Below are 115343 nucleotides of genomic sequence, written 5' to 3'. Positions count from 1 at the left end.
ACCCTTTCGTTTCCTGAAGCTCCGGCTCCGCCGCTTCCACCGCGGACGGCAGGTTGGCCGGCGTGCTCTTGTCGGCGCGGCGGAACGACAGCGCGCCGAGCGTAAAGCCGGCGAACGACGGTTCCAGCGCGGCGGCCAGTTCGCCGGCGCGCTCCGGCTCGTTCAGCGCCGAACGGTACACGCTCAGCAGCTGCGCCAGACGTTCCGGCGTATAGGTGGAACCTTCGACGCGGAAGTGCGTGATTCCTGCGCCGGCCAGTTCGCCGACGACCGGCAGCAGGCAGATTTCTTTGGAGGTCGTCAGATGGCAGCGTCCGTATACGTCTTTGTAGACCGGGCTTTCGCCTTTGTCGGTCATCAGCACGAGCACGTCGCTCGGGACGTATTGGTTGTTTTCTTCGCCGATCGATTCGTACACTTCGGTGTTCTCGTACAGATCGTGCTCCATGTACATGACTACCGGCGTGCCGTGCACGGTCAGTTCCAGCTCGCCTTTCGTTTCGCGCAGCAGCGCGGACAGGTCCGGCAGATTCGCTTCGATCGAAGCCGTCAGCCGCTCGACGCCGAGCTCGCGGTACATATTTTCCGCCATGTGGTTGTACAGGTTCAGCGACAGGTCGCCGATCAGCGGCAGCCCGAATTTCTTGAAACGCCGCACCGCGCCGATATTCGTCACCAGCAGCCCGTCCAGACCGGGAACGCCCGCGGACAGGAACGCATCGTACTGCTCGAAATGAATCTCGTCCATCATGCGCGGCGTGGCGAGGACCAGGCGGGCGCCGCCTTTGATCTCGGCCAGTTCGTCGATATCGCGGCGTCCGAACGCGCGGTCCGGCAGCAGCACGTCGCCCGACAGGAACAGCTCGTCCACGCCTGTTTGCAGCGCCGCTCTGGCCTGCGCCATATTGTTGACTCGCACCGTGAGCTTCGGCGAAGCCGTTTTGCGCGCGGTAAGCGAAGAGGTCTGCGCCTCGCCGGCGGAAGCTTTCGCTTCGGCCGTTTCCCGCAGCATGCTGCGCACCGCGTTGACCGCAGCTTCGCTCGTTTCCCGCTCCGCCGTCGGCGTGCTGAACACTTTGCCCGTGCTGTAGAATTTGCCGGTGCCTTCGTAGCGGAAGTTGATGTTCGACAGTCCCGGTTTGCCGAAAGCGTAAGCGGTGGAGAAATCGCGTTTGCGATTCTTGTGAAGTTCTTCACTATTCCGGGTGCGGTTAAACGCCAGCGGGTCTTCCAGATAGCGGTCGATCGCGTCGCCGTAGCTGTCCACCAGCGAAGCCATGAATTCTTTGTCGCGCATCCGGCCTTCGATCTTGAACGAAGTGACGTGCGCGTCGATCAGTTCCGGCAGGTATTCGTACATGTTCATGTCTTTGGCGGCCAGCGGATAAGGCGTGCTGTAGACGTAACCGTCTTTTTTCATGCGGTAATCCCAGCGGCACGGCTTCAGGCATTTGCCCCGGTTGCTGCTCATGCCGAACAGCTGCGAGCTGATGTAGCAGTTGGCGCCGTGCACCGAGCACATATCGCCGTGGACGAAATATTCGATCTCGATCCCCGTCTGCTCCTCGATGACGCGCGCCGTTTTGAGATCCATTTCGCGCGAGGTCACGACCCGGGTCACGCCGAATTCCTGGAGCGCCCGCACCATTTCCACGTTATGTACGTTCAGCATAACGGAAGCGTGCACCGGCAGCGCAAGACCCTGTTCTCTCAGCAGCGACGGCACGGCCAGATCCTGCACGATAATGGCGTCGACGCCGGAGCGGTCCAGGAACGCCAGATACTCGCCCGCTTCCGCCACGTCCGTTTCGCTCAGCATATTGTTGACGGTGACGTAAGCTTTTTTGCCGAGACCGTGCGCGACGTTCACCGCTTCGATAATATCCTCGCGGGTGAAATTGTAGCCTTTGCGCATCATGCGCATATTGAGTCCCGGTCCTCCGAAATAAACCGCGTCGCAGTTGGAGCGAATCACCGTTTCAAAAATATCGAACGTCCCCGCCGGAGCGAGCAGCTCCACTTCTCTTCCCTGAAAATACCGTGCCATCTGTACTTCCCCCTTCGCTGTGGTTGAACAAACTCCCGCCCTACATCCTGCTTCCAATCGCTTCGTTCTTGATTTCACATTCTTAGATACCGGGCAGCCCGCGCGGGGCCCCCGCAAATTCCATATCAGAAAAAAATGCTGTAAACCGTGCCCGGACGCCGCTTTACAGCATCAGGCGCATCGTCAGCGTACCCGCCAGCAGCAGCACGAACAGCAGCGTGAAAAAGGTGTCCGCCCCGCTCCAGGAAAGCCGGCGGTACGACGTTCTCGGCGCTCCGATCCGGTAGCCGCGCGCTTCGAGCGACGTGGTCAGCTCTTCCGCCCGGCGGAACGCGCCGACCGTGACCGGAACGAGCAGCGACATCAGCAGCCGCGCTTTTTCTTTGATCTTCATCTCTTCGTAGTCCGCGCCGCGCGCGGCCTGCGCTTTGAGGATGGTCTGCGATTCTTCCAACAGAGCCGGGATAAAGCGCAGCGCCAGGCGCATCATGAGCGAAAAGCGCTCCGCCCCCGTGCTTCCTTTGCGCGACAGCGGCTTGATCATGCCTTCGATGCCGCGGCTGAGCATGGACGGCGTCGTCGTAAACGTCAGCATCGCCGTGAATACGATCAGCAGCGCCATCCGGCTGACCGCCAGCAGCGCGCCGGACAATCCGGCGGCCGTCAGCGTAACCGGCCCCAGCGTCCATGCCGCGCTATCCGCGGCCGCCCCGGCCCCAGCGCCCGCGAAAAGCTGGAACAAGAACACGAACAGCATCAGCCAGCGCAGCGGACGCAGCGCCCGCAGGTAAGTCCGCAGCGGAATCTTCGTCGCGGTCAGCACGATGACCGAGAATACCGCCAGCACGGCCAGCTCCGCCCAGCCGCCCGACAGGATCAGCGCCGCCGCGAACAGCAGCATCGCCGTAATCTTGGCCCGGGGGTCCAGCTCGTGCACGCGCGAGCCCGTCGGGATCATGCGGCCGAGAATCAGTTTGTCGCGCATAAGTTCTCCTCCCGTTCGGGGCCGCCGCCCGAACCGCCCGCGCCGCGGACCGCGCGCTCGATCGCGCCGGCCATTTCCTCCGCCGTGCGCGGCATCGGCAGCGAGGAGAGCTGCGGCAGGCGGGACGTCCATTCCCGCCAGCAGCGCAGCTGCTCGGGCACGGCGACGCCCCAGCCGCCGAGCTCGCCGGCGCGGCCGGCCAGTTCGTCCGGGCCGCCCTGGAACACGGCGCGCCCTTCGTGCATGACGATCCATTCGTCCGCCGCATGGAGCAGCTCCTCGACGCGGTGCGTCACCATCAGGATCGTGCGCCCTTCCTCGCGGCACAGCCGCTCAAGCAGCGAGATCAGCTCGCGGCGCGCGGCGGAATCGAGCGTCGCCGTCGGCTCGTCGAGCATCACAATCTCCGGTCCCGCCGCCAGCACCGAAGCGATAGCCGCTTTGCGCATCTGGCCGCCGCTGAGCGTCAGCGGATGGCGCTTCAGCAGAGCTTCGTCCAGCCGCATGGCGCGCAGCGCTTCGGCCGCCCGGTTCTGCGCTTCCTCGCGCGGCATGCCGAAGTTCAGCGGCCCGAACATCAGGTCTTTTTCGACCGTATCCTCGAACAAATGCTGCTCGGGAAACTGGAAACTGAGCCCGACCCGGCGGCGCAGGCTGTTCAGCCTGGGCTTTTTCATGCCCGGCGTCAGCACGTGGTCCAGAACCGAGACCGAGCCGCCCGTCGGCAGCAGCAGTCCGTTGACCAGCTGCAGCAGTGTCGATTTGCCGGAACCGGTTCCCCCGGCGATACCGACGAGCGTTCCCCGGCGGACGCGGATATTCACATCGTGCAGCGCCGCCGCGGCGAACGGGCTGCCTGCCTGATACGTATAGTCGACATTTTTCAGTTCGATGACCGTTTCCCGCTCAGACATGCCGCCCGCCTCCTTCGTCCGCTTTTTCCGCGTGCGTATTTTTCTCGCCCGCATCGCCCGTTTGCTCCGCCGAGACGGAACCGGAACCGCTTGCCGGCCGACCCGCCTCGGCCTCTATCAGCCCGCGCCGGCCGAGTTCCCGCTCCAGCCGCAGCCGAAACGGCATCTCGATCCCGCAGTCCCGCAGCAGCTCCTCGTCCGCAAAAAAATCGCCCGGAGACCGGTCCGCGCGGACCGTGCCGTCTTTCAGCGCGACAATCCGGTCCGCCGCCAGCATCTCGTCCGCGTCGTGCGTGACCGAAAAGATCGTATAGCCGCCCCGCGCCTGCATATCCGCCATAATATTCAGCATTTCGCGGCGCGAATTCTCGTCCTGCATCGACGTCGCTTCGTCGAACACGACGATCTCCGGCTCCATCGCCAGGCAGGACGCGATCGCGCAGCGCTGCTTCTGGCCGCCGGACAGCTCGCTCGGATGGCGCCGGAGCAGCGGCTCCACGTTCAGCTTGCGGGCGTACACGCGGATGCGGCGCTCCATCTCGGCCCGTTCCAGGCACAATCCTTCCAGCCCGAACGCGATATCTTCCTCCACCGTTTCCCCGATAAACTGGTTGTCCGGATTCTGGAATACCATCCCGATCCGGGAGCGCACCAGCGGCGCATTGCTCTCGGCCAGTTCCTCGCCGAACACTTCGACCGTGCCGCCCTGCGGCCGCAGCAGCGCGTTCAGCAGCCGGACCAGCGTGGACTTGCCGCAGCCGCTGGCGCCGACGATCGCGATCCACTCGCCGTTTTCGACGCGCAGATCGACGCCTTGCAGTACGACTTCATCTTTTTCATAAGCAAACCGTATTCCCTTAAGTTCGGCCGCAGCCGCGCTCTCCCGTACCATCTGGCGTCCCCCTTGTCTTTCCTTCCGGACCGCTTGCGAGATGTGCGGCAGCCGAACTTTTCGCAATACCCTGTCAACGCTGAAGGTACCGGTTTTCTTTTTCGCTATGCGTTTGCGCAGTTCTGCCGATTCAGACTTCTTTGGCGAACGGCGCGAACATCTTCATGTTGGACAGCGAGTTGATCAGGTAGCGGACCGCGATGCCCACCACGACGCCGGTCGCCACGCCCATAATCATCAGCATCGGCAGATAATAGAAGATACTCGACGAGTCGATCACGATCGCCGCCGCCGCGAGCTGCCCGATATTGTGCGCAATCCCGCCGGCGACGCTGATCCCGATCAGGCTGAGCTTTCTGCGGCTGATCTTCATCAGGCCGAACATGACGACGAAACTGAGCATCGCTCCGAACAAACTGAACAGCAGCATCGAGAACGTGCCCAGTATCATCGCCGTGAGCAGCGTTTTGAGCACGACCAGCAGAAACGTGTCTTTGCCGTCGAGGAAATACAAACACGTCAGGATCATGATATTCGCCAGACCCAGCTTCGCGCCCGGCACCATCAAAGTTCCCAGCGGAATCATCGCCTCCACCACGCTCAGCACGACCGCCGCGGCCGAGAATATCGCCAGGATCACCGTTTTCTTGAGCAGCAGGGATTCTTCAGCCAACGACGTCATCGATCTCATTCTCCTCTCCCGAATCGACTCCGATAAACACCGACACCCGGTGCGGCAGGCACACGATCTGCTGGCCCGGCCGGGTCACGAATCCGAAGCCCAGGCACAGTTTGTCCGGGCAGTCCGCGTCGATCATTTCCACTCCGTTATTATGAATCTTGATCTGGTTGAAGCCTTTGTCGGTCGTGATCGTAAACAGCTGTTCTTCCTCGGTCAGCGGCAGCTCTTTGTACGGCTTGCCGTCCACTTCGATGTATACGATCCGGTTTTCGTTGTGATTTTTTTCACTTGAGTTGTCTGAAAACCACCTCGGCACAATAAACGCCAGCGCCACGATTACTACGATCCCGATCAGGATGAGGTCCCCTTTTTTCATCATCTTGCCCTTCATTGCACGATTCGACTCCTTACGCGTACTTTGCAAGTGATCTCGCATGCCGCCGGAAAGAAGCTCCGATTCCGCGTCTGCAAAATACCCATTTTTTTGAATACCTAAATCTTAGATGCCTTCATTATACGCCTGCGCGCGATTTCCTTCAATGCTTGGGGTCAAATCCGGTCCCGCCTTTTTCGTTTGTTTTCACAACTTGGTCAATATTGTATAAAATTTTAGATATTTTAAAGAGATACGGGCGGATGCAGCCGGATGCCAAAAAACTCCACGCCCGCTAGGGCGTGTCAGATTGTCGAGCAACGATTTGATGCAAACCTGATAGGGGTGTTCGATTGGAAGAAAAGTTCGGGGAAGAAGTTGAAGAAATAAAGCGAGCGGCAGGACGGATCTAAAATAGCTGTGTATAGCCCCTTATTCCGGCTTAATCTTACGTTTTCGAGGAAATAATGGCGCTGATACATCTATTTCGAGTTTTTTCGCTTCGATTCGGCCTTTGGCCCCCGAATAGTTGCACCTGCGTCGCTATTTGAAGAAACGGAGGCGTTTCGTCCCAAATAAGTGTACGTATGCCGCTATTTTCTGTTTGGAACCCTACCCCGGCTTTCTCGACACCCTGCCACGCCCGCTAGGGCGTGTCTTCAAACCTCGAAGGAAGCAGATTGGGTTGAATTTTCGTTCTCATCAAGGAATTTTTCCGAAGGTGTGCCGGGGCACGTCAAGGGAACGTGACGCAGACGTTGAATGAAGCGTACACGCTTTAGGTACCGGTTCATTAGCGGGCGAAAAGGCAGCTAAAGATGCACTTCAGTAGGTTTGAAGACATGCTCTAACGGAACGAGGCGCCTTTATTCGCTTTTTGGGCGCATTTGGATTTCTACCGGAACCAGAAGCGCTTAGTTGTCCCAATTCGGCAGCCAAAACGTTTCGTTTCGCGTACTAATGCTGCCGGGTTCCGTCAGGATTTGAAAACCGCTTCAAATCGGCTGCTGGCGTTTCTGCGTTCCGTTAGAATCGGAAGCTGCGGTAGCGACACCGAGCCGAAAAGCCCGAGAGTTCCCTTATCAGAACAGGATCTGCAAAATCTCCATGATTCTTTTTTCCAGAGCGTTTTCGTCTTTGGGCTCCGATTCGATGTGAGCAGGCGCAATCAGCTGATATTTCTTCATACGGTAATAATCCATCAAAGCCTGCTTCAGCGTCAAATCGTAGGTGATCGAGAATTTGGGATCGAGGATCCGGCGGATCACCGCATCGTCCTGCACCATAAACAAAGCGGCGTTCAAACGATTGAATACCCCGTCGTCCATCCCTTTTTGCAAAAAAACTTCCATGCTTTTATTTCTGCTATACTCGGCCTGCATCAGAGCATCGTACAGGTCCGGCGAAGTCTCCTTCAAATCGGCAAGCAGCACATCGGAAGCGTAGATCACGCATTTTAAAGACTGCTCGAATATTTTCCGGAACCGTTCGGAATAAGAAACGGTGTCGTCCCGGACAAAAACATCGCCGCTTTCCAAATAATCGATGTAATCGTTGATAACCAGCACCGCAATTTCGTCTTTCGAAGAAAAGTGTTTATATAAAGTTGCTTTGCTGATATCCATATATTTCGCTACCGCATCGATAGTAAGATCGCTAAATTTCATTTTTCTCATAACGGGTTTGATTTTCTCGATATATTGTTCGGACCCCGGCGTTCTTTTCATAAAAAAACCTCGCTTTCTCCAATCTTTTCATTATAGCACGAAAGAAGTTTATCTCTGTTTAAAAAAACACCTCAAAAACTTTATATAATAAAAATACTATTATAGTTCATTTGGTTTACTTGGTTTAAATAGTATGCTAATATGGGCTTGTTCATCAATCGACCAAAGGGGGGAAAACCTAATGAATACAATCTTGATTACAGGCGCGTCTTCGGGTATCGGCAAAGCGACAGCCAGTTATTTTGCGGCAAAAGGATGGAACGTGATCGCCACGATGCGCGCCCCGGAAGAAGAAACCGAATTGATCAACCGGGAAAATATCTTGGTGGTCCGCTTGGATGTGGAAAATGAAAAAACGATTGCGTCCGCGGTCGACGAAGGCATCGGACGGTTCGGCCGAATCGACGTTCTGTTGAATAACGCCGGCTACGGGGCTTTCGGTATCTTCGAAGCGGCTTCCGAACAGCAGGTTCAAAGACAATTCGGAGTTAACGTGTTCGGAGTCATGAATGTTACTAAAGCGCTTCTTCCCCATTTTAGAAAACAAGGCGCAGGAACGATCATCAACGTGTCGTCCATGCTCGGAAAAATCGGATTTCCGTTTTTCTCGTTATATGCAGCCGCAAAATGGGCTGTCGAAGGATTTTCGGAATCTCTTCACTATGAATTGTCCGCCCATAATATCCGTGTCAAAATAATCGAACCGGGCTATGTGGCGACGGATTTCTCGGGACGCTCGATCGAAGTGCTGGCCGACGACCGTTTGGGATCGGCTTACCAGGAGCAGTTCCAGGCCGTATTGAATAAACAAATGGAGAATCTTCAAGGCGACCTTTCGACCCCTACGGAGCTCGCCGAGATTATTTATGAGGCAGCGACCGACAATACCGCCGCACTGCGCTATATTGCCGGAGAAGATGCGCGATTCGCGCTGACGCAGCGTCAAAACCATTCCGACGAAACATTCATGGCTTCCATCGCGGAACAATTTCAACTGAGTTGAACCGACTCGGGGATTTAGAACATTCACAAATGCTATGCAATGAGCGCGTGCCGATATTCGATCGGCGCGTGTTTTTTACTTTGTGTTCGAGGTCGCCGGTCGTTATCCAAGCGAATAAACCCGAGCGAAGAAAGCCGCGGGTTGGGCTGCGGTTATGAGGAAATTCCATTCGGCGCCGGATTTGTTCGCGGGGACGGCGGCCTGTCTCGTACGCCACGTGGAGCGTTTCTGTTACAATAAATGCAGATTGTACATGAAATGCAGATCGTATATTGGTCGTGTTGGAAGCGGTCGTTTACGTTGAAAAGAAACCTTTGTTGCAGAGAAGGAGTATTGGGGATTGTACGACAAGGTTCAATTCTGGCAGAGGAACAGGTTGACAGCCTATAGGAGGTTCACGGTATGAGACACAGCCGTACGAAAATAGAGCATCGGGCGCAGAAAATTGCCGCAAAGCATTCTTGCGATAGAGATCGCCGGGGCTCGGCTCCGGCGGATCGGCCGGAGGCGGAGTCCGAAGCCGCTCAATCGGCGGCTTCGGATCCTGGCGCGCGAGCAGCGGCAGCCAGGGCGCGAGCTTCGGAACGAAGCTCGCGGCCGGCAGCAGGGCGGACGCGCGCGCAGCGCGCAGCGGCGGCGCTGCTGCCGCTGTCTCTTGCCGTGCTGCTGGCGGCCTGCTCGCCGGCAGCAGGAACCGTTTCGGAAAGCGCGGGCGGAACTTCCGCGCTTTCCGAACAACGCCGTCCATCCGCGTCGGACGGCAGCGCGGCTGCCGAGCAGCCGCGGCCGACCGCGCCGGCGGACAGCGGCGCGGCGAACGAAGAGCCCGGCCGCGACGTACCGGCCGCGGCCCGGGAGCAGCAGCGCCCCGGCGAGAATTCTTCGCCGGACAGCCAAACCGGGAGCCGCGACAAGTCCGCGGCTCAAGAAAGCAGCCGCCCCGATTCGGGCGGCGAAGTGCAACAGCCGGAGCCCAGCAGCTCCGGCTCCGAACAGCAGCGCCCCGGCGAGGTTTCTTCGCCGGACAGCCAGACCGGGAGCCGCGACAAGTCCGCGGCTCAAGAAAGCAGCCGCCCCGATTCGGGCGGCGAAGCCCAAAAGCCGGAGCCCAGCAGCTCCGGCTCCGAACAGCAGCGCCCCGGCGAACCGGACGCGTCCAAAAGTTCCGCCTCCGAGCAGCGGCGGCCGGCGGGGAATCCGGCCGCTCCGGTGTGGGACGGGCCGGACGGCGCGGCCGAGACCAGCCGGGACGGCAAACTGCCGGGCAGCGGGTATTATCTGGTCGGCAAACATGCGCGGCCGGGACTTTATCGCTCGGTCGGGCAGATCGATTATTGGGAACGGACATCCGGGCTGTCCGGCGCGCTGCACGACCGGATCGCAAGCGGCAGACCGACCGGGCAGGCGATCGTCGAGATCAAAGCTTCGGACGCGGGCTTCGTCACGCGCGGCACGGGAAGCTGGTTTCCTGCGGCCGGCAGCAAAACGACGCTCAAATCGGAGTTCGGCCCCGGCACGTATATCGTCGGCGCCGATATCGCCCCCGGCAGCTACCGCGCGGCCAAAGGATCTTCCGGTTGGGCCGCTTTGTCGGGCTTCGGCGGCGAAGCTTCGGATGTGATTCGCAGCGCGTCCGTTTCCGCCTCCGCTCCCGTAACCGTCGAAGTCAAATCGACCGACAAAGGCTTTATGTTTACGGGCGGCACCTGGACGAAAGTGAAGTAAACAAACCGCCATCCCCAGCCCGTCGCGGTGACCGATCGTTCCTGCCCGCGAGTCCGGCCTCGGTTAGCGCTCCCGATTCCACACTGTCCGGGAAACGGAAATCCCGGCAGCCGTCCTAGAGCGCGTCTTCAAATCTGCTTCCATCGAGGTTTGAAGACACGCCCTGAATTCGGAAGCAGCCTCTCATCGCTATACAAATAACCGTCAAACAAACAACGCCCGCACAAAAAGGCTTGGGCTTTCCGGCAAAACCGGAACCGAAGCCTTTTCAACTTCATTATTCAAATCTGCTCCGCCGCGCGTCTCCGCCTGGATACACAAAAACAGAACCGGATTTCCAAGCTTCCTACAGCTTTCCTTATCGCGCTGCCGTCTGTATGCTTCGCGACGATTTTTCGCAGCCCGCGCCCTGCCGCTTCACGGCAGTTTAGTTTACCTTCGAAGGCTGTACTTAAAAACTGCAAATCGAGCACTCAACCGCGCTGCGCGTCCGCGATCCCGTCTTCGCGTTCTTCCTCGTCGCCGCGACCGAAGCCTTCTTCGCGGGAATCGCCGCCGCCCGCCAATTCCAGGTAAGCGCACAGGCGAAAAAACAAACCGGTCAGTTCTTCCGTTTTCTCTTCCGCGTCCAGCAGACTGCGCGCGCCGGTCCGGGACAGCCGCCGGAGAAGACGCTCCAGAAGTTCCATGCCGAGCCGCTCCGCTTCGCCGGCCCATCGCTCCAGACGCGCCGCGTCTTCATGCGTAAATTGGGATGCTCCGCGCAGCAGCAGTTCTTCGGTCCAGTCTTCGATCCGGCCGGTCAGCCTGCCGATTTCGTTCATAAGACTTCCTCCTTTCAAAGCAAGCTTTATCCGCCTTCCGTGCAGTGCGAAAGATTGTCCCGCAAACCGCAAAGCGGAAGGACCGTCTTTTACCGCAAACTGTAGTACATTGACGCAGATACAAGTAAGGTTACGCCCCACTGAGATTTCGTACCTGACCCGTGTACGAAGTCTCGGGGCGGAATCGCGCCTAAAGCGCGTTCCTTGCCGTCAAGCGTAAACCTCTGATTGGATTGGGTCGGCGCAGCAGATGGTTAAGTCCATAATGATGTGTAAAAACACTTTCCCAAAAGGAGAGACAGACACAGCCGGGCATTCTTCTTACGCCCCACCGTGCAAGTCCTTTTGAAGCCCCGTAGAAAATGTGCACTTTTAGTCAGCATTTCGGGCTGAAAAAGAACAGGGACGGAAAAATGCTGACTTTTAGTCTACATTTTACAAACAAATCGTTGTTTTTCGCGATTTTCACGCCCCAATGTGTACTTTTAGTCAGCATTTTCGTTCGATCCTCGAATTTCTCGCTCAATTGCTGACCTGGCGTCAACACTTGAGGCGCATCTTCGGATCTCGCCGCTGGATCGACAAGCCGTCTCGTTTTTACACCCAAATATGGACTTGACCTAAGAACAAACAAAATGTTGCGATAACGCATCATATTCGACGAAAAAGGGCGATATATCCGATTTTGTTGCGTATGTGCATCAATTTCGCTTTTTTTCGGCTCTATTGCCCGAAAAAGGCTGAAAATGATGCACAATCGCAACATTCCCGCACGATGAGGCCGCTGACGGAAAAAATGATGCACATAGGCATCATTCGGTTTATACGGCGCTTGTTGGCGCATCGGCTTCCGAAAATCCCGTACGTTATTCAAAGCGGGGGAAGCGCCGCTCTGCCTGCCGCCCAGGCTCTGCCTACCGTCCCCTCTTCGACTGCCAACTGCCAAACTGCCAAACTGTCAAACTGTCAAATATTCGGACTGCCGGACTGCCGCGCAATCAAACCGGCCGCTCCCTCACAAATCCAGCTTCAAGTTGAGCTGCCCTGCGCCCTGCAGGAAGCTGATGGGGTACACGCCGTCTTCGTCGACGGCGGCGAAGATATAGAACTCGCCCGCATCCGGCCGGCCGCGGCCTTCTTCCAGCCGCCGGATCGCCGTCTGCCAGTCGGCGTGATACGGCAGAAGCAGTTCCAAACGTTCGCCGTTGGTATCGGCGGCGGTCAGCTTCAGCGCCTGCGCCGCGTCGTCGTAGGCGCATCCCTCGATCGAAGACGCGCGAATCAGCCGCAGCCGCCGCGGGCGGGCGCCGAACAGCTTCCGTTCGGCCGGTCCGGCCGGCAGCGAAGCAAAGTCCGGCGCAAGCAGCTCCCCGAAGTCCGCCGCTTCGACCGGCGGGCGCTCCGGCAGCGCAAGCGAAGCCGGGGCCGACGAAGACAGCCGCCCGTCGGCGCTGACCTTCACCGAGCGCAGCGACAGCAGCGAAACGCTCGCTCGCTGCATGGTCAGGTCCGCCCGCCACGGCGAACCCTGGCGGTAATGGCGCGCGAACGAGAAGTCCGCGCCTTCGTAATACGCCGGCCGGGCCTGCGTATACGTATAGACGCCGCCGTCTTCGGCGCAGTAGAAATAGTAGGTGATGCCGCGGTACGCAGACCGCGTTTCCCACGGCTCCGCGCCCAGCGCGTAGAGATCGAGCCGCGGGACCGTATAGTATTTGCTGCGGAAGCGTCCGGCGAGCTGCGCGCGGCGGGCAGGGCCCGGATCGCGTTCCAGCGATTCAAGCATCAGGTACAGGCGGGTCAGCCGGCCCGTCAGCGCCTGCGCGGAGAAGCGTACATGCCGCGCGAAGAACAGCTCCAGCTCGCCGCGAATCCCGCGCGCTTCGCGTTCGAGGTTCGGCAGTCCCGCGCTGCGGGCGGAGACCGCCAGCAGCTCGAACCGGTCCGCGATACTGCGCGGCAGTCTCGCAAGCCCGGTGTGCAGCAGCGCGGAGACCGCGCCGCGGAATTCGTCCAGCGTATCCGAAGATGCGCGGACCGGCGTCAGCTTGCCGGCCAGCGCGTCTTCGTCGCGCAGTCCGCGCTGCGCCCGATAGCGCAGCAGCGCTTCCAGCTTGTACATCTCGCCTTCCGCGCCCGGCACGGCGCACAGCGCTTTGCCCACATCCGGCGCGGCGGTAAACGCGACTTCGATGCCGGAGCGGACCATCCGCACGACAAGCAGCGAGCCCGTGCTAACCTCAAGTTCTTCGCGGTAGCGCAGCCGGAACGCCGCTTCTTCCGCGCGCGCGTCGGCAAACGGCGCGATCAGCTCGCCGAGGCTGCGTTCCAGCAGCCAGCCGAAGTCCAGCTGGGGCGCTTCGGACGCCGAAGAAGAAAAAGAAGCGGCGGGCAGATCCGATCGCGTTCGCTTGCCGTCCGCGGCCGGCCGGTTCCCGGTTTCCACACCGGGCTCATCCGGTCTGCCGTTCGCGCCGGCATCTTCCCCCCGCGCGGCGGCTTTATCCAAGCCGCGATCCTTATCCGAACCCGCTTTCCGCGGCTTCGCTTCGGCTTCCGCCCCTGCCGCGGCGCCTTGTTCAGGCAGAGCGGACGCAGCCGCATCGCCCGCCTCCCGCAAAGCGGCCGCGGGAGAAGCGGAGTCTTCCAAGTCTACGGCTTCGCCTGCTCGCTCTTCCCCTGCCGTCTCTGCCTGCCCTGCCGCTTCTACAGCTTCGCCCGTTCCCGCGCCGCCGTAACCCAGAATCGCAATCAGCACATGCTTGCAGATCTTGTCCGCCGGACAGGAGCAGTCGAAGCGCTCGATCGAGTCGGTCAGCACGCATTCGGTGCCGTCGCTCAGCAGGCAGCGCACTTCGCCGCCGCCGAAGGCGTACCGGACCGACACACCTTTTTCCAAATCTTTCAGCGCCCGGTTGTACAAGCCCTTATTGGCATAGCGGATCAGATAATCTTCGGTGCACAGCGCCGTAAAGCGGCGAAATCTGTCCTCCATTTCCGCTTCGCTCATGTTCATCCCCCGCAATCTCGTTTCTCGTCCGGCTGAACTGCACATGGTTCAGGCGCGATTTCATCGAAGAATTCGTACGCCGGTCAGGTACGAGTTATCAGCCGGACGAAACCGTACCTGTGATCGGCACAAGCCGCTAATTTTCCAGCAGCCCGTCCAGGTAGCGGACAATCGACGCTTCGTCGCGCAGATCGGCGTAATCGTCCGCCAACCAGTCGACCAGCGCGAGCGGAGCCAGGCGGCCCAGCATCGTCAGAATCCGCAGTCCCCAGTCGCGCTGATCTTCTTCGCCGATCTCCAGCGTCAGCCAAGCCCGTGTAACAAGGCCACCCTGATGCTGGCAGAACAGTACGGTTTCTTCGTTCGGGCCGAACGCCTGGATATCCGGACATTCCACCCGATAGCCCGAACCGTAGCCGGTGGTCACAATATCGAACGGTTCCGCGAATTTCGATACCGCAGCTTCGATATCCGTCAGCCGCAGCTCCAATCGGCTCAGTCCTTCGGGATCGTCCTGCCGCACATACAGATCCGTATACCCGCTTTCCGAGCGATGATCGTCCGCAAACTTCGCGATTTTGTCCAGCTCGGCGGCCGCCGAGGGCAGCCGGTCGGCCGGAATCAGCTCCAGCATGCCGTAATCGTCTTCGTGAAAAAACAGTCTGCGCCGCGAGGACGCTTCTTCTTGTCCCGCCGCTTCGATCGGGGCTTCGGACGAGGCTCCGGTCCGGGCTCCGAACAAACGCCGGAGCAGACCGGGAGCGGCTTCGGGGTTATCCCGGCATCGGGCGTTTTTCACGCCGTCATCCGTTTCTTTACCCGGTTCGGCTTCGCAGCCGTTGGATAGCTCGTTTTGTCCGCCGCCGCGCACACCGTCTTCTCCCGCACGCTTTCCGCTTTCGCTCATCCCGTTCTTCCTCCCAACTCGGCTTTTTCCGTTTCCGCCTGCCCGATTCAACATGCCTGCGCCGCTCAGCTTTCCTGTCCGCTCGCCCGCAGAATATCGTATACCGTTTCGCTGAATACGCGGTCCGGCACTTTCTTGAGCGGATAACCGCTCAGCGGCGTGTAATAGTAGTCGTCGCCTTTGTTGCCGAAGAACTCAAGCTCCTCCAGCGTCACGTCTTCCATGCCTTCGTAATACGAGATGCTGGTGCCGCTGAAGGTCAAACGCGCGATCAGCTCGCCGTATTCCTTGAACAGCTCGTTGTAGAAGCCGCCGTCCTGCGCGCGTCCTTTGACCCAGCCGTATTTCTCCAGCGCTTTCGGGAAACCGGTCGGCGAGTAGTCGCCTTCGGGCAGACGGCTGTAGGTCCGGCGCTCCAGATCGTCTTCTTCCGGCTCGTACACCGGGCGATCCAGCTGGATAAACGGCTGCGCGATCTCGTAATCGTCCAACTGCGTTTTCCAGGCGCCCAGCGTATCTTTGTCCAGTTCGAGCGGATGCACCAGACCGACGACGGCATTTTCCGCCAGCTCGTACTCGTCTTCGTCCACCGTGTTGAACGTGCCGTCTTCCATATACCGGAACGTTTCCGACACCGCCGTTTCTTCGCCGCTTCCGGTATACACGCCCCAGATCAGGCCGACCGCGAACTGCCGCATAATCACGTTGCCGACGAACAGTTCTTTCCATTCGGGAGCGCTCCACAGCCGGCGCTTGGACAGCGATTCTTCCAGGCGCTGCGACTGGATGCCGACCATGTTTTTCAGGTCTTTTTTCAGCTGGGTAAACCGGGCTTTGGACTTGGCGGCCAGCTCCGCGTCGTCTTTCTGGCCGGGCGCAGGCAGGCTTTTGACCGCTTTGCCGGTCTCGCCGCTTACCGCGGACAGCTGGAGATCGGCGTTTACTTTGACGGTAAACGAACGCTCGCCGTAGCTCAGTTCCAACTCGCCTTTCCCGTCGAAGCCGAGCGTCGTGACCAGCCGGTCCGCGAGCTGTTCCTTCGTCAATCCCAGATTGTCCGCCGCGAGCTGGAGCGCTTCTTCGGCCGCCCCTTTGACCTGGCGGTTCTTGATCGTGCGGCCCAGCCGGTCGATCGTCATGAGCGCCGCCGTATCGCCCGTGTACGCCAGCGCGCGCACCGCTTCGGCCGCGATCGCGCCCCGGCTGCTGTCCGTCCAGTCCTTGATCTGTTTGCCGAGCAGATCGACCATGCTCCGTCCGCCGAAGCGGGCGGCCAGCGGCAGCACCCATTTCTCTTTCGGCGGCGCGCCTTCGTCGATCCACAGCCGCAGCGCTTCCGCGGTAAACGCCGTCAGCGACTCCGCGTCGGCATACTCGGCCACCTCGTCCAAACGCGGATTCGGCTCGGAAACGAAATCGACGGATTCGGTCAGGATATAGGTCCGGATGCCTTCGGCCAATCGATGCCCGTCTTTGCCGCGCAGTTCCGGCAGACGATCCAGCGGCAGCCAGGACAGACGCGCCAGCTTTTTGGCGTCCGCGTGCTCGGCCAGCGCGGCGTGCGCGAATTCGGCCGGTTGTCCCAGCGTATCAAGCAGCGCCTGCAAACGGGCTTTGAGCGCCGCGGATTTTTCTTTTTGTAGCAGCTGCTTGTACGCTTCGCCTTCGCCTTCAAGCCCGCGCAGCAGATCGATCACCGTTTCGCGGACAGCGGCTTTTTTCTCCGCCAGATACAGCTTCACGTACAGGTCCTTGTCGGGACGCCGCAGCAGTTCGGCCCGCGACAGTTCTTTGATCCGTTTGGACGAATCGCCCAGCCCCAGGCCCAGTGCCCGGACCAGCAGATCCTCGTCCGCGGCGCCGTCCGCCCGACGGGATTTTTTCGCCGAATCGTCGCTTTTCTCCGACTCTTCGTCGCCGGAAAATGCAGCTTCTAGGATAATCTGACGCACCTCGCCCGGCGCCTCCGCGTAGAGATCGAGGCTCGCCGCCAAGCGCTGCCGGACGATGCCGCGCAGTTCTTCGTCGGGCACCCGGCCGTAAGAATATTGGTTCAGCCCGTTCAGCATCAGCAGGCGGCGCAGCATCGACTCGCCGTCCGCATCGGAATCGACTTCGGCCAGCTCCAGCAGATTCTCGCCGCTGAACGCCGGGGATTTGTACAAATAAGTCAGTACGTTCGCCGTCCCGATCTCCGTATGGCCGACCACTTTGACGAACTTTGCATACAGCTCCGAGTCTTCCGGCAGCAGCGTAACGGCGATCAGCAGATTGCGGCGGCGGATATCGTTCCCCTGCACATCGTCCCAGTCGCGGGCCGCTTTGTTCTTGATATACGCTTCCAGCGACAGGTCGCCGGTCAGCACTTTCGCCAGGCTCTGGCCGAGGGTGTTCCCATGCAGCTTGTCCGCCAGCGCATCCAGCACCAATTTCTCGATGCCGCCTTCGCTTTCCGGGGCCATACCTTCGTCCGCCAGCACCCGATACACGTAGGCTTTGAGCATCGGACGCCGCAGCAGGGCAAACAGCCGCTTGGAGCGTTCCGGGTCCTTCAGCAGCTCGGCGCGCAGCGTGTTCCAGGCCGGCATATAGCTGTCGATCTCCTGCGCAAGCGTGGTAATCGCCGCAAACGGCTCGTCGATCGGCACAATGCCTTGCAGCAGCAGATCCGGGTCTTTGCCCGTATTCTCCATGCTCAGCAGCTCCGCGCGCACTTCCAGCGGCAGAATTTCGTGGACCGTACGCACAGCTTCGAGCACGACCGCATCGAGTTCGGACGAGGATTCAAGCAGCCCTTCTTTGCCCCCGTTTTGCAGCAGCACGTAATAAAACGCCATGCGCAGCTGGGTCAGAACGGCGTTCTGCTGCTCGCGCTTCAACTGCTCTTTGGGATTCAGCCCGGAATTTGCGAACAAACGCTTCTTGACGGCATCCCGCCGCTCCCGAACATAAGCTTCGTCCAGATCGAGCTGGGTCAGCGTGTCTTTGAGCGGAAGCTGCCGGATCGCCAGCGGTTCGATCGCCTGCATGAATTCCCGGCGCAGCGCTTCCGGGTCTTCCTTGAACAGCGCGCGCAGCGAGTCGGGCAGTTTGTTCAGCATGTCGCCGGCGAATCCCGGGTCGATCTGCGTGTACAGCTTCAATAGAAGCAGTGTATCCGCGCTCGTCTCCGGCGACGCCATGTATTTGGCCGCTCTGCGGCTGACGCCGATCTGCATGCGAAACAGCTTCTGGACCGGACCTTCGCCCGCATACCGGTGCAGCAGCCTCAGCCGTTCGAGCGACTTGGCCCGGCGTTCGTCCATATCGCGGATCCGGCGCGCGCCCAGATTGACTCCGCTCAGCCAGCCGCCTACGCAGATCCGGTACAGCGTCTGTCCCTGGTAAGCGTTCCCGCTGCCCATGGTCCGCAGCAGCACGGCCGCCGCCCGGGCAAAAACGTCCTCGTTCCCGCCTCGTTCGAGTTTGTCCAGCGCTTCGATCGTCCGGTAAAGGAAGCGGTTCGAATCGGTCAGCATATCCGGGAAGTCGTCGGACGCTCCCGTGACGTAAGCGATAATCGAATCTTTGCGGTCCACCGCCAGCGAATAATCGTCCGAGCAGGCTTTGGCGAACTTTTCGATCAGGGGATCGACTTTCGATTGTTGCAGGGCCATATGTATTCCTCCTTGGTTGGGTTCGATAGGGTTCAGTTGACGATGCGCCCGATCCACTCCGCCAGCGCGTCCGGCGTCAGCGCCGCCACTTCCGCGCCCATGTCCGCGAACGTTCGCGCCGCGCGCTCGTCGTACACCGGATGGCCTTCGAAATTGAGCGCCGTCAGCGCCAGCAGCCGCGAGCCGCCGTCGAGAATATCTTTGGCCGCCCGATACATATGCTGCGCGGGGTAGCCTTCTTCCAGATCGCTCACCAGGATAAAAAGCGTCCGGCCGGGATTCTCGATCAGCGTTTCGCCGTAGCGCAGCGCTTTGGCGATATGCGTCCCTCCGCCGAGCTGCACGCTCATCAGCACGTCCACCGGATCTTCGAGCCGTCCGCTGAAGTCGACCACTTCCGTATCGAACACGAACAGGCTCGTTTTGAGCGCGTTCAGCCGATAGAAGATACTCGCCATCACGGCGCTGTAGATCACGGAATCGAGCATGCTGCCGCTTTCGTCCACCGCGATCACGACATGCCATTTGTTGTACGGCTGCACGCGTCCGTCGAAATACAGCCGGTCCACCACGAAGCGGCGGTTGTCGCGGTCGTAGTTTTTGAGGTTGCGTGAAATGGTTTTCTTCATATTCAGGCTGCGCAGCGAGCGGACGCGCCCGTCGGCATAGCGATTGCGCTTGCCCGAAATCTGTTCGCGGACTTCGGATTCGAGTTTGCGGCGCAAATCCTCCACGACCCGGCGCACGATTTCTTTGGCGCTCGCCACCACTTCGCCTTTCATCCGGCTTTTGAACTGGAGGATGTTTTTGAGCAGGTTGATGTTGGGTTCCAGCGACTCCAGCACTTTCTTGTCCGCCAGCAGCTCGCTCAGCCCGTAACGGTCCAGCGCCTGTTTCTCCAGAATCTCGACCGTTTCGCGCGGAAAAAGTTTGCGCACCCGGCCCAGCCAGCCCGGCACCGTCAGGCTGGAGCCGCCGCGCCCTCCTCCGCGTCCTCCGCTCCGGCCCTGGTAGCCTTGTTCTTCGCCGTACTCGCGGTCGTACAAATAGCCGAGCGCTTCGTCCAGTTCGCGGTAGGCGAACGTTTCCTGCGCATAATCGCCCGTCTCCGCCAGCGCTTCGTCGGCGGATGCGCCGAGCAGCAGCCGCCAGCGGTTGAGCGTCTCGCGGCTCATCCCGGCATTCGGCCCGCCGCCGGAAGCGCCGAGCGATTCGCCGCCTGCTCCGGTGCCCGTTGAGGCTTCGGCTGCGCGGTTCGCTTCACCGTTCATTCCGGTTCCAGTTTCCATACGGCAAACTCCTTTCGGATGTGTTCGTCGAGCCGCCGGGCGTAGAGCAGATCGCGCTCGTCGACCGCCGCTTCTTCCAGCCGGCAGGCCGGCACGCCGTAGAGATTCGCGACGCGTTCGGCGATGCGCGACGCCTCCGGCGGCGTGAAGAACGTAAACGCCAGCCGCAGTTCGGGCAGCAGCCGCAAAAAGTCTTCGTGCGCAAGCCGTTCCAGCAGGCCGCTCAGGTCGCCGAGCAGGGTATCGCCCTCCAGCAGCGCGTCGCGCGCCAGCGAGAACACGCCCTGCAAATACTCCGCCGTCTTGAGCACCTGTTCCGGCGAGCCCAGCATATAGGCCCGGGCGCGCCGGGAAATCTCGGCCGGTTCGCGCTCGCCCAGGCGAACCAGGATCGCGGCCGCCGCGCCTTCGAGCCGGGGCGACAGGTCTTTCGCCGCCAGCAGCTCGCCCAGGCGGTCGCGAAAAGCTTCGTCGCGCGGCGTCCCCTTCGCTTCGCCCGCCGCGCCGGGCCGGCCCGATTCGCCGGGTTCGCTTGAACGGCCGGACCGCGGGTCCGACAGCATATGCAGCAGCTTGAGCCCTTCGACGGCGCGGGGCTGCTCGTCCGGGTTCAGCCCGTTCAGGCCGCCGATGCGCGAGACGGCCGCTTCGAAAGCCTCGCCGGACAAACGGCTCAGCCGCCGCTCGTCCGTCACCCCGAGCAGCCGCCGCTGGCCGAGGATGCGGTCCAGCGCGTCCAGCGTATCGCACAGCGACAGGAAGCTTCCGTCCTGCCGCAGCGCGGTTTCCACCCGGTCGAACAGCCGCCCGGCCAGTTCTTCCAGGCCCAGCACCAGCGCCCGCAGCAGCCAGTGCGCGAGCTGTCCGCTGTGGTGGACGGGAACCTTGTCCATCTCTTCTTCGATGCGCGCCTGCGCCGCTTCGGCGACGGTGCCGCCGTAGATCGAGTTCTCGATCAGCCGCGCTTCGACGCGCGACGAGTACGAATACGTCCACGTTTCCCGGACGAGGTTCATGTCCCGGCGGGATATCCAATCCGGGCCGGATTCTTTCTTCGCGAAGTCCGTGCCGAGAAATTCGGCGCAGTGCAGCAGCCGGCTGGCTTCGCGGTGCGCGGGCCTGGCGTACAGTTCCAGCGTCCGGCGGTGGCGGCCGGTCGCTTTGAGATTGAGGCGGCAGGCCGCGGCGCGCGCTTTGAAGTCTTCGACGATCGGGACGGCGAACTCGCTGGGGGCGATCTCGCCGACGGCGTCGCCGGTCATGAGGGCCAGCAGCTTCTCCAGCGGCCGGTCCGCCGCGAGCGTGCGCTCGCCTTTGACAAACGACGCCGTTACCGCGTCGAGCAGTTCGTACGCGCCGCCGGCGCTTTTGCCCCGCAGCGCGGCCAGTCCTTGAAGCATCCCGTACGCTTCGATCGCGTCCGAGGTGGACACGGTTTCGGCCTCGCCCCGCAGTTCATGGCCGAGCCGCGCCAGCAGGTCGAGCGCCGTGCTTGCGTACGGATCGGAGTCCGGCTTCTTCGCCGACAGCCGCTTCCAGATCCGGTCGTAATAGCCGACATGCGGCATGCCGCTGGCGTACCCGTTCAGCCGGTCGGCTTCCTGGAACGTGTACACCATGGGGTAGATCCGGCCGACGACACCGGATTCGGCGGAGGCGCTTGCGCTTCGGGTCTTCGGCGAAGCCCCGACAGCCGCGCCTTCGCTCTTCGCCACGCGGCCGCGGGCTCCGCCGCCCGCTTCGGCCTGGCCGGACCCGGCCGCAGGCGACGCGCCGTCCGCCCCGATCAGCCCGTAGGTATGGAATCCTCCGGTCACCACCAGCACGCGGCCGTATTCCGCCCGCGCTTCTTCGATGCGCGCCCGCATGCGCGCTTCGCGGTCCAGGTCGCCTTCGCGCCGCAGCCTCTCCGGCGTGTAGGTCATTCGCGACAGCGTGCAGTACGCGAATACGCCCCGCGCGAATTCGCGCGCGGAGCGGCTCAGGCCGCCGATCTCGAATGCCCGCTCCCACAGCTCGTCGAAGCTGCGGACCCGGCTCGCCCGGCACAGCCGCTCGATAAAAGCCGAGCCGGCCAGCAGCGACTCGTCCTGGTAGGAGGCTTTGCCGTCCTCCTCCCGGTCCTCAGCCCGGCCCCGATAATCCAGGTCGATAAAGCGCGCGGGTATTCCCCGCGCCGCCGCTTCCCGGATCGCCGCGTATTCCGGCGAATAGTCCAGCAGCGGAAAATAGCACGAGCCCCGCCCGCCGCCGTCCTCGTACCCGTAATACAAGCTGACCGGCGCCCGCGTTGCCGGATCGGCCAGCACCGAGATCAGCGGACTGCCGCTTTCCGGCCCTTCGATCAGCACGATGTCCGGCTTATAGTCCGCAAAAGTCCGCAGCAGATGGTGCGAACAGGCCGGGCTGTGGTGCCGGATCGGGAAATACACGACCGGACCGTCAAGATCGAATACCTGCTTCGCAAAAATCCCGTCCAGCCGGCGCACTTCTTCCTCCGCGGCCGCGCCGGGCGGAAGCGCGATGCGCTCCTCCGCCCCGCCGTTCAGCCGATCCATTTTTTCTCCTTGTAGTACGCGTCCCAGCGTTCGTCCGTTTTGGCCCGCTCTTTGACGACTTTCGAGAAATACGTTTTGAGCGCGCCCAGGTCCTTCTCGCTTTCTTTTGCGATCGTGCCGAGCATATTCTGCACCAGCCGCTCCAGCGAAACTCCGCCGCCTTCGTAATAATACGAAGTCATGGCGCTCTGCACGTATACGGAAACGGCTTCCGCCGTGCTCATCACCGCCTGCGGCACATCGATCTTGTAGCCTTCGCGCGTGATGCCGGTCCGCAGTTCCATGAACGTTGTCGCCAGCAGTTCCACCACGTCGCGGTCCACTTCGGCGTCGACGCCGCTATGTATAAGCAAATTGCCCGCCTGCGCCTCGATAATCCGCGCTTCCATCTTCACGTTGTCGATAGGGCGAATGGTCTCGAAGTTGAACCGCCGCTTGAGCGCGCTGCTCATTTCGTTGACGCCTTTGTCGCGGATATTGGCGGTGGCAATCACATTGAAGCCGGGAGACGCGAACAGCACGCCGTTTGCAAGCTCGGGGATATTCATCACTTTGTCGCTCAGGATGCTGATCAAGCTGTCCTGCGCCTCCGACGGGCAGCGGGTGATCTCCTCGAAGCGGGTCAGGATGCCGTTCTTCATCCCCTGATACAGCGGCGAAGGCACAAGCGCGGCTTCCGACGGCCCTTTGTCCAGCAGCATCGCGTAGTTCCACGAATACTTGATCGCATCTTCCGTCGTGCCGGCCGTGCCCTGGATCGTATTGAGGCTGGTGCCGGAAATCGCCGCCGACAGCAGCTCGCTCAGCATCGTTTTGGCCGTGCCGGGTTCGCCGACGAGCATCAGCCCCCGGTTGCCGGCCAGCGTGACGACCGCGCGCTCGATCAGCACGTCGTTGCCGTAGAACTTGCGCGTAATCTCCACCGGCTCTCCGTCGAGCACGGCGGGCCGCTCCCGGCCGATAATAAAGTCGCGCACGGAAGCCGGCGACAGCAGCCAGTTCGGCGGACGCTTCCCCTGTTCTTCGGCTCTCAGCGCCAGCAGTTCCCGCTCGTGCAGAGCTTCGGCCGGCGGTTTGATCATATCCATGCTCATCTTGTTCCTCCTATCCCGCGAATCGGATCGTATGTTCCCATATTAGCACAATCGTTTTGCTTCCCGCGACTTTGACGCCGCAAAAAGAATTGAGATTTTACAAAAAAGACGAATCTTCTGCGCAACGGCGGCGTATAACAGAGTAAGGAGCGGCGCATCGTTCGTTTCTTCAAACGAATAACGAACCTTGCAAGCCCTCCGAACCTATCTTTTCATTTTCGAAAACAAGGAGGCTGTAAACATGTCACACGCTTTTGAACTGGTGGTTGTGGGTTTTCTCATCTTCTGCGCGCTATACGCTTACGTGAATTCCAAACCTCGAAACAAGCGGGGCGGCGGCTCGGATTCCGATTCTTCGTACGACGGAAGCAGCGGTTTCACCTTCGGTTCGCATCACGGATCGCACGATGGCGGTTCTTCCTACGACGGCGGCGGCTGCGACTCGGGCGGCGGCGATGGCGGCGGAGGCGGAGACGGCGGCTGCGATTGAACAACGGTACCCGGCAAGTTTTCTACATAATCTAAATAACCCGCTTCACCCGTCTTCCAAAACGCCGCAGAGAGCGTGAAGGAAGCGTTTTTTATTTTGCGCGTTTTTTCTCTGCGCACGCCAAAGAACGCCAAAAACCGCCAACCGGAAAAGAATCCGGTCCGCGGCTTTTTTTGAGTTCTGCTGCTATTTTCAACCGATCGTTCAGACCACCACGCAGTTGCGACCGCCTTTCTTCGCCCGGTACAGCGCCTGGTCGGCCAGCTCGAACAAATCTTCGCTGCGGCTGGACTGAAGCGGCGAGATGGCTGCGCCGATCGACACGGTGACGGGGATGCGCAGCTTGTTCCGGCTTGTCGCGACCGCTTCTCTCAGCCGCTCGGCCATCTCGTACGTCTCCAGCACGCTGCGTCCGGGCAGCAGCACGACGAACTCCTCGCCTCCGTACCGCCCGCACAGATCCCGCGCTTCGACCGTCGTCTCCAGCGTATGCGCCACCGCTTTCAGCACTTCGTCGCCCGCTGTATGCCCGTAGCGGTCGTTGACCGTTTTGAAGCGGTCGATGTCGACGATCAGCAGCGAAAACGGCCGGTTGTCGCCTTCCATTTTCTCCAGCGCTTCGTCCAGCGCCCGCCGGTTCATCAGGCCGGTCAGCGGATCTTTCATCGCGGAATCGATCAGGTCGCGGTTCTGCCGCTTCATCTCGCCCACGGCCAGCAGCACCGCCCGGTTGAGCAGGTCCGCTTCGCGGTTCCAGTGCCTGCGCACTGCTGGAATCGACGCGTCCTGCGGCCTCTTGGCCGCCCGGACGACCTGATCCGCCAGCAGAACGAACGGCGCGGCCAGTCGTCTCGCCAGAAACAGCGTACCGAGCGCAAGCCCCACAAACGGCAGAATGGAAGCGGCCAGCGTGCGGCGAATCTGCTCCTGCTGCTGCTCCATCAGCACGCTGATCGGCGTCTGCGAGACGACGCCCCAGCGGTTGGCCGACACGTACGTATACCCCGCCAGAAACGAAACGCCCTGCATATTCGTAATCTCGCCGCTGCCGCTTTCGTGCCGGCGCAGCCGCTGGACGACCAGATTGTCGCTGATATTGCGCCCGATCAGGGTCTTGTCCGGATGGTAAATCAGCATGCCTTCGGAATCGACGATGTAGTAGTAGGAGCCGTTGCGGTCCACGCCGTTCGAGCCGAAGATTCCGCTGATCAGGTTCGGCTCCTGCAGGCTAATCGTCCCTCCGATCATGCCCAGATAGACGCCGCCCTGGCCGTACACCGGCTCGGTCATCAGCACGGTCATCTCGCCGCCCTGCGCGATATAAGGCGACGACAAAGCCGCCGCTTTGCGCCCGGACGCTTTTTCCAGCGCGTCGGCGTCGATCAGCTTCGTATCCGAATCGGTCGTGCCGGGGAACAGCTCGACCACTTTCCCGTCCGCGTCCGCCGCAAACACCGAGCTGAAATACCCGCTGCTCCGGTAGATCAATTTCAACTTTTCCCGCAGCGCTTCGGCATCGTGCTTGGGCGTCTGCGACGCGATCTCGCCGGTGAAAGCGGACAGACTTTTGCGAATTGAAACGAACAAAGTATTCATCGTCCGGCTGACGCGCTCGGATTCGCTGCGGTTCGTCTCCAGCGTACGTTCGAACATCAGCTCGTTCGACGCGCGGTACGAGGACAACAGCGTAATCCCGAGCGTAAGCAGGAAGCTCAGCACGACAAGCATGGAGAACAGCCCGCGCAGGCTCACTCTGATTTTATTTTTCATATACGGATCTTTATTGCGAGGGATGCTTTTGTTTTTACCCGGTGTCTTCTGCTTCCGCATCGTTTCCATCACCTTTAGACCGATTGGAGCCTATTAAATCGCTTGATAGCTCCTTGTTTATTATTACGGTACTTTTTGTCGATTTTTTAGGGATTTTATCGAATAACGCAGTTTAAATGGTTCGAAACATCCTTCAGACTTCAATATGGATCGATTCGACGCGGCAGCTTGGAGAATTTGGCATACTTATTTTAAATAACATTCACAAAACACGCCGAAATCCGTTTCCTTTTCTTCTATTTGTGGTATGTATTTTTAGTTATTCTTGTTCTACAGGGGGAGAGTCTTATTTTGATCGATATTCAGCGGGCGATCAGCCTGGATGCCAGTGTCACTTTGCATGCCGTAAGCGGCGAGTTCTACGAGGGTGTGTGCACCTGCCACCCGGACGATCATTTTCTATTCGATATCCACACAGCTGAACAAGTCGTTACTCTGCCGAGATGGGCCGTGAAGCGGATCTGGGCGGAAGAATATAGTTTGTAGGCGAAGCGTTTGGTTCGGGCGGAAGCAGCCCGGGAAGGCGCTTTTTTGGCGTGTGTTTGAGGAAATTCGGTACGCGGGAGATATAATCGGGAAATATAAAGAGCGTGAGTTCCGGGAAAACGGGAGCTCGCGCTTGTTTGCGTTTCCTATATGCCGGCGTAAGGAAATGGGGGTCTCGATTTACCTGGTAAGACGCTGAACAAATTTTCTTTGGCCAAACGATCGAAATTGCCGGCGACGAGTTGACACCCGCCCAGATCACCGAAAAGATAAGCCGGATCATCGGCCGTCCGATCGCTTACGCCGAAATCCCGGCAGACGCGTTCCGCGAATATAACGAGATCCTGGCCGGCGTGTTCCAGTGGTACAGCGACGGCGGCCATAAAGCCGATCTGCCTTCGGTCCGCAGGCTTCTCCCGGGCGTGACGGATTTCGATACCTGGGCGGCGCAGCAGGGCAGGGAGAAATTCGAGGCGTTGTTTTCGGGGGATTGAGCAAGGGATTAAGATTGGCAAAAAAGCGCGAGTTCCGGTTGTCCGGAACTCGCGCTTTTGATTGTTGCGGGATGTTGATGAAGGAGATTGGAATCCCGACACTTCGTTGGAATAATCTTGTAAATAATCTAGCAAGCATTTTCTTTTACTGTTAAACTGGAGACAAAAACAGAGGGTGATGATTTTGAAAAAGTTTGCTTTGGGAATAGTGGTAGCCGTATTGGCCAGTACGTTGTTACTCCCGGGTTCGGCCGGAGCGGTAAAAGCGGATTCTTATTATGAAGATTTCACTGACGAAGGCGAAAGCTACCCACTTATTATCGATCAAGGACGAGCCTATGTGATTCGAGCTTACGATTTTAACAGAATGCTGTCCTTGGGCGAATTGATCAGCGGAACTTCTTCAGCTCACAGTCTAGCCCTTAGAGAATTTGAAATATATGGGACGAAACAGCAATTGGATATGGCAAAAAAGAAGCTTAATGATCTTACAGCTACAGCTAATACAATGAAATCCGAACTCTCTTACATGACAGACAGTAGCGTACCTGAAATATTCTCGAATTATACGAAGGCGATTAATCGATACAAAGCAGCAAATTCTTATTTATATAAATTTTATAAAACTCCGACAAAGTATAATTTCAATATGTATCTTAAGTATGAAAAAGAAGGTTTTGATCTAGCGTATACTGGCAAAGAAAAATCTTTTTCCGAGTACCAGTACTATATGGGAATGGCTCTGGATATCCTTTCCCTTAATCAATAAAAACAAGCTCCGCTGGTCGCAGCGGGGCTTTTGGTATGTGCTTTTATTCAATAGGAGTAAGAAGTTCGCACGATACTGGGTTAGAAGTTTGCCCGAAAAATGAAAAGGCGCAGGCTTCCGGAAACCGGAAACCCGCGCCACGCTTGATGCTGATGAAGGGAATTGAACCCCCGACCTACGCATTACGAGTGCGTTGCTCTACCCCTGAGCTACATCAGCATATCTTGCTGTCTTGAACAGCAACGAAACTTATTATACACTGTTCACGGGAATGCGCAATATTTTCCATGAAAAAAGTTTGAAGAAATTTGGGCAGAGCGAGGTTTGAATTCGGTATTCGTCCTGCTCCGCGCCCGGAGTTCGAAACGAAACGTCGATGCGGCGGGCAAGCGGACGCTTCGCCTTTTACCCCGGATGCAAAAATCCATTTTATTCGGCGCGATTTCCGGCCAAACGGGCGATAAGCTGCATATTTCCATTTTAATGAAAACCGTCGGAGCGATCCGGGCGATTTCCTGCGAATAAAGTGGATTTCTGCATTTTATCAAGCCTGGCGAAGTCCTATTCCGGAAATAAGATGGATTTTTGCATTCCGTTTATCGCGAGCTGCTTTATGCTTTCGCTGCAGGTTCCATCCGTTGTGCTTCGTGACATCTCGCCGCGCTCCGCGGCATCTCGCTGCACCGGGCCGCGCCGCATCCGGCCGCCTCGCCGATCCGCCGTTCCGCCCGCTTCCCGCCTCAATCCCCGCTCTCCGTCAGCCGTGTGCGCACCGACTCCAGCTTTTGTCTGGACGAAGCGGCTTTGTCGCGGCGGTCGTCGATCTTGATCGAGGTCGAAACGCGCTGCGCGCCGGATTCGAAAGTATGCTCGTGCAGGGCCTTGACGGCCTCCAGGATGCGGTCGAGCGGTCCTTCGATAATCGTGCTCATCGAGGTCAGCTCGTAGTCGATGCCCTCCAGCGTTTGCAGCTTGCGCTGCATCTCCGCTACGTAAGGACTCAGACTGGTCGAGCTTGTCCCGATCGGGATAATGGTGACTTCGGCAATCGCCATTTGGATCTCCTCCTTTCTTCTATTGTATACCCGATTTGCGCGAGGTTCGATCTTGGCAGGGCGATTGAAGCATACGGCGCAACGAAATCCCGCTGTCCTGCGTTTATGGAATATAGATTAAGACTAGAGGTGTGATCCATGAAAAAAAACATTCTGTTTGCCGCTGCGGCGCTCTGCCTGCTAACTGTCGGCTGCGAAGCCAAAACGGAAATCGCTGTTTCGACAAATACCGAAGCCGCCGTCCTACACCGCTCTTCTGCACCAACCGCTCGGCGCGCCGCCTCCCAAGATACCGAAACACAACCAGCGCAGGCCTCGGTTCCCCTCGGGATGCAGTTCGACGAGAACGGATCGCCTTATCTGAGTAAACAAGGGCTCGAAGTCTTCACCAATCCGCCCGCGGAAGAAGCGGCCAAAGCCGCCTGGGATTACTTTTCGCTAAGCGGTCAGCACAAATACGATGATGCTCTCCGGCTGCTCCAGGGCTACGACACCGACGATCCGGCTTCTCTTTATGCGAAATATACAGACGCGGGAAGCGTTTATCTCAAAGAAATAACCGGCGCCAACCTGATCCGCTGGGCGGATATTACGCAGATCGCGCCCAAAGAAACCGAAGACGAAGGCGCATACGCATATAAAGTCATCTATCTCGAAATGGACTTCACCACCCGGGGCGCACTGACCGCGGAGCAAACGGATATCCATGACGGGATCAATATCTACTCCGTCCATGTCAGACAGGAACAAGCCGGCGGCGATTGGAAGATCGGTCTGTTCGCCGGAGCACCTCCTCTGGAATCCTGAACTTCGAGTTTAGAACTCCACTGCTTGAACTTTAATCTTCAACCTCTCCTGCAGCCTGCTCCTTCTTAAAATGGACAGGCTGTTTTTTGTTCGCTCTCCCCGCGCAAACGCTTTACTCCCCGCCGCTGCGGGCTCCTTGCTTATCCCTCCTGAACCGCCCCCGAATCCCCTACTCAAATATGTGAAATTTTTGCGAGTTCGAATTTGTCCATTTTGTGTCAAGTCCTCTTTCGTCGCTTCACAGGCACAAGATATAGGTGTAGATTTAATAACCGGGAACCAAATATGGTGTGAACGGCTCGAAACACCGCATCATGTGAAAAGTTAAACTTTTAAATAAATGCCGCAAAACGCGCCGGAATCCAGTCGCCGCGCGCCTTCGCGGTCCGTACGAATCGCCGTCAGGCGGCCTTCATCCATGTACCTAATCTGCATAGCCATCTACATATCCAATCCCGAAAGGACGGAATCCATTATGAGCATGACCCTTCCACTCTCCATCAACCGCAAAGAGGACGACGCGCTGGAGGAAATCACCCGCATGGGCCGCGATATCGCGGACAGCCTCGACACCGAAACGCTGCGCGAGAACGCCAACCTGAACGGGGACAGCTTTTCCGGCAAAATGAGCAAATTCGGCAGCGAGTACGCCAAATGGTATGCGCGTCTCCACGTACTGCCGACGAAAGTGGAAGCGGCCATCCGCAGCAACACCGTCTACGTGCACGATCTGGACCACTACGCGGTCGGCACGACCAACTGCATTTTTATCCCGTTCGACAAGCTGCTCGCCGAAGGATTCAGCACGGGCAACGGCGATCTGCGCACCCCGCGGACGATTATGACGGCGATGGCGCTGACGGCGATCATTTTCCAATGCCAGCAGAACGCGCAGTACGGCGGCGTATCGGCCAACAAGATCGACCACGACCTGGCGCCTTACGTCGGCCGTTCGTTCATTAAACATTTCCGCAAAGGATTGTCGTATTTCGAAAGCTTCGCCGAAGACCGGATGGGCCTGGCCGAAGGCGCCGCTGCTTCCCACGAAGGACCGGCGGACGACGAGATCTTTATGGACAACACCATGCTGAGCGACCGCTACCCGCATGCTTACCGCTATGCCTACCAGGAAACGCGCCAGGAAACGTTCCAGGCGGCGGAAAGCCTCGTCCACAACCTGAACACCATGTCGAGCCGCGGCGGCGGACAGATTCCGTTTACGAGCATCAACTACGGCACCTGCACGTCGAGCGAAGGCCGCCTGGTGATGGAGAGCCTGATGGACGCGACGATGCGGGGACTCGGCCAGGGGCAGACGCCTATTTTCCCGATCCAGATCTTCAAATGCAAAAAAGGCGTCAACCAGAACATCGGCGATCCCAACTACGACCTGTTCCTCAAAGCGATCGAATGCTCGACCAAGCGCCTGTACCCGAACTTCGCCAACCTGGACGCGCCGATCAATATGGAGGTTTACGTGCCGGGCGACCCGGATACGGAATTCGCGACCATGGGCTGCCGCACGCGGGTCGTCGCCGACCGTTTCGGACGCAACCACCTGTCGGGCAAAGGCAATCTTTCTTTTAACACGATCAACCTGGTCAAGCTGGGTCTGGAAAACGGAACGGTGCTCGGTCAGCGCAAATGGGCGGATGAAGAAGGCTTCTACGCCATGCTGGACGAAGCGCTGGACACGGCCATGACCGGTCTGCTGCACCGCTACCGCATCCAGGCGAAGCAGCCGGCGAAAGCGTCGGACTTCATGATGCGCGAAGGCGTCTGGGAAGGCGGCGAACATCTGGCTCCGGACGACAAAGTCGAAGACCTGATCAAGCACGGCAGCCTGTCGATCGGGTTTATCGGCATCGCGGAGAGTATGAAAGCCATGTACGGCAAGCATCACGCGGAAGACGAAGACGTGTACGCCAAAGCGCTGGCCGTGGTGCGTTACATGCGTACTTACTGCGACAAGATGAGCGACAAGCACGACCTGAATATCACGCTGTTCGCGACGCCGGCGGAAGGGCTGTCGGGCAAGTTCACCAAAAACGACGCCAAAGAATACGGCAGCGTGCCCGGCGTGGTCGACCGCGAGTATTATACGAATTCGTTTCACGTACCGGTGTATTACCAACTGCCCGCGGCGCGCAAGATTTCGCTCGAAGCGCCGTTCCACGAATTGTGCAACGCCGGCGCCATCTCGTACGTCGAACTGGACGGCAATGTGCGCAGCAACCCGGAAGCGTTCCGCAAGATTGTAAACTACGCGCTGGAGCGGAATGTGAGCTATTTCAGCGTCAACCACCCGATCGACCGCTGCACGTCGTGCGGCTACGAAGGCATTATCGGCGAATCGTGCCCGTCCTGCGGGAAAAAGGAAACCGAAGTGCATATCTCCCGCCTGCGCCGCGTGACCGGCTACCTGACGGGCGATTACCAGACGCGCTTCAACGGAGCCAAGCAGGCCGAAGTGCGCGACCGGGTGAAGCACGGCTCTTCTTCGCAGCAAAAATAAGCAGGCTAGGGCGGCAAAAGGAGGCGCGTCAATCATGAACATCTGCGGTTATTATCCCGAATCGATCAACGAAGGCGAAGGGCTTCGCGCGTCGATCTTCCTCAGCGGCTGCAGGCATCGCTGCCCGGGATGTTTCAGCCCGCAAACGTGGAATTTCAATTACGGCGAAGTATTCGACGAAACCCGCCAGCGGGAGATTATTCGCGAAATGGCGGACAATCCGCTGCTGGACGGGCTGACGCTGGCCGGGGGCGATCCGTTCTTCTCGGCGGACGAAGCGGCGGCGTTTATCGATCTGGCGCGCGAGAGCATCCCCGGGCTCGACGTCTGGATGTACACCGGCTATACGTACGAGCAGCTGACGAGCGATCCCGATTCGGACGAATACCAACTGCTGCGGCGCGGCCAGGTGCTGGTCGACGGCCGGTTCGAGCAGGGGCTGCGCGACGTGTCCCTCCTGTATCGCGGCAGCTCCAATCAGCGGCTGATCCGCATTCCGGAAAGCCTGGCAAGCGGCGGGGTCGTGCTGTGGGAGCGGCAGGCCGTTCCGGTGTAGCGGAGACGCTCTGCTGCCGCTGTCCGTTGTTTCGGCAGACGGCGTCCGGTTATGTAACTTTTCGATGTGTAAGTTTGGACTATGTCAATTTATATCTATATTCATCCAGTTTAACCTTTAATTGTTGACAAGTGATACGGCATCGGGTAAGATAAGCTTAACTTTACGAAAGACCCCAACTTCATACTTGATCTTTCCTTAACCGGGTAAGAGGGAGTAGCTTTTACAGCAAAGTCGTCAGTACGGGATCGTATCCCCGGCTTTGTTGGCAACCATCGTTGTTAGCGAGACTTTTACCGCTTTGGGTTATGTTTGTTCCTTTACGGGCATACATATCCGAAGCGGTAAAAGTCTCTTTTGTTTTATTGGGGTCTTTCGTAGGCGAAAGGGATCGCAATCCCACATAAAAAGGAGAGAAGCTTATGGAAATGTCGTTGCTGCTGGAATACGGATGGGTACTGCTCGTACTTATCGCCCTGGAGGGCCTGCTGGCCGCGGATAACGCGCTGGTGCTGGCGATCATGGTCAAGCCCCTCCCGGAAGAACAGCGCAAGAAAGCTCTGTTCTACGGTCTTGTCGGAGCATTCGTGCTGCGGTTCGGTTCCCTGTTCATTATCTCGTTCCTCGTCGACGTCTGGTGGATTCAGGCGATCGGAGCGGCGTACCTGCTGTTCATCTCGTTGAATCATATCATTAAAGCGATTCGCAATCGCAAGTCGGAAACGGAAGAAGCCGAAGAGTCTGCGGAAGGCAAAGGCGTCGGCAAGAAAAAAGTCAGCTTCTGGGGCGTCGTATTCAAAGTCGAGCTGGCGGACCTGGCGTTCGCGGTCGACTCCATCCTGGCGGCGGTCGCTCTGGCGGTCGCGCTCCCTCCGACCAATCTGGGCTCGATCGGCGGTCTGGACGCGGGACAATTCGCAGTCATTTTCGCCGGCGGTTTTATCGGTCTCGTCATTATGCGTTTCGCGGCGAACCTGTTCGTCGGCCTGCTGCATTCCCGTCCGGGTCTTGAAACGGCCGCTTTCGTCATCGTCGGCTGGGTAGGCGTTAAGCTCGGCATGCACACGCTGGGTCACGAAGCGATCGGCCTCGTGCCGCACGACTTTGTCGAAGGCACCGTTTGGAAAGCGACCTTCTATATCGTACTCGTCTCCATTGCGCTGATCGGCTGGTTCACTTCGAAGAAGGTTGAAGTGAAAGCGCAGGAAGAACCGATCCGCGAAGTGCAGGAACAGGCGGAGAAACTGCCGAAGCTCGATAAGTAAGACCCTATCCCTGGTTTTTCTAAGTACCGTTGGTCCTCTGGGACCATCGGTACTTTTTTGCGTTCGGGACAGCTCGCCCCCATCGGAAGATCTTCCTATTAATCTTTTAAAAGTAGATTTTGCGAAATCTTTTTAACAAAAGCTATAAACTTTCGTTTCGGAGCGCCGATAAATAAGTCAACGAAGCAAAACAACAACAAAAATCGACAAAGCAGCCGCAGAATCGACAAAATCGTCAACAATCACAAAAACGACAAAATACCCAGAGAGAGGTGCAGTCATATGATCACACTGAACACGCAAAGAATTACGGAAGTCCTTCGCAAACAAATCGCCAACTTCTTCGAAGCCGAGCCGGTTCTGCTCGAACTGACCCAGGATATCTACAACGGCCACGACGCCGCCGACGAACGCATGCTGCATTTCTCCAATCCGCACTACTGGGTCAAAGTGATGGACTGCGCGTTCGAAAGCTACGTCAGACCGGTTATCCTTTGCGAAGTGATCTACTTCCTGAAGAAAGAATACATGGACGCCGAAGTCGAAGTAAACGTCGACATCGATCTGTCCCCGGATGCGCAGGAACGCATCTCGATTACCGCCAGCATCAGCTTCAACGACCAGGTCGAACTGGAGCGCAGCGAACTGAACAACCTGATCGATCTCGCGCTGCAGCTCAAGGACAAAGCATGGTTCGAAGAACTTTCGTGCCGCTATAACGCAATCAGCGCTTAACTAGTACTTTATCGAGCTTTGCAACCGGTTTTCCGCGGCTTTCCGGCCGCTTCGGCTCCCCCGGCCGACGCCTGCCGGAACCCGCTTCCCAATACCTTTTTCCCCTCCTAATCTCGACCCGGATTCCCCCGAATCCGGGTCCTTTTTTGTGTTTTCCTTTGTGGAAGTCCGGTTGCAATCGACAAAAACCCGCTTTTTCGCAGGTTGGTCACAGACTAAAAACGACATCATTCGACTAGTTTCTTCTATTATATAGATACGCATGCCGGAACGATCCGATCCGCCGTTCGGGGTTGACCTCGCCCGGCCCGCGCGCTATACTGAAAACCATAATTTCAATACACCCAGTATGCCGATGACGAGAATCCAACTCCGAGGCGTTTTCGTCAAGGGCCGGCGCCGCTTCGCTTCGAAGCCTGCGCCCGCCGCCTAAGTCAACCGGGGTTCGCCCGTTATCGCGATAATCCAGAGCGGATCGTTTCCTTATCGGAAGCGGTCAAATTGGGTGGCACCGCGAGCGTATGATTGAACGCCCCTCGTCCCAAACGAGAGGGCGTTTTTTGTGTTTTTCTATCAATCATTCGAGGAGCGTGCATGCACATGATGGACATTCGGGACATTCGGGAACGGGAAGCGGAGTTTCAAACGGCGGCGGACGGCAAAGGGATCGCGATCTCGATCCGCGAACTGCTGGAAACGGACGACCGCAGGCGGAGCCTGGCGGCGGAAGCCGAAGCGCTGCGCGAGCGGCGCAACCGGCTCAGCCGGGAGATCGGCGGCATGGCCGGCGGCGACCGCAGCGATATGCAGCGGCTGAAGCAGGAAGTCCGGACGGAGAAAGCCAAGCTGGAACATATCGAAAACGAACTGCAAACGGTGCTGCATCGTTACCGTTATTTGATGGACCGGGTGCCGAATTTGGTGTCGCCGGATACTCCCGCCGGCGCTTCGGACGCCGACAATGTGACACTGAGCATGGTCGGTATTCCGACACAATTCGACTTTACGCCGCGCGACCATGTCGAATTGGGCGAGCTGCATCGTTTGTTCGATCTGGAGCGCGGCGTCAAGGTGGCCGGAACGCGAAGCTATTTTCTCAAAGGCGACGGACTGCGTTTGCACCGCGCCGTGCAGCAGCTTGCGCTCGACCTGCTCGAAGACCGGGGCTTCACCGCGATGGACGTGCCGCTGATGGTTCGAACCAAAGCAATGCGCGATACGGGCTTTTTCCCGACCGGCCAGGATCAGGCATACCGGATCGAAGGCGAAGACGCCTGGCTGGTCGGGACGTCGGAAGTTCCGCTGATCGCCTACTATTCGGACGAGATCCTCGATCCGGCCGAACCGATCCGCGCCGCCGGCGTCTCGACCTGCTTCCGCAGCGAGGTGGGTTCGGCCGGCCGCGACGTGCGCGGACTGTACCGGGTGCATCAATTCGCCAAAGTCGAGCAGATCGTCATCTGTCGAGGCGAGGCGGAAGAATCGGAAGCTTTATTGCAGGAAATTACCCGGAACGCCGAAAATCTGCTGGACCTGCTGGAGCTTCCTTATCGCAAAGTCGCCGTTTGTATCGGGGACATGTCGCAGAAGAATTACAAACAGTACGATCTCGAAACCTGGATGCCGGGCCGGGACGCGTACGGCGAAACGCATTCGTCGTCGAACGTCGGCGACTTCCAGGCGCGCCGAGCCGGACTGCGCTACCGCGGCGAAGACGGCAAGCTCCGTTACTGCCATACGCTGAACAATACCGCCGCCGCCACTCCGCGCCTGCTTATTCCGCTGATCGAGAATCACCAGCGCGCGGACGGTTCGATCTACCTCCCTCCCGCGCTGCGTCCTTATATGGGCGGACGGGAAATGCTCGAAGTTCCCGCCGGCCGGGCAGGGCTTTTTCACGCCGATATTTAAAAAAAGCCCCTTTAGAAGCTTGAAAATCGGGTTTTGCCCGGTTGCTTGTTCACACAATTTTCTTGTATGGCCGTTTGCTCTCTTAAGAGGCGCAGGCGGCCTTTTTCTACTTTTTCACAATTGAACATTCCGGATGGATTTGAAAGCGAAAAAACTATATTTTTTTACAATTCTGAGATTTGGGGCTTAAAAAACACGAATGGGCTGACGAAAATACTTATATCAACGCAGCAGAAAAAACCAGGGCGGCAAGCTCAAATAAATAAAACGGAGTGATCAGGATGCGGTGGTTCAGAAATCGGAAAATCTTTACAAAGCTTATGGTAGTCGTGGTCGTGATGACTCTGGCAACGGCAGGCGTCGGATTATACGGCCTCGTCAACATCAACATGATGAAAGAAAATCTCAATCAGCTTTACAGCGACAACATGATTCCGATTCGCCAGCTCGCCGCTACGGAAACAGGGCTGCTCAAACTTCGCGTTACTTCCCGCGATATCGCGATTGCCGACACACAGGCCGCGAAGAAAGAAATCGCCGATACGATCGCGCCGCTCAGCGAGCAGGTCACGGCAAGCATGAACGATTACCGCAAAAGCCCGCTGAACGCGGAGGAAAATAAACTGTTGGCCGATTTCGACAAATACTGGGCCGACTATCAGGATCTCTACAGCAAAGCCGTAGAAATCGCGGAAACGTCGACCAATGCCGCTTTCCAGAAATACGTGACCGAAGAAGTCGGCCCGACCAGCAAACTGCTGTACGAATCGATCGAAAAGCTCGGCGTAATCAACGATCAGCAGGCTGCCGCAACCGATGCGGACGCGCAGGCCGATGTCGGCCAGGCTTTCAACTGGACTCTTGCCATTCTCGCGCTCTCCATCGTTCTCGGCATCGTCTTCGTTCTTCTCGTCACTTCCATGATCAGCAAACCGGTTAAAAAGATCGGCAATGTGCTCAAAAATATCGCCAACGGCGATCTGCGTGAAAAGTCCGATTACAAAGCGAAAGACGAAGTCGGCGAACTGTCCCTGTCCGTCAACAAAATGGTCGACACGCTGTCCGAACTGATCGGCGGCATCCAGGATTCCGCCCAAAATGTAGCCGCTTCCTCGCAGCAAATCTCGGCCAGCACCCAGCAAATCGCAGGCGGAACGTCGATGCAGCTTCAATCCGCCCGCTCGATCAACGAACTGTTCAAAGATATGGCGATCGCGATCGAAGACGTGGCAAAAGGCGCCGAAGACGCGGCCGAACTGTCCAACGCCACGGTTGAAATGGCCCAGGTGGGCGGCGAAACGATCCAGCTCGCTCTCGACAGCATGGAAGACGTGACGTCCCAGGTCGGCAAACTTGAAGAACATTCCGCCAAGATCGGCGACATTATCAACGTGATCGACGATATCTCCGCCCAAACCAACCTGCTCGCGCTCAACGCCGCCATCGAAGCGGCCCGCGCCGGAGAATCCGGTCTCGGCTTCGCCGTAGTCGCGGACGAAGTACGTAAACTTGCGGAACGCAGCGGAGCGGCAACGAAAGAAATCACGACGATTATCCGCTCGATGCAGCTCAATATCGAACACAGCGTATCGGCTGTCGGCAACAACCTGAAGCACGCCGGGGAATCCGGCCGCGCCTTCAACGATATTATCGAACGCGTCGGCAACACGTCCCTCAAGGTCAACGGCATCGCCGCGGCCAGCGAACAGCAGGCCGCGCAAACGGCCGAAGTGATGCACACGCTCAGCGGCATCGCGTCCGCCAGCGAAGAATCGGCCGCAGCCAGCGAACAAACGGCTTCTTCGTCCCAATCGCTCGCCCAACTCGCGGATCAGCTCCACCTGTCGGTGGCTACGTTCCGGGTATAAAAGTGGCAACCGGCTCTCCATCTCTTTGGGATGGAGAGTTTTGGTTTTTCATTTGACATTTGGTGTGAAAAAGTGGGGCGGCTCCGGGGGAGTTCGTTTCGGTCGCGTGTTGAAATCGGGAAGACTGATTAGATTTAGGTGGTATCTTCCCAATTTCAAAGGCGAACGCTATCGCTCCTACACGAACTCCCCCTCCGCCTTAGCATTTTCGCCGATGTTCTTGAAAAGCCAAAACCGGCTCTCCATCCCTACGAGATGGAGAGCCGGTTTTTTGGGTGGAGGGTATAGGACAGCTTCGATACTGGGTATCGAAGCGGAGTGCGGTCAGACCCGGGCAAGACAAGGGCAGATCCTAGCAAGATAAGGGCAGATCTGCGGGAATGGGCGGCTGTCTGGGTTCCGGCGGGCTTCATTCGGGGAACTTTTCGGGGCTTTACTGAATCGAGGCTTCGGCGGATCGTAGATCGTGGATCTAGCGGGTTCGGCGCCTGAGCCTCCAAGTGAGTTGTCTCGATGAGAGGTATGGCTTTGCACGGCTGTAAAAGAAAAACGATTCGAAGAAAGCTTACTATTCGGGTTCAATGTTGTGGAGGTGCATCATTTTTTCGAAAGAAGGATTATATCTTGCGAAATGTTGCAGGTGCGCATCATTTTCCAACGATTTCGGCCTTTAGGGTGGGAAAACGGCGGAAATGATGTACCTGCGCAACATTGAGAGCTGTAAAGGCTCGTTTTCGTAAAAAACGATGCACATACGCAGCATTTTTTCCACCCGGGTTCTGTTTCTATTCAGGATTCTATTTGGGAAAAGATGCGCAAGAAAAAAGGGACTGTCCCCCGCCTGATTTACGGCTTTGGGGACAGTCCTTCAAATTTGGGTCTGCTTTTGGCACGGCTCTTTGAAAATCTTCTCTGGTTCATCGCCTGTTTATTTCCCGCCGAATTACAGCTCTTCGATCAGGTCGCCGGCCAGGATGGAGGCGGGGTTCGAGCGGCGTTCGGCGGCTTGTTCGCCGGCTCTGCCGTGCAGGTATGCGCCGAAGGAAGACGCCTGCACGGGAGACAGTCCCTGGGCGATCAGGCCGGAGATCACGCCGGTCAGGACGTCGCCGGTACCTCCGGTGGACATGCCGGGATGGCCGGTGGTGTTGACGAAGATCCGGCCGTCCGGGGCGGCGATGACGGTGCGGGCGCCTTTGAGCACCAGGGTAACGCCGTATTTCATGGCGTAGTTTCGGGCCGCGCCGATGCGGTCACGCTGGACTTCGCGCGTGGGAACGCCGAGCAGGCGGCCCATCTCGCCGGGATGCGGCGTCAGCAAGACATTCTCGCGCCGTCCCCAATCCGTCAGCTTCTCGCCGGCTTCGGACAGGATATTCAGCCCGTCCGCGTCGATCACAAGCGGCAGTTCGGACTGCGTCCATATTTGGCGCAGCCAGTCCAGGTCGCCGTCGAAGCGGCCGAGGCCCGAACCGACGGCGAGCACGTCCATCTTCTCCGTCAGCTTCAGGACCCTGCCCGCCGAATCGCGGTTCCATTCGCCGCCTGCGTCGTCCGACGCTTCGGCGACCATCAGCTCGGGCACATGGCCGACTACGCTCGGCAGCAGCGCTTTGGGCAGCGCCCAGGTCACGAGTCCGCTGCCGATGCGCAGCGCGGCGCGCGAGCACATAAATCCGGCGCCGGTCATCAGCCGGCTGCCGCCCACGACGAGCACGTGACCGTATGTGCCTTTGTTGCTGTCTTCTTCGCGCTTCCGCGAAGTGTCGATCTCAAGCGTTTCGCGCAGCGAACGCTCCGTAATCAAGTGCGCGTAAGGCGGATCTTCGATCCGGTTCGCGGCAAGCTTCGGGATGCCGACGGCGCGTACCCTCACTTCGCCCGCCGCCGCCGCGCCCGGATGCTGGGTCAGTCCCGCCTTGAGAAAAGCGATGCACACCGTCCGGGTCGCCGCGATGCAGGCTTCCGCGACCTGCCCGGTATCGGCGTTCAGGCCGCTCGGCACGTCGGCCGCCACGATCGGCAGCCCGCTGCCGTTGGCCGCCCGGATCAGGCCGGCATACGGCTCGCGCGGTTCGCCGCTCGCCCCGACGCCCAGCAGGGCGTCGACCAGGCCCGTATAGCCGCCGAAATCCGCGGCCGCCGGATCTTCCGGCGCATCCAGCACCGGGATGCCGGACTTCCCGGCCGCTTGGAACTGCGCGGCCGCTTCCTCCGAGAAGCGGTCCGCGCTTTCCGCGCAGAGGATCGTAACCTGCACGCCCGCGTCCTGGAGATAGCGGGCGGCGGCCAGACCGTCGCCTCCGTTGTTGCCTTTGCCGGCAAGCACCAGCCAGTGCTCTTCGTCCGCCCCTTCCAGGCGGGGCAGCGTATCGTCTTCCAGGATCGGCGAGTCCGAAGTCACGCCGCGCTTGGGCGATCCGTCGGGCCGGATGCCCGCCTCCTGTCCGGCGAGACGCCCGCGCCGGGCGCGCGAAGCCGGATCTCCCGTCCGGCTCCGGCACAGGTCCAACACTTCTTCGGCGACGGCGCGGCCGGCGACTTCCATCAAAGACAGCGAAGGAACGCCCAGTTCCTCGATGGTATACCGGTCGATTTGTTTCATCTGCTGCGACGTTACGATTTGCATAAAGGCTTTCGGCTCCTTTCTTATTGAAAAGGATGAAGATAGACCGGGCGGAGAGCTATTGCTCCGGCTCCACCTACGAACTTGTCGGCCGGGCCGCGGCATTCCCGGCAGCCGGAACGGCCGGAACGTGTATAAGCCGTTCGAATCAATACGCGACGGTAAAGCGCGAGCGGATAAAGTTGGGATCGTCCAGCTCGTCGATCAGCGCGGCGGCGAAGTCTTCGGCGCTGATCCGGCTGTGGCCTTCGTCGTCGGTCACGAGCAGCATCGTGCCGATACGGAAATTGCCGGTGCGGCGGCCCGGTTCGATCCAGGCGGCCGGACTGGCGTAAGTCCAGTCCAGATCGCTCCGCGCATAAATCTCGTAAGCTTCGGCATGCGCCAGCGCCAGCGGGCGAAGCTCTTCCGGGTAGTCCGGGGTATCCATCAGCCGGACGCCCGGCGACGCGAACAGCGTGCCCGCTCCGCCGGCCACGATCAGGCGCTCTACGCCCGCGGCACGCGTGCCTTCCACGATCATGCGCGCGGCTTCCGCAAGCATCCGGCCTTCGCCGGCTTCCAGGCCGAACGCGCTGACGACCGCATCGCAGCCGGCCGCGGCGCGCGCGACTTCTCCCGGCTCCAGCAGATCGCCTTTCAGCGCGGTCAGCTCGTCGTGCTGCGCGCCGATCAGCGAAGGGTCGCGCAGCAGCGCTTTTACCTCGCATTTGCGGTTCAACGCTTCTTCTACGATGCGGCGGCCGATTGTCCCGCCGGCACCGAGTACCAAAATCTTCATCATTATAATTTCCTTCCTTTCGTTCGGCCGCCCGGGCGGCCGGATTGAGCTGCTCCGGCTGTGACGGCGAAGTCTCTGGCAGCGAAGCTTCGCCCGGCCGCGCCGGACTGTGCGGCTTCGTCCGCGGCCTTTTCTTTCTTCTTTTACCCGTTTTGCGCGCGGACGCTGTTTTCGCCGCGCGCCTTCACCGAGTCGAATTGTACGCGAGCAGCCTTTGCTTGTCTACGTTCGCTTCGCTTTGGCGCTTGAACCGGCCTCTCGCTTGTGTAATAGTGGATACGAGGGTTTACGCGAGAGGAAGGCGAATCGGGATGGAAACGTACATCTGGGCGGCCGCGGCCGCTTTTGCCATATGGATCTACGAACAAACGCGCAAAGCGCTGAGCCGCAGAGCGCAGCACCGCGAACACCGGCTGCGCTTCGCGCTCGAAGCGTACGGCTCGGCGGTCGCCCTGGCCGAGGAAAAGCTGGCCGCGGAGCGCAAACCGGCCGCGGAATTGGACAGCCGGCTGCGCGGCGGGCTGCATATCTGCCAGGGCATCCAGGGCTTCACGCCGGAGCTGGACGGCCATATCGCGCTGTATCTGGACGGCGGCGAGCAGGACCGGCTGCCGCAGCTGCACGACGCGCTGCACCGCGAGCTGGAACGCACCCGCCACGAGCTCGGCGAGCTGCTGGAACGCGAGGAGCGCCCGTCGTGGGGCGGAGGTTTTCTCCGGCTGCTGAAGCCGGCGCTTGCGCCCGCGCTGCTGGGCGGCGCGGCTGCCGCCGGGATGCAGTTCGCCCGGGAGCCGGAGCTTGACGGCTCCCCGCTCCTTCCGTTGTGCCGCCTGCTGTCCTGGCTGCTGGCGGCACTGCTCGCCGCCCGGCTGCTTGAGCCGGGCTACCGGGCCGAACGGCCCGCGCTGCGGCGGCTGCTGCCGCTGGCGGCGGCGGCTCCGGCGCTGCTGAACCCGGCGCTGGGCGCGGAAGCGGCGCCGTGGCTGCTGGGCGCGCAGCTGGCGCTCGCGGCGTTAGGCTTCGCCGCGCTGCGCCCCGCCGCCGCCAAGCGGCGGGAGCGCCCTTACGCCGGGCGCTCGCCGCAGCTGCGCCCGGCTTCGGCGCAGCCGGAAGGTCTCCCGGCCCGCGGCAGCCGGGCCGAAGGCACTGCCGCGCCGACGCCGGACGGCGCGCACGAGCAGGCCGCGCCGCAGCCGCGCAGCCGCGCGGCCCGCTCCGAAGCGCCGGCGCAAAGCGGCACCGCTTCGGCCGCGGAGACCCGCGGCGGCGAAGCCGGCCCGGCCGAACAGGAGACGGCCTTGTCTCCGCGCCGGGCCTGATCTTCAACGCTTAAACGCTTGCAAATTCAAAGCGACCGGATCGCTTTCGATCCAATCGAAGCCGGATGCGCACCCGCGGCATCCGGCATGCGCTATTCGTCTACCCGCAATCTTCCTCTTGCCCCCATTGATGCATATCCGCAGCAAATTTGCGCAATCCCTGTCCAATTCTTTTTAAAAAGCCGGATTCCCTTCGAAAATAATGCCAATAGGCAACAATCGTATATTTTTTATCGCAAAAAGCCGGATTTAATGCGCATATGCAGCAATGACACAGCGCCGGCTTCTTTTCCACGCCAAAAGACCTTCGTCTACCGCTTTAAAAACGGGAAACGAAGGTCCTTTTTATAACAATCCAAAAGTAAACAAGAAGTCTTCCGACACCTGTACATTGACCGCGTTCGAGATGAGGTTTACGGGCGAAACCGAACATCGAATTGAAACCAGTTACCGTTCCGTCGATCGCGCGGCCCGGCACTTTTCCACCTCTCGCTTCCCGTTCCTTCATCCGTACTTTCTCCCTCAACCGGTTTCGTAATCGCTTATATGACGCTCTTTCATCCGCAAATAGTCGGCGTCGGTCTTCGCTTTCTCCCATACTTCTTTAAAAATCGCCGCGGATTCCGCTTTGGCGGGGTCGCCTTTTTGCAGGGACAGCGTGCCGTTCTCCGCGTATTTGCGGCCGCCTTTGTAGTTGGTATAGCGTCTGGCGCGGGTATAGCCCATCTGGAGAAACTTGCGCGCCATGTCCATGCCGACGAAATCGTCCGCCTTTTTGTAATCCAGGAACATCGCATAAATTTTCTCCGACGATTCGCGCGCGATGTCGGGAGTCTTGAAGCGCCAGTGCGGCAGGATCTCGTTCTTGTAAGGCTGGACCATCAGCACGCCCTGCTCGCCGCGGCCGACTGTATACAGCTCGGGACGCTCGCGCAGATCCAACTGCTCGTAGTCCAGGTCGTAGTCGAATTTTTTCATCCCGCGCTCTCCTCTCCTTCTTTCTCGCGGTTCTCGCGGTTCTCGCTGTTACGCGCCCTGCGACCCTTCCGGAACCGGAAGTTTGCAGATGCAGACCGGGCGGTTCGCGTTCAGTTCGAAGCCCGTCGGCGTCAGCTCGCCCGTCTCCCGATTGATCAGAAAAGACACAATATTTCCGCTGTCCTGATTCGCCACCAGCAGATGACTGTCGACGATCGCAAAGTGGCGCGGCTCCGCTCCGTGAACCGGCACCCTGCCTTGAAACACCAGGCGGCCGCTGTCCGGGTCGATATTGAAGCGGACGATGCTGTCGTGCCCCCGGGTCGACGCGTATACAAAACGGCCGCAGGTGGAAACAGCGACATGCGCCGCGGTGCTGACCGGATCGTCCATTTCGTCTTCCGGCAGCAGCTCCGCCTGATCCAGCAGCTTGAGCCGGCCGTTGTGCGCTTCGTACTCGAACATGGCGACCGTGCTGTTCAGCTCGCCGGTGACGTAAGCCCAATTACGGCGCGCATGAAACGTCAGCGTTCTCGGACCGGTTCCCGGCGGAAGCTCCGTTTCTCCCTGTTTGAACAGCCGGCCGTCCTCCAGCGTATACTTGACGATCCGGTCGGTGCCCAGATCAGGCACGAACAGATACGCGCCGTCCGGCGAAGGCACAAACGCGTGCGGATGCGGTTCGCTCTGCCGCTGCGCATTCACGCTGGAGCCGAAGTGGTTCACATGCGTCGCTTCGTCCAGCCCGCCCTGGTCCCGGATGCCGAACGCGACCACGCCGCCTCCGTAATTGGCCGCGAGCAGCGCTTTGCCGTCCGGCGTCAGCGCCAGGTGGCACGGATACGCGCCCTCCGACGGCTTGCGGCAGATCATATGCAGCTCTTTGGTCCGGTCGTCGATGGAATACGCGAAGATTTCGCCTTTCTCCACTTCGCTTACCGCGTAGAGATTGCGTCCGTCCGGGCTCACGGTCAAATAAGACGGATTCTCGATCCCCGCCGTTCCCGCCACGATTCTCATCTGCCCCGTATCCGAATTCAAGGCGCACAGAAATAAACTTTCCGTCTCTGAAGGCGAATAAGTTCCCACATAGAAAAAACATTCCCGTTCTGGTGACGTCATAACCGTTCTCCTTTTGAAAGAGGTTAGGCCGTGTACGCAAACTCAGCGACGTGCATCTTTAGCTGCCTTTTCGCCCTCCTCTACGTCACGTTTCCTTGACGTGCCCCGGCACGCCTTCGAAAAAGTTCCTTGATGAGAACAAAAATTCAGCTAAATCTGCGTCCTTCGGAGTTTGCGTACACGCCCTAGATGCGTGTCGATACTTGTTCATTATTAAAGTGCGAAACCTGCCATGAAACGAAAGCTTACGAAATTCGACCGAATCCGACAGTCGAAACGCGAGCGTTCCTTTCGATGTTCGTGCTTTTGAACGCCGCTCATTATATACTGGTAGGAAGATCAATCAGAAGACGAAGCGACAGCGGACCGTCTGAAATTTCCCACACTTTGGAGGAAACTATGGAACTGGATATCACCGAACAATCGCTGCCGGTCTACGAAGCGCTTGCCAGCAAAGTGCGCCTGAACCTGCTTGCGCTGCTCGCCGAGCGGCCGATGAATGTACGGGAGCTGGCCGAAGCCTCGGGCCTGAGCAGCGCCATTATGACCATGCACGTGCGCAAGCTCGAAACGGCGGGCCTGATTCGCACCGAGCGCGTGGCCGGACGCGGCGGCGCGCGCAAAGTCTGCTCGCTGGCCGAGGAACGGATCGAGATCCGTCTGCCGCAGCCGGGAAGCGACCGCCGCTCCGTGCATCCGGTCAGCGTTCCGATCGGGCATTTTACCGACAGCGACGTGCATCCGACCTGCGGCCTCGCCACCACGGAGCGCATGATCGGGCAGTTCGACGACCCCCGCTTCTTCCTCTCGCCGGAGCGGATGAACGCTTCGATCCTCTGGTTCGGGCAGGGATACGTGGAGTACCGCGCGCCGAACTTCCTGCTGTCCAGCCAGACGCCGGAGGAACTGGAAATCTCGATGGAAATCTCTTCCGAAGCCCCGGGCATCGACGCCCACTGGCCTTCGGATATCACGTTCCACCTGAACGGGGTCGAGCTGGGCACCTGGACGAGTCCCGGCGATTACGGCGACCGCCGCGGCAATCTGACGCCGGCCTGGTGGCCGAACGACATCAATCAATACGGGCTGCTCAAAAGGCTCAAAGTGGATCGCAGCGGTACTTATATGGACGGCACGCCGCTGTCTTCCGTTACGCTGGACCAGCTTTCGCCGCGGAGCCGGGAGTGGAAGCTGCGCATCGGCGTCAACGGCGACGCGCAGCATGTGGGCGGCGTGACGCTGTTCGGCAGCGGCTTCGGCAACTATAACCAGGATCTGCTGCTTCGGCTGTATTACCGCGACGCGGTACGGCCGGAGACGCAGGCGTAGCGGAAAAGAGGCGCACGATGCCAAGCGAAGAAGCCGGAGGCATGCGCATCAAAGAGCTGGCGGAGAAGCTCGGCCTGTCCGCGCGGTCGATCCGGTTCTACGAATCGAAAGGGCTGCTGCCGCCTTCGCGGCGTTTGGAAAACGGCTACCGCGTGTTCGACGCGGGCGACGAACGCAAGCTGAAACGGATCGCCGCCCTGCGCGAGATCGGCCTGACGGTCGAAGAGATCGGCGCCCTGCCGGATCGCGGCGACTCCGCAGCGGCCGAGGCGGCCGTGCGCTCGGCGCTGGAGCGGCGGCGTTCGATGCTGTTCGCGCAGATGACGCAGATCGGGCGGGATATCCGGACGCTCGACCGCATGCTGGAGCGAAGCGGCGATTCGGCCGAAGAATCGGTGCCCGCGTTCGCGGACCGCGAAGAAGCCTGGTTCGGCATGGCGGCGCAGCTCAAGCATATCCGCGAGCTGCACGCCGGCTGGACCGACGTGTGGGACTTCGACGCGCGCGCGGCGGAGCACGACAGCCGGGTGCTGGGCGCCGAAGGCTCGCCCGAGCACCCGCACTACGCGGCGGCGCTGGACGCCGTGTGCGCGATTACCCGGCCCGCCGCCGGCGAGCGCGGGCTGGATATCGGCGCCGGCACCGGCAATCTGGCCGGGCGGCTGTCGGAGTCCGGCGCGGACATGGCCGCGGTCGATCAATCGGCGGCGATGCTGGAGATCTGCCGCGCCAAGTTCCCCGCGCTGGACGCGCGGCCGGGCAACTTTCTGTATCTGCCGTTCGAGAGCGGCAGCTTCGACTTTGCGGTCAGCAGCTACGCTTTTCATCATCTGAGCGGCGAGCAGAAGCCGCTCGCGCTGCGGGAAATCCGCCGCGTGCTGAAGCCCGGCGGCCGCTTCTGCATCGCGGATACGATGTTCGAGCACGAGGGGCAGCGACAGCTCGCCGTCGCGGAGCTGGAGCGGCGGGCGCGCTCCGGCGGCGCGGACGGGGCCGCCGCGGCGGCCGAGCTGCGCCGCATTCGCGAAGTCCACGAAAGCAATCTGGACGAGCTGCTGGAGCTGATCGCTTCGCAGGGATGGCGGGCCGGCTTCGTCCCGGTGGCCGGCGCGGTGTATCTGGTGCACACCGGGGACGCGGAGGAAGCGCCGCGGCGGGCCGGCGTAAACGGCCCGGCAGAATGAAGATCGAAGCAGGACGGGCAGCAGGGCAGGATCGAAAGGTCGGACCGAGTTCATTTCGGTCCGGCTTTTTTCTTTGCCGATGTCGGATCGTCGATAACCAAGGCGCAAATTTGTCGTCTGTATAGGTAGAGAACGGCAAGCAGCGAAAGGAGGTCTCCGGTGGACGAGGAAGAACAGCGTATCTTGAATCTTTTTCTGAACAAGGACGAAACGGCGATTGCGGAAGCGGCGAAGCGTTACGGCGCATACTGCCGCTCCATCTCCTATAACATTCTTGGAGACAAGCGCGATGCCGAGGAATGCGTCAACGATACCTGGCTGAAGACGTGGAACGCTATTCCGCCCGGACGCCCGCGAAGGCTTTCCTTTTTTATCGGCAGAATTGCAAGGAATTTAGCATTCGATCGGTTCAAAGCGAAAAAAACGCAAAAACGCGGCGGCGAAGCGCAAACGGTTCTGCTCGAACTGGATGCCTGCCTGCCGGCGGCCGAAAGCGTGGAAGATTCGCTGCTGGAGCGGGAACTGGCGCGGGCGATCAATGCGTTTCTGCGCACGCTGCCGATGAGCGAGCGTCATCTGTTTATCGCCCGCTACTGGCACGGCGAGCCGCTGGCGCAGATCGCAAAAAGATTCGGCATGCGCGAGAATCGGGTCAAAGCCGCTTTGTTCCGCACCCGCTCCAGACTCAAAATCCATCTTGAACAGGAGGAGAATCCCGATGAACGGAAGCGATACAACGAACGGTAAAAACGGAATATCCGCTTTGGCTTCCTCGACACGAGGAGACCGCCTTTACCGCGCGATCGGCCGGATCGACGACGATCTGCTGGCCGAATACGAAGCGGCGGGCGTTCGCCCGGCCGCGTATCGCGGCTTGAAGCGTTCCGGCGCGCTCGCCGCCGCGTCCGCGGCGGTCCTGCTGGCTCTGCTGCTGGGCGGCAGACTGGGCGAAGACGTTAGAGAAACGGAACAAGCGCAGGCGCCGATTGTGATTGCAAGCGCCGAAGACGCTTCGGTGAGCAGTATCGAAGGCAGCTATATGCCCCCGGAAGACGGGTCGTATTTTTATTTTGAAGCAGTCCGAAAAGCGCTGGATAAACACGCCGGGGAAAACGTGAATTATTTCGTCGAAATCGATCTGTTTGCCGACGGAAGCAGGCTTGCCGTCAGCGATCCCAGAACCCGCGCCGAAGTGAACAGATTGAACAAACTGGGGCTCGATGTCGGCTATTCCACGGTATGGACTTACGCGGGAACGACCAAAAAGAAAGACTACGTTTACGTCTCGGGCACGTTTACGGAGGAAAAGCTGCGGAATTTCCCGGCGGCCGACGAGATCGGCTACGCGTTCCGCTTCGCTGCCGACAAAGACGGTACGCCGGACGAAAACGATTCGGCGGCGAAGCGCATAAAAATCAAATAGACGCTCGCCGATCCGCCCGTATGCCGCCCGGCCGATTGCCGGATAAATTCCCGCTTGACCTTGACGCTGCGTCAACGTGTATGTTAACTCTCGAACCGCAGCCGCACCACCCGAGAGGAGACGATAAGAATGACACAGCAAACCAATCCCGATTCCCCCGAGGCTCAATCGGGCAAAGAAGAAGCGGGCCTCGTGATCGAAGGCGCGCTGATCCTGACGATGGAAGAAGAGCAGCGGACGGAGAACGGGCCGTTCACCGGCGATATCCGTATCGCCGGCAGCCGGATCGACGCCGTCCGGGCCGGCGACGCCGGGCAGACCGGACTCCGGCGCCCGGGCGACGAAGTGATCGACGGACGCGGGCGGGTCGCGATGCCCGGCCTGATTAACGCGCATCAGCATACGCCGATGAGCCTGCTGCGCGGATTCTCCGACGATCTCAAGCTGATGGACTGGCTGGAACGCAAAATGTTCCCGGCCGAAGACCGCATGACGCCGGACGATATCGAAGCCGGCGCCAGGCTGGCGATCGCCGAGATGATCCGCTCCGGCACGACGGCTTTCGCGGATATGTATATCCATATGGACCGCATCGCCGAAGCGGTCTCGGAGACCGGCATGCGCGCTTCGCTGACGCGCGGATTGATTACCGCCGCAGACGACGGCGGACGGCGCATGCGCGAAGCGCTGGAACTGATCGACCGCTGCCAAGGAGCGGCGGACGGCCGCATCACGACCATGCTCGGCCCGCACTCGCCGTTTCTGTGCTCGCCGGAAGCGCTGCAGGAGATCGCCGCGCTGGCGGAAAGCCGCCGCATCCCGGTTCATATCCACCTGGCGGAAACGGTCGAAGAAGTATTCCTGATTCGCGAACGCCACGGCCGCACGCCGGCCGAGCATCTGCGCGAGCTCGGCATTATCGGCCCGCGCGTTCATACGCTGCTGGCCCACGCCGTGCATCTGACGCAGGGCGACATCGAACTGCTGCGCGGCATGCGCGGCGGCGTCAGCCACAATCCGGTCAGCAATATGAAGCTCGGCTGCGGCGCCGCTCCGGTGCCGGACATGCTGCGCGCAGGGATCACGGTCGGGCTCGGCACCGACGGAGCGGGCAGCGCGACCACGCTCGATATGTTCCAGGAGGTACGCGCGGCCGCCTGGATGCACAGGCTGACGGCCGGCGACCCGACCGCCTTCTGCGCTTACCGGGCGCTGCGCATGGCGACCGCCGGCAGCGCCGAGCTGCTCGGCCTCGGCGGGGAGATCGGCACGCTGACGCCCGGGAAGAAAGCCGACGTGATCCTGATCGGTCTGGACCGGCCGCATCTCCAGCCGGTTCACGATGTGTATTCGCTGCTCGCTTACGCGGCGAACGGCTCCGACGTCGAGACGGTCGTCGTCGACGGGCGCGTCCTGATGCGCGATCGGGAGCTGACCACGCTCGACGAAGAGCGCGTGCTGCGCGAAGCCGCGGGAATCGCCGCGCGGATCACGGCCGGAATCTGAATCCGGCCGGCTGCCGCGGAACCGCCGCCTTTCTTTTTTTGAGCATCACAAAAACGAACCCGCGGCGTCAATCTTCGTACGCCGCGAGTTCGTTTTCCAATTCGGTTTGTTCATTCTGAATGCGTTCGAGTTCGTCGCGCAGAGCGGGTATCGATTCCTGCTCCGGCCGGTCTGTGCCCGCCGCGGCTTCACGCTCCCCGTCGACAGCCGGATTCTCCGCCTGCGCCAATTCTTCCCGCAGACTTTCCGCCCGCTCGTTCAATTCCTCGATCCGGGATTCCAGATGCAGAATATGCGAAGCCGCCCCGGCTCCCACGTTTCCCTGCTGGGAATAGGTCATAACGATTTCCCTCCCGTCTGTGCTCGCTTTTCATTTAATACTAGACAACTCAAGCGCATCTGACAAGCGAACGGCAGACCAAAGCCGCCCTGCCGATGTAAACGGACAGGACGGCTTTCGGCTTCGATTCGATTTTTGCCGCTAACGGCTTGTCTCAATCAGCTGTTCGTTTCGCCGGCCCGGATCAAGGTTTCAGTTCAAGTTCCTGTTTGTCTTCGATCGGGCTCCAATATTCGTTCAGCGTCAGCGTTACCGGTTGGGCGTATTCTTCTTCTCCAAGTTTGAATTCGCTGCTTTGGATCAGTTTGCCTTCTTTCTCGTCCCGAAGTCCGCCGTTGGATTTAAACATATCGTGCTCGACCCCTTCCGCATCGACTAAGGTATCGCCGAACCGGAACTGAGTCGCGTTCATGAGGGTGTAATCGTTGGACTCCCCGAGCGTTTGTTCGAGGGTCAGCGTATGTTTATCTTTGTCCAGGACCGCTTTTACTTGGCCTCCGCCTCCGGAAACGATCTCGCCGGTCTTCGTGTTAAGCACCAGTTTCGTTTCCGAAAGATCCGCGGCCGATATTCCGTCGACCGACAGAACGATCGAATCCGGAGATTCGACTTTGCCGCTTTCGAACGCCAGCGTATTCTCATTGTAAAATTTACTGACAAATTGCGGATTACCGATTTCGCCGCCGTCCGCTCCGGTCAATACAAGTTTGGGCGCGATCAGGCTGAATATACTTTGGGTATTGGACTCGTCCAGACTGTAATCGAGATAAGTGCCCAGCGGAGAAAGCTCCAGTCGGTCCACATGGAAGTTCTGTCCGTCGACGGTCAGATCGCGATCGACCGCGATCGTTTCGGTTTGCTCCCGCAAAGTCTTCGATTGAACGTCGAACGGAATCTCGACCGCCGTTTTCGTTCCGCTCGGCGCTTCGAATCCGCCCGGCTGAAGCCCGAATTGCAGAGACGCTTTTTCCGGGTATTCCACTGCCGGATCAAGCTCGATATCCATAAAAGCCAGATTTTTTTCGCCGGGTTTTACTTCGTAGTCGCCGGCTCCCAGAATCCACTTGCCCTGAATCCCTTCTCCGAAATCCACATTTATATCTTCTATCGAAGCGTTCTGCGCCGTGCCGTTTTCAACCGAAACGATCAGGTACATTCGACGGCTGTCCATCGCCTCGCCCCGCAGCGTTACTTTGAATCCGTTCTGTTCGAACGAACGGTCGACAGTCGTCATATAACCGCCGATGATGGCGTCGCTGTAAGTCGTGCTCATCCCGATGCCCATATAGTCCTCGATCCGTTCCCGGCCCGCCGCCGCCTCTTCCGGCTGTGCGACCGTTGGAGCGGCCGGCTTAGCCAACGGCGAACTCGCGTTGACCGCCGCCGGCTGCGGCGCCTGGGCGTTCCCGCCCGGAATCAGCGAAGCCGATACCGCGATGATCGCGGCCGCCGCCGCGCCGGCGCCCAATCCGTAAGCGGCGCGGCGTTTGCCGGCGCGCTTCTTGCCCTGGTCGATCCCCCGGCGGACCGCCGTGTTCAATTCCATCTGTTCAATCCGCCGCGAACCGGTTTCCGATTGCTCGGCGTCACGCAGCAGCTTATCTTCTTCGTGAGTATTCGTCATGAGTATTCAACCTCCAGGTCGTTAAAAGAGATTATAAAAGTCCGCGAAGCTGCTTCAAACCTTCCCGCAGCCACGTCTTGATCGTCCCTTCCGGCTTCCTCAGCACTCTGGCGATTTCCGCCGCCGTCATTCCGTGATAATACTTGAGCGTAACCGCATGCCGGTATCTCGGCTTCATCCGTTCGAACGCGCGCTCCAGATCGATCCGGTCGCTGCTGATCATCTCTTCCGCTTTCTCCTCCAGCTTTTCCGCCGGAAAAGAACGCTTGCGCCTGCGCAGCTCGTCCATGCAGCAGTTGATAACGATGCGCACGAGCCAGGAAGAAAATACCTCCAGGTTGTTCAGCTTGCCGCGCTTGATCCATGCCCGGCAGGACGCTTCCTGCACCGCTTCGAGCGCATCCGCTTCGCTGCGCAGATAGCTGTAGGCGATCGCGTACAGCTTCCGGTGCTGCATCGCGATCCGGTTGAAAAATAAATCTTCCTCCGTCGTCGTTATGCGGCTCATCTGTGAACGGTCCGTATTGTCCGCCGTTTCCTCCATAATATGCGTTCCCCCTCTGTACGGCCGCTGCAGCGGCCCGGAATGCCGGATAACAAGATCAGGCTTTTGCAAAATCTGATGTCTGTAAGACGGCGCGCCCGGACAAAACGATTGATTTATTTTAACAAATGGAGGGAAAAGAAGCTGCAGCAGCAAAAAGACCGCTTCCATGAAGGAAACGGTCTTCGGATCGAACGTCTTTATTTCAGGCGAACGCTTGCTTCCTCGCGGATCAGCGCCGGGTAAGACCCGATCTTGAAGGTGAGCGGCTGCGGGTAATCTTCGTCTTCCAGGTAAATCTTGCTGCTTCCCGTTCCGGGCGCAGACTGCGCGTCGACGCCTTTCCCGAGCGCGCCGTTCTTATCGGCGCCCAACTTGTGCTTTACTCCTTCGCCGTCGGTGAAGTACAAGCCCAGCATTAGCTCGCGCTGGCCGATCAGGTCTTCCGCTTCAAGCGGATAATCGACCTGCAGCGTGCGAAGACCTTCCCCGGCGGGAGACACGCTGACCGTTATGCCGTCTTCCGGCGCTTTGAGCACCTGCATTTTCTCCGTATCGATCACAAAGTCCAGCTTGTTTTTATCCAGAGCGTTGACGCCGCCGACTTGGAACGAGACCGAATCCGGGTCCCGAATCCCTTGGCTGTTGTCGAAGATCATTTCGGTCGTACCGTTCGCGGCAGCCAGCACCGACCCCCAGCCGTCCCTAATCAGCGTATGCGATCGACCGTTTTTTTCCAGCAGCAGTTCGGGCAAAAAGAATGCAAAGATCGTTTTGTCGTTGACCGCTTCGTCGATCTTGTACTGCATATAAATCCGCAGCGGCGTAATCCGCACACGCTCGATCAGAATCCGTTGTCCGCCCACCGTCAGCTTTTTGGGCTCGCTGTAGACGACCTCTTGTTCCTCCGAAGCGTTCAACGGAAGCCAAACAGACGTTTCGAACGTTTGCAGCCGGTTCTTGGCCGCTTCCGATTGGCCGGATACGGCGTAAGCGCGCAGCCTGCCCTCCGTAAGTTCGGCGTCCATCGCGCCGCCGACCAGCGGGAGCGACACATACCCGTATGTCATCCGGTCGGACGAATCGTACGATTCGTAAGGATTTACGTAATCCGCCCGGACCATCGAGGCTCCCGCGGCGTCCAGCAGGTCCGGCGCGTCCAGAGACAGCTGTTCCCCGTTGGGCGCTTTGAGCGTATAGAACAGCGTCAGGCTCTGGCTGTCGCGAACCATGCCGCGAAGGCCGAGCGAATAGCCGTCCCGTTCGATCGATACATCCATTTCTTCTACGCCGCCGCGCGCCAGAGCGCTTTGGATCGCTTCGTCTTGAGCCGTTAGGCTCACAAAAGGCTCAAGCAAAGCGCCCGGTCCCGCTTCCGTTTGCGGGTTCGTTGCCGTTTGCGCCCGGACCGCGTTTCCGGCGGCGGCCGTGCTCGCTTCCGGTCCGGAAACGGGCTGCGCCGGTCCCGTGTACGCCAGGATCGCTCCGGCCGCCAGCAGCGCCGCGGCGCCCGCGCCCGCTCCGCCGAAGACCAGCGCGCGGCCGCGCCGGTCCGCGCCCCGCGCCCGCTCCAGCCCTCTGCGGATCGCGGCCGCGCGCTGCGCTTCCGCCGCTCCGCCGGCTCCTTTTGGCTGCATGCGCCGAACGGTTTCGCCGTCCTGCCGCAGCAGATCTTCTTCCCGCCGATGTTCCATCTTTTTCTCCTCCTTCGTTTTCATTCGCCGCGCTCCAGCCGCGTCCTCATCTGCTTCAGCGCCCGGTACAGCCACGTCTTGATCGTGCTTTCCGGTTTGTTCATGATGCGGGCGATCTCGCCCAGCGTCATATCGTGGGTGAAGCGCAGCGTCAGCACATGCCGGTATTTGCGCGGCATATGCGCCAGCGCCCGCTCCAGATCGATCGCGCTTGCGCTCTGCATTTCTTCCTCCGCCCGTTCTTCTCCGACCCGCTCAAGCGGTACGACCCGTTTGCGCCGCCTCAGCTCGTCCATGCAGCAGTTGATCAGAATGCGGACCAGCCAGGAATCGAACAGCGTTTCTTCCCGGAGCGATCTTCTTTTGGTCCATGCCCGAAACGAGGTTTCCTGCAGGATTTCCAATGCGTCCGCGTCGCTGCGCACGTAGCTGAACGCGATGCTGTACAGCTTCCCGCTCTGCCGGAAGATCCGTTCGAAAAACGCGGTTTCTTCGTCGGTGTGCGTGTGCGCGCCCGTTTTTTCCAGCTTCAAGATTTCGGTCATTCCTTCCCCTCTTTCCGTACGGCCTTTCCTGCCTGCTTCGTCCAAATTCACCGCTATGACGGCCCGGGGAGCCGAATAAGTTTCAACTTTTCCGTATTTCTTTCAATTGTACAACGGGCGTGTCGAACCCGGCGGCCGAAACACGGCAAAAAAAGCCGCCCGGCGGCCCCGAAGGGCGCCGAGCAGCTTCCGTGCGCATACCTCGCACGAGGCGGCGCTTTGCTTTGTATCTGTCCTGCGGATCCCGATCTCGCGCAGCCCGGGAACCGGGAAGCGGCGTTCTTACTCGCCGATATCCATCACTTCGTCTTTCTTCGAGAAGGTCAGCATCCATTCGCGCAGCAGGGCCGGATTCAGGTCGGCCGGCGTAGCGACGACGTGATCGGCTCTCGGCAGCGATTTGCGCGTGCCGATCCCGATCGCCGGCATGCCCGCCCGGTGGATCGCCATGATGCCAGCCGCGGCGTCTTCGATCCCGATGCAGCGCATCGGGTGCACACCGAGCCCTTCGGCCGCCGCGAGGAAGATCTCCGCGTCTGGTTTCTGGAGCGCCACCGCGCCGGCGTCGGCGACGTAGTCGAACAGGTCGGTCACGCCGAGGCGGTCCAGCACCGTCGGCGCGTTCCGGCTGGCGGAAGCCAGCGCCGTGCCGATGCCTTCGCGGCGCAGCGCCTTCAAGAGCTTGCGCACGCCCGGCAGCAGCGCGTCCGGCGTCAGCGTTTCCAGCAGTTCTTTGTAACGCTCGTTCTTGCGCGTCGCAAGCTCGTCCATTTCTTCCGGCGGCAGCTTCACATCGCCGTTGTCCAGGATCAGCTTCAGCGACGCCATGCGGTCCACGCCTTTGAGCTTCTCGTTGTACTCGCGGTCGAACGGGATGTTCAGGCTGTCGGCCAGCTCTTTCCACGCCTGGTAGTGCAGCTCCGCCGTGTCGGTGATGACGCCGTCGAGGTCGAACAGCACCCCGGCGAGCACGCGGTTCGGCAGCGTCAGCTTGTCGTGCAGCAGCGTTTCCACGCCGAAGTGCTCGATGGGCATCGGCTCGCCTTCGAGCAGCCGGTAGACCGTCGATTCCAGACCCACGTCCACTCTAAGTTTGCGGCCCTGGAACTGCACGGCGAATCCGTAGCTCAGCCATTCTTCCGGCAGCACCGGGCGGAAGCTCAGCTTGTCCGGGTCCTGCTTCATGCCCGCGAAGCCGTTGACGATCGCCAGGCGGCTGCCGGCCATCGCGGCGGCGTGAATGCCGTCTTTGACGTTGTTATGCGTATCGTCGAGGTCGAGCCGCGCCGTATCCATAAAGAAGTCGTACGCCTGGCGCAGATAGCCGAGCTCGGCGGCGACCATGGAATGCGCGCAGGACGACAGCGACGAATCGTGCGTGGTCAGCCCTTCGTAGTACAGATAGCCGCGCGCTTTCTCGGCGCGGGTGAACAGTTCCGGCTGGAGATGGAACGCCAGCACCAGGTCGGCCTGCTTCAGCACCTGGCTGCGGTAGATGACCATCGGATGGAAGTGCAGCAGCAGCGGATGTTTGTCCTGCGGCGTGCCGGCGAAGTCCCAGACCGCTTTTTGCAGAAACGAATCGTCCTGTCCGATCATGCCGTGCTCGCGGTGGATATACATTTCGTCGGCCATTTTCTTCCACGAGCCGAGTTCGCCGTCGGTCACGCCGAATTGTCCCGTTACTTCGTCGAAGCGCCGCTCATCCTGCGAACGCAGTTCTTCCAGCAGGTCGACCGTATAGTGGAAGCCGTCGCGGACCATGACGTTCGTATACGTGTTATTGTTGACCAGCGCCGTATATTCGTCCGGCCCTGTTACGCCGTTGATGCAGAATCCCCGGCCGGGAATAAACTGTCCGAACGAAGCGAAGAAGCGGCAGGTCTCGACCAGGATCTCCAGGCCGTCTCCGTACATATAATCCGTATCGCGCGCCGCCTGGTTGTACAGCTTGACCGCGTGCGCGATATCCGCGTCGATATGAATCTGCGCGGTGCCCGCCGGGAAGTACGCCGACGTTTCTTCGCCGCCGATCGTCCGCCACGGGAACAGCGCGCCTTTGAAGCCCAGCTCTTCGGCGCGATTTCGCGCTTCCGGCAGGATGTAATGCCGGTAGTCCAGCAGCTTGCGCGCGATATCCGGCACCGTCTGGAGGAAGAACGGCAGCACGTAAATCTCCGTATCCCAGAAATAGTGCCCTTCGTAGCCTTCGCCGGTCAGCCCTTTGGCCGCCATATTCGTGCGCCCGTCGCGGCCGACGGACTGGAACAGATGGTAGGCGCTGAACCGCAGACCCTGCTGGAGCGCCGCGTCGCCTTCGACGCGCACGTCCGCCGTCAGCCAGAATTCGTCCAGGATTTCTTCTTGTTTACGCGCGTACTCGTCGAACCCCTGCTCCATCGCCGAGTCCAGCAGACGGATGCCTTCGGTCCACAGCGAACCGACGTCCGGTTCTTCGGACGCATGATACGCGATATATTTTTCCAGCACGATCTCCTGTCCGCTCTCCGCCGACAGATTGAATCGCTTCTCCACGCGCGAGCCGGCCGCTTCGGTATCGACGGTATATTCCGCGCCATGCAGACGGTGTTCCGCCGCGCAGGTCACATGGAAGCCCGTTACGCGGGTGCGCTGCGCGATGCCGGTGTACGTTTCGTTTTCCCGCATCTCCAGCGTATTCAGCACGGGGCCGGAGAACGAGGATCCGGAACGCGGATCGCCCGCCGACACCTGGTTGACCACGCCGCCTTCGATCGCCGATTCGATCCGGATGCTTCCGTCGAAGTTCATCGGGCGGATCTTGCAGCGGATCAGCAGCAGATTCGGGTCGGCCAGCGAAGCCATGCGCTCGAACACCACTTCGATCTGCCGCCCTTCCGGCGACTGCCACTGGATGGTGCGGGTCACGATACCTTTGCGCATATCGAGCTGGCGGTGGTAGCCGAACAGCGAACCGTGGAAAATGTGCAGCGGCTCGTCTTCGACCCAGATACGAATGATCTGCGCGTCCGCCACATTCAGCATCGTCTGCCGCTCGCGCGCGTAGCCGTAACCTTCTTCCCCGTAGATGATCGGAGCGGATTCGTAGAATCCGTTGATATAAGTGCCTCGGTACGAAGAGCCGACAGGACCGTAATAGCCTTCTTCGAAATTGCCGCGCATGCCCAGATACCCGTTGGCGACGGCAAAGATCGTTTCGCTGCGCAGACTTTGTTCGACGTCGAAGATCTGCTCGGTCACCGTCCAGGGTTCGTACGCGTAGATTGGACCGGATGAGTGCTTCATGTATTTTCTCCTCCCATTCCCATACTGGTCTGTCCCGGCCGCCGGCCGGAACGTTTCTCCCGTACCATTACCCACACGACTCGGGGTAAGTAACTCCGCATTTCGTAAAAGGGAAGGAGAAATGAAACAGGCGGGAATCAGCTGGAAAAAGAAAGCGTATTACAAATAAAAAGAGAGCCTTCGCCGAAACGAAGACTCCAAGTCAGGGTTGTATTGAAAGGGCTTACAAGTTCGATTATAATCGCTGCTTGCCATTTTGTGAATACCTAATTTTCCAAAATGGTACAGTTTATTTGTGAATCCCCGCGGGTAAATGGGAAAGTGTACAGAGTCGATTATTATATGCAAGATACTAACTTATCAATAGCGGTAACTGTCTCGGTGAGATCCTCCCGTCGGCAGATGCAAGATCGGGACGGACAAGACTTATACAACCCTTATCCAAGATCGAAAAAAGGAGCGTGCGGCATTATGAATACGATCGACCGAACGAAAAACCGGACTTCCAAACCTCGAACGGATTGGACCAGGCAGTATATCGGCGGCGAATGGATCGAAGGAACCGGCGAGAAAACGCTGGAAAATATCAATCCGTACAACGGAGAAACCATCGCTTCGTTCAAGTCCGCGGGTAAAGACGATATCGACCGGGCCTACAAAGCTTCGCTGGAAGCCGGGCGGGAATGGGCGGCGCTGCCTCCGGGCAAGCGCGAGGAAGTGCTGCGCACAGCGGTGGCGATCATCGACGAGCGCAAAGACGAGATCGTCGATCTGCTGGTGCGCGAATCGGGCAGCACGATGATCAAAGCGCAGCTGGAATGGAAAAGCGCGCGGCGCGTCACCGACGAAGCGGCTTCGTTCCCGTACCGGATGAAAGGCGATATCCTGCCGTCGGACACGCCGGGCAAAGAAAACCGCGTCGTGCGCGAAGCCAAAGGCGTAATCGGTATGATCGGCCCGTGGAATTTCCCGCTGCATCTGTGCCTGCGCACCGTCGCTCCGGCGCTTGCGCTCGGCAACGGCGTCGTGATTAAACCGGCTTCCGATACGCCCATTACCGCGGGCTTCCTGATCGCCGATATCTTCGAGCAGGCGGGACTTCCGGCCGGCGTGCTGAACGTGATCGCGGGCAGCGGCAGCGAGATCGGCGACGACTTCGTCACGCATCCGATCCCGAAGCTGATTTCTTTTACCGGATCGACCGAAGTGGGACGCGGCATCGGCGAGAAAGCCGGCCGCGAGCTCAAGGAAGTCGCGCTCGAACTCGGCGGCAACAACGTGATGGTCGTCCTCGACGACGCCGATGTGGATCGCGCGGTCGAAGCGGCCGTGTTCGGCAAGTTCCTGCATCAAGGACAAATCTGCATGGCGCTGAACCGGATCGTGATCGACGCTTCCGTGTACGACGAGTTCACGCGCAAGTTCGTCGAGAAAGTTAAAGGATTGAAATACGGCGATCCTTCCGACCCCGAAACGCTGGTCGGACCGCTGATCCACGCCAAAGAAGTCGAACGCCTGCAAAAAGAAATCGACGCGGCGGTCAAAGGCGGCGCCAAGCTTGCGGCGGGCGGCGGCGCAAACGGCAGCGTGCTGGAGCCGAGCGTGCTGATCGACGTCGATCCCAAGCAGGAGATCGTGCAGAAAGAGCTGTTCGGTCCCGTCGCACTGCTCATCCAAGCCAAAGACGAAGAAGACGCGATCGCCATCGCCAACGATACGGAGTACGGATTGAGCGGCAGCGTGTTCAGCGGCAATATCGAACGCGGCTACCGCGCCGCCAAACGGATCGAAACCGGCATGGTCCACGTCAACGACCAGTCGGTCAACGACGAAGCGCACGTCATGTTCGGCGGCGAGAAAGCATCCGGCCTAGGCCGCTTCGGCGGCGAATGGGCGATCGAGAAATTCACCCGCTCCCGCTGGATCAGCATCCAGCAGCCGTACCGGGATTTCCCGATCTGACGCGGGAAGGCGCGATGATCCGGTGAGTTCGACTTTTCAATTTCGATAATAGCACTCAATACTAGCAGCGGACTCTCCGGTAGAGCCCGGACAGCTTCGGTTAAAACGCCGACTGTCCGGGCTTTTTATCTATCGAAGTTTGGCCGAACGGTCCGGTTCTTTGCAACTTCCCGGCGGCTCGGGGCGTCTATTGCATAACTATGAGATCCTTAGATGGGCATAACATCCGAAGGAGAGATAAATATGAGAAAAATGCTGCTGCTTCCGCCCGTGCTCGCCGCTTTGTCCGGCTGCGCGCAATCCGCTCCGGACAGCGCCGTTTCTTCCGCCGTACAGCCGGACCCGCCCCCTGTCGTCGAATCCGATACGTTCTTCGACAGTTCGCTGCAGGTCGATACTTCCGTGTATAAGCACGACGAGCGGTACCGCGACCTGATCGGCACGCTGGAGCAGGCGCTGTTCGCAATCGAGAACCGGGACCGCGCTTCTTTTGCCGAAGCTTATGCCACCCCGCAGCAGGCCGAAGGCGACTTGTTCTGGCTGGACGAGAACGTCCAATTCTACGGTTCCATCACCCTGACGGACCGCCGGCCGGAGATGCAGCGGATCGATGTAGGTTTGAAGTACCGCGATTCCGACAACGAGAAGAAATCCGGGACGACCGCCGTATTCAAACCGGACGCGAACGGCGACTGGAAGCTGGTTATTCTGGATTAAACTTTTTAATTCTATAACGAGGTGATCTTCGATGATAAGAAAATGGCGTATGTATTCCGCGGCTCTGCTGCTCGCTTGCGCGGTTCCGGCTTTTTCAAACGCAGAAACGGCAGAAGCGGCGACGATCTGAGCACAGCGCGCAGCGCGGCGATTCATCTCCCGAGAGCGTCCACGCTGAGCAAAGCCTACGAGCCGACGGTCGAAACGGCCGGTCTGCGGGTCGCTTTTCCGCAAGGCGAATCCGGGCGGTTTATCGAGGTCAACAACAACGTCGTTCAATACTACGTAGGTATCCGGCGGCACAGCCCTGCTGAAATGGCAGGCGCTGACCGATCATTCGAAGAGTTCGAACAGCCGTCTCTATTTCGTGAACAGCGCGATCAAGGAGGAGAACGGCACACTGCCTTCTTTTGCGAATACGACGTTTGCCGACTTCCGCTGGATGCCGCATATCACGTCCACCGGCTCCGGCCTGATCGACCGCTCGAATTGGAACGACGCCGTTTACGAACAGGCGGAGATCGCGAAAGAACAGCTGGATAAGAATTATTGGATTGTGGAGATTGACGCGGAATCGTGAGTTTGCGCGAGTAAAGATCCAAACCAAATTCCAAGGAGGTTGTTTGCTTTGAAATGGAAAACTTTTGCCCTGACCTGCTTTTCTTTCGCTGCCGCCGCGTCTGGGGTTCAAACCGCAGCCCACGCCGCCGAGCCCGTATCGATCGTGGTGAACGACCGAACGGTCGTCACCGATGCTCCGCCTTTTATTCAAAACGGCACCACCTATGTTCCGCTGAGAAGTATCGAGCAGATCGAAGGACTGTCCATAACAAGCTGGAACAATAAGACCAAAACGCTGGTGGTCGCAGGCCCCGGCCAGTCTTCGACTTTCCGCGTAAGCAATCCGGCCGCTGCCGGTTCGCCGATCATCCAAAATAATCGCGTTATGGTCCCTATCCGTTTTATCGCCACGAACTTTAGCAGCGACGTGATCTGGAATCGTTATACGCAGACCGTTTACGTAGCCAAAGTAGACGAAAAAACCAAAGCGAGCTTGAAATCTTCCAATCTGACCGAAGCCCGCGCCGCCGCGCTTAACGTTCCTAAGATCTCCGCTCTAAAAGAGTTCGTTTCCACCGAATCCAGCGCGGGTTCTTTGCAGATTTATTTCCCCGAAGGCGGCTCCGATTCGTTCTTCATGATCGAAAACGGAATTATCGATTATTACGAAGTCAAATCGAATGCGGCCCTGCTGGTCTGGAGCGGAAAAATCGGCGGGCAGCAAAACAAACTTTCGTTCCTTGCAGATACGGGAATATCGAGTGAAGTCGGCCGACGGCCGAAAGTGAACGAACGGTTATTTTTCTACAAAATCTCTACACACGCCGGCCAGTCGCAGTACGGGTATGTTGATACAGACGGGAAAGAAACAGTGCTCGGGAGCCGGGAACTGAACAGTTTGGACGACTTGTATCCGATTCAAGAGGAGAATTAAGCTAAGCGGTTGGACAGAAAAAGCCCGCCCCGACAGCGGAGCGAGCTTGCGGTTTACTGTTCGATTCCCGATGCGCCTTCACGTTGCGCCGCTGCGGCTTCCGGGCCGATTCCCGGCTTCGGTCCCGCGCCCAGCACGTTGACGCGCGTCATCTCGCCCCAGCCGTGGCGTTTGCCGCGGATGGCTTGAAGCAGGCCGTGGGTGCGCCAGAGCGTCAGGACCGGGCGGTACCAGAACGACTCGGACAGCGCGTAGAAGAACAGCCGGAACACGTCGCGCAGCCGGTTGTAATTGTGGAAACGCCACTCTTCGAACAGCACCGCGCCGGTCGAGACGAGCGAGCCGAACAGCAGCATCATCAGCGCGAGCGACAGCGATACCCGCACGTTGATCTCGTCCATGAAGAACCCGAATACGACCGTCGCGTAGCCGAACACCTCGACCAGCGGGCCGAGCAGCTCGATAAACAGGAACATGGGCATCGACAGCATCCCGACTTTGCCGTAACGCGGATTGAAGATCATATTGCGGTGCTTCCAGATGCTTTCGAACAGTCCGCGCTGCCAGCGGGTGCGCTGACGGCGCAGGATCTTGAAGCTTTCCGGCGCCTCGGTCCAACAAACGGGCTCCGGCACGTAGACGATGCGCGCTTTGCTTTTTCTGCGCCGGATTTCTTCGTGCAGCCGCACGGTCAGCTCCATATCCTCGCCGATCGTGCCCGTTTCGTAGCCGCCCGCTTCGACGACCCATTTCTTGTTGAACACGCCGAACGCGCCCGACACGAGCAGCAGCATATTGTACCGGCTGAGGCCGATCCGCCCCATCAGGAAGCCGCGCAGATATTCGACCACCTGCATCACGACGAGCGGTTTGTCGGACAATCGGACGCTGTCGCTGCTGAGATACCCGCTGTCCACCCGGCTGCCGTTGGCGATGCCGACGCTGCCGCCGGTCGCGATAATCTCTTCGCCGGGACGCGCGTCCATAATCGGCTTGACCACTTTGATAAACGCGTCCGGATCGAGCACCGTGTCCCCGTCGAGCGAAACGAAATACGGATAGCGGGCGACGTTGATGCCGACGTTCAGGGCGTCGGCTTTGCCGCCGTTTTCTTTGTCCACCAGCACGAGATTCGGGTGGCGCAGCGAGCGGTAGACGGCGCGGATCGGCTTGGTTTCGCGTTTGAGTCCGGAAAAAGACACTCGGTCCTTGATCGCCGTCATATCGAATTCTTCGATCATGATCGCGGCGGTGCGGTCTTTGGAGCCGTCGTTGACGACCACGATCTCGAACTGCTTGTAATTGATGCCGAGCAGCGAACGCACGCTGCCGACGATATTGATCTCTTCATTATAAGCCGGCACGACAATGCTCAGCGGCGGCACCAGCTCCGTTTCCAGCACCGCGCTGTACTGGATCGGGCTCAGATCGCGGTCGCGCCACAAACTGCGGGCGGCCGCCGCGTACATGAATATATAAACTCCCGCCGACAAAGCGACGTACAGCATGATGACGTAACCGAAGATCCGGTGCGCGTCGGATATAAGTTCATCCCACATGGCGTTCGTAAGCCCTCCTTTCCAGCGTTTCGGCGGCGATGTCGCGGGCAAAACGGTCCGGATGTTCGTCCGCGATCCGCCGCATCCGCTCATGCCCGTCCCGGTATTTCGACAGCGAAGCGGCAGCTTCGCGTCGCACTTCGTAAGAAGAGTCGGCGATCATCCGCTCCAGATGCGGCTCGAACCGCTCTTCGCGCACGACGCCGGCCAGCCTCGCGTGCATCAGCCGTTCCGGCCAGGCGACCGCTTCGCCTTCGGCCATCCGGCTTTCGAGCCGCTCCGAAGCTTCGGGCGTCAGATAGCCGAAGTTCGCCAGCGCTTTGAGCGCGCGAATGCGCATCTCGGGATCGTCCGAACGCATCGAACGCTCCAGCAGCTCCAGCACCTCGTTCGTGCGGATATTTTCCAGCCGCAGCGTGTCGATCAGGCAGCGGGCGATCCGCCGGGGCAGCGTATCGGTTTCGCGGATCAGCCGGTCCAGCAGCCCGCCTCTCATCGGACGCAGAATCTGCATCAGCTGAAGCTCGGAAAACCGCTCGGCGGCCGTGTCCAGATAATCGAGCGATACGTCGAGCTGAAGCGAAGACAGCGTGCGGATCAGCAAAAAGCGCTCGTCGTCCGATTCCGTTTCCGCGCCGAGTTCGCCGAGGCGGCGCACGATGGAATCTTCGAGCGCCGCCATGCGAAATTGCTCCACGTGCAGCAGCGCGTTCATCCGGTCGCTCCAGCGGCGCGCGTGCAGCAGCCGGTCGTATTCTTCGGCAAACTGCACAGCGGCAAACCGGAAAATGCGTTCGCGCTCCGTTTCCGAAGCGCTGACCGCGAGCCGTTCGAGCAGCGTCGTTTCCAGCGCTTCGCGGCGCAGGGGGCCGCCGGACACGTCGAGGCGTCGGCTGCGTTCTCCGCTGCCGAGGTACACGGACAGCGGGGAGTCTCCGGCGTTCAGCCGGTCCGCCGCTTCCCGGATGCGTTTGCGGCGATTGCCGCGCCGGACTTTGCGGTTGACCAGATAGAACAGAACGAGAAAAATCAGCAGCAGCAAAACGGCGATCGCCGTCCAAACGACTTCCAGAATCGCCGAATCGTTCATAAAGGCTCCGCCACCTTTCCGAGCAGCCGCCGCACCCGCGCTTCGAGTTCGACCATGCTGAACGGCTTGGTCATATAATCGTCGGTCCCCGCGCGGATCGCTTCGGCGATGCCGCGTTCGTCGCCCACGCCGGTCAGCATGAGCACGGTGTACACCGGCTCGTAATTCCCGCCGCGCAGGCGGGTCAGCACCTCCATGCCGTTCATGCGGGGCATCATCCGGTCGAGCACCAGCAGATACCGGCCTCCGCCCGCATGCCACGGGTCGCTCAGAAACTCTTCGCCGTCGGCGAAGGAGCGAATCTCCAGCGTATATTCTTCTTCCAGGCTTTGCAGCTGCCGCTCCAGGATGGTGCGGATCAGCGGATCGTCGTCGATCACCGCCAGGCGCAGCGGGCGGGGCGAAGTTCCGGCGGCCGCGGAGTCCGCTCCGCCCGCAGCGCCGCCCGGCCCGCGTCCGGCCGCGGCTTCCAGTTCGCGGACCGCGCCGGCTAACGCCTGCCGGCGCGAATCGGCCGCGCCGACGTTCCGCGCGCCGAAGACGGCGGACACTTCGCCGCCTCGCGCGAGCCGCGCGGCCTGTTCGCCGCGCAGCAGGCGGCGCAGAAAGTCCGCGCTCCCGGCCGCGTCCAGGCCGGGCTGCAGCAGATAGAACCGGCCCGCCCGGTCGCGGGCCCAGATATCGCCGGGGCGCAGCTCCCGGCGCACCGCTTCGGAGAAGGCGCGCAGCAGGCGGTCGCCTTCGAGATAGCCCGTGCGCTCGTTCAGGCGGCGCAGGCCGTCCAGCTCGACGGCCGCCAGCGCCAGCGGCGCTTCGGCTTCGCCCAGCAGGCCGATCTGCCGCGTCAGTTCCTGTTCGAGGAACGGCATCGCGTAAGCGCCGGTCGTCTGATCCAGCAGCAGCAGGCCGGTCAGACGCCGCCGGCGGCGGATCAGCCTGCCGACGCGCACGATGAATTCTTCCGGATTCAGCGGCTTGGTCAGAAAGTCGTCGGCCCCGCTCTCGTAAGCGAACAGCCGGGTCCTGTCGTCGGGCCGGGTCGTCGTCAGGACGACCGGAATCATATAGCGCTCGCACAGCTCGCGCAGGCGCTCAACCGGCGCGGCCGCCGGAGCCGGCTTGTCCGCAGGAGCGTCGCCCGGAAGCGCGGACGCCAAGGCCGGAGAGAAGCCGCTCTGCTCCGGCAGAAGCATGTCGAATACGGCGCAGTCCGGCCGCATTTCGTAGAACCACTCGACCGCCTTGTCGAGCCGGGGCGTGGCGAATACCGTGTATCCGCGGTCTTCCAGCCTGTCTTTCAGCAGCGCCAGCAGGCCGAGGTCGTCGTCCAGCAGCAGGACGGTGCCGGCGGGATCGGCGGCCCCGGCCGGCCGGGGCGCTTCGGCCGAGGAAGCGCCGGAGACCGCGCGCTCCGATTCCGCGGCGCGGGAATCGGCTTCGCCCGCCGCCGGACCGACGGGTCCGGCCGCAGGCGCGTTCCCGGCTTCCGGCGCCGCGCCGGAAGCCCGCCGACCGGAGGAGGAGGCTTCGCTGTCCGCCTCCGGTTCGCCCGCGCCCGAGGGCGCGCGGGCGGCCGAGCGCGAAGCTCCGTCGCGCCCGGTGAAGGCGCGCCGCAGCGCCGCGCGCAGCCCCTGCGGCTCCGCCTGTTCAAGCTCCGCCTCCTGCCCGTTCCCCGTTCCCGGCTCCGCCACCGCTTCCTCCGGCAAAACCGAAACGGCCGGAGGCTCCGTCCGCCTGCCGGCTTCCAGCAGCCGGGCCAGCGGAGCGAGATCGTCCGCAAGCTCGGCTCCCGTGAAGGTTCGCTCGCCTTCTTCACCAAACCGCTCCAGCAGCTTTACCGCTTCGTCGTGCCAGTCCCGCAGGCCGATCGTTCCGGCCGTTCCTTTGATCGAATGCAGCATCCGGTATACGTCCCATTCCGAGGTCCGGGCATCGGGATCGAGCATGGCGCCCAGATTCTCTCCCGCCTGGTGCATAAACAGCTTCTGATATTTGTTCACGGGCTTCCTCCTTCGTCTTCGGTTCCGATCTCCGCAATGGCAAAGTCGCCTTTCACTTCCACCCGCCGAACCTCAAGTCCGTGCTCTTCGAGCGAAGCGCGCGCCAGCGGCTCGCTGGGCGCGGGCAGCGCCAGCTTGATCTCGCCGGGCCCCGGCGCGTCCGGTCCGGCTTCGCCTCCCGGCGCCGAAGTCAGCCGCCGCCCCAGCTCCAGCAGCTCGCGCACCGTAAACGGCTTGCGCAGATACTTCTCGCGCTCCGATTCGGCGTAGCCGTCGGGCGGATCGAGCGCCGACGAGATCACGACCGGCGCTTGCCTTGCGCCTTCTTCGCCGCCGAGCCGGCGGATAAACGCCCATCCGTCCAGTTCGCCCGCAAGCTCCAGATCGACGATGCACAGCCCCGGCGCCCGGCCGCCCGCGCTTTGCTCCAGCGCGAGCAGCGCTTCCTCGGCTTCGGCGAAACGCAGAACGGGGACGCCTTGCCCATCCGCGCCCCAGCTTTCCGAGAATGCTTCTTCGATCAGCCGGCCGAGGCTTTCGTCGTCTTCCAGCACCACGACCGCGCCGGCCGTATCCGGCAGTTCCAGTACCGGAAGTTCGAAGCGAAACGCGCTGCCCGAGCCGAATTCCGACTCGAACGCAATCGTTCCGCCCAGACCTTCGACCATCTCTTTGACGATGGCGAGCCCAAGGCCGGTTCCGCCGATCTGGCGCCGGTCCGAATTGTCCACCCGGTAGAACTTGCCGAACAGATGCGGCTTCGCCTCCTCCGGGATGCCGAGCCCGTAATCGCGAACCTCGACGATCCAGCGCCCGCCTTCCCCGCGGATGTCCAGATCGATCCGCTCTTGTCCCGGCGAATATTTCACCGCGTTGCTGAGCAGATTGTGCAAGATCTGCCGCAGCCGGTCCCCGTCGCTGCGCACCGCGCAGACGCCGTCCGGCAGATTCAGGCGAATCCGGTGTCCTTCACGCCCGTCCCACTGAGCGGCGATGTCTTCCGCCAGCGGCTTGAGGTCGAGCGGAAGCAGCCGGTAGTTCTGCTTGCCCGCTTCGATCCGCTGCAAATCGAGAAAATCGCCGATCAGGCCCGACAGGCGGACCGCTTCGCCGTGAATCGTTTCGACATAGCGCCGCGCTTTGTCCGGCTTGACGGTGCGGTTCAGCATGATCTCCGCAAAGCCGAGAATACTGGACAGCGGCGTGCGCAGTTCGTGCGAGACCATGCTGACGAACTCGTCGCGCATGCGGCTCGTTTCTTCTTCCTCGGTCCGGTCCCGGAACACGAACAGCCTCACGTCGCCCCAGAAAGCGTCGTCGATCCGCTGGACGTACACCTCGAAATGCCGCGCCGGACGATCCGGCGGCTCGAACGCGTACCGGGCTCTCGTTTCGCTCAGGCCCAGGCTCAGCGCGTTTCGGATGCGTTCGCCCGCGCCGGTCTCCATGCCGAGCGATTCGTTCAGCGCGTCCATCGCGTCGGCGAAGTTGCGGCCGGGCCGGAACACGGGGTCCAGCAGTTCGGCCGTAATCCGGTTGCAAAGCAGGATCTCGCCGTCCGGCGCGCAGACCACCAGCGCTTCGTGGATGGAATCGATCACCTGCTGCGTGGAATCGCGCTGCTCGCGCAGATTGCGTTTTTCCTGCTCCAGTTCGGCGCTTTTGCGCTCCAATTCCCGGCTCTGGCGCTGCCGCTCCGCCTGCGTGAGCTGCGCGAACAGCGCCCCGATAAACTGCCGGACCAGCCCTTCGGTCAGCTCCGCCTCCCCGGCTTCGGCCGGCAGATCGCCGTATCCCGTCAGCAGCAGGAAGCCCGCGGGCCGTCCCGGATCGCTGCCGTCGTATACGGGGTAATAGGCGTCGACGGCGGTCTCGTAAGCGCCGTGCGCTCCCCGCTCCGCTCCCGAGACCGGGCGCCTGCGAACCAGAAGCCGGTTCGCTTCCATCGCCTGCCGCGCCGCTCCGGCCGGCTCGGCCGCGTCAAAGCCCCGTACATCCGCGGAATCCGGATAGCCGCTGCTGTACAGCATATCGAAGCGGTCCGGGGCTGCGGACGCCGCCGGCGCTTTGTCCGGCCGGTTCCCGGAAGGCTCGCGCGCCGCTCCGTCCGCTTCTTCCGCTCCCGCTTCGGCCGGAACCGCGTCCCGCCGCATGACGAGCATCGCCGCGTCGCGGCCGGTCACGACGATCAGCTGCCCGATCGCTTCGCGCAGGAATTCGCCGAGGTCGGTCAATCCGACCAGCGAACGCTGATACGAATTGATCGCTTCGAGCTGCGCTTCCCGCCGCGTCAGGCGGTCCAGCATCCGTTCCATTTCCCGGCGCTGGTCGAGGATCTGTTCGTTCTGCGCTTCGAGTTCTTCGTTTTGCGCTTCCAGTTCTTCCTGCTGTTCTTCGCCGAGACGCAGATTCTCTTCCAGCTCCCGCTGCCGGCTGCGGATGCCTTCGGCCATCCGGCCGATGCCGCCCAGCAGGCTGCCGATCTCGTCCGGCGCGCTTTCGGCGTCCAACCCCAGCTGCGCGTCTTCGCCCTGCTCGATGCGTCCGATCGCGGCTTCGGCCCTCAGCACCGGCAGCACGAACGCCCGCCGCAGATAGCGGATCAGCACGGCCGCGGCGATCAGCGCCGCCGCCATGCCGAATATCGGCACCAGCAGCACGGAGCGCGATACCAGGCGGCTGTCCGCGCCCAGAACCTGCACGCGATCGCGCTCCCGCTCGATCCGCCCGGCAAATTCCGCTTCCATCTTCCGGATAAGCGGCGTGCCCGCCGCCGCCGACAATTCGGCCGACGCTTCGGTATCGCCGGTTCCGATCAGGTCCATCGTCCGCTGGAAATACTGCGCGTAACGGGCGTTCAGACTGTCCGCGCCGGCATTCAGGTCGTCCGTCACCTGCTCGCCTTCGGCGGCGAAATTCGAGCCCGCTCCCCATTCCGGTTCTCCCGGGTTCCAGATTGCGCCCATTCGCGCCGACAACCGTTCGTACTCGCGCTGCGCCGCCAGCGCTTCGCTTTCCAGATCGCCGCGCCCATACGCGGCATACGCGCGCAGATACGAGACGGATTCCAGAAAGCTCCGCTCCGTATCCCGAATCAGATTCAGCCGCTCGATCCGTTCTTCCAGCTCGTCCGAGATATCCGTATACTGCCGATGCACCGCCAGTTCGGCCGCCGCCAGCAGCGCGCCCAGCACAACGAACAGCGCCAGCGTGCCGTAGGCGATCCGCCGGGCCAGCCCGCTTTTGACGCCGTTCATGACCGCCCGCCTGCGAGCAGCCCGCGCACGGACTCCGTCAGTTCGTCCGGACTGAACGGCTTGGCCACGAACAGCGATACGCCCGCCGCCAGCGCCCGGGCTTTGTCTTTCTCGCCCGCTTTCGCGGTCAGCAGGATCACCGGCTTGTCCGCGTTGCGGCCTCCTTCGGCGCGCAGCCACTCGCATACCTCGATTCCGGTCGCTTCGGGCATCATGTAATCGAGAATCGCCAGATCGTACTCGCCGTGGCGCAGGCTGTCCATCGCCGCCCGTCCGTCTTCCGCTTCGTCGATCTCCCAGCCTTCTTCTTCAAGCGTTTCCGTCAGCAAAAAGCGCAGCACCGTCTCGTCTTCGGCAATCAGTATTCGGGAATTGTTCATCGCGGCCGCTCCATTCGTTCACGGCGTCCATCTTTGGAAACCGCTGGGATTTATTACCTACTGTCTTTTACCCGAAAATAGATGATTGATCCCCCGCTTGCTCAAAAACGCCGGCTTCCTTATGCTATAATGGACAGGCGGCCGCTCAAGGCGGACCGCTTCCGTTTTTCACCCGGCAAACGCCGACTTTTTACTTTATAATATATCCCACGATAGAGAAGAGGCCGATTATGATAGACTGGATCGATTCGCTGTTCGACCGGATTTTTGCGATGAACCCGGTTCTGCTGAGCATTCTGTTTACGCTGTTTTTCGCCGGCATGGCGGGAATGGCCTTTTTTATGCGGATGAAAGCAAGCAAACGCCCGCTGTCCGTACGCAAGATTATTATGCCGCCCGTCGGCATGTCGACCGGCTTCATCATGTTTATCGTGCCGCAGACGCGGATTCCGCTCGAAGGCGCGCTGATCGCGTTTCTGGTCGGCTGGTTCCTGTTCGCGTATCCGCTGATTCTCGGCACCAAATTCGAGCAGGTCGGCGGCGATCTGTTCGTGAAGCGCTCGAAAAGTTTTATCGTGATCCTGGTCGTCTTGATCGTGATCCGCCTGGCGCTGCACGGCTACGTGGAACGCTACGTTTCGCTTCCGCAGACCGGCGGCGTATTCTTCGTCCTCGCGTTCGGCATGATCTCGCACTGGCGGCTCAATATGCTCCGCCGCTTCAAACGCATGACCGGCGGTTCGACGGGCGGCGGCGCGCAGACGGGAACGGCGAAGGCGTAGGATTTCTTTCAAAGCCGAAGCCGGAAAAAGGAAATGCTGCGTATGTGCATCATTTTGCGTTTTTGTCAAATCGACAGCAGCAGCACAAAAAGCCGCCCGAACGCTTGCAGCGCCCGGACGGCTTTCTTTTTCATGCAGATCGAACGACCCGTCCGCGGCGAATTAACGCTTCAGACTTTTCCCGTTCGTCGCGATGACTTCTTTGTACCAGTTGAACGACTTCTTCTTGTAGCGCTCCAGCGTGCCACTGCCGTCGTCGTGACGGTCCACGTAGATAAAGCCGTAGCGTTTCTTGAGCTGGGCCGTCGAAGCGCTGACCACGTCGATGCAGCCCCAGGTGGTATAGCCCATCACTTCAACGCCGTCTTCGATCGCTTCGCCGACCTGCACGAGGTGATCGTTCAGGTAGTTGATGCGGTAGTCGTCCGCGACGGTCTTCTCGCCGTTCTCGCCTTCGATCAGCTCGTCGACTGCGCCCAGACCGTTTTCCACGATGAACAGCGGCTTCTGGTAGCGATCCCAGAACGTGTTCAGCACGTAGCGCAGGCCCTGCGGATCGATCTGCCAGCCCCACTCGCTCGCTTGAAGATGCGGGTTCGGCACGCCTCCGAGCAGGTTGCCTTTGCCTTTGACCTGCTTGTCGGGATCGGCGGTTTCGCAGATGCTCATGTAATAGCTGAACGAGATAAAGTCGACCGTATGCTTCAGCGCTTCTTCGTCGCCGTCTTCGAATCGGATCGAGATGCCGTTTTCGCGCAGGTAGCGCTTCATGTAGCCCGGATAAGAGCCGCGCACGTGGATATCGGCAAACGCCATATTTTTATGATCTGATTCCATGGCCTTGATGACGTCGTCCGGGTTCGGAGTCAGCGGGTAGATCGGCATACTGAGGACCATGCAGCCGATCTTGAAGTCCGGGTTGATCTCGTGGCCGATCTTGACCGTCTTGGCGCTTGCGACCAGCTCGTGGTGAATCGCCTGGTACAGGTCCTGCTTGCTCAGTTGTTTCTTAGGCGTGGCGATGCCTCCGCTCATAAACGGCGCTTCGAGGATCGAGTTGATCTCGTTGAACGTCAGCCAGTACTTGACTTTGTCCTTATAGCGCTTGAACACGGTCGTCGCGTAATTCACATAGAAATCGACCAGTTTGCGGTTCACCCAGCCGTCGTATTCCCGGGCCAGATGCAGCGGCGTCTCATAGTGGGAAATAGTGACGAGCGGCTCGATGCCGTACTTGCGGCACTCGTCGAACAGGTCGTCGTAGAATTGGAGGCCCGCTTCGTTCGGCTCGCTCTCGTCGCCTTTCGGGAAAATGCGGGACCAGGCGATCGAGGTGCGGAAGACTTTGAAGCCCATTTCGGCGAACAGCTTCACGTCTTCTTTGTACCGGTTGTAAAAGTCGACGCCGATCAGCTTCATATTGTCTTCGGTCGGCTCGTCGGTGATGACGGGATCGCCTCCTTCGGCGCTGAGGCCGCCTTTTGGCGTGACGTCCTGGATCGACCAGCCTTTGCCGTCCTGCCGATACGCGCCTTCAAGCTGGTTCGCCGCTACCGCGCCGCCCCATAGGAAATTTTCCGGAAACTGCGTGCTCATATGTTCTCCACTCCCGTGTGTTAGAATAGGTTGAAAAGATTCTAAAACCAGCATAAATCGTGAAACGCGTTCCACGTCAAGCGCAGGGAGTGAAATCATGTCCAATCTGGAGCAAATCGCGAAAATATCGGGCTTTTCCAAAGCGACCGTCTCGCGGGTGCTGAACGAATCGCGCCACGTCAGCCCGGAAACGAGAGAGAAAATCCTGCGCGTCATCCGCGAAATGGATTATGTGCCGAACCGCAACGCCGTCTCGCTGTCCCGGGGCCAAACGCTCCAGATCGGCATGATTACGGCGGAGATCAACGAGATCATTCTGCCTTTTATGACGAGCTTCGTGGAAGCGGCGGCGGCGCACGGATTCCAGACGATCGTTTATACGACGGGCTCGGATGCCAAAAGAGAGCTGCAGGCGTTCGAGGACCTGAAACGCAAACGCGTCGACGGCCTGATGATCCTTACCTGCGTCAACGAGGAATCGGTGGTCAGCTCGTACGGCAAATACGGACCGATCGTGTCCTGGCAGCGCATGGACCGCCCGGATATTCCGTCGGTGGCGATGGATCAGTACGAAGGCTACCGGCTGGCGATCGAATCCCTGCTGGAAAGCGGCGTCACACGGATCGCCAACGCGTTCGGCCGCCCCAGCAGCCTGAATACGCGGCGGCGGCGGCAGGCATACGAGGACCTGATGCGGGAACGCGGCCTGCCCGTGCGCAGCGACTGGTATTTCTCGGGCGTGTACAGCCTGGAGGAAGGGCAGAACGTGGTGCGGAGGCTGCTGGGCGCGGAGGAAGAAACCGGTCGAAAGCCGCGGACGATTGATGAAAAAGAAGCCGGGGCGCCGACGCGCAAGCGCTCGGCGGAGACGGGCGAAGCGGCGGCGGATACGGCAGGACCGGAAGATTCGGGGAAACCTGAGCAGGCAGGACCAGCGCGATTGGCGGATTCGGGCGAAGCGGCGCGTGTAGACGGAACGCGGGCCGCGGGCTCTGGCGGAGCAGCGCGCTGCGCGGATTCGAGCGCTTCAATGCGGGAAGAAACGGCGCGGGGCGCGCTGCCGCAGGCGATCGTGTGCGCCAACGATTACGCGGCGGCCGGGATTCTGAGCGAAGCGCGGCGGCGCGGCCTCGACGTGCCCGGGCAGCTGCGCGTCGTCGGCTTCGACGACACGCCGCTCGCCGTCACGCTGGGTCTGACCAGCGTGCAGAATCCGCAGCGCGACCAGGCGTACAACGCGTTCGCGCTGCTCTCCCCCGGCCTGCTCGGCCGGCAGCTTCCGCTGAAACCGCTGGCATTCGGGCTGGCGGTGCGGGAAACGACGTGACGCGGCGGCGCGCATGTCGAGAGCGCTGCGCTCCGACAGCGCAGGCGGCGCGAGCGATACAAGCGGTACTAGAGGTACTAGAGGTACTAGAGGTACTAGAGGTACTAGAGGTACTAGCCGCACAAGCGGCGCAGGCGATACCAACGGCACAAGCGGTACAAGCGATACCAACGACACAAGCCAGACAAGCCGCACAAGCAAGACGAAGACCAGCGAACGGCTCGCTTGCCTTGCACCGCAGGATGATCGCGTAAACTGCCGTCCGAGGTGCAAAAATCCACTTTATTTGCTCTTCAGGCCCTCCTTTTCTCGAATCAAATGCAAAAATCCATCTTATCGTTCGATAACGAAGCGGAATCGAATGGAATTGGCGATTGGAGTGGATATTTGCATTTCATTTTGATTTTTGGCAGGTTGTCGTTGGAATAAGATGGATTTTTGCACTCCAATCGCAGGGCATCCTTCCGTTTACCGTACGCCGATTTGACTTTGGTTTGATTTGTATATCCGATTGCTTTCTATATCCGTTTTACTTTTCCGTTTACTTGGAATGGCTTTTTCGACGAAGGGAGCACATTATCTCATGTCTCGGAACACCAGGAAATCGGCTTTGCCGGCTTCTTTTTGGAAAAATACTTTCATTACGCTGCTCGCGCTGACGGTTATGGCCGCGGCAGCCGTTATTCTAATGTTGAGCGAAAAGCAGGACTCGAACGGCGAAGCGGCGGAACAGGCTGCTCAAACCGCCGATGAAGGTGCGGTCCCGGCAGCCGAGCCCGACGACGCGGGCGAAGCAAATTTGCAGCAGGGCAAGAGCAGCCGCACTGACGAGTCAGACGCAGCGGCAAACGATGCAAGCGCAGCGGCGGATCGCGACGCGGACGCGAACGAGGCGGCGCCGCCTGAGGACGCAGCGAACGCAGCCGCCGGCGAGGACAGCGGCTCCAAAGCGGCCGCCGAGCCCGAAAGCTCGGCCGACACATCCGAAGATTCCGGCCAGGCACAGCCCGATCAGCCCGCGGCGGTGCCCGCTCCCGGCGGCAGCGCGGCAGACTCCGGCGAAGCTGCCGGCGGTGCGAAGGACGAAGCGACCGACCTGCTCGCGCGCATGACGTTGGACGAGAAGATCGGCCAGATGCTGATTATGGGCGTCGAAGGCACTTCGCTGCGCGGCGAAGACAAGAAGCTGATCGCCGATTCCGGCGTCGGCGGCGTGATTTTCTACGCCAGCAATATCCGAAGCGCGGCGCAAACGAAGAAATTCACGGCCGAGATCGAAGCCGCGAATCGTAACGCCGATCTGCCGCTGCTGCTCAGCGTCGATCAGGAAGGCGGCCGAGTCGCCCGGCTCAAAGGCGTGGACAAGATCCCGGCAGCCGCCGGGATCGGCGCGCGGGACGACGCCGCCTACGCCCGCTCCATCGGCGAGCGGCTGGGCGACCAGCTGCGGTCGCAGGGCTTCAACCTGGACTACGCGCCGGTGCTCGATGTGAACAGCAACCCGGACAACCCGGTGATCGGCGACCGTTCGTTCGGCGACAGCGCCGCTCTGGTATCCAAACTGGGCATTCCCGTCATGCAGGGGCTGGAGTCGAAGCATGTGATCTCGGTCGTGAAGCACTTCCCGGGCCACGGCGACACATCCGTCGATTCGCATATCCAGCTCCCGGTCGTGAATAAAAGCCTGGCCGAACTGAACAAGCTGGAGCTGGTCCCGTTCAAAAAAGCGATCGCCGAAGGCGCCGACGTCGTCATGATCGCCCATATCCTGCTGCCGAAGCTGGACGGCCAAGTCCCGTCTTCGATGTCGAAAGCGGTCATCAACGACCTGCTGCGCGGCAGGCTCGGCTACAGCGGCGTCGTCGTCACCGACGATATGACCATGGGCGCGATCGCCAACGAATACGGCATCGGCGAAGCGTCGGTCGCGTCCGTCCGGGCCGGCAGCGATATCGTGCTCGTCGCCCACGGCTCCGACAACGCCGCCGAAGCGCTCCAGGCCATCAAGGCCGCCGTGAAAAACGGACAGATCTCCGAGCAGCGCATCGACAAAAGCGTCAAACGCATTATTGTCTTAAAGCAAAAATATTTGAAGTAAATCGTTGAATGCAGCCCTTGAGTGATTCCTTGAGTGAAGTCTTTGAATTTAAGCCGTTTTAACGAAACCAACTGCGTACCGGGGCCGTTTGAACCGAACAGCCCCGGGCCGTCGGGAAACGATTTGCTGTAAAAGTAATAGGCGGGTTCGATTCGAATACAATGTCGGGGAAAAGCCTGGAAAATAAAGCAAGCGGCAAGGTAAATCTAAAATAGCTGCGTACAGCCCCTTATTCAGGCTTGATTTTACGTTTTCAAGAAAATAACTGCGCTCATACCATTATTTCGAGATTTTTCGCTTCTATTCCGAGATTCGCTTCCAAATAGTTGTACCTGTGCCGCTATTTGAAGAAACCGAAGCCTTTTGCCCGAAATAATTGTACCTGTGCCGCTATTTTGGATTTGGAACAAGAACCGGCTTTCGCGGCACTCTGGCACTCTGGGGCCGTTCGAACCGAACAGCCTGTTCGCATTATTGGACCTGCCCGGGACTCGTACCCAGGCGAGCACGAGTCCCGGAATATTCCCCGGGCTCGTTTTTCCCTCCATCAAAAACCTTTATTCCCCCGCAGCTTGATCTCTCCTTTTTCAAACGTCACATTCGCCCCCCGGCTGTTCGTCAGCGTATTGCCCTCGAATGTCACGCGCCGGATGTCCCCGTCTCCCCAGACGCCGATCCCGCGGTGCGCCGCGTTCGTAATCGTATTGCCGCTGAACTCCACATGGTCGATTGTTCCACGGGAAGCATACACCAGGACGTTCGGATGGCTCTCTTTCTCCCGGATGCCCGTGTGGTCGACCGTATTGCCGCTCACCGTAACCCGATTCACATCCATCGTATCGTAAGAATCTTCGACCGCGATATAAAGACCGGCCATCATCGTATCCCGCACTTCGTTTCGCTCGATCCGCACATCGGTTCCGCCGACCACCGAGATCCCCCGCGCTTTGGACATTCCGCCGACATGATTGCCCCGGATCGTAATATTGCGTACCGGCGACGAGCTGGTCCGGTAGCTGACAACCGCGATTCCGTCGTCGCCGGCACCGGTCACCGTGTTGTTTTCCACTGTAATATCATGGCTTTCGGTCGTCATATGAATGCCGTCCGCGCCCGTACGTTCTACCGTATTGTTCGAAACGACTCCGTTATTCGCGCCGTAAGCCATCATAATGCCGGCCGTGCTCGATCCGCTGACGTGAACGCCGGTAATCGTAAAGTTGGAAGCGCCTCGGACGGTGATGCTGTTTTTCTCGTGCGATCCGTCTCCGCGCTCCGCCGTCGTTAGATAGACATGCTTGAAATTGCGGATCTGCGCGCCGTCTCCCGTCAGATCGATGGAGCCGTTTTGCGGATCGGTCGAGACCAGTACCGTATTTTTCGCGCCCGCGCCTTCCATCCGCACTCCGTCCAGCGTCAGGATTCGGCCCAGCACAAACTCGCCGGCCGGAATATACAGCGTCTTCTTCTGCTCCCGGGCCGCTTCGGCCGCCGCCGCGAATGCCGCGTAATCGTCCCGGCCGTCGTTGGCCACCGCGCCGAAGTCCGTCACCGACAGGCCGGATGCCTGTTCGCGGCTCGCCGCTCCGTGATCCGCTGCCTGACGGAGCATCGTTTCGCAGCCGAACGAAGAAAGTGCTTGGTGCAGCGGCGAAATTCCGAATACTCCGCTGCCGAAGATCACGACCGCCGCGCCGATCATAAACCGCTCGTTTCCCAAGTTGCGTGCCTCCCGTCTTGATTCCTCTCTATTGTATATATCCACACAACGCACTTTATTTTCATCTATTTGGTATTTTTGATTCCAATTGACTATCTTTTATGCAAAAGAACTGTTTTTCCGTTCTTATGGACGGGTTTTTCGCTGGGTCTTCACGCATTTCGAAGTCTAGTCGAAATTTCGTGTTTTGCCTGCGACAATGCCGGCAGCATCAAAAAAACGCAGCCGGAACATCTGCGCCGGCCGCGTTTTTGCTTTTGTTTATTCGATTCGTTCCGCTTATTTCCGTTACAACCCGCTCCGCTTATCGCCCTTACACCTTCACCAGCTGCTTGCCCAGATTCTCCCCGCTGAACAAACCGAAGAACGCTTCCGGCGTACGATCGAATCCTTCAATAATATTCTCGCTGTACTTGAGCTTGCCTTCTTTGATCCAACCTGCCATTTCCGGAACGGCTTCGGCGAAGCGGTCCTGATACTGTCCGACCAGGAAGCCTTTGACCAGCGCGGTGCGCGTCAGCAGCAGCGGCAGGAATCTCGGCCCGCTCTCGGGCTGCTTGAGGTTGTACAGCGAAATCTGGCCGCACAGCGGAATGCGCGCATTCGGGTTCAGCAGTTGGAACACCGCGTCGGTAATCTCGCCCCCCACGTTGTCGAAGTAGACGTCGACGCCGTCCGGGCACGCTTTTTCCAGCGCTTCCGCAAGCGAGCCGTCTTTGTAATTGACCACCGCGTCGAAGCCCAGCTCTTCGGACAGATAGCGGTTCTTCTCCTCCGACCCCGAGATGCCGACCACTCGCGCGCCTTTGATCTTCGCAATCTGGCCGACGATCGTGCCGACCGCTCCGCCCGCGCCGGACACCACGACCGTCTCGCCCGCTTTCGGCCGACCGATATCCAGCAAACCGAAGTAAGCGGTCAAGCCGGGCATTCCGAGCACCCCGAGCGCGGTCTGGATCGGCGCCAGATCGGGATCGACGCGCACGACCGACTTGGCGTCCACCGCCGCGTGCGTCTGCCAGCCCCAGTGTCCCTGCACGATATCGCCTTCTTTATAATCGACATGACGGCTTTCCGTGACCCGTCCGACCGCTCCGCCGCCGAACGTGCCGCCGATCTCGTACGGTTTGGAATACGATTTGGCGTCGTTCATCCGGCCGCGCATATACGGATCGACCGACAGATACAGCGATTCGACCGCAATCTGCCCTTCCTGCGGCTGCGCCGCTTCTTCCGTTTTCAATTCGAAATTGTCTCTTGTCGGCATCCCGCTCGGACGGCTTGCCAGCGTAAATCGTTTATTTTGTGTCATGTGCGGATCGCACCTCCATTGTGTTGTACGGCTCTAAGCCTCTTCTCTACCCTATCCCATCGGAATAACCCGAATCAAGTTTGTCCGACAGCGTTCAAACATGTCATGTTTTGTAACATAATCCTTCGTTTTTATGCTGACAAGCTTTATCGTATCCGTTAAAATAAACAAAGCAGCATTTTCGCAACTTTTCATGTAAAAACTCAATTGCATTTTCCTTCATACATTTTGTATCGGAGCGGGTTTTATTCACAATTCCAATCAAGCGGAGGAGCGAACCGGATTATGGGCAAAAAAAATCGCAAAGTCGTCATTATCGGATCGGGCCTTGTGGGGTCGAGCTGCGCTTACGCCATGATCAACCAGTCGATCTGCGACGAGATCGTGCTGGTCAGCCGAAGCTACGAACATGCCGCCGGCCAGGCGCTCGACCTGTCGCACTGCGCCGACTTCACTTCCACCCGCACGCGCGTGCGCGCCGGTTATTACGCCGACTGCGCGGATGCGGACATCGTGGTGCTGACGGCCGGCGCCAATGTCAAAGCGGGCCAGAAGCGCATGGATATTATCGCCGAAGCCGCGTCCATCACGCGCGAGATCGTCGCTTCCGTGATGAACAGCGGCTTTGACGGCATCTTCGTGGTCGCCGCAAATCCGGTCGATATCGTCACGCAGATCACCGCCCAGGTGTCCGGCCTGCCGCGGCATCGGGTGATCGGCACCGGCACCTCGATCGACTCCGCGCGGCTCAAAACGCTGTTCGCCGACGTGTTCCGGATCGATCCGCGCAGCGTGCACGGTTATGCGATGGGCGAGCACGGCGAATCGCAGTTCGTCGCCTGGTCGCACGTCACGATCGGCGGCAAGCCGATTCTCCAGATCGTCGAAGAGCACAAGCTGCGCTTCCCGGATCTCGACCTGAACGACATCGCGCGCAAGACCAAAGACGCGGGCTGGGAAATCTTTACGCGCAAAGGCTCGACGCAGTTCGGCATCGGCAGCGCGATCGCTTATATCGTCCGTTCGATCCTGAACGACGACCACCGCATCATCGCCGTATCGGCGATCCTCGACGGCGAATACGGCCAGACCGACGTCTGCGTCGGCGTCCCGGCCATCATCGGCGACGGCGGCATCGAGGAACTGATCGAGTTCAACCTGAGCGACGATGAAAAAGAACTGTTCGAACGCTCGTGCGAAATTATTCGGGCTGGGCTGGAGAGCGTATCGCAGCCGACGTAAATAAACCGTTTCCCCGGTTCTTTTTTGGCTGCGCCCGTCTTAACTCTCAATTCCAATCTCAATAATTAATTTGCTCCAAGCTCCGCGGACCCGCTCCGCAGAGCTTTTTATATTGTATGTAACTCTTTACACTGTAACATTTTTGGTCAAAACTTTATTTTTCGCAATCTATAAATTTTTTGAAACCGCTCCCGATATAAGTTACTAAGCTATTAGACATTCATCAGGAATCAGGGGAGGAAGCTCTTTGAAAGCTACGAAAAAAGTACTCGCATCCTTGTTCGTTACAGCAGGCATGATGGGTTCGCTAACCGCACAAGCCGAAAGCGCGCCCGCATTCAAAGACTTGAATCAGGCTTCTTCCTGGTCGCGCGACGCGATCACTCAGGCCCAGCTCCTGAACTTATTGACGGGGGACACGGACGGCAACTTCCGGCCCGCCGCTCAAATCACCCGCGAAGAAATGGCGAAAGTCATTGTCGAGCTTCTAAAGCTTCCCGTGGATTCCGCGGCGGCAACGACGTTCAAAGACGTTTCCAAAGATCAGTGGAGCGTTCCTTACATCGAAGCTGTCAAAAAAGCGGGAATCATGCTGGGCAGCGGAAACGGAGCCTTCAATCCCAAACAAACGCTGACCCGCGAGCAGCTGGCCGTCGTGATCGTCAAAGCGCTTAACATTCCTGTTGAAGAAAATTCTTCTGCGCTGTCCCAATTCGCAGATGCCGGCTCCATTCACGACTGGGCATCCCGATATGTGGCAAGCGCAGTCAAATCCGGCCTGATGGCCGGCACCGGCGGCAAGTTCAATCCGACCGCCGTCAGCAACCGCGAAGAAGTCGCGGTCGTCGCGGTTCGCACCTATAAAGCCAAAGAAACGGCGGCAGTACCGGCACCTCAGCCAACGCCTGTACCGACTCCGGTACCTAACCCGGTTCCGACGCCGACGCCCGCGCCTGTTCCGACACCTGCGCCAATGCCGGTTACAACGCCTACGCCTTCGCCGTCGACGCCTTCCCCGACACCGGTCAACCAGGCGCCTGCGGCTTCCAAAGTACAAATAACGGGCAGCGCGATCGTCGGCGAAACCCTTGTCGGCAGCTATACGTACTACGACGCGGACGGCGATGCGGAACAGAATACTACGGTGAGCTGGTATCGGGTCAACGACGACAAGACTTACGTTCAAATTCCCAAAGCTTCCGGCCGCTCTTACAAGATTACTCCGGAAGACGTCGGCAAACGAATCGCTTTTGTGGTAACTCCACGGGATGCCCGCGGCAAGTCGGGAGCAGCCGACGGCGCTGTTTCCAAAGTCGTGCAGGAGAACAATAATGCACCTTTCCTGAGCGGCGTTAAAATTACAGGCACCGCCGAAGTCGGACAAACGCTGACCGGCGACTACAAGTTCAACGATGCCGACCTCGGCGATACGGAAATGGACACTTCGTTTCAATGGTATTCGGTGGATCAAAAAGGAGACCGCAGCGCAATCGGCGGAGCGACCGGCATTTCTTATACGCTGACTCCGAACGAGGCCGGCCGAAAAGTCGAATTTGAAGTCAAAACCAACGATTCGCGCGGCAAAGCCGGCCTTCCGGCATCGGCCTTGTCGGATACAGTGGCCCCGCTCAATCGCGCGCCGAGCATAATTTATATTGAGATTACGGGAACGACCGAAGTCGGGAAAACGCTGACCGGCAGCTATACTTTCAGCGATCCGGATCTGGGCGATACGGAGTCGGGTTCTACCTACCAGTGGTACCGGGTCGATCATAACATTCACAACATCGGCGATGACAAATCCCCAATCGTCGGCGCAACAAGCAAGACGTATACGTTGACTTCCGACGACCTGAATCAGCAGCTTATATTTAAAGTCACGCCGAAAGATTCCCGCGGCAAGACGGGCACGGCGACCGCTTCGAGCGCTTCCGCCGTAGTGCAAGCAGCTAACCACGCGCCTACCGTTTCCAATGTTAAGATTACCGGAAACCCGGAAGCGGGTCAGACGCTGACCGGCAGCTACGCCTTCGCCGATTCGGACAGCGATACGGAAAAAGGATCGACATACGAATGGTACCGCGTGATGGAAAACCATACACCTGAACTCATTACGGGAGCGACTTCCCTGACCTATACGCTGACCGACAGCGATGTAGACTATAAGATCATTTTCCAGGTAACACCGAAAGACTCTCGCGACAAGACCGGTCAAGTCGGGATTTCGGACCCGACCGCGACGGTTAAAGCGCTCAATCATGCGCCGACGGCTGCCGATGTAACGATTTCCGGCACCGCCAAAGTCGGAGAGCCGCTGACCGGCAGCTACACCTTCACCGATCCGGACGGCGACAGCGAACTGGGTACGACTTTCAAATGGTATCGCGTCAACAGTGACAATACACAAGCGGTAATCAGCGGCGCAACCGCTAAAACCTATACCCTGACTTCCGACGACGCGGGTAAAAAAGTCGTATTCGAGGTAACGCCGAAGGATTCTTATAGCGAAGCCGGCACTCCGGCATCCGCAACTTCGACGATGATTGCCGCGGCCAACCAGGCTCCGACAGCTACCGCCGTTTCGATCTCCGGTACAACTACGGTCGGACAAGTGCTGACCGGCAGCTACACGTATGCCGATGCGGATAACGACGCCGAAACCGGAACGACGTTCCAGTGGTACCGTATAGACGGCGCTACCTCGACGGCCATCACCGGCGCAACCAACGACACTTATACCCTGGTCGCTGCCGATTCCGGCAAAACGGTGAAGTTTGAAGTTACACCGAAAGATTCTCATGGACTGGCCGGTACCGCGTCTTCGGCAACTTCGACAACGATTGCTGCCGCTAACCGGGCTCCAACCGCTTCGAGCGTTACGATTTCCGGCACGACTCAAGTCGGACAAACGCTTACCGGCAGCTACACCTTCACCGATCCGGACACTGGAGACACCGAGTCGGGTTCGACGTTCCAATGGTACCGCGTAAATGGCGGCACGCCGACAGCAATCACCGGTGCAACCAACAAGACTTATGTTTTGGTTGAAGCCGATTCCGGCAAAACGATTAAGTTCGAAGTCACGCCAAAAGATTCCCGCGGTCTGTCCGGTACTCCGGCTTCCGCAACTTCCGGTACGATTTCGCCAGTTGGCCCGTAAACGCACAATAAAAAAATCCGCCGCAAGCAACCCTTGCGGCGGATTTTTTATTTCAGGGTGTCGAGAAAACCGGGTAGGGTTCCAAACGGAAAATAGCGGCACAGGTACAATTATTTTCGGCGAAACGCTTCCGTTTCTTTAAATAGCGACGCAGGTACACTTATTCGGGAGCCAAAGGCCAAATCGAAGCGAAAAAGCTTGAAATAAGTGTATAGGCGCGGTTATTTTCTCGAAAACGTAAGATCATGCCTGAATAAGAGTATATACGCAGCTATTTGAGATTCGTCCTGCGGCTCGCTTTATTTCTCAAGCCCCTTCCCCGACCTTTCATTCCAATCGAGTCTACTTCATTATGTTTACATCAAATCGTTTCTCGACAATCCGAATAAAAAATCCGTATCAGACACCGTCGGCTCGATCCGGCGCTAAGCCCTATAGATTCCGTTTATTCGTCCGTACCGGATAAGCATATGTACCGCCAGACCGACGCTGCGCGTAAAGAACTGCTTCGCATCGAAGATCTCCATGCCGGGCAGCGGGTCGAAGTAAGTTATTTTTACCCGCTGACTCCTTTTTTTCTCGCTATGGAATTTACGGTACTGGAAGAGTAAACCGCAGCGCGCAGCCGCCTTACTTCTTCCTCGATCCTTTCCGAATCAGCGCAAAAATCCCGAACATCAGCAGCATGGAAAGAACCAAAGAAACGCAGAAGACCGGAAATCCGCTGTCGCCGACCGCGGCCGATGCTTCCGCCGCCGACGCGGCGTGCGCCGGACGAACAAAGACGAGCATCGGAAAAGCGGCGGCGGCAAAGCCGAGTATTCGTTTTGAAACCATCGAACGTTCCCCCTTATACCGAATAAACGCCTTTCCCGGCAAAAAAGTTGGGTTGGGCGTCTATTTGAATGCCGCTCGTTACACCGCCTTGCGATTGAAATACACCATTCCCGCGGCCAGAAACAGCACGAAGCTTCCTCCGACCGTAATCATCAGGTTCTCCAGCGGCAGCGCGAACGCGCCGAAGTCGTACTCCCCGCCGGCCTGCATCATCGCCAGCATGGGCTGGGCCCACGGATAATACGGACCGATCTCCGACGAATTGGCGACCAGGATATTCGGGATGGTAAAGATCACATTCAGCACGAGCGGCGCGGCGAAGCTGCTCCACATCGTGGACACGAACAACTGCAGCGCGGCCAGCGGCAGACAGGCTACAAATCCCCCGATCAGTCTGGGCGCAAACAATTCCCACGGTATAAGCGACAGGTCGAAGCCTTTGAACAATCCGGCAGCCAGGACGGCGGCCAGAAACAGCAGCTGATTCAGCGCCAGCGTTCCCCCTACCACGAACAGCTTCGCCAGATACAGCGCGTTTCGCGATACCGGCAGCGACAGGATTTGTTTCCATCCGCCTCCGGCGTGCTCGTAGCGGCAGACGAACGCCGAGAAGATTCCCGTCATTACCGGCAGAAACAGCATCGCGTGCAGCAGGCTCATCACTAGCAGCAGCGCCAGCCAGCCTTCTTCGGTACCCGGGATGTTGGCGAACAAGCCGATGGCGCCGCACAGCAGCGGATCGATCACCGCCAGCAGCAGGATCTGGGAGCGGCCCAGTTTGATGCGCTCGCTGCGGAGCGCCGCTATCCATTGATTCATTTACGCCACATCCTTTCTCGAAAAGTGGATAGAGCCCAGCAGATACAGCACCGCGAACAAAGCGACGCCCAGTCCCATAAAAAGGAACGTTTCTTGCCCGGCCACGACCAGCGACGGCCACGACAGCGGGATCGCTTCGCTCAGCGAACCGCCGAATACGGATACCAGCGAAGCCGCAATGCCGAGCGAGATCGGGATCGCCTGGTTGCGCAGCGTCAGCGCCGCCCAGAGCATAAATCCGAGCAGCGGCAGCGAAGCCAGCAGCGGATAGAACCCGAGCGTCAGCAGATCGAAGTACGGAATCTCTCCCGGCAGCCGCAGCGCAAGGCCGACGATTACGATGGACACGGACAGCAGCACGCAGGCCGCGAGCAGTTGAACCAGGCAGCACAGAAATTTCGAAGCGAACACCTGCGAGCGCTTGACCGGCAGTGCCAGCGTCTGCTTCCAGGAATTCTGCCGGTTCTCGATACTGGCAATCATCGACATCAGCAGGGTCATCGCCAGGTAGATCGCGATCGGCACGAAACTGCCCACGCTGCTCAGCAGTCCCGCCCAGGGATCGGACTTGTATTGATCCAGCACCAGATAGTCGTAGCGGAGGCCGAAGTTCAGCGCCTGCATGGCGGCAAGTCCCGCGGGTCCGATAAACACGATCCACCAGATGCCGGTGCGGCGCATCTTGAGCAGGTCGGTCGCAAGCAGTTGTCCGATCATTGCGCCGCCTCCTTTGGAAGGCCCGCCGCTCTCGGCGCGCCGCCGGCGGAAGTTCCGGCTTCCCCGTTGGTTTCCGCCGTTGCGCCTGCTCCGCTCGTCATCGTCAGGAACAGGTCTTCCAGCGATTTGCGCCGCTCTTCGACCCGGTAAATGCTGTGCCGGGCGTCCACCAGAGCCGCGACCAGCCGGGCGATCTCTTCGTTCCCGATGCCTTTGAACACCAGCTTGCCCTGGTCCAGCCGCGGGAAGCAGCCCAGTTCGCGCGCCGTAATCAGTCCCGCGTCCGGCTCCGACAGCGCGATATGAATTTCGCTGCCCGCTTTGCGCTGGAGGTTGGGAATACTGTCCTGGAAGATCATCCGCCCCTGGTTGACGATGCCGACGCCGGTCGCCATCTGCTCGACTTCGCTCAGCAGGTGACTGGACACGAGCACCGTAATGCCCTGCTCTTTCGGCATTCTTTTGATCAGCTCGCGAATTTCCAGAATCCCCGACGGGTCGAGGCCGTTGGTCGGTTCGTCGAGCAGCAGCAGTTCGGGGCTGCCGAGCAGCGCCGACGCGATGCCGAGCCGCTGCTTCATGCCGAGCGAATAGCCTTTGACCGCGCGCTTGGCGTCCTTGGTCAATCCGACGGTGCGCAGTACTTCGTCGATCCGATTCTTCGGCACGTTCAGGATGCGGCGGATCGTTTCCAGATTCTCCACGGCGTTCAGATGTCCGTAATACGACGGATATTCGACCAGCGAGCCGACCCGGCGCAGAATCTTGATCCGTTCGCGCCGCAAGTCCTGCCCGAAGATCTGCACAATGCCGCTGCTCGGCTTGATCAGGCCGAGCAGCATGCGGATCGTCGTCGTTTTGCCCGCCCCGTTCGGGCCCAGGAATCCGTAAATCTCTCCTTGGGGAATCGCCAGATTAAGCGCGTCCACCGCTCGGGTTCCTTTGTATTTCTTCGTCAAGTTCCGGGTTTCGATCATCATTTCGGTCATATCCCTCACCTCTGGTTTCTTTATCGTTGGTTCCCATGATACAGAGGCAAGGTTAAAGACCGGGGCGCTTCAAGTTTAAATTTGGTTTAAAAAAGCAGTCCGCAGCCGCGCAGCCTTTCCTCCTCGAACCGCGCAAACGCTTCGAACGAAGCCATATCGCCGCTCATCGCGCGGATCGTCGTTATGTATTCGCCGGCAAGGACGGCCGAGTCTTGCGAGAAAGCGCGCGCCTTCAGCAGCAGCGGCGACGGCTTGTTCGCCCGGCCGCCGAGGCGTTGCAGCAGCGCTTCGGCCGCTTCGCGCTCGCCGGCTTCGCACAGCCGAACGACTTCTTCGCCCAGCACCATAAGCATTGCGTCGCGCTGCATTTTGGCTGTATTGGACGGCGGAGGCCAGGACTCCTCCAGCTCCCGGGTCAAGATCGCTTCCGGTGAATCGGCCGGAACGTCCGCCGCCGCGGCGGCATCCGCTGCCGGGCCGTCGCCCGGTGTCCGGCCGGCCGCGGCAATATTGTCCGCCCGCTTCGCTCCCGCTCCGGACGCCGCCTCCGGCTCCGGCTCCCGCATCAGCTTAACGTAATACAGCAGATGCAGATCGTGCAGTTCGCGCCCCTTCGGCGGACTTGGCCGGTCCGCCAGCTCCCGCAAATAGCGGACGCTTATGCCGCGCAGAAAAGCCCGTTTATGCCCGTCCAGCCTTTCGCCCTGGATCAGCATCGCCCATGCGCTCGCCAGCGCGCAATTCCGGCGACCGAGCAGCAGCGCCTGCACGCCGTCGCTAAACAGCGTCGCCAGCCCGATGCCGGCGGACAGCAGCCCGTACAGACCGGCCGCGCTCCACAGCTGCGCAGCCGACGCATAAGCGGCCAGCCCGGTCGCCAGGCTGAACGCCGGACCGGCCATGCAGACGATCCGCTGCGCCCGGATCGCCCGGCCGAACGCGGCTTCATCCTTGTATTCCCGGATATCCGTCTGCATCGCGCCGAAGAAATACTTGTTCTTGACCGTAAAGCGCACCCGGCGCTCCTTAAACAGAAAAATCAGTGGCCCCCAGTACAGCCGGGTCACCCGGCTGCGCACCGCCAGCGCGCCGAGAATATGGCCGATCTCGTGCACCAGAATCGCGGTCATCGCGATCATCGCGGCTGCGACCAGCGCGGCGGGCAGCGGCCAGCCGCCAAACGCACCGGCCGTATTCCACGCCGATTCGGCCGCTGCGGCTCCGCGGCTGCCGCTTCCCGCCAATCCCGCCGCCGTCCAGACGATCACGAATCCGGCGGCCGCCGCAATCAGCGGCGTAACGATCTTTCTGAACATGAACGAATCCTCCTTAACCGGATCGAATATAGAGCGGCCTCTCTCCACGGACGCTTTGCGCATACGCCTGCGCCGCGAAGCGGCGGACGGCCGGTTTTCCCGCCTCCCCCGGAACGGGTTCCGGCGCGCTTGAACCGTCCCGCCCCGGCTTAACAAGAAACCCGCTCGCCGAAGCGAGCGGGTTTCTGCAATCCGGTGTTTTCGAACTCGTTTTCCGGCTACGCCTTGATCTCCCGTTCGAAATACAGCTCCATGAATGTCGACGAACCGAATCCCGCCGCCGGGGGCGAGAACAGCTGAACCAGTCTCCAGCCTTCGCGGGCATGAGCATGGACGATCTGGTGATGGTCCAGCTTCGGTTGGCCTTTCCAGCCGTTCATGTCGATCTGCACAATATCGTATTCGTACATCTTCATCGCTCCCTTAAAGCTATTTTTTGAATTTCCGCTTCCCGTCCGACTTGTGTAAAACACCCAACACTTGTTAAAACGTTCCATTTCCCGAACGGTTTCCGTTTTTTATAAAATCCGCGTCCGAGATTTCTCCGGAAATTCCCGTGCTTTCCGCACGCCCCATGTTTCCGCTTTGTTTCTTGCCTGCAAAAATCTCACATTCCCGATGTCGTCTTGCCGCCCGCCGAAGCCGATACCGCCGGACCGCGTTTGCCCGATCCCAGCGCTCTGAGCATCATGCCGAGCGAAGGCTTCTGGCCGTACAGCAGCACGCCGGCGCGGTAGATGCGGGACGACAGCCAGGCGACCAGCACGGTCGAAGCGGCCAGGATCAGCAGCGGTACCATAATTTCCATCGGGGCCAGCTCGCCCGCGCCCACCCGGGCGATCAGCACGAGCGGCGTCAGAAACGGAATGTACGAGCCGGCCACGGCCAGCGTGCCGTTCGGGTCGTTCATGCTCATCATGCCGGCGAAGAACGAAGCCATCAGCAGGATGGATACCGGCATGATCGCCTGGTTCAGCTCCTCGCTGCGGCTGACCAGCGAACCGGCCGCGCCGAACAGCGCCGCGTAGAAGAAGTAGCCGAGCACGAACACCAGAGCCGTTACGGCCAGCGTTCCGCCGCCCAGAATCGAGAAGTCGACGCTGAACGCGCCCAGCCTGATCCCTTCGCCGCCTCCGGCGAACCGGATCAGAGCCGCGCCGACGCCGAAGATCAGCGCGAATTGAAGGATGCCCGCCAGCCCCACGCCGAGCAGTTTGCCGGTCAGCAGCTGGCCGGGACTGACTTTGGTAATCAGGATTTCTTTGATGCGCGAGCCTTTTTCGACCGAGATCGAAGTCGCGACGTTGCCGGCGAACAGGTAGATCATAAAGTACAGCAGGAACAGCAGCAGATACACCGGCATAAACGTTTCCGCAAACGACTTGCCGCCCGCGTTCAGTTCCTGCAGATCGAGCACCGGAGGCGCCGTGATCTGCCGCGCCTCGCCGGCGTCCAGATTCAGCTTGCCGACTTCGGAGGCCGTGTACGCCTGTCCCACATAGCTCATCAGCGGCTGCGCAAACGAAGCGTCTTCGCTCTTGTCGACCACGAGAGTCACCTGCGGCGCGCCGTCCCCGGCGTTCACCCGCACGACGCCTTCCAGCTTGTCGTCTTTGAGCAGGGCGGTCTGCGCGTCCAGCTCTTCGGCCGGCAGCACCTGCCAGGTATACAGCGGCGAGACGTTCCCGGACAGCCCTTCCGCCGTCAGGTTCAGGTTCGATTCGTCGATCACGGCGACCGTTCCCTGCGTTTGCGCTTCCCCGCCTCCGCCCAGCCATTTCGGCAGCTGCGTGAGCAGCAGGATGGCGGCGATCACGATCAGCGTCATCACTTTGAACGACTTGGAACGGATTCTTTCCTTAAACGAATATGCCAGGACGGTCCACATTTTATTCATACCGCTTCCCCCACCTTTTCAATGAAGATTTCGTGCAGCGTCGGTTCCTTGATCTCGAATTTCAGCAGCGGCACGCCTTCCTGCGCCAAGCGCCGCATCAGGCCGAACGCTTCTTCTTCGCTGTCGATCTTGAGCGCCCATTCTCCGGCTCCGCGCTTGGTCCCTTCGTATCCGCCGGCTTGCAGCACAGGGGCCAGATCCGCTTCGCTGCGCAGAATCAGGCTGCTGCGTCCGTACGAGCGCTTGATGTCGTCCAGGCGGCCGTCGATCTGCACGATTCCTTTTTTCAAAATGCAGATGTCTTCGCAGAACTGCTCGACCTGCATCATCTGGTGGCTGGAGAAAATCATCGCCTTGCCGCGGGCCAGCTCTTCCTTGACGACCGAAGACAGCATATCCGAGTTGACCGGGTCGAGCCCGCTGAACGGTTCGTCCAGGATGACCAGCTCGGGATCGTGCAGCAGCGCCGAGATGATCTGTACCTTCTGCTGATTGCCCTTCGACAGCTGTTCGACGCGTTTGTGTTCGTGCTCCGCGATGTCCAGACGCTCCAGCCAGCCCTTCAGCGCCTGCTGCGCCGCGGCTTTCTTCATTCCTTCCAGCCGGGCCAGGTACAGCAGCTGCTCGCTCACCGTCTCCTTGGGATACAGCCCGCGCTCTTCCGGGAGATAGCCGATGCTCGGGCGGTTGGCGGCAAAATTTTTCCCGTTCCACAGCACCTCGCCCTGTTCGTATTCGAGCAGCCCCAGCACCGAGCGGATCGTCGTCGTTTTGCCCGCCCCATTGCCGCCCAGCAGCCCGAACGCCTGGCCTTCCCTGACCGTTAGCGAAACGCCGTCCACAACCGTTTTGTCACCGTATCGTTTGCCCAGGTTTCTGATCTCCAAAGTCATCGCAATATCTCCCTTCGCGCTTCCGCGCGCCGTTTTATCGTTTCCGCACAGGCGTGTCGTCCGGCGAACGGAATCGAAGTGTGCCTGCACAGTGATTAGTGTGTATGTCTATATGCACACTATATTACGAGTGGGGAATTCTGTCAAACGTTTTTGCTAAAAAAGTAAAGACGCCGATTGGGAAAAGGGAGTACAAAACGCGGAAAACCGCACAGCAGCAAGGGTTTGGGCACGGGGAGACGAGCAATAAATGCTGTTCGAAAAATGCGGGAAGCGTATTAGATGCGGGGGATCGAGGTGTGTATAGAAGGAGAGGTGCGTTTATAAACAGCGGGTGTGTATAGGGGAGGTCGGGGTGTGCATGAACGAATGAAGAGTATGCGCGGCAGGCGGATCGGCAGGAGAACAAACGACAGGAGTGTATCGAGCGGCGAATGTGAAAAAGGGCTGCAAGTAAACGATTCAGTGATCCATGCACAAGAATTGGCGCGGGGAGGGGTAGCCCGGTATGCAGCGAGTAGCATGTGTCGAGGCAGCGGATGGTATACAAAAAGCGGCGTATCTGTTCGGGCTTTCGGCAAAAAAAGCGCCGGACGCGGCCCGTTGAGGCCGCTATCCAGCGCTTCTCCGCTTCGACTACGCGTATTGCGTTCCGCTGTACCGATTTTCCGCGGCTTTTTCCGGCGTATCACTCATACAGACCGCCGACGTCGGCGCCCGGTTGCCATCGTCTCTGTCTCTGCTTCCGTTTCTGTTTCCGTTTCCGTTTCCGTCTTCGCCTCTGCTTCCGTTTCCGTTTCCGTTTCCGCTCTAACGGAACTCAGCGGCCTTAAACGACTCGTTTTGCCCGCTTAGGAATTCTAACGGAACCTGGAGACGCTAAGCGCTCGATTTACGGCCGAAAAGCTTCGCCGGCAGGCGAATAAGAGCGCTCCGTTCCGTTAGCCCTGGAACCGGTCCAAAAAACGGCGATTAGCGTCGCCCGCTTCCGTTAGCGTCGGCCTCGGACGCGCCGGGCAGCGAAGCCCGTTCCGCCCCGAACGGCCGGATCGTGACGACCGTCCCGCCTTCGCCGCTTTCCATGCTCCAGCTCATCCCCATCTCGCGGATCATCAGATCCACGATCGACAAACCGATGCCCGCTCCGGCGGCGGAAGCCTGGCAGGACTTCCGGCCGCCGCCTGCAGCCGGCTTGTCCGCCTGCGCCGCCGCCTCTTCCGCGGCCGTGCCGCTATTCCCCAGCCCCGGGCCTTTGTCCCGGACCCGCAAGCTCCGCCGCCCCCGCGCGTCGGGCGGCCCGAGCGACAGGCCGATGTAGCGGCCCGTCTTCGCGTGGCGCACCGCGTTCTGGAACAGGTTGTCCAGGATGCGGACGAACCATTCCCGGTCGACGCGCCAGACCAGCGCGTCCTCGGGCAGATCGGCATCGACTTCCATGCCGTTCTTCTCGAATACCGGGTACCACTGCGCGGCCGCCGTGCGCACGAGGCGCAGCACGTCGGTGTCTTCCAGCACCATCGGATAGCGACCGGCGGCGATCAGAGTATACGACAGCAGGTTGTCGATCAGGCCGCCCAGATCGTCTAGCTTGCCCGCCATCAGCGACAGCGATTGACGTCCGCGCTCGCCGAGCGGCTCGGACTCCAGCGAATAGGCGTGGCTGCGCACGACGGTCAGCGGCGTGCGCAGATCGTGCGACAGATTGGCGATCAGCCGCTTGCGCAGCTCTTCTTCCTCGCGCTCGCGCTGCCGCCCGGCGCGCAGCTTCTCCACCATTTCGTTGAACGTGTCTTCCAGCGCGGCCACTTCGTCGCGGCGCTTGCCCGGCGAGACCGGCAGCGGCATGCCGCTTTCGTCGTAGGCGGTCATCGCCGTTTGCAGCCGGACCAGCCGTTTGCGAATCCGGTAGAAGAATGTCCAGGACAGAAAAGCGAACAGCAGCAGAAGCAGCACGAACAGCAGCACGAACAACACCTGCGTAATGCGCGCTTCCTGGTCCGGCACCGACGCGACGGTCAGGTTTACCGGCACCCGCGCCACGACGAACCCCTGCCGCTCGTCGCTCGCCGGATCGTCTTTTTCCCCGACAAAAGCAACCACCGTAAACGTCTTCGAAGTGTACAGCGTCGCCCGCTTCATGAATTCGGCGGTCCAGGACGGCGTCCAGACTTCGGGCAGATCGCCGCGCTTCGGCTGCTCGAACGCCGTACGGCCGGCCGCGTCGATATAAGCCGTCTCGACGGACGGATGCTTGCTCCGATAAGCGGCCAGCGCCGCTTCGACCGCCGCCGCGTCCTCTCCGTCCAGCCCGGCCGCAAGTTCGTGCCAGTCGCTTTCGAGCTGCGAACGCACGACCCTATCCGGGCGATCCCTCGGCGCTTCCGGCTGCCAGAAGAAATAACTGTACCCCACATAGATCGCCATCGTCAGCAGCAGCAGCACCGGCAGCAGGAAGATGGCGAAGCCGATCAGCATCAGGTAGCGCGCCATCAGCGACTCGCGAAATTTCACGGCGTCCCCCTCCTATCCGCGCACCCGGTAGCCGATGCCGCGAATCGTTTCCACGATCGCCGGACTGCCGGGGTCCCGCTCGATTTTTTCGCGCAAATACCGGATATGCACCATCAGCGTCTTGTCGCCTTCCATATACGGCTCGCCCCAGACCGCTTCGTAGATCTGCTCTTTGGTCAGGATCTGCCCCAGATGCCGCAGGAAGAACATAAAGATATGAAACTGCTTGCCCGTCAGCGCAATCTCTTCGCCGCTCTCCGAATCGACCACCCGGTTCTCGTGCTCGTACACGAGCAGATGCCCGATGCGGCGCGCTTCCGGTTCGGCCGGAGCGGAGCGGCGCAGCATGACCTCGATCCGCGCGGCCAGCTCGTCCGGGTGGAACGGCTTGGTCAGGTAATCGTCGGCGAAGCGCAGCGCTTCCAGCTTGTCGTCGATCGCCGTGCGCGCCGACAGCATCATGACCGGCAGCTCCGGGCGATCGCGCTTGAGCCGCTGGCCGACCGTGAAGCCGTCGAGGCCCGGCAGCATGATGTCCAGCACCGCCGCGTCGCATTCCCCGGCCGCCTGCGCGGCGCCGTCCCCGCTCTCCAGCCAGACCACGCGGTAGCCGCGCTCTTCCAGGTTCCGCACCACCCATTCGCCGATTTCCCGTTCGTCTTCGATATATAAAATGCTTTTTTGCGTTTGCATGGAATTCCGCCTCCAAATTCCGCGCGCCTTGTTCGTTCCCGCGTGTCCGCGATTCGGCGCCCGGCTTACTCTCTTAATTCCGGCATGTCCATCATAGCAGGATTACCGCTTTTCGGCACATTCGCCGGCGCGCGCCAAAATCCTTTTTCCCGAAAAAGTCCCGTTTCTTCCGGCCCTGCTAAAGGGTAATAAGGTTTACGTTTTTCACACATCTCTTATTATTCGACGTCTCGTCCATTCAAATAATCGATCGTCCAACATCCGATGAGGGGAGCGTTTATGATGCCTATCGCCATATTGTTTCTGCTGGGAGCGGCCGTGCTTGCCGGCGCCGCCGCGTTTCTGTATGTCAGCCGGTTCGGACGCCGGCGCAGCGCCGGCAACGTCGTGGATCTCGCCGCGGTCCGCCGCCGCAAGCTGCGCAGCGCCCAGGAAGCGCTGAGAAACGGTACGCTGCCGGACGCCGGCGTAACCGCCAAGCGGACCGCCGTGCCGGCAGCCGGCGCGGAGATCCGGCGATTCGTGCCCAAGTCCGCCGGAGCAAGCCCGCAGACCTGCTCGTCATGCCAGAAGAAGACCGATAAGCTCGGCTTCTATATGAACGATTACGGCCGCCTGGTCGGCGTATGCAAAGAGTGCCGCAAGTCGGCCAAGAACCGCGATTTGATGCCGCTGTAGCACAGCGATTATTCAATCTTTGAAGCTGTCTCCGAAAGGAGCGGCTTTTTCTTTTTGTTTCGGTATCCATACAAAAAAACTCAAAAAATAATACAAAAAATCTGGAATAACTTTAAATCGGAATATCATTCATGATAAAATCTATTAAAGTAATATTTGTATCATTTCATGATACACTTTAAGGAGTTGAGAAATATGACGTTTATGCAAAATGTGAAAGTGTACCTACATCATTACCGGTTTAAACATGCTGCGATCGCCCGTCTTGCCGGAATGGATACCAATAAATTTTCACGCTTGATTAACGGCAAACAGGATGCGACCCAAACCGACATGAAAGCTCTGGCCCGCGCACTGGACAAAGAAATCGCCTTTTTCCTGAACGAATCGGTAGAGCTTCAACCGCCCGCTTCCGAAGACGACCTGGAACCGCACGCGATCGGATTCTATATGGGGACGCCGGACGCGGACAAAAAGCGGCTGGCCAATCAAGTATTCGAACTGTTGGAGAATGTTCATGCCATCCTCGGGGCGGAAAAGAAGTTGAGCAGGCTTCAATACGGAGGAGAATAAGATGGACTGGCGGCGATTTCGGGAAATTATTCAACGCAATCATCAAAACGAAGCGGAAGTCGAAGCCGCGCTGAAAGAATTCAAGGAACGTAAAATTTGGGACGGAGACATTCCCAAACTCATGAAAGAAATCGGAGAAAAACTGGGCGTGTTCAAGATCGAAATTCCTATGCGCGATCCGGATTTCGGAGCTTGTTTTTTTAAAACGCCGGACGGTCAATATCTGCTTCTAAACTCCAGTCAGCCCCGCTGCAGCATGAACTTCGCTTTTTGCCACGATATTTACCACGTTCTGCACGGAACCCCCGAGCATATCAACGAAGTTCGGGAAGTGCATCTCAACCAGGACTATCTTTATCACGCGAACGAAGGCAGAGCGAATTTGTTCGCGGCCAGTCTGCTTATGCCGGAAACCGACTTCCGCACCATGGCCCACCATTACGGTTCGCATTATCCGGAAGCGGATAAGCAGGTCGCTCATCTCATGCACTACTTCGAAGCGCCTTTTGCCGCCGTTTTGCTTCGTTTGTACGAATTAAAGATTTGGGAAAGCGCGGACCAAGCCAAAGAACTGCTGGAATACGATACAAGGCGCATCTACACGCTGTTCGACGAATGCTGGTTGAACCGGGAAACGCTGCTTCCGACCATGAACGACGATTTTGGCAGATTGATGAGTTTGCTGGCAAGAGAAGGGGACAAGCTCAATCAAAACGAGATCATGTCGACATACAACCATACCCGGATTATGGAAACGATCCAAACCCTGTACGAACAAATCCGCTTCAACCATGACTAAAGTCTACACGCATACCCCTTCTAATTTTTCCGATATGCAAAGCCTGCTGATTTATGTCAAAGCCGACGTCGTCGATGCGTTTCTAACGCGAAACACTTATTATTTTTACGACACCTGTTCGATCCTGCACCATTCCAATTCCGATAACCGCCAATGCGTGATCGATTATTTGAACGAAGAGCGGGCGCTTGTTATCGTCACCCGGACCGTCTTGATGGAGTTGATGAACGGAGTCGGTCATATCCATGCTGCTCAGTTGGGATATTTGCAAGAACTTCATTCTTCCGGTCTTCCCGTGCTGCTGCTCGACGAGGAATGGATCTGGGATATTGTCAGGGAATTGCGGATCGTCAAAGCGGGCGAAGCCAATCGGATTTTGGGTTTCGGCATTAAAGCTCTTTCTCGAAACAAAGGAGCTGTCCACTATGCCATTCAATCGTTCCCCCGTAAAATAGACCTGTTAAAAGAAGGAAATGGACAAACTTGTCTGGTTGAGCCTTTTTTTACTCATGCGCGCAGTCTCAAAACCAGCGGCGACAGTCTGGCGGAAGAATTGATTCTTTTGGCCGCCATCTTTCTTTCCCAGCTTAACCGCGGAAAATTTGTCTTGTTCAGCGACGATCTAAAAGCCAGATCCCCGGTTATCGATGCGCTGGCTCAATTTGAACGCAACTATGCCAGGGAAAAACTGCATCAGCTGACGACTGCCACCCTGCTTGGACGGATGCACCGCCGCGGACTGCTGACCGAGCGAACCGGGATGATTGAGCTGATGCAAAAGGTATCTCAAGGCCGTATCAAAGTTCACTATGTGGACGGGAATATGATCGAAGCCGGCATTGGAAACTTCTCCGTTGAAGATCTAGTGGACCGAATTCTCAACGACAGCGAGTTCAAAGTCTTTTATTGAGTTTAGAGCGCGTCTTCAAATTCGCTGAAGTGCATTGTTTCTCCTTTACTTTTTTGTGGGTATACCATCGTGTCGGTCGAACAAAACGTTTGCGCCGCTGTTTACCGCAATTCCTATCAAACCTATTCCTGGAGGGACCCCCATGCTGCTTGAAGCGATAGAACACCGGCCGAAGATGAACTGGGCTTACACGATCGACAACGAAACGATTCAACTGCGTATCCGCACGAAAAAAGACGATGTGGAGCGCGTGTACGTGGTTGGCGGAGACAAATACGCGTGGGAGCGCACGCGCGGCGAAACGCCGATGCGCATTTTTGCGTCCGACGCGCTGTTCGATTACTGGGAATGCGATATCAAGCCGCCGTACCGGAGGCTGAAATACGGCTTCAAGCTGGAAAGCGGCAGCGAGCAGGTATGGATGAACGAAGACGGTTTCCATTTCGAGGAGCGCACCAATTCGGACGACTTCTACGAGATCGCCTATATCAATCCGGAAGACGTGCTGCAAACGCCGGACTGGGCGAAGAACGCCGTGTTCTACCAGATCTTTCCCGAGCGCTTCGCCAACGGCGATCCGTCGACCGATCCGGAGAACGTGCAGCCGTGGGGCGGCAAGCCGGAGACGGACAACTTTTTCGGCGGGGATCTGGAAGGCGTGCGCCAGCACCTCGATTACCTGACCGACCTGGGCGTCAACGCGCTCTACTTCACCCCGATCTTCAAAGCGCCGAGCAACCACAAATACGACACGGAAGATTATTTGCAGCTCGATCCGCATTTCGGCGATATCGACACGCTCAAACGCCTGATCGAAGAATGCCACGGACGCGGTATTCGCGTCGTGCTGGACGCCGTGTTCAACCACTCCGGCCGGACGTTCAAGCCGTTCGTCGACGTCAAGGAAAACGGCTCGGACTCCGCCTACGCCGACTGGTTCCATGTCCGCGAATTCCCGGTTGACGTAAAAGACGGCATCCCGACGTACGAAACGTTCAGTTTCGAGCCGAATATGCCGAAGTTCAACACCGGGAATCCCGAGGTCAAAAAGTACCTGCTCGAAGCGGCGCATTACTGGATCGGCGAGATCGGCTTCGACGGCTGGCGGCTGGACGTGGCGGACGAAGTGGATCACCGCTTCTGGCGCGAATTCCGCACCGCTGTCAAGACGGCCAAGCCCGACGCCTATATCGTGGGCGAGCTGTGGCACGAAGCGACGCCGTGGCTGCAGGGCGACCAGTTCGATTCCGCGATGAACTATCCGTTTACGTACGCGGTGCGGGACTTCGTGGCGCTCGGCAAAACGGACGCGCGCAAATTCTCCTACTCCCTGTCCAAGCAGCTCGCGCGCTATCCGCTGCCGGTCAGCCAGGCCGCGTTCAACCTGCTGGACAGCCACGATACGGAGCGGATGCTGACCGTGGCGGACGGCGATAAAAACAAGCTCAAGCTTGCCGTCGCCATCCAGATGACGTATCCCGGCACGCCGTGCGTCTACTACGGCGACGAGATCGGACTCGACGGCGGAGCCGACCCGGAATGCCGCAAGTGCATGGAGTGGGACGAGTCGAAGCAGGATCTGGACCTGCGCGATTTCTACAAAAAAATGATCGCCCTGCGCCTTGAGCACGGCGCGCTGCGCACCGGCCGCTTCGATATCCTGCTGGCCGAAGAAGGCGGACGGACGCTTGCGTACCGCCGCTCCGACGACGACGGCAAGTTTGTCGTCGCGCTGAACGTATCCGACGAAGCGCGGACGATCGAAGTCGAAGAAGACGGATCGTGGACCGTGCTGATCGCGGGCGGAGCCGGCGAGATCAAAGCGCGGAGCGGCGAAGGCGGGCAATCCGCCGGCCGCGCGCTTCAAGGCGAAGTCGCGACGACCGGCGAAGCGGCGCAGAGCGCCGGCGGTTCCGATCGGAGCGAATCGCTGCACGCCGCCAGCGGCCGCCTGGCGATCGAACTGCCGGCGCACGGCTACGCGGTGCTGCGGGCGGAGTAAGCGCAGGAGACGCGCTGGACGAACAGCCTCCAGTCCACTTACGAAGTGGACTGGAGGCTTTTTTGCTGCGTATCGGCGTCCGTAAAGCGGGTAATTCAAAATAGAACGAGGAATTTGCCGGGCAGCCTGCTCGAATTAATCAGTAGGAGGACTCTGTTATGAGCGTTCAAATCGACACCAATCCACCGGATAGACCCCCGTACTTTTTTATCAAGCTGATGCTCGCTCTCGGCCCGACTTCGCTGATGCTGATCGCCCTGGTTCAGTGGTTTCCCAATACCGGTCTTGGCCGAATTCTGACGATTCCGCTTACTTATCTGCTCAATCTGGTTGTCATCCTGCTCGCGTTTATGATCGCGCAGAAGCTGGGACGACGGTCCACTCGAATCGTCTGGATTGTCGCGATCGCGATCACGCTGGCAATCACGGTCAAACTGTATCCGCAGGAATACCAGCCGCCCGTGACGCAGCAGATCTGGGACAGACTGAACGGACGGGCGGAGCCGGAATCGTAATTCATGCTGTCGGAAGTGCAACGAGCCGCAGCCGTGTTTGCATTTTGACGCCCCGTCCCATTCGACTTTTATTTCATCTCGAACAGCTGAAACCGGCGTCCTTCCTCCATCTTCTCGATCAGCGGCAGCGTTCCGGTCAGATCGAAGATAATCCGGTCCCAGAACCGCTGCGCCGGGAGATTATTCGCCAGCTGGTGCAGGCCCCAGCGGCCGGTTTTCGTTTCGAATACCAGCCTCGCGGCTTTCGATCCCACGCCGCGGCGGCGATATTTGCGCATGACGAAGAACTGCGACAGATATGCCGCTTCGTTGTCCCAGAATTCGTGCACCATGGCGAAACCGGCGATCCGGCCCTCGGCCAGAATAAAGTACGCCGCGTCGCCGCCCCACTTTTTCCAATATAATTCGAACTCCGGAAACTGCGGATATGTCCCGTCGGGGCGCACATCCATATCCGTGAACTCGCTGAAATCGTACAGATACAGCTGCCACAGCTTTTCAAACGTTTTGCGGTCCCCGCCTTTGGCGCGTCTGATTTCCACTTTGCCGATGTCCATTGCAGAGTCCCCTAGTCGTATGTCATATAGTAATCCGTTATGTTAAGGCTTTATAATTCGATCCAGTATTTGCAGGAATCGCCCGGCCGTTCGTCCGGTTCGCCGCCGCAGCGTTCGATAATCCGGCGCGAAGCCGCGTTGCCCGCGTCGCACGTCAGCAGCACACGATCCAGTCCGATATTCCGCGCCTCGCCGAGCAGGCTGCGCAGCATATCGACCCCGTATCCTTTGCCCCGCTGCGAAGGACGGATCGCGTATCCGATATGTCCGCCGTGCTCGCGCAGCGCCTCCGTCAGTTCGAAGCGCAGCTTGCCGTAACCGACCGGAACGTCGCCGTCGTACAGCCAGTAGATCCGCTGCCGCACCAAGCCCGGAGGAAGATTGTCGCCTTCGGCAATCTGCGCGTTTTCCCGCAGCTTCTGCGCGTATCCCTGTTCCGTTTCGCTGTACAGTCCGTTGACGAACCCGTTTTCCCCCGGTCCCATTTCACGGATCATTTCTGCGATTTCCGGCGTTTCCTGCTCCTGCAGACGTCTTAACCTGATGTTTCGTTCATTCATGAAAACGCCTCCTTTTCAAAGTCGGTGTATCCTCTAATTTACCAAACGCTTCCGCAAAAATCTATTCGCCCAGAGCGAAGTTGCTTCGCGTTCACGCCCGGACTATGATAGGAGCAAGCTCGAAAAAGTCCAATCGCCCATATCCTCCGAGGAGTGAACGACATGATCGAAAGCGGCGAACAAGAACCGTCTATTCGTTTGATCGAAGATACACTGCTGCCGGAGCTGAAGCTGGAAAGCGTCGATCCATTCAATCCGGTCGTGGTCGCTCGGGTTCCGGAAGGCTGGACTGCACTCGGAACGGGCAACTACGCCGCCGTGTTCGAACACGGCGCCCTGCCCGGCAAAGTCGTCAAGGTCTACGCTCCGGGCCGTCCGGGCTGGGCGGAAGAATGCGGCGTCTACGAGAAACTCGGCCCGCATCCCGCCTATTCGGTAATGTACGCGGCGGGCATACTGGGCGAACACGACTATCTGCTGCTCAAGAAACTCGAAGGCAAGACCTTTTATAACTGCTTCCGCGACGGTACGCGCATTCCGCTGCAGGCCGTGCGGGACATCGACGACGCGCTGGAGTACGCCCGTTCCCGCGGCCTCAACCCGAAAGACGTCCACGGCAAAAATGTCATGCTCAAAGACGGACGCGGCCTGGTGGTGGATATTTCGGACTTTCTCCAGGACGGCCCGTGCGTGATGTGGGCGGACTTCAAAAAAGCCTACTACCGGCTGTATCGCCCGCTTATGCCCCGCCGCCCCGTCCCGCTGCCCGACTGGGTGATGGACACGATCCGCTTCCTGTACCGCCGGCTGCGCCGCAAAGCGCGGCTGGACGGGCGCATTACCTGAGAAACGCCTGCGGAATACCCGGTGCGTTTCGTCGTTTTTCTTTTTCGCCTTCCTCCGATCGGTTTTTCTTTCGGAGGAAGTTTTTTTTATGCCAAAAAATAGTTGCAATCCGCAACCATTAGGTTTATGTTGGTTACAAACAGCAACTATTATTGCTTATTGCCCGCTTCAGACCGCATTTTATCGTTCAAAGGAGAGTGAAAGCTTATGAATAAAAATCGGCCGGACACGCCGGATTCTTCGCCCGACGAAACGGCTGCGGATTTCGGTTTGTTCGATATCGAACAGGCGCTGGGATTCGTCCTGAACCGGGCGGCGATCGTGATGCGCATGCGGCTGACCGCCATGTTCCGTTCCGCCGGTTACGAGATGTCGACCGAAGAATTCGTCATCCTCGCCCGATTGTGGGCCAGGGACGGCATGTTCCAGTCGGAGATCGTCGAGCAGACGCTCAAAGACAAGACCCGCGTGACCCGCCTGCTCGGCGGCCTAATCATGCGCGGCTGGATCGAGAAAAGAACCGACGAGAACGACCGGCGCAATTTCCGGGTGTATTTGACGGAAGAAGGACGTTCGCTCAGACCGGCGCTGCTGCCGCTTGTCGCGGCGGTGATCGCGGCCGGTTCGGCGGATATTCCGCAGGAAGATCTGGACACGACCGTACGCACGCTGCGCAGGATATTCGACAACCTGAGCGGAGCGGCGGAACCGAAAGGAGACGATTACCCGTGAGTACGATTCCGGGAACGACATCAGCCGAACAAATCGAACCGCCGAGCGGCGCGCAAACGGCCGGCGGCGCGGATACCCTGACCCTGGCGCGCAGGCTGACCTGGCTGACCTTCGCGCTTTGCCTGGTCGTCACCGGCGCTGTGGCGGTTTACGAATTTGCCGGCCTTCCTTCCGCGGCGCTGGTCGGCTCGGCGGGTCTGCTGGCCGTCATCGGCTGGCAGGCCGCCGAAACGAAGCGCATACGCGTGCCGGCCGCTTTTATAGCGCTTTATCTGCTGCTTGCGATGAGTCTGCTGGTTCAGCATGCGGAAGAATTCGCTTTTCGCGGCGCGGGAACCGGAACCTGGTTCTCCGTCTCCGGCTTCGCGGTGTATTCGATCGGCGCGGCGGCGCTGTTCATGCTCGGCGCGTCCGCTCTGTCTGTCCGGCACCCGCTCGGCGCGTGGGCGGCCTGGCTGGTCTGCATCTGGGCCGTACTGCAAAGCCTGGCCCATTACCTGTATCCGCTGTTTGCGTCCGGACGGTATGTCTATATTCCCGGACAGGCTCTGGCCTGGATTCCGCTGCTGATCGGATTGTACGGGCTGCTGCGGCTGATGAGTCCCGCTTCGAGACTTTTCCGCAAAGGAGGAGATCGTCATGACTGATCCGCGCAAACGCTACGCGGTCGGCGTCGCGCTGTTTATCGCGGTGTACGCGATTCTGTTCTACGCCCAGGCCGGGCTGCGGCCGATGCTGATCGTCTGCGGCTCGATGGCTGGCGGCATGGTCCTCTGGCTCAAAACGACTTTCCGCACTCCAGTGGATACCTCGCGGCTGCTGCCCGTTTACCTGCTGACGCTGGCCTTGTTTTTTCTGCATATCACCGAAGAGTTTATCACCGACTTTCCCGGCGGCATCAATTCGATCTTCGGCTCGGTTTGGTCGACGCGAGATTTCGCCCTGCTGATCGCCCTGCTCGGCCCGGTCGTCTGGATCGCCGGCGCCGTCGGTCTATATTACCGCAATCCGGTCGGCTATTATCTCGCCTGGTTCGTATTCTTCGGCATGCTGATTGGCGAGCCGACGCATTACCTGATCTTCCCGATCGCCTAGGGCGGCGGCTATGAATACTTTTCGGGCATGTGGACCGCGCTGTTCCCCATGATCCCGGCCGTGTACGGCGTCTGCCTGACGCTGTGGGAAGTCAAACGCAGACGGGCTCTGACAAACTCCGCGCCGGCCGCCGCCGACTCCCCGGCTTCTTCCGGCACGCCCTCGTCTTCCGCTCCCGCCGGAAGATAATTGCGTTCCACGATTCGCCCCGCTTTCCTTTCCGCGTACGCCAAAAGACGGCCCGCACAATGCGGCGCCGTCTTTGTTTACTGCTTTTACAAGACCTTTTCCAAAAAGCTGATCGTCCGCTCGTGCTTCGGATTCCCGAACACCTGCTCCGGCGTGCCTTCTTCCACGATATAGCCGCCGTCCATAAAGATCACCCGGCTGCCGACTTCGCGGGCGAAGCCCATCTCGTGCGTGACAATAATCATCGTCATGCCTTCGCGCGCCAGATCCTGCATGACGCCGAGCACTTCGCCGACCATCTCCGGGTCGAGCGCGGAGGTCGGCTCGTCGAACAGCATCACGTCGGGATTCATCGCCAGCGCGCGGGCGATCGCCACGCGCTGCTTCTGTCCGCCCGACAGCGACGCCGGGTAGGCGTTCGCTTTGTCGACCAGGCCGACGCGTTCGAGCAGCGCCATCGCCTGCTTGTCCGCTTCGGCTTTGGTTTGCTTTTTCAGCTCGATCGGCGCGAACGTGATATTCTGAAGCACCGTCTTGTGAGGGAACAGGTTGAAGTTCTGGAACACCATCCCGATATTTTCGCGAATTTTGTTGATGTCCGCTTTCTTGTCGCTGAGGTCGTAATCGTCCACGATCACTTGTCCTCCGCTGATTTCTTCAAGCAGATTGAGACAGCGCAGGAATGTGCTTTTGCCCGAACCGGAAGGCCCGATTACGCATACCACTTCGCCTTCCATCACTTCCATATCGATGCCTTTGAGCACCTCGTTGCTGCCGTAACTTTTTTTCAGGCCGACGACTTTGACTTTATCCACGGCTTATTCTCCTTTCGAGACGATCGGCGATCTTGGTCAGAATCGTGATGACGATCAGGTACATGACGGCGATGGTCAGATACACGTCGAACGTCTGATACGTCCGCGCGATAACCAGTTTGCCCGACTGCGCCAGCTCGACCAGACCGATAATCGACAGAATCGACGTATCTTTGAGCGTAATCACCATCTGGTTGATAAACGAAGGCACCATCACTTTGATCGCCTGCGGCAGAACGATCTTGCGCATCGTGTTTGCATAAGGAACGCCGAGCGAACGCGCCGCTTCCATCTGCCCTTTGTCGATCGACTGGATGCCGCCGCGGATAATCTCCGTAACGTAAGCGCCGGCGTTCAAGGTCAATGTCAGGACGGAAGCCTGCCAGATCTCCATTTTGAAACCGAAAGCCTGCGGAATGGCAAAGTAGATAAAGAAAGCCAGAATCAGCAGCGGAATGCCGCGGAAAATATCGACGAATACCGTTGCGATACCGCGCAGTACTTTATTGTGGCTGACTTTCATCGAACCGAAGATCAGGCCCAGAATAAAAGCGAAGACCAGCGAGACGATCGTGTACAGCAGCGTATTGCCGAGACCTTTCATGAAGGCGGGCATGGACTGCCAGATCAGCTCCAGGCGGTTGGCCTGCGGAGCGGCTTGCTCGCCGTCGATATCCGCGCCCGATGCCGCATCGGCCGAACCCAGATATTTGGCGATGATCTCGTCATACTGACCGCTGCTTTTCAGCTCGGCCAGCCCCTGATTGAACATTTGCATCAGCTCCGGATTCCGGCCTTTGTTGACCGCGAATCCGTACGAACCGCCTTTTTCCTTGTCCGTGACGGTCTTGATCCCGTTGCCCTGCTGAATGCCGTAGGCGAGTACCGGGTAATCTTCGAACAGCGCGGCCGAGCCGCCGGCTTTCACTTCGTCGACCAGCTGCGAGGAGTCGTCGAACGTAACGAGCGCAAAACCGTACTTGCCGCGGATCGATTCGGCGAAAGTTGCGCCTTCCGTGCCCGCTTTGACGGCAACGCGCTGGCCGCGCAGGTCTTCGTAGCTCTCGATCGTATAGTTATTCGCCGCGACGCCCATCATCGGGCCCGCTTCGAAATACGAATCGGAGAAATCGAATACCTTTTTGCGCTCGTCCGTAATGCTCATGCCGGCGATCACGCCGTCCACGTTGCCCGACTGAAGCGCTTGAAGCGCCGCGTTGAAGCCAAGCGATTGAATCTGGACTTTAAAACCCTGATTGTCGGCAATGGCGTGAATTAAATCCATGTCGATGCCGACGAAGCTGCCGTTCGCATCCTGATACTCGAACGGCGCGAACGTCGTGTCGGTTCCGATGACGTAAGTCTTCCCCGATCCGGCGGCGTTTACGGGTGCCGGCGCCAGACTTCCCGCGAACGAGAAGAGGAATACCAGCAGAACCATGAACCCCGTTAATTTTTTGTTTATACGCATAACTTTCCTCCAGTCGCTTTCCGCGGCTTTTGAATTTTTCTCTCCATTTTACATGAGCTGTGAGCTATTGACTATGCTTCCTTATAGAAAATTTTGATAAGCGGGATAAACGGGGGTTATTCTAACGCCCTCTCCCTTGTTATATAACACAACGTGTAACGTGGATAAACGCTGGGAAAAATATAAACCGAATCTTGAACGTTGGAAGTCTATTTTTGACCGCTTATTTGTGTTTTCTTTTAAATCCTTATCCTTCATTCATCCAAAAATCAGACGCGCTCCCGAAGAAACCTTCGACAATCGTTCTTTTCCTTTAACCGAAAACGATATCCCGGCTGAACGACGCTTTTTTCGATTTCCGCAAACCGATATCCGGCCTCTGAACGATCTATTCTTCCGTTCAAAGGATTTACTCTTCTTCAAAGGCGTTTCTCCTGGAAAAGGTAAGCGTTCTCTTCGATCTTTCTCTTCTTCTCGTCGAGTCTTCCGCTTCCCGCCAACCCAAAAGCCGGACAGAAAAAAATTCAAAACTTTTTCGCCCGACCTCCGCAATCCGGCGATCATGTCAGGTTGATAATGCCGCTCTTACTTACTATAATATATCTATGCGTTTTTAATAAGTTTTTTGCAGCTCATTTTCCGAGGAGGAACTTTCCATATGACCACCAATCCGAAATACGCCCGTCTGTTCGAAAAGGTACAGCTGAACGACGGCATCACTTTGCAGAACCGAATCGCAATCGCTCCGATGACGCACTCTTCTTCCAACCCGGACCTGAGCGTTTCCGACGCTGAATTGAGCTACTACGAACGCCGCACCGGCAAGCTGGGACTGGCGATTACCGCCGTCGCTCACGTAACGCCGGGCGGAATCGGCTTTAAGAACCAGTTCGCCGCTTTCGGCGCAGAGAATCTGGACGGTCTGAGCAAACTTGCGGCCTCGCTGAAAAAAGGCGGAGCCAAAGCCGTGCTGCAAATCTTCCACGCCGGCATCCAGGGCCCCCGTGCCATCGTGCCGAACGAAGACGTAGTGGGCGCGAGCGCGATCGAACTGCAGGACGGTTCGCAAGCGCGCGAGCTGTCCGCGGGCGAGATCGATTCGATCGTGTCGGACTTCGGCCGCGCGACCGAACTGGCGATCGAAGCCGGCTTCGACGGCGTGGAGATCCACGGCGCAAACGGCTACCTGATCCAGCAGTTCTTCTCCGGCTGGTCCAACCGCCGCGAAGACAAATGGGGCGGCAGCGTCGAGAAACGCCTGGCGTTCCCGCTGGCCGTCGTCGACGAAGTACAGCGCGCAGCCGCCGCGAAGACCAAAGAACCGTTTATCGTCGGCTACCGCTTCTCGCCGGAAGAACCGCACGAAGAAGGCATCACGATGGACCACACGGTCACGCTGCTGGACGCGCTTGCCGGCAAAAACCTGAGCTATCTGCACGTGTCGCTGATGGAATATGCGTCCAAGCCGCGCCGCGGCGGCGACCTGAACCGCACGCGCCTGGAGCAGATCGTCGAAGCCGCCAAAGGCACGCCGGTCGTCGGCGTCGGCTCCGTACACACGCCGGACCAGGCGATCGAAGCGCTGGAACTGGGCGCCGCCATCGTCGCCTTGGGCCGCGAGCTGATCGTCGAGCCGGACTGGGTCGAAAAAGTCGAAGCCGGCCAGGAAGCCGACATCGCCGTCACCCTCACCAAAGACGACCAGCAGCGCCTCGTCGTGCCCGATCAGCTCTGGGGCATGATTATCGGCATGCCGGGCTGGTTCCCGGTTGTCGAGACGGAAGCCGCGGCGGAGTAAAGCGGCGTTTGGGAGAGGCGGGGCGCAGCGCTTGAGAGGCGAAGTAAAGCGCTAAAGAGAGGCGGCGCAGTCCTAACCGTACTCCAGCCGCGCAGCCGCTGCTCCCGGAGCGCTTTTTGCTCCAATAAACCGCATACGCAAACAGGACCCCCGAATACGCCGTTTGGCGAATTCGGGGGGTCTTTTTGCGAATCAAAAACTCGGCCTCTGCCTCTAACGGAACTCAGAGACGCTAATCCCCCGTTTTGCCCTCTTCTTTTTTCTAACGGAACTCAGCGCGCTTAATAGCATGAATCCTACTCGAAAACATACGAAATTACCGAAATAGCGCATCCTCGTTCCGTTAGAATTTCAACTTGCCAATTTTCCGCCGATTAAGGTCGCTGAGTTCCGTTAGCCTTCCCTCGTCCCTTCATCCGGTATGTGCGATACCGCTGCGTGCCACTCGCCACCTCCAGCAGTTCCCGACGCGCGAGCGTATGAAGAACCGTCCGCGCATGCCGATCCGTCACCCGCAGATGCCCGGCCAGCTCGCCCGCTCCAAAAGGAGCCAGCCGGCGGCGGGCGTAGCGCAGCGTTTCCTCTTCGAGCCAGGACAGTTCTTCCGCCGACGCCGCATACGACAGAAACCGGCCGACGAACGCCAGTACCAGCTGCCGGCAGCGCTCCGGTTCTTCGCGAATCGACAGGAAAGCCACATGCAGCAGCGTCCAGCCTTCGAGTCCGAGCAGACTGTGCCGCCAGCACAGATCTTTAAACCGTCTTGTGTCCAGGTCGCGCGCGTGCGAAGCATAACCGTGGATCTCGATCGCGCCTTTCGCGCCGCCCGGGCAGTAAGCCAGATCGATATAACGGCAGCCTCCGTGGTAATCGCGCACCTCCAGCTCGGCATGCAGATCGTCCAGATTCCCTATCGCCGGAACCCAGATCTGCCGCAAAAACTCCACCGTCCCGTGCCCCGGCCCGCGCTCCAGCAGTTCTTTTCTTCGAGGATTTCCTTCTCCCTCCGCCTGCTTCAGCAGCCATTCATCGTACATTCGCTCAAAATCCGCCGCCATCTTCTTCTCCCCCTTATCGACGCAAAAACGCCGCCCCGATACCTTGAGTATCGAAGCGGCGTGTGCTTCACGTCCGTATAGCCCAAGTGTAACGCCGTGCGGGGGAGTTGGCAATATGGGTCAGGCAGCCGCCAGCCTCCCCTCCTATAGAATCCAGTTTTTTTCATCCGGGGTACTACGGCGTTTATCCCCCCTTTTTCTCATTGCGTTTTTTCCAAAAAACACCTAATGTTATGATTATCGAAACATCTGTTCACTGGCTTCGCATCCCAACGACCCGCTTATCTTTTCCCGGGGAAAGGAAGGCTTTTTTGAATATTTTATTTTATAACGGTACTCAGGATCAGCTTTTCAAGATCAGTCCTCGGCAGCGCCGCGTTGCCTTGACCCTGTCCGTGCTGCTTGTCTTGTTCACGTTCGGCATTCTGCCGTTCGCCTATACCCGTCTTCCGCAGCTGGCTTCTTTTTTTCCCGTGCTCAGCGCATGGGGCGTGTCCGGCGACATCCTGACTTCATTTATCCTGTTCAACCAGTTTCGCGCGGCGCGCATCCGGCCTTTGCTGCTGCTGGCCTGCACGTATTTGTTTACCGGCATCATGAGCCTGTTCTATTTGATTGCGCTCACCGACTCCCTTCCGAAGTCCGGACCGTTTATGCCCGGCTTGCAGTCGTCGGCGTGGCTCTGGTGCTTCTGGAACATCGGTTTTCCGGTCGGCATTCTGCTGTTCGTTTTCTCGATGCGGGCGCAGAGCCGGACGGTTCCCGTCAAACGCCTGCCGCGCGAGCTGTTCATCGGGATCGGCATCACGCTGGCGGCCGCGGCTGCGCTGTTCGTCTTTGCGACGGTGGGACGCGATCTGCTGCCTATCATTATCGAGAGCGGCAATTATAAAAAGCTGATGACTTCCGGCGTCGGACCGGTGATCGGACTCATCAATATGACCGCTTTTATCGCCGCCGTCCTGCCGAATAAAAGACGCGGCGTGCTGCGGATCTGGATCGGCGTCGCAACGCTGGCGTTTACCCTCGGCGTTATGCTCAGCATGGCCGCCGGCCAGCGCTATACGCTCGGCTGGTACGGCTCGCGGGTCGATTCGCTGATTGCGTCCATCGTGGTGCTGCTGGCGATCATCAGCGAGGTGAATAAACTGTTCGTGCGCTTGACCCGGCAGCACGAAGAGCTGGAAGAGTCGCAGGGCGCGCTGGAAGAAGCGAACGAACAGCTCAAAGAGCTGTCCGACCGCGACAGTCTGACCCGTATTCCCAATCGGCGCAAATTCGACGAAACGCTTACGCAGGAACTCGAAGCGCCGCAGCGGGAACACGAGTCGCTGTCGCTGCTGATGATCGATATCGACTACTTCAAAGCGTACAACGATCATTACGGTCATCTCGGCGGCGATATGGTGCTGCGCAGCGTCGCGATGAGGCTCGAATCGGAAGCGGAAGCGCACTTCGGCTTCGCGGCCCGCTACGGCGGCGAAGAATTCGCGGTGATTCTGCCGATTCACGGCGAGCTGGAAACGCAGCAGATCGCCGAGCTCCTGATCGAAAGCGTGCGCTCGCTGGCGATTCCGCATCATTACTCGGGCGTGTCCCGGCATATCACCATCAGCGTCGGCGGCTTCACGCTCAGTCCCGGCGAAACGATGAGCGCCCACGACCTGATCGGCAAAGCCGACGCCGCCCTCTATCAGGCCAAAGCCCAGGGCCGAGCCCGGTTCGTGTCCGCTCATTCGGAGTGTCCCCGGCAAGTGATCACAACGAGGACCTGACGATCGGATTGGGATTAAGGAGATTGACCGGAACCGCGCGCTTTGAAGAAGAATAGAAGATAATAGAGCCGGTTTGCTTATGTAAAAAAGCCGGCTACCGCGTATGGCGAACAGCTACGTTGCCGAAAAAGCAGCGTGGAACGCTAAAATTGAGTTTTAGCGGAGCTTCGTTGCCGATTAGGCAACGTAGAACTGATTTCGAGGCGCAAAAAGACCAAATCGACGCTCCAGGTTGCTTTTCCGTCAACGTAAGCAAAATAAAAACAAAAAAACGGCCGCTACATTGCTTAAAGAGCAGCGTAGCGGCCTTTTTGGTTAGCTGCGGGCAATCCCGGAAGCAGTCGGATGCAAAAGCCGAGCCGAGCCGAGCCGAGCCGAGCCGAGCCGAGCCGAGCCGAGCCGAGCCGAGCCGACTCATTGTAAAAGGTCGGCCCGCGCAAAGTCAACGCCCCAGTACCGCCGAAGCATGCGGCGGCAGCGTAAGGGTACCGCTTGCCGCGTCCAGCTTCGCGGCCGGGTCGGTCGTCTTCAGCAGACGGCCGAATTCGGCGGACTCGTCCGCCGCGGAAGCGGATGCTTCTCCGCTTCCGGATTCGGGCGGCTCCGCGGAAGCCGAACCGCCCTGCGCTTCGGCGATCGCCAGCGTCAGCGGCTCGCCGGAAAGATTGTGCAGCACCAGCAGGCGCTGCCCGGCCGCTTCGCGGACGAAAGCGGCGGCGCGGTCGTCGCCGGGATCGTACGCTTCGAGCGCGCCGCTTTGCAGCGCGGGCAGTTCGCCGCGCCACGCAATCAGCGTCCGGTAGCGCGACAGCAGCGAATCCGGGTCGCCGGTCTGGGCGGCGACGGTGGCGGCGCCCGGCGTGGATGCCGGGCCCGGCGCGCCGCTTGCGCCGCCGCCAGTTCCGCCCCGGCCGCTGCCGGCCGCTTCGCCTGCGCCTCCGGCAGAACCGCTTTCGCCTTGCGCGGACTGCGTTCCGCCGGAGGCGGTCTTGTCGCTGCCGCTCTCCTCCGCGGCGCTCGCGTTGGCGACGAGCGGTTCCCAGCTCGTCTGCCCTTTATCCGCGCCGGGCGAATCCCACAGCATCGGCTCGCGGATCTGCTCGTCCGGCTTGGCGCCGAGCATGCCGATCTCTTCGCCGTAATAGATGAAAGGATTGCCCGGCAGCGTCAGCAGCAGGGCGGCGGCCGTTTTCATCTGCTCGGCGCTGCCTCCGAGCTGCGTCATCACGCGGTCCTGATCGTGATTGGTCAGGAAGATCGCGTCGACGAAGCTCCCGCCGGACGCTTCGCCGAACAGCCGGTAATAATCCGGCAGACGGCTGAGGACGCTGCCGATGCGGCCGCTTTTGACCGCGCCGACCAGTCCTTCGGCCAGGCCGAAGTCGAAACCGGAATCGAACGCTTCATCTAAATAAGGCGCGACGGCCGCCGGGGAATTCTCCCAGATCTCGCCGACCAGATACACGCCCGGATTGGACTGCTCCATCGCGGCGCGGAACTCCTGCCACCACGCGACGTTCTTCCGCGTCGTTTCCGGACTGCGGTCGGACACCGAGTCTTCGTAAATATGCTTGGCGGCGTCCAGCCGGAAGCCGTCCAGGCCCAGATCCAGCCAGTGCCGTCCGGACTGGATCATCGCGCCGCGCACGTCCGGATTGTCGAAGTTCAGATCCGGCATCCCGTCCCAGAACGTGCCCATATAATGGCTGCCGTTCTTCTCGTGCCACGGATTGCCGCTGCCCGCCGCGCTTTGGCCCTGGGGCTCTTTCCCTTGATCTTCCGCCCAGACGTACCAGTCGCGATGCTCCGCTTCTTTGCCGGAAGCGGCATCTTTGAACCACGGATGCTCGCTGCTCGTATGATTGACGACCAGGTCCATGATGACCTCGATGCCGCGCTTGTGCGCTTCGTCGATCAGCCTGCGCAGATCTTCTTCCGTGCCGTAATCGGGATCGACCTTCCCGTAATCCGTCACGTCGTAGCCGTGATAACTCGGCGACTCCAGAATCGGCATCAGCCAGATCCCGCCCACGCCCAGATCGTCCGTCGTCGACGGATCTCCGTCGTTCAGATAATCCAGCTTCTCCGTCAGCCCGTTCAGATCCCCGATCCCGTCTCCGTCCGAGTCATAAAATGAACGCACAAATACTTCATAATAAACCGTCCCCGGCTGCTCGTCCAATTCGCCCGCGGCCTGTGCGGCAGCGGCAGCGGAACCGTCTCCGCCGCCCGCCGTACCGCCGGCTTCCGAATCGGCCGGCGCCGACGTCCCCGTCCTCTTCTCGCCGCCGGCCGCGCCGCGACCGCCATCCGGCGCAGTTCCCGAACAGCCCGCAGCAAGCGCAGCCAGCAGCAGCGCCGCCGCGAGCGCGGAGAAGCGCCGCGACCTGGCGGTGCGCAGCGGCTGGAAGGCCGCGAAGCCTTCCCGATCGGACCCTCCGCCTCGGCCGCCCGGCGCCTCCGTGCCGACCGACGCCGTGCGCTGCGCGCGCCGAAACTCCCGCCGAACCGCCTGCGCGCCGCGCCCGCCAACCTTTTTCCAAGCGCCGCCGCTCCTCCTCATCCTTTGGTCGCCCCCGCCGTCAGCCCCTGCACCAGGAAGCGCTGGAGGAACATGTACAGGATCGTGATCGGGATCGCCACCAGTACCGAGCCGGCCGCAAACAGCGTGAACTCCGTGCTCGAATACGTGTTGACCATCTCGTACAGCCCGACCGCCAGCGTCCAGTTCTCGCGCGAGCGCAGGATGAGGCGGGCGAAGATGAAGTCCACCCACGCGCCGGTAAACGTCGTCAGCGCGATATACGTGATGATCGGACGCGACAGCGGCAGGATAATCGCGGTAAAGATCTTCCAGTGACCCGCCCCGTCGAGCAGCGCCGATTCTTCCAGCGCGCGCGGGATGGTGTCGAAGAATCCTTTGGCCACGAACATTCCCAGCGCCGCCCCGGCCGTATACACCAGCACGAGCGCCCACGGCGAATCGAGCAGGTTGAGCTGGAGCAGCATCAGGTAGATGGCGATCATGCTCATAAAGCCCGGGAACATGCCGAGAATCAGCACGGTCGTCATGGCGGTCTGCCGGCCTTTGAACCGGAAGCGCGACATGGCGTACGCCGTCAGCACCTGGATGATCGTGCCCAGCACCATGCTGGTAACGGCGATCTTGAGCGTGTTCCAGTACCAGCTCAGGTAAGGCAGGTCTTTGTCGGCGTGGCTGAGAAACAGGTCTTTGTAATGATCGAGCGTCAGCTGCCGCGGGATAAACGTTTCGCTGTACAGCGAATCGCCGGCCTTGAGCGAAGACATGACGATCCAGATCGCCGGATAGACGGACGCGATCGCGATCAAAGCGAGCAGGATGTAGCTGAGCGTGAGTTTGAGACTTCTGCGGCTCTTCATTGGATCATATCCTCCTCTTTGTACGACCGGCTTCTCCGGTAATTCCAGATCGAGAACGAAGCGATAATGATGAAAATAATAATGCCGACCGCCGACGCGAAGTTGTAGCGCTGGTTGTCGAGCGTAAGCTTATACAGCCACGTGACGAGCAGGTCGGTGCTGCCCGCGAACGAATACTCGCCGTTGGCCGGCTGGCCGCCCGTCAGCAGGTAGATCACGTTGAAGTTGTTGATATTGCCCGCGAACTGCATAATCAGCACCGGCGTCGTCTGGAACAGGACAAACGGCAGCGTGATCGCGCGGAATTTGCGGAATGAAGACGCGCCGTCGATATCGGCCGCTTCGTACAGGTCTTTCGGGATCGACGTCAGCACGCCGAGCACGAGGATCATCGACACCGGAATGCCGATCCACATATTGACGAGCAGCACG

The 115343-nt window shown here is 59.5% G+C and carries 97 protein-coding genes and 1 tRNA gene (2 of these 98 running past the window's edge); 42 read left to right on the top strand and 56 right to left on the bottom strand.

The features are described 5' to 3' along the window. The 7 genes from QWJ34_RS16820 to QWJ34_RS16790 all read right to left on the bottom strand — a co-directional run. Window positions 1–2047 carry the 5' portion of a peptidase U32 family protein gene (locus tag QWJ34_RS16820; protein WP_302729591.1) on the bottom strand. It extends 2 nt beyond the left edge of the window, so the window shows 2047 of its 2049 coding nt (coding positions 1–2047); it begins with the start codon at window positions 2045–2047; the stop codon is cut by the window's left edge — 1 of its three bases falls inside, at window position 1. A gap of 163 nt (window positions 2048–2210) precedes the next feature. Then, window positions 2211–3032 (bottom strand): energy-coupling factor transporter transmembrane component T family protein, encoded by an 822-nt coding sequence (locus QWJ34_RS16815; RefSeq protein WP_302729590.1) that lies wholly within the window; start codon window positions 3030–3032, stop codon window positions 2211–2213. Next, window positions 3017–3946 (bottom strand): ATP-binding cassette domain-containing protein, encoded by a 930-nt coding sequence (locus tag QWJ34_RS16810; RefSeq protein WP_302729588.1) that lies wholly within the window; start codon window positions 3944–3946, stop codon window positions 3017–3019. The genes QWJ34_RS16815 and QWJ34_RS16810 overlap by 16 nt, the downstream gene beginning before the upstream one ends. After that, window positions 3939–4838, bottom strand: a complete 900-nt coding sequence (locus QWJ34_RS16805; protein WP_302729586.1) for an ATP-binding cassette domain-containing protein — start codon at window positions 4836–4838, stop codon at window positions 3939–3941. The genes QWJ34_RS16810 and QWJ34_RS16805 overlap by 8 nt, the downstream gene beginning before the upstream one ends. A gap of 130 nt (window positions 4839–4968) precedes the next feature. Next, the gene (locus QWJ34_RS16800; protein ID WP_302729584.1) at window positions 4969–5520 is read right to left on the bottom strand and encodes a Gx transporter family protein; all 552 of its coding nucleotides are present in this window, start codon (window positions 5518–5520) and stop codon (window positions 4969–4971) included. Beyond that, on the bottom strand, window positions 5504–5911 hold the full coding sequence (locus QWJ34_RS16795; RefSeq protein WP_483314282.1) for a NusG domain II-containing protein: 408 nt from the start codon (window positions 5909–5911) through the stop codon (window positions 5504–5506). The genes QWJ34_RS16800 and QWJ34_RS16795 overlap by 17 nt, the downstream gene beginning before the upstream one ends. 1064 nt (window positions 5912–6975) lie before the next feature. Continuing rightward, on the bottom strand, window positions 6976–7620 hold the full coding sequence (locus QWJ34_RS16790; protein WP_302729583.1) for a TetR/AcrR family transcriptional regulator: 645 nt from the start codon (window positions 7618–7620) through the stop codon (window positions 6976–6978). A 133-nt stretch (window positions 7621–7753) separates the two neighbouring features. On the opposite strand from QWJ34_RS16790, the gene QWJ34_RS16785 reads away from it, so the two are divergent. Both QWJ34_RS16785 and QWJ34_RS16780 read left to right on the top strand, forming a co-directional pair. Continuing rightward, a complete protein-coding gene (locus tag QWJ34_RS16785; protein ID WP_368046749.1) occupies window positions 7754–8623 on the top strand; it encodes an SDR family NAD(P)-dependent oxidoreductase in 870 nt (289 codons plus the stop codon). Between the two features lie 402 nt (window positions 8624–9025). After that, window positions 9026–10348, top strand: coding sequence for an Rv1352/Rv1906c domain-containing protein (locus QWJ34_RS16780; protein WP_302729582.1), 1323 nt, complete (start codon window positions 9026–9028; stop codon window positions 10346–10348). Between the two features lie 473 nt (window positions 10349–10821). Here the strand turns inward: QWJ34_RS16780 and QWJ34_RS16775 are convergent, their stop codons facing one another. The 8 genes from QWJ34_RS16775 to QWJ34_RS16740 form a co-directional block, all read right to left on the bottom strand. Further along, a complete protein-coding gene (locus QWJ34_RS16775) occupies window positions 10822–11172 on the bottom strand; it encodes a hypothetical protein (protein WP_302729581.1) in 351 nt (116 codons plus the stop codon). Window positions 11173–11548: 376 nt separating this feature from the next. Next, window positions 11549–12046 carry a hypothetical protein gene (locus QWJ34_RS16770; RefSeq protein WP_302729580.1) on the bottom strand — a complete coding sequence of 166 codons (498 nt, stop codon included), beginning with the start codon at window positions 12044–12046 and terminating at the stop codon, window positions 11549–11551. A 141-nt stretch (window positions 12047–12187) separates the two neighbouring features. Next, entirely contained in the window at window positions 12188–14182 is a 1995-nt protein-coding gene (locus QWJ34_RS16765) for a hypothetical protein (protein ID WP_302729579.1), read from the bottom strand. Window positions 14183–14318: 136 nt separating this feature from the next. Next, on the bottom strand, window positions 14319–15089 hold the full coding sequence (locus tag QWJ34_RS16760; RefSeq protein WP_302729577.1) for a hypothetical protein: 771 nt from the start codon (window positions 15087–15089) through the stop codon (window positions 14319–14321). 65 nt (window positions 15090–15154) lie between these two features. Beyond that, the gene (locus tag QWJ34_RS16755) at window positions 15155–18745 is read right to left on the bottom strand and encodes a DUF4132 domain-containing protein (RefSeq protein WP_302729576.1); all 3591 of its coding nucleotides are present in this window, start codon (window positions 18743–18745) and stop codon (window positions 15155–15157) included. 32 nt (window positions 18746–18777) lie between these two features. Further along, the gene (locus QWJ34_RS16750) at window positions 18778–19920 is read right to left on the bottom strand and encodes a VWA domain-containing protein (protein WP_302729642.1); all 1143 of its coding nucleotides are present in this window, start codon (window positions 19918–19920) and stop codon (window positions 18778–18780) included. 92 nt (window positions 19921–20012) lie between these two features. Next, window positions 20013–22592: a DUF5682 family protein gene (locus tag QWJ34_RS16745; RefSeq protein ID WP_302729575.1), complete on the bottom strand. Its 2580-nt coding sequence runs from the start codon at window positions 22590–22592 to the stop codon at window positions 20013–20015. Next, entirely contained in the window at window positions 22580–23680 is a 1101-nt protein-coding gene (locus tag QWJ34_RS16740; protein WP_302729641.1) for an ATP-binding protein, read from the bottom strand. The genes QWJ34_RS16745 and QWJ34_RS16740 overlap by 13 nt, the downstream gene beginning before the upstream one ends. 247 nt (window positions 23681–23927) lie before the next feature. On the opposite strand from QWJ34_RS16740, the gene QWJ34_RS16735 reads away from it, so the two are divergent. Beyond that, window positions 23928–24176, top strand: a complete 249-nt coding sequence (locus QWJ34_RS16735) for a hypothetical protein (RefSeq protein ID WP_302729574.1) — start codon at window positions 23928–23930, stop codon at window positions 24174–24176. 204 nt (window positions 24177–24380) lie between these two features. Here the strand turns inward: QWJ34_RS16735 and QWJ34_RS16730 are convergent, their stop codons facing one another. Continuing rightward, entirely contained in the window at window positions 24381–25946 is a 1566-nt protein-coding gene (locus tag QWJ34_RS16730; RefSeq protein WP_302729573.1) for a sensor domain-containing diguanylate cyclase, read from the bottom strand. 351 nt (window positions 25947–26297) lie between these two features. Between QWJ34_RS16730 and QWJ34_RS16725 the strand changes: the two genes are divergently transcribed. The 3 genes from QWJ34_RS16725 (at window position 26298) to QWJ34_RS16715 (ending at window position 27755) form a co-directional block, all read left to right on the top strand. Beyond that, on the top strand, window positions 26298–26492 hold the full coding sequence (locus QWJ34_RS16725) for a hypothetical protein (protein WP_302729572.1): 195 nt from the start codon (window positions 26298–26300) through the stop codon (window positions 26490–26492). 242 nt (window positions 26493–26734) lie between these two features. Further along, window positions 26735–26986, top strand: coding sequence for a hypothetical protein (locus tag QWJ34_RS16720; protein WP_302729571.1), 252 nt, complete (start codon window positions 26735–26737; stop codon window positions 26984–26986). Between the two features lie 175 nt (window positions 26987–27161). Next, complete coding sequence (locus tag QWJ34_RS16715; protein WP_302729570.1) at window positions 27162–27755, top strand: hypothetical protein; 594 nt, start codon at window positions 27162–27164, stop codon at window positions 27753–27755. A gap of 147 nt (window positions 27756–27902) precedes the next feature. On the opposite strand, the gene QWJ34_RS16710 is transcribed toward QWJ34_RS16715, so the two are convergent. Together QWJ34_RS16710 and QWJ34_RS16705 are read right to left on the bottom strand one after the other, a co-directional pair. Next, a tRNA-Thr gene (locus tag QWJ34_RS16710) sits at window positions 27903–27974 on the bottom strand. Window positions 27975–28495: 521 nt separating this feature from the next. Next, window positions 28496–28810: an MTH1187 family thiamine-binding protein gene (locus QWJ34_RS16705; protein WP_302729569.1), complete on the bottom strand. Its 315-nt coding sequence runs from the start codon at window positions 28808–28810 to the stop codon at window positions 28496–28498. 138 nt (window positions 28811–28948) lie between these two features. Between QWJ34_RS16705 and QWJ34_RS16700 the strand changes: the two genes are divergently transcribed. The 7 genes from QWJ34_RS16700 (at window position 28949) to QWJ34_RS16670 (ending at window position 38467) form a co-directional block, all read left to right on the top strand. Further along, window positions 28949–29617, top strand: a complete 669-nt coding sequence (locus QWJ34_RS16700) for a hypothetical protein (protein ID WP_302729568.1) — start codon at window positions 28949–28951, stop codon at window positions 29615–29617. Between the two features lie 481 nt (window positions 29618–30098). Beyond that, window positions 30099–32132 carry an anaerobic ribonucleoside triphosphate reductase gene (locus QWJ34_RS16695; protein ID WP_302729640.1) on the top strand — a complete coding sequence of 678 codons (2034 nt, stop codon included), beginning with the start codon at window positions 30099–30101 and terminating at the stop codon, window positions 32130–32132. Between the two features lie 34 nt (window positions 32133–32166). Continuing rightward, complete coding sequence (gene nrdG / locus QWJ34_RS16690) at window positions 32167–32688, top strand: anaerobic ribonucleoside-triphosphate reductase activating protein (RefSeq protein WP_302729567.1); 522 nt, start codon at window positions 32167–32169, stop codon at window positions 32686–32688. Between the two features lie 422 nt (window positions 32689–33110). Further along, window positions 33111–33953, top strand: a complete 843-nt coding sequence (locus QWJ34_RS16685) for a TerC family protein (RefSeq protein WP_302729566.1) — start codon at window positions 33111–33113, stop codon at window positions 33951–33953. 282 nt (window positions 33954–34235) lie between these two features. Further along, on the top strand, window positions 34236–34688 hold the full coding sequence (locus tag QWJ34_RS16680) for an IDEAL domain-containing protein (protein WP_302729564.1): 453 nt from the start codon (window positions 34236–34238) through the stop codon (window positions 34686–34688). Between the two features lie 600 nt (window positions 34689–35288). Further along, entirely contained in the window at window positions 35289–36599 is a 1311-nt protein-coding gene (gene serS / locus QWJ34_RS16675; RefSeq protein WP_302729562.1) for a serine--tRNA ligase, read from the top strand. A 281-nt stretch (window positions 36600–36880) separates the two neighbouring features. Next, window positions 36881–38467, top strand: a complete 1587-nt coding sequence (locus tag QWJ34_RS16670; protein WP_302729561.1) for a methyl-accepting chemotaxis protein — start codon at window positions 36881–36883, stop codon at window positions 38465–38467. 943 nt (window positions 38468–39410) lie between these two features. Here QWJ34_RS16670 and QWJ34_RS16665 read toward each other — a convergent pair. Both QWJ34_RS16665 and QWJ34_RS16660 read right to left on the bottom strand, forming a co-directional pair. After that, the gene (locus tag QWJ34_RS16665) at window positions 39411–41096 is read right to left on the bottom strand and encodes an NAD(P)H-hydrate dehydratase (RefSeq protein WP_302729559.1); all 1686 of its coding nucleotides are present in this window, start codon (window positions 41094–41096) and stop codon (window positions 39411–39413) included. A gap of 145 nt (window positions 41097–41241) precedes the next feature. Beyond that, window positions 41242–41874, bottom strand: a complete 633-nt coding sequence (locus tag QWJ34_RS16660; protein WP_302729638.1) for an NAD(P)-dependent oxidoreductase — start codon at window positions 41872–41874, stop codon at window positions 41242–41244. A 311-nt stretch (window positions 41875–42185) separates the two neighbouring features. Here QWJ34_RS16660 and QWJ34_RS16655 point away from each other — a divergent pair, with 311 nt between their 5' ends. Continuing rightward, window positions 42186–43193 carry a hypothetical protein gene (locus tag QWJ34_RS16655; protein WP_302729558.1) on the top strand — a complete coding sequence of 336 codons (1008 nt, stop codon included), beginning with the start codon at window positions 42186–42188 and terminating at the stop codon, window positions 43191–43193. Window positions 43194–43512: 319 nt separating this feature from the next. Here QWJ34_RS16655 and QWJ34_RS16650 read toward each other — a convergent pair whose 3' ends face one another. From QWJ34_RS16650 to QWJ34_RS16640, 3 genes are read right to left on the bottom strand one after another with little or no spacing between them, the layout of a single operon-like run. Beyond that, complete coding sequence (locus QWJ34_RS16650; RefSeq protein WP_302729557.1) at window positions 43513–43701, bottom strand: hypothetical protein; 189 nt, start codon at window positions 43699–43701, stop codon at window positions 43513–43515. A 14-nt stretch (window positions 43702–43715) separates the two neighbouring features. Continuing rightward, window positions 43716–44171, bottom strand: a complete 456-nt coding sequence (locus tag QWJ34_RS16645) for a DUF4385 domain-containing protein (RefSeq protein WP_302729556.1) — start codon at window positions 44169–44171, stop codon at window positions 43716–43718. A 48-nt stretch (window positions 44172–44219) separates the two neighbouring features. Continuing rightward, a complete protein-coding gene (locus QWJ34_RS16640; protein ID WP_302729554.1) occupies window positions 44220–45293 on the bottom strand; it encodes a lactonase family protein in 1074 nt (357 codons plus the stop codon). A 399-nt stretch (window positions 45294–45692) separates the two neighbouring features. Here QWJ34_RS16640 and QWJ34_RS16635 point away from each other — a divergent pair, with 399 nt between their 5' ends. From QWJ34_RS16635 to QWJ34_RS16615, 5 genes are all read left to right on the top strand, one after another. Then, window positions 45693–46622 carry an ArsR/SmtB family transcription factor gene (locus QWJ34_RS16635; RefSeq protein ID WP_302729552.1) on the top strand — a complete coding sequence of 310 codons (930 nt, stop codon included), beginning with the start codon at window positions 45693–45695 and terminating at the stop codon, window positions 46620–46622. A gap of 17 nt (window positions 46623–46639) precedes the next feature. After that, on the top strand, window positions 46640–47806 hold the full coding sequence (locus QWJ34_RS16630; RefSeq protein ID WP_302729550.1) for a MerR family transcriptional regulator: 1167 nt from the start codon (window positions 46640–46642) through the stop codon (window positions 47804–47806). 159 nt (window positions 47807–47965) lie between these two features. Beyond that, window positions 47966–48553 carry an RNA polymerase sigma factor gene (locus QWJ34_RS16625; RefSeq protein WP_302729549.1) on the top strand — a complete coding sequence of 196 codons (588 nt, stop codon included), beginning with the start codon at window positions 47966–47968 and terminating at the stop codon, window positions 48551–48553. Next, complete coding sequence (locus tag QWJ34_RS16620; protein WP_302729547.1) at window positions 48525–49229, top strand: hypothetical protein; 705 nt, start codon at window positions 48525–48527, stop codon at window positions 49227–49229. Before QWJ34_RS16625 ends, QWJ34_RS16620 begins: the two co-directional genes overlap by 29 nt. A gap of 129 nt (window positions 49230–49358) precedes the next feature. Further along, window positions 49359–50735, top strand: a complete 1377-nt coding sequence (locus QWJ34_RS16615; protein ID WP_302729545.1) for an amidohydrolase — start codon at window positions 49359–49361, stop codon at window positions 50733–50735. A 67-nt stretch (window positions 50736–50802) separates the two neighbouring features. Here QWJ34_RS16615 and QWJ34_RS16610 read toward each other — a convergent pair whose 3' ends face one another. The 6 genes from QWJ34_RS16610 to pgmB form a co-directional block, all read right to left on the bottom strand. After that, a complete protein-coding gene (locus tag QWJ34_RS16610; protein ID WP_302729543.1) occupies window positions 50803–51075 on the bottom strand; it encodes a hypothetical protein in 273 nt (90 codons plus the stop codon). A 184-nt stretch (window positions 51076–51259) separates the two neighbouring features. Then, on the bottom strand, window positions 51260–52699 hold the full coding sequence (locus tag QWJ34_RS16605; RefSeq protein ID WP_302729541.1) for a hypothetical protein: 1440 nt from the start codon (window positions 52697–52699) through the stop codon (window positions 51260–51262). A gap of 31 nt (window positions 52700–52730) precedes the next feature. Then, the gene (locus QWJ34_RS16600) at window positions 52731–53243 is read right to left on the bottom strand and encodes a sigma-70 family RNA polymerase sigma factor (protein ID WP_302729539.1); all 513 of its coding nucleotides are present in this window, start codon (window positions 53241–53243) and stop codon (window positions 52731–52733) included. 200 nt (window positions 53244–53443) lie between these two features. Further along, a complete protein-coding gene (locus tag QWJ34_RS16595; protein WP_302729537.1) occupies window positions 53444–54937 on the bottom strand; it encodes a hypothetical protein in 1494 nt (497 codons plus the stop codon). A gap of 20 nt (window positions 54938–54957) precedes the next feature. Continuing rightward, window positions 54958–55482 carry a sigma-70 family RNA polymerase sigma factor gene (locus QWJ34_RS16590; protein WP_302729535.1) on the bottom strand — a complete coding sequence of 175 codons (525 nt, stop codon included), beginning with the start codon at window positions 55480–55482 and terminating at the stop codon, window positions 54958–54960. 282 nt (window positions 55483–55764) lie between these two features. Continuing rightward, on the bottom strand, window positions 55765–58767 hold the full coding sequence (gene pgmB, locus QWJ34_RS16585; protein WP_302729533.1) for a beta-phosphoglucomutase: 3003 nt from the start codon (window positions 58765–58767) through the stop codon (window positions 55765–55767). Between the two features lie 471 nt (window positions 58768–59238). On the opposite strand from pgmB, the gene QWJ34_RS16580 reads away from it, so the two are divergent. The 4 genes from QWJ34_RS16580 to QWJ34_RS16565 all read left to right on the top strand — a co-directional run bounded on the left by QWJ34_RS16580 (window position 59239) and on the right by QWJ34_RS16565 (window position 62941). Further along, window positions 59239–60729, top strand: a complete 1491-nt coding sequence (locus QWJ34_RS16580; protein ID WP_302729531.1) for an aldehyde dehydrogenase family protein — start codon at window positions 59239–59241, stop codon at window positions 60727–60729. A gap of 243 nt (window positions 60730–60972) precedes the next feature. After that, on the top strand, window positions 60973–61446 hold the full coding sequence (locus tag QWJ34_RS16575; protein ID WP_302729529.1) for a hypothetical protein: 474 nt from the start codon (window positions 60973–60975) through the stop codon (window positions 61444–61446). Window positions 61447–61813: 367 nt separating this feature from the next. After that, the gene (locus QWJ34_RS16570; protein WP_302729527.1) at window positions 61814–62026 is read left to right on the top strand and encodes a hypothetical protein; all 213 of its coding nucleotides are present in this window, start codon (window positions 61814–61816) and stop codon (window positions 62024–62026) included. 48 nt (window positions 62027–62074) lie between these two features. Then, a complete protein-coding gene (locus tag QWJ34_RS16565) occupies window positions 62075–62941 on the top strand; it encodes a copper amine oxidase N-terminal domain-containing protein (RefSeq protein ID WP_302729525.1) in 867 nt (288 codons plus the stop codon). A gap of 53 nt (window positions 62942–62994) precedes the next feature. Here QWJ34_RS16565 and QWJ34_RS16560 read toward each other — a convergent pair whose 3' ends face one another. From QWJ34_RS16560 to QWJ34_RS16540, 5 genes are read right to left on the bottom strand one after another with little or no spacing between them, the layout of a single operon-like run. After that, window positions 62995–64500: a glycosyltransferase family 2 protein gene (locus QWJ34_RS16560; protein WP_302729523.1), complete on the bottom strand. Its 1506-nt coding sequence runs from the start codon at window positions 64498–64500 to the stop codon at window positions 62995–62997. Then, on the bottom strand, window positions 64490–65590 hold the full coding sequence (locus tag QWJ34_RS16555; protein WP_302729521.1) for a HEAT repeat domain-containing protein: 1101 nt from the start codon (window positions 65588–65590) through the stop codon (window positions 64490–64492). The genes QWJ34_RS16560 and QWJ34_RS16555 overlap by 11 nt, the downstream gene beginning before the upstream one ends. Continuing rightward, window positions 65587–67590, bottom strand: a complete 2004-nt coding sequence (locus QWJ34_RS16550) for a response regulator (RefSeq protein WP_302729520.1) — start codon at window positions 67588–67590, stop codon at window positions 65587–65589. Before QWJ34_RS16550 ends, QWJ34_RS16555 begins: the two co-directional genes overlap by 4 nt. Then, window positions 67587–70847: an ATP-binding protein gene (locus QWJ34_RS16545; protein WP_302729519.1), complete on the bottom strand. Its 3261-nt coding sequence runs from the start codon at window positions 70845–70847 to the stop codon at window positions 67587–67589. The genes QWJ34_RS16550 and QWJ34_RS16545 overlap by 4 nt, the downstream gene beginning before the upstream one ends. Continuing rightward, window positions 70844–71227 (bottom strand): response regulator transcription factor, encoded by a 384-nt coding sequence (locus tag QWJ34_RS16540; protein ID WP_302729517.1) that lies wholly within the window; start codon window positions 71225–71227, stop codon window positions 70844–70846. Before QWJ34_RS16540 ends, QWJ34_RS16545 begins: the two co-directional genes overlap by 4 nt. A gap of 230 nt (window positions 71228–71457) precedes the next feature. Between QWJ34_RS16540 and QWJ34_RS16535 the strand changes: the two genes are divergently transcribed. Next, window positions 71458–72009, top strand: a complete 552-nt coding sequence (locus QWJ34_RS16535; RefSeq protein ID WP_302729515.1) for a CcdC family protein — start codon at window positions 71458–71460, stop codon at window positions 72007–72009. Window positions 72010–72171: 162 nt separating this feature from the next. Here QWJ34_RS16535 and QWJ34_RS16530 read toward each other — a convergent pair whose 3' ends face one another. Further along, window positions 72172–73605 carry a glycoside hydrolase family 1 protein gene (locus QWJ34_RS16530; protein WP_302729513.1) on the bottom strand — a complete coding sequence of 478 codons (1434 nt, stop codon included), beginning with the start codon at window positions 73603–73605 and terminating at the stop codon, window positions 72172–72174. A gap of 97 nt (window positions 73606–73702) precedes the next feature. Between QWJ34_RS16530 and QWJ34_RS16525 the strand changes: the two genes are divergently transcribed. Both QWJ34_RS16525 and nagZ read left to right on the top strand, forming a co-directional pair. After that, window positions 73703–74932, top strand: a complete 1230-nt coding sequence (locus QWJ34_RS16525) for a LacI family DNA-binding transcriptional regulator (protein WP_302729511.1) — start codon at window positions 73703–73705, stop codon at window positions 74930–74932. Window positions 74933–75515: 583 nt separating this feature from the next. Then, complete coding sequence (gene nagZ / locus QWJ34_RS16520) at window positions 75516–77030, top strand: beta-N-acetylhexosaminidase (RefSeq protein ID WP_302729509.1); 1515 nt, start codon at window positions 75516–75518, stop codon at window positions 77028–77030. Between the two features lie 547 nt (window positions 77031–77577). Here the strand turns inward: nagZ and QWJ34_RS16515 are convergent. Continuing rightward, the gene (locus QWJ34_RS16515; RefSeq protein ID WP_302729507.1) at window positions 77578–78750 is read right to left on the bottom strand and encodes a right-handed parallel beta-helix repeat-containing protein; all 1173 of its coding nucleotides are present in this window, start codon (window positions 78748–78750) and stop codon (window positions 77578–77580) included. 313 nt (window positions 78751–79063) lie between these two features. Further along, window positions 79064–80062, bottom strand: a complete 999-nt coding sequence (locus tag QWJ34_RS16510) for an NADP-dependent oxidoreductase (RefSeq protein WP_302729505.1) — start codon at window positions 80060–80062, stop codon at window positions 79064–79066. A 285-nt stretch (window positions 80063–80347) separates the two neighbouring features. Here QWJ34_RS16510 and QWJ34_RS16505 point away from each other — a divergent pair, with 285 nt between their 5' ends. The 3 genes from QWJ34_RS16505 to QWJ34_RS16495 all read left to right on the top strand — a co-directional run bounded on the left by QWJ34_RS16505 (window position 80348) and on the right by QWJ34_RS16495 (window position 85075). After that, a complete protein-coding gene (locus tag QWJ34_RS16505) occupies window positions 80348–81304 on the top strand; it encodes an L-lactate dehydrogenase (RefSeq protein ID WP_302729483.1) in 957 nt (318 codons plus the stop codon). A 247-nt stretch (window positions 81305–81551) separates the two neighbouring features. Next, on the top strand, window positions 81552–84464 hold the full coding sequence (locus tag QWJ34_RS16500; RefSeq protein ID WP_302729481.1) for an S-layer homology domain-containing protein: 2913 nt from the start codon (window positions 81552–81554) through the stop codon (window positions 84462–84464). A 470-nt stretch (window positions 84465–84934) separates the two neighbouring features. Further along, window positions 84935–85075 (top strand): hypothetical protein, encoded by a 141-nt coding sequence (locus QWJ34_RS16495; RefSeq protein ID WP_302729480.1) that lies wholly within the window; start codon window positions 84935–84937, stop codon window positions 85073–85075. A 19-nt stretch (window positions 85076–85094) separates the two neighbouring features. Here the strand turns inward: QWJ34_RS16495 and QWJ34_RS16490 are convergent, their stop codons facing one another. The 10 genes from QWJ34_RS16490 to QWJ34_RS16445 all read right to left on the bottom strand — a co-directional run bounded on the left by QWJ34_RS16490 (window position 85095) and on the right by QWJ34_RS16445 (window position 95136). Then, a complete protein-coding gene (locus tag QWJ34_RS16490) occupies window positions 85095–85301 on the bottom strand; it encodes a hypothetical protein (protein WP_302729479.1) in 207 nt (68 codons plus the stop codon). Between the two features lie 78 nt (window positions 85302–85379). After that, on the bottom strand, window positions 85380–86120 hold the full coding sequence (locus QWJ34_RS16485) for an ABC transporter permease (protein ID WP_302729477.1): 741 nt from the start codon (window positions 86118–86120) through the stop codon (window positions 85380–85382). Beyond that, window positions 86121–86837 carry an ABC transporter permease gene (locus QWJ34_RS16480; RefSeq protein WP_302729476.1) on the bottom strand — a complete coding sequence of 239 codons (717 nt, stop codon included), beginning with the start codon at window positions 86835–86837 and terminating at the stop codon, window positions 86121–86123. Then, a complete protein-coding gene (locus tag QWJ34_RS16475) occupies window positions 86834–87826 on the bottom strand; it encodes an ABC transporter ATP-binding protein (protein ID WP_302729475.1) in 993 nt (330 codons plus the stop codon). The genes QWJ34_RS16480 and QWJ34_RS16475 overlap by 4 nt, the downstream gene beginning before the upstream one ends. Before the next feature lie 86 nt (window positions 87827–87912). Continuing rightward, the gene (locus tag QWJ34_RS16470) at window positions 87913–89142 is read right to left on the bottom strand and encodes a site-2 protease family protein (protein WP_302729473.1); all 1230 of its coding nucleotides are present in this window, start codon (window positions 89140–89142) and stop codon (window positions 87913–87915) included. A gap of 218 nt (window positions 89143–89360) precedes the next feature. After that, window positions 89361–89552, bottom strand: a complete 192-nt coding sequence (locus QWJ34_RS16465) for a DUF4177 domain-containing protein (RefSeq protein WP_302729471.1) — start codon at window positions 89550–89552, stop codon at window positions 89361–89363. A 197-nt stretch (window positions 89553–89749) separates the two neighbouring features. After that, entirely contained in the window at window positions 89750–91039 is a 1290-nt protein-coding gene (locus QWJ34_RS16460) for an ABC transporter permease (RefSeq protein WP_302729469.1), read from the bottom strand. Next, window positions 91036–91932 (bottom strand): ABC transporter ATP-binding protein, encoded by an 897-nt coding sequence (locus tag QWJ34_RS16455; protein ID WP_302729467.1) that lies wholly within the window; start codon window positions 91930–91932, stop codon window positions 91036–91038. The genes QWJ34_RS16460 and QWJ34_RS16455 overlap by 4 nt, the downstream gene beginning before the upstream one ends. 972 nt (window positions 91933–92904) lie before the next feature. Continuing rightward, complete coding sequence (locus tag QWJ34_RS16450) at window positions 92905–94443, bottom strand: HAMP domain-containing sensor histidine kinase (protein WP_302729465.1); 1539 nt, start codon at window positions 94441–94443, stop codon at window positions 92905–92907. Window positions 94444–94455: 12 nt separating this feature from the next. After that, window positions 94456–95136 carry a response regulator transcription factor gene (locus QWJ34_RS16445; protein WP_302729463.1) on the bottom strand — a complete coding sequence of 227 codons (681 nt, stop codon included), beginning with the start codon at window positions 95134–95136 and terminating at the stop codon, window positions 94456–94458. Window positions 95137–95418: 282 nt separating this feature from the next. Here QWJ34_RS16445 and QWJ34_RS16440 point away from each other — a divergent pair, with 282 nt between their 5' ends. From QWJ34_RS16440 to QWJ34_RS16415, 6 genes are all read left to right on the top strand, one after another. Beyond that, a complete protein-coding gene (locus tag QWJ34_RS16440) occupies window positions 95419–95814 on the top strand; it encodes a hypothetical protein (RefSeq protein ID WP_302729461.1) in 396 nt (131 codons plus the stop codon). A 195-nt stretch (window positions 95815–96009) separates the two neighbouring features. Then, entirely contained in the window at window positions 96010–96387 is a 378-nt protein-coding gene (locus tag QWJ34_RS16435; protein WP_302729459.1) for a helix-turn-helix domain-containing protein, read from the top strand. A gap of 1 nt (window position 96388) precedes the next feature. Further along, the gene (locus QWJ34_RS16430) at window positions 96389–97186 is read left to right on the top strand and encodes an ImmA/IrrE family metallo-endopeptidase (RefSeq protein WP_302729457.1); all 798 of its coding nucleotides are present in this window, start codon (window positions 96389–96391) and stop codon (window positions 97184–97186) included. Continuing rightward, window positions 97179–98096: a hypothetical protein gene (locus QWJ34_RS16425; RefSeq protein WP_302729455.1), complete on the top strand. Its 918-nt coding sequence runs from the start codon at window positions 97179–97181 to the stop codon at window positions 98094–98096. The genes QWJ34_RS16430 and QWJ34_RS16425 overlap by 8 nt, the downstream gene beginning before the upstream one ends. A gap of 142 nt (window positions 98097–98238) precedes the next feature. Beyond that, complete coding sequence (locus tag QWJ34_RS16420; RefSeq protein WP_302729453.1) at window positions 98239–100098, top strand: glycoside hydrolase family 13 protein; 1860 nt, start codon at window positions 98239–98241, stop codon at window positions 100096–100098. Between the two features lie 158 nt (window positions 100099–100256). Then, window positions 100257–100613: a hypothetical protein gene (locus tag QWJ34_RS16415; protein ID WP_302729452.1), complete on the top strand. Its 357-nt coding sequence runs from the start codon at window positions 100257–100259 to the stop codon at window positions 100611–100613. A 68-nt stretch (window positions 100614–100681) separates the two neighbouring features. Here the strand turns inward: QWJ34_RS16415 and QWJ34_RS16410 are convergent, their stop codons facing one another. Together QWJ34_RS16410 and QWJ34_RS16405 are read right to left on the bottom strand one after the other, a co-directional pair. Next, complete coding sequence (locus tag QWJ34_RS16410; RefSeq protein WP_302729450.1) at window positions 100682–101170, bottom strand: GNAT family N-acetyltransferase; 489 nt, start codon at window positions 101168–101170, stop codon at window positions 100682–100684. A gap of 50 nt (window positions 101171–101220) precedes the next feature. Continuing rightward, window positions 101221–101730, bottom strand: a complete 510-nt coding sequence (locus QWJ34_RS16405) for a GNAT family N-acetyltransferase (protein ID WP_302729448.1) — start codon at window positions 101728–101730, stop codon at window positions 101221–101223. A 162-nt stretch (window positions 101731–101892) separates the two neighbouring features. Here QWJ34_RS16405 and QWJ34_RS16400 point away from each other — a divergent pair, with 162 nt between their 5' ends. The 4 genes from QWJ34_RS16400 (at window position 101893) to QWJ34_RS16385 (ending at window position 104403) form a co-directional block, all read left to right on the top strand. Then, the gene (locus tag QWJ34_RS16400; RefSeq protein WP_302729446.1) at window positions 101893–102576 is read left to right on the top strand and encodes a serine/threonine protein kinase; all 684 of its coding nucleotides are present in this window, start codon (window positions 101893–101895) and stop codon (window positions 102574–102576) included. A 207-nt stretch (window positions 102577–102783) separates the two neighbouring features. After that, window positions 102784–103308, top strand: a complete 525-nt coding sequence (locus tag QWJ34_RS16395) for a MarR family winged helix-turn-helix transcriptional regulator (RefSeq protein ID WP_302729445.1) — start codon at window positions 102784–102786, stop codon at window positions 103306–103308. Further along, entirely contained in the window at window positions 103305–103955 is a 651-nt protein-coding gene (locus QWJ34_RS16390) for a hypothetical protein (protein ID WP_302729444.1), read from the top strand. The genes QWJ34_RS16395 and QWJ34_RS16390 overlap by 4 nt, the downstream gene beginning before the upstream one ends. Then, on the top strand, window positions 103948–104403 hold the full coding sequence (locus QWJ34_RS16385) for a hypothetical protein (protein WP_302729443.1): 456 nt from the start codon (window positions 103948–103950) through the stop codon (window positions 104401–104403). The genes QWJ34_RS16390 and QWJ34_RS16385 overlap by 8 nt, the downstream gene beginning before the upstream one ends. Before the next feature lie 8 nt (window positions 104404–104411). Here the strand turns inward: QWJ34_RS16385 and QWJ34_RS16380 are convergent, their stop codons facing one another. The 3 genes from QWJ34_RS16380 to QWJ34_RS16370 all read right to left on the bottom strand — a co-directional run bounded on the left by QWJ34_RS16380 (window position 104412) and on the right by QWJ34_RS16370 (window position 106878). Then, window positions 104412–104603 (bottom strand): hypothetical protein, encoded by a 192-nt coding sequence (locus QWJ34_RS16380; protein ID WP_302729442.1) that lies wholly within the window; start codon window positions 104601–104603, stop codon window positions 104412–104414. Between the two features lie 75 nt (window positions 104604–104678). Continuing rightward, window positions 104679–105407, bottom strand: a complete 729-nt coding sequence (locus QWJ34_RS16375) for an amino acid ABC transporter ATP-binding protein (protein WP_302729441.1) — start codon at window positions 105405–105407, stop codon at window positions 104679–104681. Beyond that, window positions 105400–106878 carry an amino acid ABC transporter substrate-binding protein/permease gene (locus tag QWJ34_RS16370; RefSeq protein ID WP_483314281.1) on the bottom strand — a complete coding sequence of 493 codons (1479 nt, stop codon included), beginning with the start codon at window positions 106876–106878 and terminating at the stop codon, window positions 105400–105402. The genes QWJ34_RS16375 and QWJ34_RS16370 overlap by 8 nt, the downstream gene beginning before the upstream one ends. A 160-nt stretch (window positions 106879–107038) precedes the next feature. On the opposite strand from QWJ34_RS16370, the gene QWJ34_RS16365 reads away from it, so the two are divergent. Next, window positions 107039–107452 (top strand): hypothetical protein, encoded by a 414-nt coding sequence (locus QWJ34_RS16365; RefSeq protein ID WP_302729440.1) that lies wholly within the window; start codon window positions 107039–107041, stop codon window positions 107450–107452. Between the two features lie 84 nt (window positions 107453–107536). After that, a complete protein-coding gene (locus QWJ34_RS16360) occupies window positions 107537–108676 on the top strand; it encodes an NADH-dependent flavin oxidoreductase (RefSeq protein ID WP_302729438.1) in 1140 nt (379 codons plus the stop codon). A 374-nt stretch (window positions 108677–109050) separates the two neighbouring features. Here QWJ34_RS16360 and QWJ34_RS16355 read toward each other — a convergent pair whose 3' ends face one another. Further along, on the bottom strand, window positions 109051–109734 hold the full coding sequence (locus QWJ34_RS16355) for a transcriptional regulator (RefSeq protein WP_302729436.1): 684 nt from the start codon (window positions 109732–109734) through the stop codon (window positions 109051–109053). Between the two features lie 311 nt (window positions 109735–110045). Here QWJ34_RS16355 and QWJ34_RS16350 point away from each other — a divergent pair, with 311 nt between their 5' ends. Then, the gene (locus QWJ34_RS16350; protein ID WP_302729434.1) at window positions 110046–111509 is read left to right on the top strand and encodes a sensor domain-containing diguanylate cyclase; all 1464 of its coding nucleotides are present in this window, start codon (window positions 110046–110048) and stop codon (window positions 111507–111509) included. Between the two features lie 442 nt (window positions 111510–111951). Here QWJ34_RS16350 and QWJ34_RS16345 read toward each other — a convergent pair whose 3' ends face one another. The 3 genes in view from QWJ34_RS16345 to QWJ34_RS16335 are tightly spaced (each overlapping or abutting the next) and all read right to left on the bottom strand, a layout consistent with a single transcriptional unit that may run on beyond the window. Then, complete coding sequence (locus QWJ34_RS16345) at window positions 111952–114072, bottom strand: alpha-amylase family glycosyl hydrolase (protein WP_302729433.1); 2121 nt, start codon at window positions 114070–114072, stop codon at window positions 111952–111954. After that, entirely contained in the window at window positions 114069–114911 is an 843-nt protein-coding gene (locus tag QWJ34_RS16340; protein WP_302729431.1) for a sugar ABC transporter permease, read from the bottom strand. Before QWJ34_RS16340 ends, QWJ34_RS16345 begins: the two co-directional genes overlap by 4 nt. Further along, a protein-coding gene (locus tag QWJ34_RS16335; protein WP_483314280.1) for a sugar ABC transporter permease crosses the window boundary here: on the bottom strand, window positions 114908–115343 show its end. It continues 929 nt past the right edge of the window; 436 of the gene's 1365 nt are visible here — the last part of the coding sequence; its start codon lies beyond the right edge, outside the window; the stop codon is at window positions 114908–114910. The genes QWJ34_RS16340 and QWJ34_RS16335 overlap by 4 nt, the downstream gene beginning before the upstream one ends.

The organism is Saccharibacillus sp. CPCC 101409 (assembly GCF_030518235.1).
Classification (GTDB): domain Bacteria; phylum Bacillota; class Bacilli; order Paenibacillales; family Paenibacillaceae; genus Saccharibacillus.
Note: the sequence above shows the minus strand (reverse complement) of the source record. Positions and strands in the feature narration are given on the sequence as shown.

Bases quoted from the DNA above. Each gene is read 5' to 3' on its own strand.
- QWJ34_RS16815 (WP_302729590.1), bottom strand. From the start codon at position 3,032: ATGCGCGACAAACTGATTCTCGGCCGCATGATCCCGACGGGCTCGCGC.
- QWJ34_RS16810 (WP_302729588.1), bottom strand. From the start codon at position 3,946: ATGTCTGAGCGGGAAACGGTCATCGAACTGAAAAATGTCGACTATACG.
- QWJ34_RS16805 (WP_302729586.1), bottom strand. From the start codon at position 4,838: ATGGTACGGGAGAGCGCGGCTGCGGCCGAACTTAAGGGAATACGGTTT.
- QWJ34_RS16800 (WP_302729584.1), bottom strand. From the start codon at position 5,520: ATGACGTCGTTGGCTGAAGAATCCCTGCTGCTCAAGAAAACGGTGATC.
- QWJ34_RS16795 (WP_483314282.1), bottom strand. From the start codon at position 5,911: ATGAAGGGCAAGATGATGAAAAAAGGGGACCTCATCCTGATCGGGATC.
- QWJ34_RS16790 (WP_302729583.1), bottom strand. From the start codon at position 7,620: ATGAAAAGAACGCCGGGGTCCGAACAATATATCGAGAAAATCAAACCC.
- QWJ34_RS16785 (WP_368046749.1), top strand. From the start codon at position 7,754: ATGCTAATATGGGCTTGTTCATCAATCGACCAAAGGGGGGAAAACCTA.
- QWJ34_RS16780 (WP_302729582.1), top strand. From the start codon at position 9,026: ATGAGACACAGCCGTACGAAAATAGAGCATCGGGCGCAGAAAATTGCC.
- QWJ34_RS16775 (WP_302729581.1), bottom strand. From the start codon at position 11,172: ATGAACGAAATCGGCAGGCTGACCGGCCGGATCGAAGACTGGACCGAA.
- QWJ34_RS16765 (WP_302729579.1), bottom strand. From the start codon at position 14,182: ATGAGCGAAGCGGAAATGGAGGACAGATTTCGCCGCTTTACGGCGCTG.
- QWJ34_RS16760 (WP_302729577.1), bottom strand. From the start codon at position 15,089: ATGAGCGAAAGCGGAAAGCGTGCGGGAGAAGACGGTGTGCGCGGCGGC.
- QWJ34_RS16755 (WP_302729576.1), bottom strand. From the start codon at position 18,745: ATGGCCCTGCAACAATCGAAAGTCGATCCCCTGATCGAAAAGTTCGCC.
- QWJ34_RS16750 (WP_302729642.1), bottom strand. From the start codon at position 19,920: ATGAGCCGCGAGACGCTCAACCGCTGGCGGCTGCTGCTCGGCGCATCC.
- QWJ34_RS16745 (WP_302729575.1), bottom strand. From the start codon at position 22,592: ATGGATCGGCTGAACGGCGGGGCGGAGGAGCGCATCGCGCTTCCGCCC.
- QWJ34_RS16740 (WP_302729641.1), bottom strand. From the start codon at position 23,680: ATGGATATGATCAAACCGCCGGCCGAAGCTCTGCACGAGCGGGAACTG.
- QWJ34_RS16735 (WP_302729574.1), top strand. From the start codon at position 23,928: ATGTCACACGCTTTTGAACTGGTGGTTGTGGGTTTTCTCATCTTCTGC.
- QWJ34_RS16730 (WP_302729573.1), bottom strand. From the start codon at position 25,946: ATGAAAAATAAAATCAGAGTGAGCCTGCGCGGGCTGTTCTCCATGCTT.
- QWJ34_RS16705 (WP_302729569.1), bottom strand. From the start codon at position 28,810: ATGGCGATTGCCGAAGTCACCATTATCCCGATCGGGACAAGCTCGACC.
- QWJ34_RS16700 (WP_302729568.1), top strand. From the start codon at position 28,949: ATGAAAAAAAACATTCTGTTTGCCGCTGCGGCGCTCTGCCTGCTAACT.
- QWJ34_RS16695 (WP_302729640.1), top strand. From the start codon at position 30,099: ATGACCCTTCCACTCTCCATCAACCGCAAAGAGGACGACGCGCTGGAG.
- nrdG (WP_302729567.1), top strand. From the start codon at position 32,167: ATGAACATCTGCGGTTATTATCCCGAATCGATCAACGAAGGCGAAGGG.
- QWJ34_RS16685 (WP_302729566.1), top strand. From the start codon at position 33,111: ATGGAAATGTCGTTGCTGCTGGAATACGGATGGGTACTGCTCGTACTT.
- QWJ34_RS16680 (WP_302729564.1), top strand. From the start codon at position 34,236: ATGATCACACTGAACACGCAAAGAATTACGGAAGTCCTTCGCAAACAA.
- serS (WP_302729562.1), top strand. From the start codon at position 35,289: ATGATGGACATTCGGGACATTCGGGAACGGGAAGCGGAGTTTCAAACG.
- QWJ34_RS16670 (WP_302729561.1), top strand. From the start codon at position 36,881: ATGCGGTGGTTCAGAAATCGGAAAATCTTTACAAAGCTTATGGTAGTC.
- QWJ34_RS16665 (WP_302729559.1), bottom strand. From the start codon at position 41,096: ATGCAAATCGTAACGTCGCAGCAGATGAAACAAATCGACCGGTATACC.
- QWJ34_RS16660 (WP_302729638.1), bottom strand. From the start codon at position 41,874: ATGAAGATTTTGGTACTCGGTGCCGGCGGGACAATCGGCCGCCGCATC.
- QWJ34_RS16655 (WP_302729558.1), top strand. From the start codon at position 42,186: ATGGAAACGTACATCTGGGCGGCCGCGGCCGCTTTTGCCATATGGATC.
- QWJ34_RS16650 (WP_302729557.1), bottom strand. From the start codon at position 43,701: ATGAAGGAACGGGAAGCGAGAGGTGGAAAAGTGCCGGGCCGCGCGATC.
- QWJ34_RS16645 (WP_302729556.1), bottom strand. From the start codon at position 44,171: ATGAAAAAATTCGACTACGACCTGGACTACGAGCAGTTGGATCTGCGC.
- QWJ34_RS16640 (WP_302729554.1), bottom strand. From the start codon at position 45,293: ATGACGTCACCAGAACGGGAATGTTTTTTCTATGTGGGAACTTATTCG.
- QWJ34_RS16635 (WP_302729552.1), top strand. From the start codon at position 45,693: ATGGAACTGGATATCACCGAACAATCGCTGCCGGTCTACGAAGCGCTT.
- QWJ34_RS16630 (WP_302729550.1), top strand. From the start codon at position 46,640: ATGCCAAGCGAAGAAGCCGGAGGCATGCGCATCAAAGAGCTGGCGGAG.
- QWJ34_RS16620 (WP_302729547.1), top strand. From the start codon at position 48,525: ATGAACGGAAGCGATACAACGAACGGTAAAAACGGAATATCCGCTTTG.
- QWJ34_RS16615 (WP_302729545.1), top strand. From the start codon at position 49,359: ATGACACAGCAAACCAATCCCGATTCCCCCGAGGCTCAATCGGGCAAA.
- QWJ34_RS16610 (WP_302729543.1), bottom strand. From the start codon at position 51,075: ATGACCTATTCCCAGCAGGGAAACGTGGGAGCCGGGGCGGCTTCGCAT.
- QWJ34_RS16605 (WP_302729541.1), bottom strand. From the start codon at position 52,699: ATGACGAATACTCACGAAGAAGATAAGCTGCTGCGTGACGCCGAGCAA.
- QWJ34_RS16600 (WP_302729539.1), bottom strand. From the start codon at position 53,243: ATGGAGGAAACGGCGGACAATACGGACCGTTCACAGATGAGCCGCATA.
- QWJ34_RS16595 (WP_302729537.1), bottom strand. From the start codon at position 54,937: ATGGAACATCGGCGGGAAGAAGATCTGCTGCGGCAGGACGGCGAAACC.
- QWJ34_RS16590 (WP_302729535.1), bottom strand. From the start codon at position 55,482: ATGACCGAAATCTTGAAGCTGGAAAAAACGGGCGCGCACACGCACACC.
- pgmB (WP_302729533.1), bottom strand. From the start codon at position 58,767: ATGAAGCACTCATCCGGTCCAATCTACGCGTACGAACCCTGGACGGTG.
- QWJ34_RS16580 (WP_302729531.1), top strand. From the start codon at position 59,239: ATGAATACGATCGACCGAACGAAAAACCGGACTTCCAAACCTCGAACG.
- QWJ34_RS16575 (WP_302729529.1), top strand. From the start codon at position 60,973: ATGAGAAAAATGCTGCTGCTTCCGCCCGTGCTCGCCGCTTTGTCCGGC.
- QWJ34_RS16560 (WP_302729523.1), bottom strand. From the start codon at position 64,500: ATGTGGGATGAACTTATATCCGACGCGCACCGGATCTTCGGTTACGTC.
- QWJ34_RS16555 (WP_302729521.1), bottom strand. From the start codon at position 65,590: ATGAACGATTCGGCGATTCTGGAAGTCGTTTGGACGGCGATCGCCGTT.
- QWJ34_RS16545 (WP_302729519.1), bottom strand. From the start codon at position 70,847: ATGAACGGCGTCAAAAGCGGGCTGGCCCGGCGGATCGCCTACGGCACG.
- QWJ34_RS16540 (WP_302729517.1), bottom strand. From the start codon at position 71,227: ATGAACAATTCCCGAATACTGATTGCCGAAGACGAGACGGTGCTGCGC.
- QWJ34_RS16535 (WP_302729515.1), top strand. From the start codon at position 71,458: ATGATAGACTGGATCGATTCGCTGTTCGACCGGATTTTTGCGATGAAC.
- QWJ34_RS16530 (WP_302729513.1), bottom strand. From the start codon at position 73,605: ATGAGCACGCAGTTTCCGGAAAATTTCCTATGGGGCGGCGCGGTAGCG.
- QWJ34_RS16525 (WP_302729511.1), top strand. From the start codon at position 73,703: ATGTCCAATCTGGAGCAAATCGCGAAAATATCGGGCTTTTCCAAAGCG.
- nagZ (WP_302729509.1), top strand. From the start codon at position 75,516: ATGTCTCGGAACACCAGGAAATCGGCTTTGCCGGCTTCTTTTTGGAAA.
- QWJ34_RS16510 (WP_302729505.1), bottom strand. From the start codon at position 80,062: ATGACACAAAATAAACGATTTACGCTGGCAAGCCGTCCGAGCGGGATG.
- QWJ34_RS16505 (WP_302729483.1), top strand. From the start codon at position 80,348: ATGGGCAAAAAAAATCGCAAAGTCGTCATTATCGGATCGGGCCTTGTG.
- QWJ34_RS16495 (WP_302729480.1), top strand. From the start codon at position 84,935: ATGTACCGCCAGACCGACGCTGCGCGTAAAGAACTGCTTCGCATCGAA.
- QWJ34_RS16490 (WP_302729479.1), bottom strand. From the start codon at position 85,301: ATGGTTTCAAAACGAATACTCGGCTTTGCCGCCGCCGCTTTTCCGATG.
- QWJ34_RS16485 (WP_302729477.1), bottom strand. From the start codon at position 86,120: ATGAATCAATGGATAGCGGCGCTCCGCAGCGAGCGCATCAAACTGGGC.
- QWJ34_RS16480 (WP_302729476.1), bottom strand. From the start codon at position 86,837: ATGATCGGACAACTGCTTGCGACCGACCTGCTCAAGATGCGCCGCACC.
- QWJ34_RS16475 (WP_302729475.1), bottom strand. From the start codon at position 87,826: ATGACCGAAATGATGATCGAAACCCGGAACTTGACGAAGAAATACAAA.
- QWJ34_RS16470 (WP_302729473.1), bottom strand. From the start codon at position 89,142: ATGTTCAGAAAGATCGTTACGCCGCTGATTGCGGCGGCCGCCGGATTC.
- QWJ34_RS16465 (WP_302729471.1), bottom strand. From the start codon at position 89,552: ATGTACGAATACGATATTGTGCAGATCGACATGAACGGCTGGAAAGGC.
- QWJ34_RS16460 (WP_302729469.1), bottom strand. From the start codon at position 91,039: ATGAATAAAATGTGGACCGTCCTGGCATATTCGTTTAAGGAAAGAATC.
- QWJ34_RS16455 (WP_302729467.1), bottom strand. From the start codon at position 91,932: ATGACTTTGGAGATCAGAAACCTGGGCAAACGATACGGTGACAAAACG.
- QWJ34_RS16445 (WP_302729463.1), bottom strand. From the start codon at position 95,136: ATGCAAACGCAAAAAAGCATTTTATATATCGAAGACGAACGGGAAATC.
- QWJ34_RS16440 (WP_302729461.1), top strand. From the start codon at position 95,419: ATGCCTATCGCCATATTGTTTCTGCTGGGAGCGGCCGTGCTTGCCGGC.
- QWJ34_RS16435 (WP_302729459.1), top strand. From the start codon at position 96,010: ATGACGTTTATGCAAAATGTGAAAGTGTACCTACATCATTACCGGTTT.
- QWJ34_RS16430 (WP_302729457.1), top strand. From the start codon at position 96,389: ATGGACTGGCGGCGATTTCGGGAAATTATTCAACGCAATCATCAAAAC.
- QWJ34_RS16425 (WP_302729455.1), top strand. From the start codon at position 97,179: ATGACTAAAGTCTACACGCATACCCCTTCTAATTTTTCCGATATGCAA.
- QWJ34_RS16420 (WP_302729453.1), top strand. From the start codon at position 98,239: ATGCTGCTTGAAGCGATAGAACACCGGCCGAAGATGAACTGGGCTTAC.
- QWJ34_RS16415 (WP_302729452.1), top strand. From the start codon at position 100,257: ATGAGCGTTCAAATCGACACCAATCCACCGGATAGACCCCCGTACTTT.
- QWJ34_RS16410 (WP_302729450.1), bottom strand. From the start codon at position 101,170: ATGGACATCGGCAAAGTGGAAATCAGACGCGCCAAAGGCGGGGACCGC.
- QWJ34_RS16405 (WP_302729448.1), bottom strand. From the start codon at position 101,730: ATGAATGAACGAAACATCAGGTTAAGACGTCTGCAGGAGCAGGAAACG.
- QWJ34_RS16400 (WP_302729446.1), top strand. From the start codon at position 101,893: ATGATCGAAAGCGGCGAACAAGAACCGTCTATTCGTTTGATCGAAGAT.
- QWJ34_RS16395 (WP_302729445.1), top strand. From the start codon at position 102,784: ATGAATAAAAATCGGCCGGACACGCCGGATTCTTCGCCCGACGAAACG.
- QWJ34_RS16385 (WP_302729443.1), top strand. From the start codon at position 103,948: ATGACTGATCCGCGCAAACGCTACGCGGTCGGCGTCGCGCTGTTTATC.
- QWJ34_RS16370 (WP_483314281.1), bottom strand. From the start codon at position 106,878: ATGCGTATAAACAAAAAATTAACGGGGTTCATGGTTCTGCTGGTATTC.
- QWJ34_RS16360 (WP_302729438.1), top strand. From the start codon at position 107,537: ATGACCACCAATCCGAAATACGCCCGTCTGTTCGAAAAGGTACAGCTG.
- QWJ34_RS16355 (WP_302729436.1), bottom strand. From the start codon at position 109,734: ATGGCGGCGGATTTTGAGCGAATGTACGATGAATGGCTGCTGAAGCAG.
- QWJ34_RS16345 (WP_302729433.1), bottom strand. From the start codon at position 114,072: ATGAGGAGGAGCGGCGGCGCTTGGAAAAAGGTTGGCGGGCGCGGCGCG.
- QWJ34_RS16340 (WP_302729431.1), bottom strand. From the start codon at position 114,911: ATGAAGAGCCGCAGAAGTCTCAAACTCACGCTCAGCTACATCCTGCTC.